Below are 111405 nucleotides of genomic sequence, written 5' to 3'. Positions count from 1 at the left end.
ACCGTCGATCATGTTGTTCAGCCCGCCGAACACAGCCGCGTCCTCGGTCATCGACGACGACACGCAGGAGCTCGGCTCCTTGAAGTGGCGCGACAGATGGCTGCGATAATAGGCCACGCAGCCCTGCGAGCCGTGCACGAACGGTAGCGTCTTTTCGAAGCCGACGGCAACGAACACCGCGCCGAGCGGCTGGCAGGCCTTGGCCGGATTCACGGTCAGCGCCTCACGGGCGAAATTCTTCTCGCGATATTCGGGCGTCTTGGCCCATTCGCGGATGCGCTCGACCTCGGCGGGGTCGCGCGGATTCTCGAACATCTTCTTCTTGTTGGCCAGCATCTGCTGATATTCGGGACCACGGAAAAGCTCGAAGTGATCGAGCACATGTTCGGCAGACTGCGTCATGGGAAAACCCTCTTTATGTTCCTGTGTCGATCAGGGAGCGCTGGCTCTCCGCCGAAGGAGAGCCAGGCCGTGGGTGGTGGTGGTTACTCGGCCGCCTGGAGCAACGGCTTGGGCGCCTGCTTCCAGGGTGCCTTGGCCATCTTCCAGACCGGCGAGTTGATGGCCATGTCCATGTCGCGGGCGAAGATCGCGAAGCCGTCATAGCCATGGTACGGACCCGAGTAGTCCCAGGAGTGCATCTGGCGGAACGGCACGCCCATTTTCTGGAACACGTACTTTTCCTTGATGCCCGAGCCGACCAGGTCCGGCTGGACCTTCTCGACGAACTTCTCGAACTCGTATCCGGTCACGTCGTCGTAGATCAGCGTGCCGTCCTTGACGTAGTGCTGGGCGGTGCGCTGATAATCGTCGTTGTGGCCGAACTCATAGCCGGTACCGACGACCTCCATGCCGAGGTCCTCGTAGGCGCCGATCACGTGGCGCGGACGCAGGCCGCCGACGAACAGCATCACGGTCTTGCCTTCGAGGCGCGGCCGGTACTTGGCGATGACGGCGTCCATCAGGGGCTGGTACTTGGCGATGACACGCTCGGCACCCTCCTTGATCTTGTCGTCGAAATAGCTCGCGATCTTGCGCAGCGATTCGGCGATCTTGCTCGGTCCGAAGAAGTTGTATTCGCACCACGGAATACCGTACTTCTCTTCCATGTGGCGCGAGATGTAGTTCATCGAGCGGTAGCAGTGCAGCACGTTGAGCTTCGCCTTCGGCGTCGCCTCGAGCTCCGCCAGCGAGCCGTCGCCCGACCACTGGGCGATCACGCGCAGACCCATCTCCTCGAGCAGGATGCGGGACGACCAGGCGTCGCCGCCGATGTTGTAGTCGCCGATGATCGCGACATCGTAGGCCGACGGCTCGAAGCGCGGCGCGGCATCGGCCGGGAGCTTGTCGAACACCCAGTCCCGGATGGCGTCGTTGGCGATATGGTGACCCAGGGACTGAGACACACCGCGGAAGCCTTCGCAGCGCACGGGGACGATGGTCTTGCCGTCATACTCTTTCGACTTGACCTTGGAGACCGCCTCGATGTCGTCGCCGATCAGGCCGATCGGGCATTCCGACTGCACGGTGATGCCGTTGTTCAGCGGGAACAGCTCCTGGATCTCGTCCATGATCTTGGCGAGCTTCTTGTCGCCGCCGAAGACGATGTCCTTCTCCTGGAAGTCGGAGGTGAACTGCATCGTCACGAAGGTGTCGATGCCGGTCGTGCCGATGTAGTAGTTGCGGCGCGCCGCCCAGGAGTACTGGCCGCAACCGACCGGACCGTGGCTGATGTGGATCATGTCCTTGATAGGTCCCCACACCACGCCCTTCGAGCCGGCGTAGGCGCAACCGCGGATGGTCATGACGCCGGGGATCGACTTGATGTTCGACTTGACGCCGCAATCCGACTTGCCGTTCTCATGCACGTTGAGATGCTTGGCACGGCGCTTGGCGGTCTTTTCCGGATAAACCTTCAGGACCTCGGCGATCAGTTCCTTGTTGCGCGCCTTGATCTCGGCAACGCTTTGTTTCTCGATGACGCTCATCTGGCTTTCCTCGATGATCGGTTGCGGAGGTGCTCCGGCCCTTGGAGACGAAGGGCCGGAGCACCGGTGGCGGTTACGCCGTTGCGGCGAGCTCGGCGGCGGACTTGCCGATCTGGCTCTCGTCCACGGCCTTCATGATGCCGTGCTCCATCAGCATGTCCTCGAGCTCGTCCATCGTGATCGGCGTCGGGATGATGCCCTTGCCGCCGTTGTTGTGGATCTTCTGAGCCAGCGAGCGGTAGTGGCCGGCCTGGACCGAGTCCGGCGCGTATTCCAGCACGGTCATGCGACGCAGCTCGGCGTGCTGCACGATGTTGTCGCGCGGCACGAAGTAGATCAGCTGCGTGCCGAGCTTCTTGGCCAGCGCCTCGGCAAGCTCCAGCTCCTTGTCGGTCTGGCGCTCGTTGCAGACCAGGCCGCCCAGGCGCACGCCGCCGGAATTCGCGTACTTCAGAATGCCCTTCGAGATGTTGTTGGCGGCATACATCGCCATCATCTCGCCGGACATCACGATGTAGATCTCCTGTGCCTTGTTCTCGCGGATCGGCATCGCGAAGCCGCCGCAGACCACGTCGCCGAGCACGTCGTAGGACACGTAGTCGATGTCCTCATAGGCGCCGTTCTCCTCCAGGAAGTTGATCGAGGTGATGACGCCGCGGCCGGCGCAGCCGACGCCCGGTTCCGGACCGCCGGACTCGACGCAGCGGATGTCGCGATAGCCGACCTTCATGACCTCCTCGATCTCGAGGTCCTCGACGCTGCCGGCGGCGGCGGCCAGGCTGAGAATGGTGTCCTGCGCCTTGGCGTGCAGGATCAGACGGGTCGAATCCGCCTTGGGATCGCAGCCGACGATCAGGATCCGATGACCCATCTCGGCGAGCGCCGCGAGCGTGTTCTGCGACGTCGTCGATTTGCCGATGCCGCCTTTGCCGTAGAATGCGATTTGTCGAAGTGATGACATTCTGCTCTCCATCAACCGATTGCCAATGTCCCGCATGCGCCTTGCATGACGAGACCGCGTCCTCTCTCCAGAACCGGCAGACGGGTTATTGGGAAGGAGAGCATCGCTCGTCCGAAGCGTCGGCGTGCACTCAGCCCTCAACCTTTGCCTGAGCCCAGTTTTGCAACTGATGTGCCAGAGCTTTGGAATCGTTAAAAAGGCCATGTTTTGAAAGAGATGCGGCCAAGCTCGGCGCTAGGATGTACTTGTTGCAAATCCGACATCGGGGGTTTTCACCCGACGCTCCCGCGCCGTGCTGTCCGAAACGACACATGCCGCCGCGGCTCCGAGCGACGCTTCCGTAGAGAACACCGCGGAACGCTCGCCGAGGCCGGCCTGGAGCGGCGGTACGGAGTTTGCTTGATGTAGATCAAACCCGCTTTCGAACGGGCCAGCAGGAGTACTTTTGATGGCGAGCAAGGCGCGCGTCTTTGTCATTGAAGCCGATCAGGTGATCCGCTCGGCGCTCGGCTACATTCTCAGCGAGCGTCACGAGACCTTCACCTTCGCGGAGACCGCGGATGCACTGAGCAAGGCCGTGCGGGCCACACCCGATGCCGTCCTGGTCGGGAGCAGCATCCTGGAGGACGACGGCGCCGAGACCGTCGGCATGCTTGCCCGGAAGATGCATCAGGCTGGCATCATCGTGGTCGCGGGATCGACCCGATCGCCGCTCGCGCTGGCCGGCCTGCAGCAGGGCGCGGAAGCCGTCATCGCCAAGCCGATCACCTTCGACGGCGTCACGCACGCGGTCGATTCCGTGCTGGCACGGCGCGGGAGCGAACCGGGCCCGACGGCATCGCCGGCCCGCATATCCACGGAGATCAGCCGGTGACACGGAGAGCCTGATGTTGAAGATGACCCAGACCACGGCGCCGGGGGCGCCGGACATCGAGGACATCGTCGAGAATTTCGCGCTGCTCGACGACTGGGACGACCGCTACCGCTATGTGATCGAGCTCGGCCGCGGCCTCCCGCCGCTGCCCGACGCCGACCGCAATGATGGCAACAAGGTGCAGGGCTGCACCAGCCAGGTCTGGCTCGCCACCACCGTGCGGCACGACGCCGCAGCACCGGCGCTCCACTTCATCGGCGACAGCGACGCCCACATCGTTCGCGGCCTGGTCGCGATCCTCCTGGCCATGGTGTCGGGCCGCACGGCAAGCGATATCCTGGCCGCCGATCCGATCGCCCTGTTCGAGAAGCTCGGCCTGCGCGAGCATCTCACGCCCCAGCGCTCCAACGGCTTCCGCTCGATGGTCAGCCGCATCAAGGCGGATGCGCAGGCGGCGCTCGCGGCGGCGGCATGAGATCCCGCTTTTCAATTCGTTTCGTTGATTAGTACAGCTTGTCGCGGCAGCGGTGGTGCACCCTCTCCCCTTGTGGGAGAGGGTGGCGGCCCCTGGCGATGCGAAGCATCGCCCTGGGCCGCCGGGTGAGGGGTTCTCTCGGCATATTCAGACGGTCGTGGCTCGCCGAGACAACCCCTCACCCGAGTTTGCCTGGGACTCACAGCGGTGCTGCCCTCTCCCACAAGGGGAGAGGGCGCATCAATCGGCACCGTCTCTTTGCGATCATCAAGCGTAGGGCAAGTCGTCTCTACGCGAAAAACTCCTGCGCCTTCCTCAGCGCGCGCACGAGGACATCGACCTCTTCCCGCGTGTTGTACATCGCGAACGAGGCACGGCAGGTCGCCGTCACGCCGAAGCGTTCCAGCAGCGGCATGGCGCAATGGGTGCCGGCGCGGACCGCGACGCCGGAGCGGTCGATGACGGTGGCGAAGTCGTGGGCGTGGGCGCCCTGCATCTCGAACGAGACGATCGCGCCCTTGTCGGCGGCATTGCCGATGATGCGCAGCGAGTTGATCTCGCGCAGCTGCTCGGTGGCATAGGCGACGAGATCATGCTCGTGCGCCGCGATGCGCTGCTTGCCGATCGAGGCGACGTAATCGATCGCCGCGCCGAGCCCAGCCGCTTCAACGATCGGCGGCGTGCCGGCCTCGAAGCGATGCGGCGGGTCGCCATAGGTGACAAAGTCCCGCGATACCTCGCGGATCATCTCGCCGCCGCCGTTGAACGGCGGCATCGCGGCCAGGAGCTCGCGCTTGCCGTAGAGCGCGCCAATGCCGGTCGGACCATAGATCTTGTGCCCGGTGACGCAGTAGAAGTCGGCGTCGAGATCGCGGACGTCGACCTCCATGTGCACGGCGGCCTGCGAGCCGTCGACCAGCACGGGAATGCCGCGGGCGTGCGCGATGCGGATGACCTCCTTGACCGGAACGACGGTGCCGAGCACGTTCGACATCTGTGTCATCGCCACCATCTTGGTGCGTGGCGTCAGAAGCTTCTCGAACTCGTCAAGCAGGAAGTTGCCATCGTCATCGACCGGAGCCCATTTGATGACAGCACCCTGGCGCTCCCTGAGGAAATGCCAGGGAATGATATTGGCGTGGTGCTCCATGATCGAGAGCACGATCTCGTCGCCCGGCCCGATGCGCTCGCGCCCGAAGGTCTGCGCCACCAGGTTCACCGCCTCGGTGGCGCCGCGGGTGAAGATGATCTGCTCCGGGCTCTCAGCATTGAGGAACGCCGCGACCTTGGCACGGGCGCCCTCATAGGCCTCGGTGGCGGCGTTGGCGAGATGATGCAGGCCGCGATGCACGTTGGCATATTCGGACGTATAGACCTGGTTCATCCGGTCGAGCACCGCCTGCGGCTTCTGCGCCGAGGCGGCGTTGTCGAGATAGACCAGCGGCTTGCCGTGCACCTGCATGCCGAGGATGGGAAAATCCGCCCGGATGCGGCCGACGTCGTAGCCGCTTCCCTGCACCGCTGCATGCATCATCTACTCCCGTCGTCCGAGCCAGCCCAGCATCGCCTCGGTCAGCGCCGCCCGCACGCTCTCATTGGCCGCGCCTTCGATGATCTCGCCGATGAAGGCCTGGATCAGCAGCGCCTTGGCCTCCTTGGGCGGAATGCCGCGCGCCATCAAGTAGAACAACAGCTCATCGTCGATGGCGCCGGTGGTCGTGCCGTGACCACACTGCACGTCGTCGGCGAAGATCTCGAGCTCCGGCTTGCTGTCGGCCTCGGCCTCGTCGGACAACAGCAGCGCCCGCGACATCATCTTGGCGTCGGTCTTCTGCGCGCCGGGGCTGACGGTGATCTTGCCCTGGAACACCGCGCGCGCGGTATCGCCGACGACGGCCTTGAAGGTCTCGCGGCTCTGGCCGTTCTCGGCGGCGTGCTCAATAGCGAGCGTGGCATCGGCATGCTGCGTGCCCGACAGCAGCGCGCCGCCGCGGATATCGGCGACGGTGCCCTCACCCGCAAGGCGGACGAACAGCTGATTGCGCACCAGGCCGCCGCCGGCAACGAAGCCGAGCTGGTTGAAGGTCGCGCGCGCGCCGATATTGGCGAGCAGCGAGCCGATATGCAGCGCGCTGTTGCCCTCGCTGACGACCTTGACGTGATCGATCCGCGCCTCGTCGCCGACGACGAGTTGCATTGCGGCGTTCACCTGATACTCGCTGCCGTCGCGTCCCTGATGCGTCTCGACTATGGTGGCGCTGGCGCCGGCACCGATATTGACCAGCGACCGCGTGAACATCGAGGTCGCGACCCAGTTGGTCGTGACGAAGGCGACATGGATCGGCCGGCTCAGCACGGTGCCCGGTGCGACCAGGATCACGACCCCATTGGCGGCCAGCGCGGTGTTGAGCGCCAGCGCCGGATCGTCGTCCGGCACCATCGGGCCGAGACGCTGCGACAGCAGCGGCTTGTCGGCGGCGAGCGCGTCGGCCATCGGCTGGATGGTGAGGCCAGTCTCGAGATCGGCGAGGTCCGACAGCTCGGGCACGAAGGCGCCGTCGACGACCATCAGCTTGCGAAAGCCGGCGCTGGCGAACAAGTCGCGCGCCTCGCGCGCCTTGGCCTTCGCAGCATCGTCCGGAAGCGAAGCGAGACGCTTCGCCTCCTTCATCTGCGTGCGAAGATCGGTGTAGCGCCAGGCTTCGACGCGCCGATGCGGCAGGCCGACCGCGTTGAAGCGGTCGAATGCGGCGGCGCGCACCGCCGTGATCTCCTCGCCACCCGGGAGATAGCGGCGGGCGCCCTGATAAAGATCGGCCAGTCCGAGCTCGGCCTTGGTCTTGCGGATCGCGACGCCCATGCTCGTGCTCCTCGCGCTCTTACGCCGCTTCGCTCTGATACTGGGCGTAACCGGTCGCCTCGAGCTCGCGCGCGAGGTCCGCGGTCCCGGTGCGGACGATGCGCCCTGCCGCGAACACGTGGACGATGTCGGGCACGATGTAGTCGAGCAGCCGCTGATAATGGGTGATCACGATCATGCCGCGCTCGGCGGATCGCAGCGCGTTGACACCGTTGGCGACGACCTTCAGCGCATCGATGTCGAGACCGGAATCGGTTTCGTCGAGCACGCAGAGCGAGGGCTGCAGCAGCGCCATCTGCAGGGTCTCGTTGCGCTTCTTCTCGCCGCCGGAGAAGCCGACATTGAGCGGCCGCTTCAGCATCTCCGCATCGATGTTCAAGGTCTTGGCGATCTCGCGCACGCGCTTGATCAGGTCGGGCGACGACAGTTCCTCCTCGCCGCGCGCCTTGCGCTGGGCGTTGAAGGCGGCGCGCAGGAACGTGAGCGTCGCGACGCCCGGGATCTCCAGCGGGTACTGGAAGGCGAGAAACACGCCCTTGGCGGCGCGCTCGTCGGCCTCCATTGCCAAGAGATCCTCGCCGTTGAGATAGACCTCGCCGGCGGTGACCTCGTAGCCGGGCTTGCCGGCGAGCACGTAGGACAGCGTCGACTTGCCGGCACCGTTCGGCCCCATGATGGCGTGGATCTCGCCCTTGTTCACGGTCAGGTCCAGGCCCTGGATGATCTTCCGTCCGCCGGCGATCTCGGCGTGGAGTCCCTTGATTTCGAGCAGGGCCGTCATCGAACACTCCTTCTGATGTTGTCGCCGCGCGACGCCGTCATCCAACCGAACCTTCGAGCGAGATCGAGATCAGCTTCTGCGCCTCGACGGCGAATTCCATCGGCAGCTGTTGCAGCACGTCCTTGACGAAGCCGTTGACGACGAGGCCGACCGCTTCCTCTTGGCTAAGACCGCGCTGGATGCAGTAGAACAGCACGTCCTCGGAGATCTTGGACGTGGTTGCCTCGTGCTCGAACACCGCCGAGGAATTCTTTGCCTCGATGTAGGGCACGGTGTGTGCGCCGCATTTGTCGCCGATCAAGAGCGAGTCGCAGGCGGTGAAGTTGCGCGCCCCCGACGCCTTGCGATGCGCGCTGACCAGGCCGCGATAGGTGTTCTGCGACTTTCCGGCGGCGATGCCCTTGGAGATGATCCGGCTCGACGTGTTCTTGCCGAGATGGATCATCTTGGTGCCGCTGTCGACCTGCTGGAAGCCGTTGGAGATCGCGATCGAGTAGAACTCGCCGCTGGAATTGTCGCCACGCAGGATGCAGCTCGGATATTTCCAGGTGATCGCCGATCCCGTCTCGACCTGGGTCCAGGAGATCTTGGAATTGGTGCCGCGGCAGTCGCCACGCTTGGTGACGAAATTGTAGATGCCGCCGACCCCTTCCGAATTGCCGGGGTACCAGTTCTGCACCGTCGAATATTTGATCTCGGCATCATCGAGCGCGACCAGCTCGACCACGGCGGCATGGAGCTGGTTCTCGTCGCGCTGCGGCGCGGTGCAGCCTTCGAGATAGGAGACGTAGGCGCCCTTGTCGGCGATGATCAGGGTGCGCTCGAACTGGCCGGTGTTGCGCTCGTTGATGCGGAAATAGGTCGACAGCTCCATCGGACAGCGCACGCCCGGCGGGATGTAGACGAACGAACCGTCGGAGAAGACCGCCGAATTGAGCGTGGCGAAATAATTGTCGGTGGTCGGCACCACCGTGCCGAGATATTTCTGCACGAGGTCCGGGTGCTCGCGCAGCGCCTCGGAGATCGGCATGAAGATCACGCCGGCCTTTTTCAGCTCCTCCTTGAACGTCGTCGCCACCGACACCGAGTCGAACACGGCATCGACCGCGATCCTGCTGCGCGGCGCAGCCGCCTCGCCGTCGACATTGGCTTCCGCCGCCGCAGGCCGCTCGACGCCCTCGAGGATTTCGACCTCGCGCAGGGGAATGCCGAGCTTTTCGTAGGTTTTCAGGATTTCCGGATCGATCTCGTCGAGCGAGGCCACCTTCTTCTTCGGCTTCGGCGCGGCGTAATAATAGAGATCCTGATAGTCGATCCTGGGATAGCCGACCCGTGCCCAGGTCGGCTCGGTCATGGTCAGCCAGCGGCGATAGGCCTCCAGCCGCCATTCCAGCATCCAGGCCGGCTCGTTCTTCTTGGCCGAGATGAAGCGGATGGTGTCTTCCGACAGCCCCTTCGGAGCCTTCTCGGATTCGATGACGGTCTCGAATCCGTAGCGATATTGATCGACGTCAATGCCCTTGACCCGATCAATGGTCTCCTGAACTGCTGCCATCGCTCACTCCGCTTGCAATGTTTCCGCCGCGGCCCGCGTCAGGCAGGGACGCAGGTGTCCGGCACCGGACAGACAGCAGCGCATTGCGGCGCGTCGAAATGGCCTTCGCACTCCGTGCACTTCTTCGGATCGATGATGTACATGTCGTTCTTGAGCCGAATGGCTGCGTTCGGGCACTCGAACTCGCATGCCCCGCAGACCGTGCATTGTGAGGCGATGATCTTGTAGGTCATGTGCAGCTCCCGCGATTCCTGCGACATCGAGCGATGTCATTCGCGCGTTATCTTTCAAGCGCCGTGCCAGAGAGCATTTGGTTGATTTCTAAGGAGGATTCTAAAGTTCACCGGTCACGGCGAGCTGTCGCTCTCCCGACAGCATGTCGCAAGTGCGACAGGACGCGAGGTAAGCGGTAGTCTCCGAAATCGGACTGCCAACCGCGACGACGGTGCGCTCCCCTCCCCCTTGCGGGGAGGGGTCGGGGGTGTGGGTCCACGCGCACGCGGCATGTGATGCGCGCTGATGCTCTGTCGAGGACACCGGCCATCGTTGATACATCGAACCGCTGAGCAACCGAGCGTAAGCCGCGGCAAGACCTGCATAACGATCGAATGCACTCACAACGATTTGCGTTCGGAGACCCCCCAACCCCTCCCCGCAAGGGGGAGGGGAGCCGACCACCACCGTGGTTGAAAGCTCGACTCTCACGATGACTGCAGCGGTCGACCGCAGCATGCGCCCAAACAAAAGGGCGCGCCAGCCGCGCGCCCTTCAAAGAGCCGAAGCCAGGCCGCTCAGAACCGCTTGACCTCGATGTTGTGCTTCTTCAGCGCGTAGCCGATCTGGCGCGGCGTGAGGCCGAGCAGGCGCGCGGCCTTGGCCTGGACCCAGCCGGACCGCTCCATCGCCTGCACGATGCGGTCGCGCTCCGGCACAGCGCCGCCCTCCATGCTATCGGAATACTCGCCGTCATCGGCATCGATCGCCGGCAGCTCGACGGGAGCCTCGACCGGCGCCGACGTCCGCGGCAGGATCGGCAGCGGCACCATCGGCTGGCCGCGCGGCGGCGGAGGCGTCACCGTATTGCCCTTCCACAGGATCGCCGACATGCACTCGTTGCGACTGCAGGCGAAGTCGTCCATGCCGATCGCCGAGCCCGTCGCCATGGTCGCGGTCCGCTGCACGCAGTTCTCCAGCTCGCGCACATTGCCAGGAAAGCCGCAATGCATCAGCACCTCGATGGCGCTGACGTCGAAGGTGAGATCGCGCTCGTTCTCGCAATTGAAGCGGCGCAGGAACTCGCGCGCCAACTGCGGGATGTCGCTGCGCCGCTCGCGCAGCGGCGGCAATTTGATCGGCACCACGCTGATGCGGTAGTAGAGGTCGGCGCGGAACTCGTTGCGCGACACCGCCTCCTCGAGATTGCGGTTGGTGGCGGTGACGATGCGGACATCGACCTTGATGGTCTGGTTGCCGCCGACGCGCTCGAACTCCTGCTCCTGCAGCACGCGCAGCAGCTTGGCCTGGAACGCCGGGGAGATCTCGCCGATCTCGTCGAGGAACAATGTGCCCTTGTCGGCCAGTTCGAAGCGGCCCTTGCGAGCGTTGATCGCGCCCGTGAAGGCGCCCTTCTCGTGGCCGAACAGCTCCGACTCCAGCACCGTCTCCGGCAATGCGGCGCAGTTGATCTTGATGAACGGCCGCTTCGCGCGATTGGACAGTTCATGGATCGCCTTCGCCACCAGCTCCTTGCCGGTGCCGGATTCCCCGCGCAGCAGCACCGGCGCATTCGACTTGGCGACGACGTTGATCTTCTCCAGCAGCGCGCGCAGCGCCGGGCTGTCGCCGACGATGCCGTCGACCAGCACCCTCTTGCGATCCTTCGGCACCGGCTTCAGTTCCGAGAGCTCCTTCTGCAGCCGGTGGCTTTCCGCCATCAACCGCTCGCGGTCGCGCGCCACGACGCGATGCAGCTTGATGGTCTGGCCGATCAGATTGGCGACCATGGTCAGGAAGCGCACATCGGAATCCAGCCGGAAGACGGCGCGGCCGTCCCAGACCCGGTCGATCGTCAGGGTGCCGACGACGCGCTGGTCGATGCGGATGGGAACACCGAGGAAGGACACACGGGTGTCGGCGCCGGCGCCGAGCGTGGCCGCATCCGCATCGCTGAAGGCGGGATGATCGGCGACGTTCTCGGCGATCAGCGGCACGGCGGTGGCGACGATCTGGTCAATGGCCTTCTGCGGCAGGCGCTCGCGATAACGCTGGTCGCTGCCTTCGCTCCACCCGGCCCCGACTGCGAGATCGGGAATGCCGTCATCGGCGAGCAGCGACACCACGCCGTGGCGCATCTGCATGAAGGACTGCAACAGGTTGACGACATTGGCGAGGGTGATCTCCAGCCGCGTCGGCGCGGCGAGAATTTTCGAGATTTCGAAAATTCCGGTCAGCGCGATCTCGCTGAGCGGGATCGGCGCGGCGTTGGACCTGACGTCCTGAGCTTCGACCTGACGTGTTTCCGTTTGGACCATCGTCGCTTCTCTGATCGTCACGAACGCCTTGGTGAAGCCGCCCGTGATTGTAGGTGTTCTAACATCCTCCCTTAACCGCAGATGATTGTCGTGCCTAACTTTGCTGCATTGCCGCAGAAGTAGTGTGCAACGGACAGATCAGAAAAGCTGCAGGCTTTCATGATGTTAACAAATTAGTTTGCACCCGTGACGATGCGTGCATTGCACGTCCGCCCGGGCGGCAAAGACGATGCGCCTGACGATTTCGCGTTGTCTTCTCGACATCTAGTATTCGCGTATCCGCCGGCATGTTTGCGACCGGATCGCAACGGACAACACCTGAACACCAACTTTCCACGTCCGGCCCGCCGCTCGACTCCTTCGGCTGCCAGCCGCGGCATGACGCGTTCACATCCGCGTGTCGGCCGCGCGCGGCTGTGATCAACCTAGAGGTGCTGCCCCCCGTTGATCTGAATCTCCTCGCCGGTCACGTAGCTCGCCGCATCCGAGCACAAAAAGAACAGCACCTTGGCGACCTCTTCCGGCGCGCCGATCCGGCGCATCGGAATCAGCGGCGAGAACCGCGCCTCGGTCTCCGGCGACACCATCTCGGTCTTGATCTCGCCCGGCGCGATGGCGTTGACGCGGATGCCATACGGCGCGAAGTCGTGCGCCATCTCACGGGTGAGGCAGGCGAGCGCCGCCTTCGAGGTCGCATAGGCTGTGCCCGCAAACGGATGGACGCGGGTGCCGACGATCGAGGTCACGTTGACGACCGCGCCCTGCCCGCGCTTCAGCTCCTCGAACAGCCCGCGCGCCAGCAGGATCGGTCCGAGAAAATTGACGTGAAAGACGGTCATCCAGGTTTCGACCGAGGTCGACAGCGAATCCAGCCGGCCGCCGTCGCCGGCCTTCGGAGAGATCGCGGCATTGTTGATCAAGGCATGCAGCGGCGCGCCGTCGAGCCGCTGCTTGATGTCGGCAATCGCACGCGGGATCGCCTTGCGATCGCTGAGATCGACCTGGACGTGATTGTCGGGACCGGCGTCCCACGGACAGCGGCCGCCATCGAAAGGCTGGCGCGAGCAGGTGATGATGCGCCAGCCGGCGTCGGAGAACAGCTTTGCGGTCGCATGACCGATGCCGCGCGAGCCGCCGGTCAGCACGAGCGTTTTCTGCTCGGTGCGCGCGGACCGCTCGGCGGCGGCCATGTCTCGATGGAACGGGCACGCCGTGATGGTCCCGGCCGCCTCGATGACGGGTTCGCGGACGTCCTGGTCGAGATCGAGGCTCACCTCATCCGTCCTGATCCTGCGCCGCAACGCCACCAGGACGCCGGCTACCGAGCTTCGGCTGCTGCCTTTGCCTCAGACGTGGTCTGGGCGCAGGCTCCGCGACGATCGGAAATACCAGTGGTATCGCCATGCTCCGGTTGTGCAGATTCCGGGCCAGCGAAAACAGCGGGCAAAGCAGCCTTTTCCTGTCGGGTTCGCGACAGATTGGCGGGTTCTGGACACATCCCGCGTCGGCTTTGGACCGCGTCCTTCGCAAGACCGTCAAAGCGCGATCGTTTTCAGAACGATGGCCGATGGTCCAACTCTTGCTCGACGGAACCGATCATTCGAACTGGAAGACCGCTTGTCAGTCGAACGACGGACAGCCACGAGACGCCAACAGCGTATGGACCAGGACATGGGGACGAATGCAGTGCGCTTCGCCGTGGTCCTCGGGACCAACGACGTCGCGTCGGCGATCGGCGTGCATCTGCATCGTGCCGGCTTCTGCGTCGTGCTGTCGCATGATCCCAATCCGCCGGTCATGCGCCGCAAGATGGCGTTTCACGACGCCCTGTTCGGCGACACGGTCCGCGTCGAGAACGTGACCGGCGAGCGCATCGAGAGCACGATGGAGGTGTTCAAGGCGCTCGGCAATCCCCGGCACGTCCTCGTCACCCCACTCGGATTGCTCGATCTCCTGCCGGTCCGTACCATCGACGTCCTGATCGACGCGCGGATGCAGAGGCGCGAAGTGACCCCGAACCTGCGCGGCATGACGCGGCTCTCGATCGGCATCGGTCCGGGTTTCTCGCCGTCGGCCAATTGCGATATCGCGATCGAGACCCGGCCGGACCGGGTCGGCCAGATCGTACGCCAGGGCTGGACGCTGGCAACGGATGATGTCGGCGCGCTCGTCGGCGTCGAGTGCCTGGTGCATTCGCCGCATGAGGGCCGATGGCATACTCCGATCGAGATCGGCACGCGCATCTACAAGGGCTTCGTGATCGGCCATCTCTCCGGCGCGCCGGTCACGGCCCCCCATGACGGCATCCTGCGCGGCATCGTCCGCGACGGCAGCGACCTGCCGGCCGGCATCGCGCTCGCCGAGATCGATCCACGCGGCCGTCATGCGCAGTGGACCGGGATCGATGCGCAGGGACAGGCACTCGCCCAGGCGACGCTGGCCGCCATGCGGCTGCATGTCGCGCACTGCATCAGGACGAGCGCGAGCCTGCCCGCGGACCTGCCCGCGGATCAGATCGTTTCGAACGATTCTGATTAGCCCGCGCCCTGCGCGCCGGCCTTGGCATCCCGGTTGCTTATCGTTTGCAGGAGCGAGCAACAGCCATGATCATCTGTTCCTGCAACGTCATCAGCGACACGGCCATTCGCGACGTCGTCACGGCGGCCGACATCACCTTCGGCTCGCCGGCGCAAGTGTATGATTGTCTCGGCTGCACGGTCCAATGCGGCCTCTGCTCGCGCTCGGTGAAACGGATTCTCGACGAGCGGCAGGCTGACACGGCCGTCGCGGCGGTGTGGCCGGTGCAGCCCGAGCCGGCGCCGTGCGCGATGATGTCCGCCGCGTAGCTCCGACACGGATTTGTCGGATGTCGGACAAAGGCGACAACGCCGAGCTGCACACGTCTATCCGCATCGCAGTCCGTCACCTCAATGCGTGTTGCTCTCGCTCCACGTCTCCAGGTCCTTGGCCGCCTCCGAGCGCTGCTCCTTCTCCGGCTTCTCGGCCCAGGGCTTGTCGGTCTGCTTCATCGAGCCCCAGTCGCTTTTCTGGCGCGGATCGTCCTTCGGCGTTTCCTTGCTCATCAGCTCGCTCCTTGTCCGCTCGCGCTCACCCGGCGGGATCCTCGGTGGCACGCCTCGACGGTGTGACCTGCGTGGCAATCATCGGGACGAGACGAAGTTCCAAGGCATGCTCGCCATAGGCGATCTGCCGCGGAGCTGCCGCCGCGTGCTCCGCGCTGCAAATTGCGAATAGCCGGTCGGATGGTTCGTTGCGGCCGGACTCACGCCGCGTCGGCCGGCACCATCGCCTCGATCGTGACGCCGGCGCCGGTGGAGGCCACCGTCAGGGTGCCCCCCAGCGCCAGCAGCCGCTCGCGCATGCCGGTGAGGCCGAAGCCGAGCTTGTGCTCCGGGCTGAACCCGCGGCCGTCGTCGCGGACGCGCACCCGCGTATAGCTGCGGCGATGGCCGGCCGTCGTCTGCTGCAGCGGCTCGATGGTGACGTCGACCGCGGTGGCCTCGGCGTGGCGGAACACGTTGGTCAGCGCCTCCTGCACCACCCGGTAGATCGTCAGCTCCGCCGTCTCGTTGCTGCGCACGACCGTGTCGGTGAAGCTGGTCTCGATCGCGACCTCCGGGCGCGACTCCCGCCACAGCCGCACCAAAGCGCCGAGCGCCTCGCGTAAGCCAAGCTCGGCGAGGCCGACGGGCCGCAGCCGCTCCAGGATGCGGCGGTTGAACTGCTGCACGGCGTTGACCTGGTCGAGGATCGCCTGGCCGTGCCGACGCATCGCGGCGACGTCGAGCGTCGCAGCCTCCGGCAATCGCATCAGCGCGCTGGCATGGGCGCGCAGCGCGAACAAATGCGGCCCGAACTCGTCATGCAGCTCGCGCGCGATTTCCTTGCGCTCGTGGTCCTGCAGCGACACCGTGCGCTCGGCGAGGCGGCGCTTCTCCTCCACCGCCTCGCCGAGCGCGCCGGCGAGATGGTTGAGCTTGGCGCAGAGCGCCGCGAGCTCGGGCGCGCCGCCCGGCTTGACGCGGGTATCGTAGGCGCCGGCCTCGATCCGGCTCATCGCGTCCGACAGATCCGAAAGCGGCGCCAGCGCGCGGCCGACCACGAGCATGGTGATCGCGAACAACGCCAGCCCGACCAGCGAGCCGACGACGAGCTGGGTGACGATGCCGTCCCAGATCTCCGCGATCTCGTCGTCGGGATGCGAGGTGATCACCAGCGAGTCACTCTGGCCGGCGACGATGACCGGCATGCTCACCGAGGTCTTGTCGGGATGCACCAGTGCGATGAACCACGCCGGTGCCGCGCGGCCGACGCCGGGAGAGGGCGGAGTCTGCGCCGGCATTCCCTGCCGTCTCACGCTGACGTGACGAAGCTGTCGGAGATCGCCGACGATCCGGTCCAGCCGCGCGTTCGGATCCGGCGCGTCGTTGACCTCGTCCATGATGGTCTCGACGAAGGCCCGCGTCAGGCGGATGACGCTCTGGTCCTCCGCCAGCACGCGCGGCGCCGCCTCCAGCACGAGACGGCCGATGTTGATGGCGAGGCCCAGCGTCAGCAGCAGCGCCAGCAGCACGTTGATGCGGGTCCGCAACGACCAATTCTGCCACATTCTCTCCGCCTCACCGCCACCGGGTTTCATGCGCACTCACATTGACAGACAAATCCGCCGGCGATCTAATTGCAACATCATGCAATACCGCGCAGCATGCATTAATGATGCATCGCAACAATGACGCGAGTTGGAAGTCCGGGACCCCAAGGCCATGCGCGTACTGATCGTCGATGACCATCCCATTGTGGCATCAGGCTGCCGGGCCCTGCTCTCGACCGATCCGGAGCTCGAGCTGATCGAAGCCGCGGACGCCGAGAGCGGCGAAGCCGGCTTCATCGCGCGCCGGCCGGACGTCTGCGTCGTCGACATCAACCTGCCGACCGTCTCCGGCTTCGAGCTGGCGCGGCGCATCCTCGCCCACGACGGCAATGCCCGGCTGATCATGTTCAGCATGAACGACGATCCGGTGTTCGCGGCGCGCGCCATCGACATCGGCGCCAAGGGCTACGTCTCCAAGAGCGGCGATCCGAACGATCTCGCCGAGGCGATCCGCGAGGTCGCCCGCGGCGGCAGCTATCTGCCGCCGGCGATCGCGCGCAGCATCGCGTTCGCGGGCGCCGCCGTCGCGCAGAGCCCGCTGGCGAAACTGACCTCGCGCGAGCTCGAGATCCTGCGCCTGCTCAGCGCCGGCAAGAGCCTGTCGGAGATTGCCTGGCTGATCCACTCGTCCTACAAGACCGTCGCCAACACCTCCTCGATCATCCGCCAGAAGCTCGGCGTGCGAACATCCGGCGAGCTGGTGCGTTTGGCGATCGAGAACGGCGTTGCTTGACTCGTCCCGACTGAACGACGCTGCCTGACACGCGTTGGCGACAGCCACGCCAACAGCCCGACATCATTGCCGAACAGGTGATCCCATGACGCTCACGACCGTCTCCCAGAACAAATCCCATGGCGGCGTCCAGGGTGTCTACCGCCACGCCAGCCAGGAGACCAGGACCGAGATGACGTTCTCGGTGTTCGTGCCGCCGCATGCCGACGGCGCGAAGCTGCCGGTCGTCTGGTATCTCTCCGGCCTGACCTGCACCCACGCCAACGTCACCGAGAAGGGCGAGTTTCGCGCCGCCTGCGCCGAGCTCGGCCTCGTCTTTGTGGCGCCCGACACTTCGCCGCGCGGCGACGACGTGCCCGGCGATCCCAACAACGCCTATGATTTCGGCCTCGGCGCCGGCTTCTATGTCGACGCGACCGAGGCACCGTTCGCGAAGAACTACCGGATGTGGAGCTACGTCACCGAGGAGCTGCCGAGCGTGGTCGCGGCAAACTTCCCGGTCGATCCGCGCCGGCAGTCGGTGATGGGCCACTCGATGGGCGGCCATGGCGCGCTCACGGTGGCGTTGCGCAACCCCGACCGCTACCGCGCCGCCAGCGCATTCTCGCCGATCGTCGCGCCGTCGCAGGTGCCGTGGGGCGAGAAGGCCCTGGGCGGCTATCTCGGCGCCGACAAGGCGGCGTGGCGCAAGCACGATGCGGTGGCGCTGATCGAGGACGGCGCGCGCGTCTCCGACCTGCTGGTCGATGTCGGCACTGCCGATCAGTTCCTGACCCAGCAGTTGCGCCCGGAGTTGCTCAAGGCCGCTTGCGACAAGGCCCACATCCCGCTGCTGCTGCGCAAGCAGGAGGGCTACGACCACAGCTACTACTTCATCTCGACCTACATGGCCGATCATCTGCGCTGGCACGCCGCGCGGCTCGGCCGCTGACATCAGCCGCGGCCTTGATTTGCCCGACGGGCGCGATCGCGCGCCGTCGAGGCAATGTCATGATCTTCACCGCCCGATCATCTCCTGCGCGCGCAGGCCGATTTCCGCAGGCCGCGCAAGGCGATCACCGTGTCCAGTGCGTCGGGGAAAAAGATTCTGCTTTCGCTTTTCCAGAAAACATGATTGTATCGCGCCATCCCGCCTCGTCGAGAGGGCGTATCGCGGTCGTCACGAACGTGGAGGCGGGATGCGGTGGACGCCGGCGGCGCGCAGCATGCCCTGGGCATATCATGCCCATCGCATGCGGACGAACGCGCCGCGGCGTACGGCCAAGTCGCGTGGTCCTGGCATCCCGATGCCGATGCCCCCGTGGCGGCGCGTGAGAAGCGTGTCGTCGCGCACGGTGACCAGAAAGCCCGGCGCACCGGGGAGAACGCGAAGCAACCGTTAAGACCATCCGCGCAGGGAGGGCCGGGATGTCCCAGCCGAACCTGTGGTACCTGCCGCCTGCATTTTCTTCTGCAGGCGGGCCATGGGGGCGGCAGGCTCCCGGCCTTCCCTGCGCCTCTTGTTTTAAGGGGCGACCGGCACGCAGAGCTCGGGCGTCATCCGCCGCGAGAATGCACCGTCATATCTCGTCGGCTATTGCGCCTGCGGCGCACCGTAGTTCGGCGCCAGCAGGCGGTTGCGGATCAGCCAGGCCATGGTGCGCGTCCAGGATTCGTCGGTGTTGCCGCGCATGTCGGCGGTCATTGCCGCGACCGGCTTCCCGGTATGCGCGTCGCGCAGATAGATGTTCATGTTGAGGATGAGATTGGAGACCTTCTGCACCGTCCCGGTGATGGCGAGATCGGCACCGATGTCGCCCGCGAGCTTGACGTCGCAGCCGCCGCAGGCCTGCAGATTGCTGTGGTGCGCCGCATCGTTGACGGGGGCGATGTCAAGGACGCGAAAACGTCCGGAATCCTGCAGCGCCGATCGCAACTGCTCGGCGGCGTGCGCCAGCCGGGTCTGCTCGTCCTGGCGCGGGCCCTGCACCTCGCCCTGCAGGCTGGTGTCGATCAGCTCGAAGTCGAACACCGCCACCTTGGTCGGCTCGGCATGCACTGATGTCGCAGACATCAGGATCAGGAACGCGAAGAGAACGGCAGGTTTCAAGGTCGTGATCCGAAATGACGCGACAGCGGCCAAAAGTGGGGTTGAAAGCTAGGCCAATTCGTTCATCTTGCAAGACGAAACCTCGCCGGAAAAGGACGAGGGAACAGTGGGAGGACATGTGGTCCTGGGAGTTCTGGCCCGATCTCTGATCGGCGCGATCGGCCTCATCGCCGCCGCAACCGCCGCCAGCGCGGCGGAGCCGGTCGACATCGCGATCGGCTATCTCGGCCGTAGCGGCGTGCCGCAGACGTTGTCGCCGCTCGACCAGCCGGCGGCCGATGATGGCGTGGCCGGCGCGAAGCTCGCGATCGAGGACAACAACACCACCGGCAAGTTCCTCAACCAGCGCTTCACTTTGATCGAGCGCCGCATCAAGGACGAAGAGGACGCGGCGCAGGCCGCCAATGAGCTCGCGGGAAAGGCCGGCTTCATTCTCGCCGACCTTCCGGCGGATGCGCTGCTGAAGGTCGCAGACGCCCTGCGCGGACGTGGCACCACCCTGCTCAATGTCGGCGCCACGGACGACCGCCTGCGCGAGCAGGACTGCCGCGCCAACGTCATCCATGTCGCCCCGACACGCTCGATGCTGGCCGATGGGCTTGGGCAGTATCTGGTATGGAAGCAGTGGAAGCGCTGGTTGCTGGTCACCGGCTCGCACGACAACGACAAGCTGTTCGCCGACGCGCTGCGCCGCGCCGCCACCCGTTTCGGCGCTAGAATCGTCGAGGAGCGGACCTTCGAGGACACCGGCGGCGCGCGGCGCACTGACTCTGGCGTGACCCTGATCCAGCGCCAGATGCCGGTGTTCACGCAGAAGGCGCCGGCCTATGACGTGCTGGTCGCCGCCGACGAGAGCGAGGTGTTCGCCAACTACCTGCCCTATCGCACCTGGGATCCGCGCCCCGTCGCGGGCTCCGCCGGCCTGCGTCCGACCAGCTGGGATCCGGCGCAGGACCAGTGGGGCGCGACGCAATTGCAGAACCGCTTCATGAAGCTGGCATCACGCCGCATGGACGCCTTGGACATGCAGGCCTGGATGGCCGTGCGCATGATCGGCGAGGCTGCCTCGCGCACCAACTCCGGCGACGCAAAGACGTTGACCGACTATCTCAAGGGCCCGAACTTCACCATCGCCGCCTTCAAGGGCACGAGGCTCTCCCTGCGCGACTGGAACCTGCAACTGCGCCAGCCGATCCTGCTGGCCGACGGCCGCATGATCGTCTCGGTCTCGCCGCAGGAGGGTTTCCTGCATCAAGTCTCCGAGCTCGACACCCTCGGTGTCGACCGCCCCGAAACCAAGTGCAAGCTGCAATGATGTCGGATTGGAAGATGTTGATGACGATGCGCAGTCCGACAACCAATGTGGCTATCGGTCTGGGGCCTCATGGTTCGAGACGCGCCCAAGACGGCGCTCCTCACCATGAGGGTCAAGAGCCGAGGGCGGCACTGCACACCGACCATGAACACGCCGAGAGGCGTGTTCATGGAGAGGGGCGAGATCACGGGGAGGTTCAGCAGCAAGGTCTCGAGCGCGCATGGCTTGGATCTAACCGCGCACACCGGCCTCGTCCTGAGGAGCCCGCCGGAGGCGGGCGTCTCGAAGGACGGCCACGGCTTCGCAGGTATGTCGGCATGGCAGCCAGCCTGCTCACCGCCGCGCTGTGGCTGGCCCACGCGTCGCCCGCCTCCGCCTACGTCGCCTTCGTCTCCAACGAAAAAGGCAACACCGTCTCCGTCATCGATACCGACACATGGACCGTCACCAAGACCATCAAGGTCGGCCAGCGGCCGCGCGGCATCGCGTTCACGCGCGACGGCAAGTTCGTGATGGTCGCCGTCGGCGATGACGACACCATCCAGGTGATCGACGCCAGGAAGATGGAGGTGGTGGACACCCTGCCCTCCGGCCCGGATCCCGAGCTGTTCGCGCAGGACGCCGCCGGCAAGACGCTCTATGTCGCCAACGAGAATGACAACACCGTCACCGTGCTCGACCTCGAAAAGCGCGTGCGCATCGGCGATGTCCAGGTCGGCGTCGAGCCCGAGGGCATGATGCTCAGCCCGGACGGCAAGATCCTGATCTGCACCTCCGAGACCACCAACATGGCGCATTTCATCGACACGTCGACGCGCCAGATCGTCGCCAACGTGCTGGTCGATGCGCGGCCACGCTATGCCGAGTTCAAGAGCGACGGCTCGGAACTGTGGGTGTCGGCGGAGATCGGCGGCACGGTGTCGATCATCGATCCCGCCAAGCGCGAGGTCACCGGCAAGATCAAGTTCGCCGTGCCCGGCCTGCGCAGCGAGGCCATCCAGCCGGTCGGCATCGCCCTGACCAAGGATGGCAAGACCGGCTTCGTCGCACTCGGCCCCGCCAACCGCGTCGCGGTCGTCGACGGCACCACCCACGAGGTGAAGAAATATCTCCTGGTCGGCCAGCGCGTCTGGCACATGGAATTCACGCCGGATGAGAAATATCTTCTGGTCACCAACGGCGTCTCCAACGACGTCTCGGTGATCGACGTCGCGGCGCAGAAGGTGATCAAGACCATCCAGGTCGGCGAGCTGCCCTGGGGCATCACGATCGCACAGCCATGACGACGCAGAACGCACCCGCTCTCGACGCGACAGGCGCCACGCCGCAAACGGCTCCCGACCAGGTGCCGGCACTGTCGGTCGTCGGCGTCAGCCATTCCTACGGCGCACGCAAGGCGCTCAACGACGTCAGCTTCGCCGTGAGGCCTGCGAGCTTCACCGCCCTGCTCGGCCTCAACGGCGCCGGCAAGAGCACCTTGTTCTCGCTGATCACGCGGCTGTTCGCGGTGCAGACCGGCCGGATCGGCATTTTCGGCCATGACATCGGCCGCACGCCGGGCGAGGCGCTGCGGCTGCTCGGCGTCGTGTTCCAGCCGCGCACGCTCGATCTCGATCTGTCGCTGACGCAGAACCTGCTCTACCACGCCGCGCTGCACGGCATCTCGCGCCGCGAGGCCCGCGCCCGCAGCGAGGAGCTGCTGACACGGATCGGCCTCGCCGACCGCGCCGGCAACAAGGTGCGTGACCTCTCCGGCGGCCAGATGCGCCGCCTGGAAATCGCCCGTGCCCTGCTGCACCGGCCGCGCCTCCTGCTGCTCGACGAGGCCACCGTCGGACTCGACGTCAAGGCTCGCGCCGACATCGTCGGTCATGTCCGTCAGCTCGTCACCGAGCAGGGCATCGGCGTGCTCTGGGCCACGCATCTGTTCGACGAGATCGCGCCGACCGACGATCTCGTGGTGCTGCATCAAGGCCGCGTGCTGGCGCGCGGGCCGGTGCCGCAGGTGATCACCGAGGCCGGCGCGTCCGACGTCAACGCCGCGTTCGCGCGGCTGACGACGCAGGCCAGCCCGGCGCGGAGCGAGCCATGACCGTCACGACAGTTCACGCTCCTGCCACACCACGCAGCGGCTTCTCGGCCGGCGAATACATCACTTGCCTCACCGGCATCGTCTGGCGCGAGGGGCTGCGCTTCCTGCATCAGCGCGAGCGCTTCATCTCGGCGCTGGTGCGGCCGCTGGTCTGGCTGTTCATCTTCGCTGCCGGCTTCCGCCAGGTGCTTGGCATCTCGATCATCCCGCCCTACGAGACCTACATCCCCTACGAGGTCTATATCGCGCCCGGCCTGATGGCGATGATCCAGCTGTTCAACGGCATGCAGTCGTCGCTATCGATGGTCTACGACCGCGAGATGGGCAACATGCGCACCTTGCTGGTGAGCCCGCTGCCGCGCGGCTATCTCCTGTTCTGCAAGCTGCTCGCCGGCACCGCCGTCTCGGTGCTGCAGGTCTACGCATTTCTCGCCATCGCCTGGTTCTGGGACATCACCCCGCCGCCGATGGGCTATCTCACCGTGCTGCCGGCGCTGGTCCTGTCCGGGCTGATGCTCGGCGCGCTGGGCATGCTGATCTCCTCCGGCATCAAGCAGCTCGAGAACTTTGCCGGCGTCATGAACTTCGTGATCTTCCCGATGTTCTTCGCCTCGTCGGCGCTCTACCCGCTGTGGCGCGTCGAGGAAGGCAGCCCATGGCTCGCTTATCTCTGCGAGGCCAACCCCTTCACCCACGCGGTCGAGCTCATCCGCTTCGCGCTCTATGGCAAGCTGAACTGGGTTTCGCTCGCGGTGGTCGGCGGCTGTACCGCCGTGTTCATGATCGGCGCGATCCTGGCCTACGATCCGTCGCGGGGTCTTGTCAGGCGTGGTCCCGGAGGCGAGGCATGAGGTTGAGAACGATCCTGGCGGCCGTCGCCATCGCAGCGTCAGCAGGCGCTGCGATGGCCGCCGATCCGCGCTATCCGGATTGGCCCTGCCCGCAGGCCAAGGTGCCGGAAATCTCCATCGCGGCCGTGTGGTCCGGCCCTGCGATCGACGATGTCGGCGCGAGCTGGAAGGACGACGCCAAGATCGCGGAGCTGGTCGCCAGGCTGGCGGCGCGCCGCATCCCGCTGGAGCAGGCGCAGAAGGACGTCGCCGATTTCCTGACCGGTACGCCCGAGGAGAAGACCCGCAAGGGCAAGCTGCTGTTTGCCGGCCTGTTCGATACGCTGAACGCCCAGCGGACGTCGGTCATGAACGGCCTCGAGCGCGTCATGCGCAAGCAGCGCGAAGCGGTCGAGAAGGTGCGCGGCGACACCATCGCGTTGCAGGAGATGCACAGCGGGCCCAACCCGGATCAGGCCAAGGTCGAGGAGATGACCAACCAGTTGAACTGGGAGACGCGCATCTTCGAGGACCGGCGTCGCGTGATGAAGTTCGTCTGCGAGGTCCCGACCGCGATCGACCAGCGCCTGTTCGCCCTGGCCCGCGAGATCCAGCAGGACATGGAGTAGATCCGCGGATGCCGTTCGCTCCCGACCAACGACGCAGAGAGCGAGCACACCAGTGCCTCCACGACGTCATGGCCGGGCTCGTCCCGGCCATCCACGTCTTTCCACGCCGCACCACGTGGATGCCCGGGCCTTCGCCGCGCCGAAGCGGCTTCGGCCGCGCAGGCGGGTCAAGCCCGGGCATGACGAGCAAAACAACTGGCGACGTCGCGCGCGGTAGCGGGCCGGTGCAATCACTCCTCAGGCCGCGGCTCGGGCTGCGTCTGCTGCAGCGGCAGGTCGGCGCGGCTCCAGCCGTCGGTCCCGTCGGGGTACCAGGCGATGTTGCGATAGCCGTAAGTCAGCGCGCGCCGCGCGGCATTCCACGACATCCAGCAATCTTCGAGGCAATAGAACACGAGCAGACGACCGAAATCGCCACCCGATGCATGGGCGAGGCCACGCTTCAGATAGTCCTCAGTCTGGGGTGCCAGCACGCCGTAGCCGGTATCGGGCAGCCAGATGCTGCCGGGAATGTCCAGGCGCGGCTGCTCGCGCCACACCGTCCCGGCCGGCAGGTTCTTCGGCTTGGGCGGCCGCGGCAGCACATCGACGAAGGCGGCCGATTTTGCGCGCCAGATCGCCTCGGTCTCCCGCGTCGACAGCACGCGCGCTCCGCTCAGGGTCGTCGGCACCGGCGCGCGATAGTTCTCGGTGCGATAGCTGTCCGGCTCCGGCACGAGATCATCGGCCCTCACCGCCACGGCGATCAGCAGCACGCCTGCCAATGCCGCAGCGGTGAGCCGACCGATCATGGCTTCGCTGCAGCCTCGGCGGTGATCAGATGATTGCTCTCGTCCAGCAGCGGCACCCCGAAGTCCAGCAGGATCTTGTTGATCTCACCCTGGTTCTCCTGGATCAGCTTGTTGAGCTGGCGACGCCAGTTCTGGTCTGCACCGCGGACGCCCATGGCGATGCGGTAGATCAGCTTCGGCCCGCTGGTCTCTTTCACCAGCGGCGTGACGTGCAGTTGCGGGCTCGCCTGCTTGGCATAGTAGCCGGCCATCGGCCCCCACAGCACGCCGGCATCGATCTCGCCGGACTTCAGATCGTTGATCATCGCCTCCGCCGAGGAATCGACGCGGGTGTCAATCATCAGCGGATAGGGCTTTGCGGTCGGCATCAACCCGGCCAGCGCCATGTTGGTCGCCGGCGGCGTGCCCGCCACGATGCCGATGTGCTTGCCCTTCAGCTTGGCGTCCTCCAGCGTCGTCACATCGGCGAGATCGGAGCCCGGCTTGGTCACGATCGCGTAGGCCGTCCGGTAATAGGGACTGGTGCTCTGCACCAAGTCGTCCCCTTGCGGAAAGCCCATGATCACGTCGCAACGGTGCGAGCCGAGCGTCATGCGCACGAATCCGGTGGCCTGCGGGAAGAACGTGTAGTCCACCTTCTTCTGCAGCTTGGCGGCAAAGAGCTCGGCCAGCTTGTTCTCGAAGCCGTCGCCCTTCTCGTTCGAGAACGGCAGGTTGCGCGGATCGGCGCAGACCCTGAGCACCTTGGGATCGACCAGCTCGATCGACAGGTCCAGGCCGTCGTTGCTCTGCGCGAAAGCGGCGGCCGGTCCGAGCAGAGTGAGCCCCGCGGCAACAGCCAGCGAGCAAGCAAGTTTGTGACGCTTCGTCATCCGTATTTCCATCCCTATCGAACGCATCGCGGTATTTTTGAAAATGCTAGGCCGCCGGCCGCGCGGGTGCAACAGTCGCCGTCATCGCGAAGAGTTGACCCGGTGCTGCGCCGCAGCGTCCATGGCCTGATGCACAGGTCCCACGCGAGCAAGGCAAGCCGATGGTGAGGCATCCGATCATTGCGATCATCGCCTGGTGTGCGCTGGCGCTCGGCGGCGCCGCTCTTGCCATGCCCCCGGAACTCGAGGTGAGCGAGATCGCGCCCGGCGTGTTCGTTCACATCGGCCAGACCGCGCTGATGAACGCGGCGAACGAAGGCGCCATCGCCAATGTCGGTTTCATCGTCGGCGGTGACGCGGTCGCAGTGATCGACACCGGCGGCAGCGTCCGCGAAGGCCGCGCGCTGCTGGCCGCGATCCGCGCCCGTACCGACAAGCCCGTGCGCTACGTCGTCAACACCCATGCTCATCCCGACCATCTGTTCGGCAATGCCGCCTTCGAGGCGGACGGCACCCGCTTCGTCGGCGCCAAGAACCTGCCCCGGGCGCTCGCCCTGCGCGGGCCGCACTACATCGAGGCGTTCCGGCGCCTGATGGGCGCCGAACTGATCGACGAGGTCCGCCTCGTCGCTCCGTCGATCCTCGTCGATGACGAGATGGCGCTCGACCTGGGCGGCCGCACCCTCACGCTGAAGGCCTGGAGCACCGCGCATAGCGACTGCGACCTGTCCGTCTATGATGACCGGAGCCGGACCTTGTTCGCCGGCGATCTCGTATTCCTGCGTCACATCCCAGTGATGGATGGCAGCCTGCGCGGCTGGATCGCCGACATGGCCGCACTCGCGGCCATTCCGGCCGAGCGCGTCGTCCCGGGCCATGGACCTGTCAGCCCCTGGCCACTGGCGCTCAGTGACGAGCGTCGCTACCTCGACACATTGGCCCACGACGTTCGCGGGCTGATCAAGGCGGGCAGGCCGATCGCCGACGCCGCTGGGGCCGCTGGATCGGAGCGCGGCAAATGGGAGCTGTTCGACGACTACAATGCCCGCAACGCAACTGCAGCATTCTCGGAAATGGAATGGGAATGAGGCGGGTGACGCGCTATGATCGTTAATCCACCAGACTGCCTTGGGAGGACTGCGCCATGATCGGGCTCCGCTTGCCGTCCACATTGCTTCTCGGGGTATGCCTCGCGTTTGCCTTCGCACCTGCGAAAGCCGCTGATGGTTATGATCCATGGCCGGGACTCGTCCAGGACATCTTCAACAACAAGGCGATGCAGGACGGCACCAATGTGCTGTCGATCGAGATGCCGACGCGCGCCGAGGATGCCTCGGTGGTCCCGGTCACCCTGCGTAGCAAGCTGTCGCCCGCCGACGAGCGCCGCATCAAGACCATCACGCTGGTGATCGACCAGAATCCTGCGCCGATGGCCGCCAAGTTCACGCTCGGCGCGGACGCCAATGTGACTGCGATCTCGACGCGGGTGCGCGTCAACAACTACACGGACGTGCATGCCGTGGCCGAGCTGACGGATGGTCAGCTCTATGTGGTCAAGACCTTCGTCAAGGCGTCCGGAGGCTGCTCGGCGCCGGCGGCGAAGAATCCGGACGAGGCCAAGGCGCGCATCGGCCAGATGCGCTATCGGCAGTTCACGCAAAGCAGCGACGGCGCCACGAGCGGCATCCGCGAAGCGCAGGTCATGATCGGGCATCCCAACAATTCCGGGCTCCAGATGGACCAGGTGACGCAGCTCTACATCCCGGCCTTCTTCATCGACCGGCTGACGCTGTCGCAGGATGGCAGCCTGGTGCTGTCGGTCGAAGGCGGCATCTCGATCTCGGAGGATCCCAATATCCGCTTCACCTACGTGTCGAACGGCGCCAAGCAATTCCATGCGGAAGCGAAGGATACGCAGGGCCACGTGTTCGAGCACGATTGGCCGGCCGACGGTTCAGGAACCTGATGCGGCAGAGCGGCAGCGCTTCAGAAGCATCTCACTTCGGCTTCGGCCTGCGCCCGGCGAAGATCGTTCAGCGCGTTGGCGGCCTGCTCGGACGTGCGGAACTGGGTGCCGAGATTGCTGTGCACCTGGGACATGCTGAGGACGGTCTCGGCCGTGACGTAGCGCTCATAGGGGATGATCGAGGCGATCACGTCGATCGAGCAGGAGCATTGCGCGATCGCCTCACGGGTCTCGCCATTCGCCTTCATGCAGCCGAACACATATTCGGCCCGCGCCGAGGTCGGATAGTCGTTGAGCTCCTCGGCACGAGCCGGCCCGGCGACCGCGATCATGGCAACGAGGGCGGCGACAATCGGTCCTACCGGAACAGCACTACGCATCACAGTCCTCCACGGCATCGCAGCCGAAGCTATGCTAAGGGAATGAGGCTGAAAAGAACACATCTCGAGGAATTGCAGACGGGCTCATGACGCAGATCGGTCGTTTGTTGATGGCGATTGTCGCCTGCGCCCTGCTGCCGGTCACGGCATGCTGCGCCGCCGAGACCGTCAAGGTTGCGGTGCAGAAGACCGGGACCTTCGCCTGGGAGCTGGGGGTGATCCGCGCCCACCAGCTCGACAAGCAGGCGGATATCGCGATCGATGCGGTCGAGCTGGCGAGCCCGGAGGCCGGCAAGATCGCGCTGCGTGCCGGCAACGCCGACATCATGGTATCGGATTGGCTCTGGGTGTCGCGCGAGCGTGCGCTCGGCGCCAAGCTGACCTTCTATCCCTATTCGAGCGCGCTCGGCGCCGTGATGGTGCCGGCGGCCTCGCCGATCAAGACGCTTGCCGATCTGAAGGGACGCAAGCTGGCGGTGGCCGGCGGCCCGCTCGACAAGAGCTGGTTGCTGCTGCAGGCCACGCTCAAGCGCGACGGCGTCGACCTGAAATCGCAGGCGACCATTACCTACGGCGCGCCGCCGCTGCTGGCCGCCAAGCTGGCCGACGGCGAGATGGATGCGGGCTTGAACTACTGGAATTTCTGCGCGGCGCTGGAGGCCAAGGGCTTCCGCCGTCTCGCCGGGGTCGAGGACCTGCTGCCGCCGTTCGGTGCCAAGGGCCGCACCGCGATGATCGGCTACGTCTTCGACGAGGACTGGGCCGCCAAGCACCGCGATCTCGTGGCACGCTTCCTGTCCGTCACGGCCAAGGCCAAGGAGATCCTGGCGACATCCGACGCCGACTGGCAGACGATCGCCCCGCTGACCGGCGCGCAGGACGACGCTACCTTGCGCGCCTATCGCGACCGCTATCGCGAGGGCATTCCGCGCCGGCCGATCGCCGAGGAAGAGGCCGACGCGCGCATCCTCTATGGCGTGCTCGCTTCGATCGGCGGCCGCGATCTGGTCGGCCCGTCTCCGGAGCTCAGTCCCGGCACCTATTACAGGGCGGATGCGAGGGATTAGTGCTGCGCTTGTTGTCCTTTGCGCTCCTGCTGGCCACGTGGTGGATTGCCGCGGCTGTCGCCGGCAGCGCCAAGCTGCCATTGCCATCGGCGGTGCTTGCGGTTGCGGTGGCGGAAGCGCGGTCCGGCGCGCTGTTTCTGCATCTCGGCGCCACGCTCGCCCGCGTCGCCCTCGCTTTCACGCTGTCGATGGCACTCGGCTCGGCGATCGGCTTTTTGATGGGGCGCAGCCAGCTCGCCAACCGCCTGGGCGATCCCTGGCTGATCCTGCTGCTCAATCTGCCCGCGCTGGTGGTGATCGTGCTCGCCTATATCTGGGCCGGTCTCACCGAGGTCGCAGCGATCGCGGCGATCGCGATCAACAAGCTGCCGACCGCCGTCGTCACCTTGCGCGAAGGCGCCCGCGCGCTCGATCCATCGCTCGACGAGATGGCCAAGGTGTTCGCCTTCCCGCGCGGACGCATCCTCCGCCATGTCCTGCTGCCGCAACTTGCGCCTTATATTGCGGCGGCCGCGCGCTCCGGCCTGTCATTGGTCTGGAAGATCGTGCTGGTCGCCGAGCTGCTCGGGAGGCCCAACGGCATCGGCTTCGAGATCGGCGTCGCCTTCCAGCTGTTCGACATTCCGCTGCTGCTCGCCTACTCGCTCAGCTTTGCCGCCGTGGTGCTGGTGATCGAGGCCGTCATCGTCCAGCCGTTCGAGCTGCGCGCATCGAGGTGGCGGCTCCGTGCGGCTTGAGGTCGATATCAGGTCCAAGAGCTACACCAGCGCCAATGGCAAGCGCCAGGAGGTGATTGCGGGCATTGCCTTTGCGCTGCAGCGGGGCGAGGTCGGCGTCGTCGTCGGTCCCTCGGGCTGCGGCAAGAGCACGATGCTGCGGATCCTCGCCGGTCTGGACAACGACTATGAGGGCCACGTCGCACAACCCGCCGGCGCCCGGCTGGCGATGGTGTTCCAGGAGCCGCGGCTGCTGCCGTGGCGCTCCGTCGAGGACAATGTCCGGCTGGCAGCGCCCGGTGTCGCCGAGGACAGGCTGGCCGCCATCTTCGGCGTGCTCGAGCTCGAGGGACATCGCAGCCATTTTCCCGGCGAGCTGTCGCTTGGCCTCGCCCGCCGCGTCGCGCTGGCGCGGGCGTTTGCAGTGGAGCCGGACTTCCTGATTCTCGACGAGCCGCTGGCTTCGCTCGACGACGCGCTCGCCGCGCGGCTGCGCGAGGAGATCGCAACCCTCGTGGCCTCGCGCCCCATGATCACGCTGCTGGTCACGCACAGCATGGACGACGCGGCGCGGCTCGGCGACCGGATCTTCCTGCTGTCCTCGCGCCCCGCCCGTCTGCTTCATTCAGTCCCGATCGACCTGCCGCGCGCGCAGCGCAACAACGACGCGGTCGCGGCAATCAAGGCCGATGTGGCGCGACTGGATTTTTCCGTGTCATAGTCACGGCAAAGGACATCGGACTCCAGGGAAAACGCCATGAGACGCGCATTCGCCGTGACGGCGATCATTCTGTTCGGCATCCCGCTCGCGACCGCCGCACAAAGCAAGGGCATCCGGCTCTGGAATCTGACCACCGCAACGATGACCGGCTTTCAGCTCTCTCCGGCCGGCCAGAACAACTGGGGACCGAATCAGACGCTGAACGACAAGGACAAGGAGCTCGATCACGACGAACGGCTGAAGCTGACCGGAGTCGAGCCTGGGCGCTACGACGCCAAGGTGAGCTATGCCGGCGAGCGCCAATGCGTCGTTCGCGACCTCGACATCACGGCCGACGCCGTGGTCTCGGTGGCGGACAAGGACCTCAAGGAATGCACGAAATAGGCGGCTGACACGCCTGCGGCAAAGCCGGCCTCAGGCCTTGTCGTTGCTGTGCGGATATTCGCAGCGCCATCGCACTGCAGTCCATTTCGGGTGCTCGCCGATCCACTGGGCGATGTAGGGCGGCGCCTTCATCGCGCATTGCTGCAGCGAGGCGCCGCCATCGGCGAAAACGAGATGCTGCTCCTCGCAGGTGGCCGGAGACAGCACTGCGCAGACGGTGATGACGAGATCGATGGAGCTCATGGCTCGTTGTCCTTCGATAAGCCTGAAACAGCTTATCTGAAACTACGACATCCGGCTGCATCAGTTTCTCCGCCCGCAACAAATTATGCAGCGGAACCGAGGCTGGAGCGACGATCCCTGGGCGAAGCCGCCCTGACGCTTGATCCGAACCGGCAGATCGGCTGCAATGGCATCGGTCGATCGACCTCAAAAAGAGCGAATGCGGAGGAAGCAGATGCCCAAGGTTCTCGTACTCTACAAGACCCCCAAGAGCGCCGAGGCGTTCGACAAACACTATATGAACGTCCATGTGCCGCTGGCGAAGAAGATTCCCGGTCTGAAGAGCTACGATATCAGCCGCGGTCCGGTGAATGGGCCGGGGGGGCCCACCAACCTCCACCTCGTCGCCACCCTGGTATTCGATTCGATGTCGGCACTGCAGGCAGGGATGAGCTCTGCCGAAGGCAAGGCGGCGGCGGGCGATCTGCCCAACTTCGCCGATGGCGGCGTCGATCTGTATATCTTCGACACGCAGGACGTCTGACCCTTGGACGGTCCTCAGGCCGTCACCAACGTTCGGCGGCGTGCCCGTCATATCCGATCGGCCGACAGGCCGGTCGCCGGGACGATCTCGCGGATCGTCCATCGAATGGATCCGCCAAGCCAGTCAGAAGCGAATGGCGCTCCTCGTGGCTTGGCAGATCGCTACGCGTTACTTGCGCGCCGCACAGGCGTACATGTTGATTTCCATGCCAACCGGCACTTCGACGATCTTCGGTGTCTTCCAGGCCATTTCAAGCTCCCAAGTTCGACTATCATTGACTGGCGCATTGCTCGCGCCAAGGCCGAAGCTAGGATCGCGTTCGGAAGAACGCAAGGCTCGACCGTCGCCGGCGGATCCCTATGCAGATGTCGCGTAGTTGACCCGACAACGTTCCGCCGCAATCGCCGCCCGCCCGTCTCCGGCTGCTCGACGCAGGCATCATCCGCCGAGGACGAGCGCCCGCAGCATCCGCTCACGCACCGCCCGGCTGCACATAGCAGAACACATACCGATTGCGGCTCAGGAAAATGATGCCGTGCCCCGTCGGATTTCCCTTATCCCACTTCAGCTTGTGATCCGGGACCTCGATTTCCGTGCCGACATCGACATGCGGACGGCCACGCGGCTCATCGGGACGGTCGTCGGTGATGATCGCATAGGTCTTGCCGTCGCGAACATGGATCTCATCGGCAAAGTAGGCGTCGGCCTCGCCGCAGCACGATGCCGTCGGCACGTCAGGCTGCATCAGCGCCTCGTACCATTGGCGCAACGCCGGATCGACCGCTCCCCACTGACCGAGATCACGCGCACTCGCACTCACCCAAAGGCAACAAAGCATGCCGAGCCAAAGGATGGTTCGTCTCATCCGCCTACTCCTCTGTTATCCCGGCATGATGCAGTGAAGCAATGTTCGTGCCGCAATGCAGCATGACGGCGGTGCCATTTTGCCGATCCCGATCAATGAGCGGCGCTACGGCTTGGCGCTATGCCCGAATCGAACGAGGACGGCTTCCCGATGCGCCGAGGGCGGTTGCCAGCTTTTCGTATTGACGGTTCCCGATTTCGAGCGGAGTGTTGCTCCCGCAGCGTCAGGATAGGCGCGCATAAAAATCTCGGAGGAAATGAATGAAGCGGATCGCGCTGGCCGCAGGCCTCGCCATTTTTGCATCACATGGTGCAAGCGCGCAGAGCGCCGATCAGTTGGTCAAGGGTGCAACTGATACGGCGAACGTTCTCAACTACGGCATGGGCTACAATCTGCAGCGGTTCAGTCCGCTCAACCAGATCAACAAGGACAACGCCAAGAACCTGGTTCCGGTCTGGAACTACAGTTTCGCCGATGACCGCAGCGAGGAGTCGCAGCCGCTGGTTTACCAGGGCGTGCTCTACGTCACGACCCACAATGCGACGATGGCCGTCGACGCCAAGACCGGCAAGCAGATCTGGAAAAGCAAGATCGACTATCCTGCCGAGACGCCGCGCGTGGTCTGCTGCGGCATCATCAATCGCGGCGCCGCGCTGTACGACGGCAAGCTGTTCCGCACGACGCTCGATGCCAACGTCATTGCGCTCGATGCCAAGACCGGCAAGGAGCTGTGGCGCCAGAAGGCTGCCGACATCAAGGAAGGCTACTCGATGACGGTGGCGCCGCTGGTCGCCGACGGCGTCGTGCTGACCGGCATCTCCGGCGCCGAGTTCGGCACGCGCGGCTTCATCGATGGCTGGGACCCGGCGACCGGCAAGCATTTGTGGCGCACGCATACGGTGCCAACCCCGGATGAACCCGGCGGCGACACGTGGAAGGGCGACACCTGGAAGCTCGGCGGCGGCTCGACCTGGATCACAGGATCGTACGATCCCGAGCAGAACACCGTGTTCTGGGGCGTCGGCAATCCCGGACCGTTCAACGCGGCGGTGCGCCCGGGCGACAACCTCTACACCTGCTCGGTGCTCGCGCTCGATCCGAAGACCGGCAAGATGAAGTGGCACTTCCAGTTCTCGCCGAACAATCCGTTCGACTACGACGCGGTCGCGGAGATGGTGCTCGCCGACATGAACGTCGAGGGCAAGCAGACCAAGGTGCTGATGAACGCCAACCGCAATGGCTTCTTCTATGTGCTCGATCGCACCAATGGGAAGCTGCTCGCGGCCAACCCCTATGTGAAGGTGAACTGGGCCTCCAGCATCGACCTGAAGACGGGCAAGCCGGTCGAGACCGATGTCACGCGTGATGCGCGCGAGGGCAAGAAGGTCACGGTCTATCCGTCGATTCTCGGCGGCAAGAACTGGGAGCCGATGTCGTTCAATCCGCAAACCGGATTGGCCTACGCCAACACGCTCGTATTCGGCGGCCACTACAAGACCGAGCCTGCGACCTACAAGGCCGGCGAGTGGTACCTCGGCATGGATCTGACGGATCTGTGGGATTGGCCGGAAGGGCCGCGCGGTCAGCTCAAGGCCATCGATCCGATGACCGGCAAGACCAAGTGGGAGCAGCCGAGCGACATCCCGCGCTTCTCCGGCGTGCTGTCCACGGCAGGCGGCGTGGTGTTTTCGGGCAAGCTGACTGGCGAGTTCGAGGCTTTCGACGCCGACAGCGGCAAGAAGCTGTGGCAGTTCCAGACCGGCTCCGGCATCGAGGGCCAGCCCGTCACCTGGCAGCAGGATGGCGTCCAGTATGTCGCTGTCACCTCCGGCTACGGCGGCGTCTACTCGCTGTTCTCCGGTGACGAGCGCCTCGCCAACGTTCCGGCAGGCGGCTCGTTGTGGGTCTTCGCGGTCAAGAATTGAGTGCGGATCGCCCGTGAGACAGAATACGTTCATGAAAGCGGCGGCGGCCTTCGCCGCCGTCGTGGCGACGTTGGCCGTCCTGTCGACGGCCGCCCTCGCCCAACAACAAGATGACAGCGCGGCACACAGCCAGGTGGACCTCGGCAAGACGACGTTCGCCCAGAAATGCTCGCATTGCCACGGGCCCAACATGGTGAACTCCGGGACTATAACGCCGGACCTGCGCCGGTTTCCCGATGATCAGCCTCGTTTCGTCACCACGGTGAAGCAGGGCAAGAACGGCCGTATGCCGCCCTGGGGCGACATTCTCAGCGATGACGAGATCACCGCACTGTGGGCCTACGTCTCGAGCCGGAGAGCGCAGTGATGCGTCATCTCTGCTGTTGGCTGGCTGCCTTGATGATGTCGGCAATGTCGTCGGCGGCCTTGGCCGCTGACGACGTGCTGCGCATCTGTCTCGACGAAAATCTTCCGCCGCTCTCGGTCCATCATCGCGGCAAGCCCGGCGGCGGCTTCGATGTCCTGCTGGGTCAGGCGATCGCCGACCGCCTTGGCAGGAAGCTCGAGATCCAGTGGTACGAAAGCAAATTGGACGAAGATTCCAGTCCGGCGCTGGAGGCGAATGCGCTGCTATCGGACGGACGCTGCTCGCTGCTCGGCAGCTACGCGTTCACCCAGGACGGACTGGTCGCGCCTGGCGTCAAGACGGCCAAGCTGCCGGACTTCGATGGCGCCACGCGCGACGACCGCCGCCGCCGTGTTGCCCTCGGCACGCTGACGCCGAGCAAGCCCTACATGTTTTCGACCCTGACCGTCGTTCTCGGACCTTCCGCGAAACAGCGCCCGATTACCGACATCGGCGATCTGGCCGGGCTGCGGCTGGCAATCGAGAGCGGCACGTTGGCAGATGCAATCCTGATGACGTTCGACAAGGGGCGGCTGATCGACGACATCACGCATTTGATTCCGGCGCGGGATGATCTGCTCGGGGCGCTCGAACAGGGCAAGTTCGACGCGACCCTGCTCGATGGCAGACGTTTCGATGCGTATCGGGCCGCTCATCCCGACACCAAGCTGAGCGCGTCGGGGTACAGCTATCCGATCGGTGCAAATCGAGGTTATGTCGGGCTGGCCAGCTCTGCCGAGCTCATCGCATCGGTCGACAAGGCCTTGACGGAGCTCGAGGCCTCAGGGACTCTTGCGACTCTCGGCCGATCCGCCGGACTGACCTACCTTCCGCCGCGTCAGCCGGTGATTCTGGGCGACGCGTTCCAGAGGATCATCCGGAGCGGCACACGCTAGCGCGGCCGCTGCAGGAGCGCTCAGCGCGCCGCCGTCTTGTGAACCGACGACGGCACGACGCCGAAATATTTGCGGAAGACGCGGCTGAAGTGCGACGAGCTAGAAAAGCCCCACGAGAACGCGACATCGGTGATGGTCTTGCCGCTCTGCGTCTCCAGCTCCTGCCGGCAATGCTGAAGCCGAGCCCGCCAGATGTAGTCGCTGACCGTCATGCCGCGATCGCTGAAGACCATGTGAAGGTAGCGCTTGGTGCACCCGAGCGCCGCCGAAATCTGATCGATGCAAAGATCTGGATCGCGCAGATGCTCGCGGATGAAGGCTTGAGCGCGGATATAGACCGCCTCGGGTCCCGCGCGGTCCAGCATGCGATCGGCCTCACGCAGCGGCAGGAGCAACAGATCGATCAGCGATTCGGCGACGCTGACCGCCGAGTTGGGCGACAGCCGGGTCGCCTCGTCGAACGCGGCATGGGTGACGTCATGCGCAATCCGGCCGGTCCCGCTCCGCGCCGACAGCTTGTAGGCGGGCATCTTTTCCGACCGGAAGCCGCGCTCCTGCAGTAGCTCCTTCGGCACGATCACGACGTCATGGCGGGTCAGCGCGGGGCTGATGATCGTGTGCGGTGACGAGACGTCATAGGCGAGGCAATCGCCCGGGCCGATCTCGATCTGGCGGCCATCCTGCTCGAAATAGGACGTTCCATAGGTCTGAAACAAGATCTTGATGTAAGGATGTGCCGCCTTTTGCGCACGCGCATAGGTATGCGCAATGCGATGCTGGCTGGCCTCGATCTGGCAGAGCTTCAGGCGCGACACCGTCGTGAAATTGATGCGCCCCTCGAATGAGGCCCCCTCCAGCGGATCGACATCGAAACGTCCGCACAGGTCGGTCAGTGCATCTGACCAGCGCTGGATCTGGCTCTTCGGTGAGAATCCCGAAGTATTAAGCGAGCGGATCGTGTCGGACATGTTTCATCCACCGATTCATGATCGAAACGCAACGGGTCCGCCGCAGGACGGCGAACGAGACTGCAGCAAGATTGCTCCCATTTTAAGGCCGCGGCTTTCGCGGCGCACTTCGTTCCATAACGCGCCCCGCGTGATCCTCCGCCTTCGTCTCTGTAAGGTCAAGGGAAACGTCAACCTTCGGTGGAACCATGGTGTCGCAAATTGATGCTGCGCAGCAAGAATGGCGCTCATGTTGCGGACCAGCAAAGCAAAATCTCCTTCAAAAACTTCTATTCGCTTCACTCTTGAGCAAGCTCTTTTCTCTTTTGGGCAAGTTTCCCGGTTGGGAAGTGGATATTCAATGATGCCGAAAACGAATACTGGGCCGCGTGCTGCGGAACCTCAGTTGAACCCGGGAGGAAAGACGATGCGAAGAGTGCTACTCGCAACATGTCTGACGTCAGTCGCGGCGCTCGCCGCGGGTGGCGCATGGGCCAGCGATGAGCTGGTCAAGATGTCGGCCAACCCGAAGGACTGGGTGATGCCGGCGGGAGACTACGCCAATACGCGTTACTCCAAGCTCAACCAGATCAACGCCCAGAACGTCGGCAAGCTGCAGGTCGCGTGGACCTTCTCCACCGGCGTGTTGCGCGGCCACGAAGGCGGACCGCTCATCATCGGCAACATGATGTATGTGCACACGCCGTTCCCGAACAAGGTCTATGCGCTCGATCTCGCGCAGGACAACAAGATCGTCTGGAAGTATGAGCCCAAGCAGGATCCGAACGTCATTCCGGTGATGTGCTGCGACACCGTCAACCGCGGCGTCGCCTACGGTGACGGCAAGATCTTCCTGCATCAGGCCGACGACAAGCTGGTGGCGATCGACGCCAAGACCGGCCAGCACGTCTGGACCGCCGTCAATGGCGATCCGACCAAGGGACAGACCGGAACCTCGGCTCCGCTCGTGGTGAAGGACAAGGTGCTGGTCGGCACGTCCGGCGGCGAGTTCGGCGTCCAGTGCAGCATGACCGCTTACGACATCAAGAGCGGCAAGCAGGTCTGGAAGGCGTACTCCGAAGGTCCGGATGACCAGATCCTGTTCGACGCCAACACCACCGCGCTCGGCAAGCCGGTCGGCAAGGACTCGAGCTTGAAGACCTGGCAAGGCGATCAGTGGAAGACCGGCGGCGGCTGCACCTGGGGCTGGATTTCCTACGACCCGCAGCTCGACATGGTCTATTACGGGTCGGGCAATCCCTCGACCTGGAATCCGAAGCAGCGTCCCGGCGACAACAAGTGGTCGATGACGATCTTCGCCCGCCATGCCGACACCGGCGTCGCGAAGTGGGTCTATCAGATGACGCCCCACGACGAGTGGGACTATGACGGCGTCAACGAGATGATCCTGTCCGACCAGTCCATCAACGGCCAGCCGCGCAAGCTGCTCACGCACTTCGATCGTAACGGCCTCGGCTACACGCTTGATCGTGCCACCGGCGAGCTGCTGGTTGCCGAGAAGTACGACCCGAAGGTGAACTGGACCACCGGCGTCGACATGGACAAGAACTCTGCGACCTACGGCCGTCCGAAGGTTGTCGATCAATACTCGACGGACAAGCAGGGTGAGGACGTCAACACCAAGGGCATCTGCCCAGCGGCGCTCGGCACCAAGGACGAACAGCCTGCCGCCTACTCGCCGGACACGCAATTGTTCTACGTGCCGACCAACCATGTCTGCATGGACTACGAGCCCTTCAAGGTGAGCTACACCGCAGGTCAACCCTATGTCGGCGCGACCCTGTCGATGTATCCGCCGGCGGGTGACACCCATATGGGCAACTTCATCGCCTGGGACGGCAAGACCGGCAAGATCGCCTGGTCGAACAAGGAGCCGTTCTCGGTGTGGTCCGGTGCGCTCGCGACGGCCGGCGGCGTGGTGTTCTACGGAACGCTCGAAGGCTACCTCAAGGCGGTCGATGCCAAGACGGGCAAGGAGCTCTACAAGTTCAAGACCCCGTCCGGCATCATCGGCAACGTCACGACCTACGAGGCCAACGGCAAGCAGTACGTCGCCGTTCTCTCGGGTGTCGGTGGCTGGGCCGGCATCGGTCTCGCGGCGGGTCTGACCGATCCGACCGCCGGCCTCGGTGCCGTCGGCGGCTACGCCGCGCTGAGCAACTACACCGCTCTCGGTGGTGCGCTCACCGTGTTCTCGCTGCCGCAGTAAGCCAGGTACCTGCCTCCGGCGCATGGATCTCATCCATGCGCCGGTTCGCCTGTTCCAAAAAATTATGGGAAAACGCCCTTGCGTAGAATCTGGTTTGCGGTCGCCACGGCTCTGAGCCTGGCAACCGGCGGGATGACTGTCGCCGAAAATGCCTGGGCCGAAGGTCCCGGCGATGCCAAGGCCGTCAAATCCGAGGACGGGAAGTACTTCGATAAGGATGGCATTCCGACCTACAAGGTGGCCGCCGACGGAACGGTCGACTGGTACACCTACTCCGGATACCGCCGCTATCATTCCGAATGCCACGTCTGCCATGGCCCCGACGGCATGGGATCGACCTACGCCCCGGCGCTCAAGGACTCGGTCAAGAACATGAGCTACGGCGACTTCATCGGGACCATCGCCAGCGGCCGCAAGAATGTCAGCACGTCCCAGGAGAACGTCATGCCGGCCTTCGGCGACAATCCGAACGTGGCCTGCTACATGGACGATCTCTACGTCTACCTGCGCGCCCGCGGCGATGATGCGGTGGGCCGCGTTCGCCCCGCCAAGCATGAGGACAAGCCGCCAGCCTATACGGAAGCGGAGAACTCCTGCATGGGCAAGAAATGACTGACGACGAGGACCGCGCCTGGACAGTTTCCCTGGACAGGGTCGCGGGCCTGACAGACTGAAACAGGAGTTTGAGACATGAAGACGCGCGCCGCGGTCGCTTTCGAAGCCAAGAAGCCGCTGGAGATCGTCGAGGTTGACCTCGAAGGGCCGAAGGCCGGCGAGGTGCTGGTCGAGATCAAGGCCACCGGCATCTGCCACACCGATGCCTATACGCTCGACGGTTTCGACAGCGAGGGCATCTTCCCCTCGATCCTCGGCCATGAGGGCGCCGGCATCGTGCGCGAAGTCGGCTCTGGCGTGACCTCGGTCAAGCCCGGCGACCACGTCATTCCGCTCTACACGCCGGAATGCCGCCAGTGCAAAAGCTGCCTCAGCCGCAAGACCAATCTCTGCACCGCGATCCGCGCCACGCAGGGCAAGGGCCTGATGCCCGACGGCACGTCGCGCTTCAGCTACAAGGGCCAGGCCATCTATCACTACATGGGCTGCTCGACCTTCTCCAACTTCACCGTGCTGCCGGAGATCGCGGTCGCGAAGATTCGCGAGGACGCGCCCTTCGACAAGAGCTGCTATATCGGCTGCGGCGTCACCACCGGCGTCGGCGCGGTCGTCAACACGGCGAAGGTCACGCCCGGCGCGAACGTCGTGGTGTTCGGCCTTGGCGGCATCGGCCTCAACGTCATTCAGGGCGCCAGGATGGCCGGGGCCGACAAGATCATCGGCGTCGACCTCAATGACGGCAAGGAGGAGTGGGGGCGCCGCTTCGGCATGACCCATTTTGTCAACCCGAAGAAGGTGACGGGCGACATCGTCCAGCACCTGGTCGCGCTCACCGACGGCGGTGCCGACTACACCTTCGACTGCACCGGAAATACCACGGTGATGCGCCAGGCGCTGGAAGCCTGCCATCGCGGCTGGGGCGAATCGATCATCATCGGTGTCGCCGAGGCCGGCAAGGAGATCGCGACCCGCCCGTTCCAGCTCGTCACCGGACGCGTCTGGAAGGGCACGGCGTTCGGCGGCGCGCGCGGGCGCACCGACGTTCCCAAGATCGTCGACTGGTACATGAACGGGAAGATCGAAATCGACCCGATGATCACCCACACGCTCAAGCTCGAAGACATCAACGAGGGCTTCGACCTGATGCATGAGGGCAAATCGATCCGTTCCGTCGTCGTGTTCTGACCCCAAGCACGCAAAACTGAGGAGGATTGCGCCATGACTGTCCACATCCATCCGTCCGTCGATAACGGCGTCAAACAGGGAAGCGGCCATTTCGCCGGCGGCACGCTGGTCTGCAAATGCCACGACCGGCCGGTCAAGGTCGGCATCAAGGGCGATGTCGCGCATAACCACGCGTGCGGCTGCACCAAATGCTGGAAGCCCTCCGGCGCGACCTTCTCGGTCGTTGCAGTGGTGCCGCGGCAGAACGTCACGGTGCTGGAGAACGGCGACAAGCTTAAGATCGTCGATCCCTCCGCCGTCATCCAGCGCTACGCCTGCACCGGCTGCGGCACGCACATGTATGGCCGCATCGAGAACACGGGCCACCCGTTCTACGGCCTCGACTTCATTCACCCCGAGCTGTTCCAGGAGCAGGGTTCGGCCGCGCCGGGCTTTGCGGCCTTCGTCTCCTCGGTGATCGAGTCGGGCGTGAAGCCGGAACAGATGGGCGAGATTCGGGCGCGATTGAAGGAGCTGGGGCTCGAGCCCTATGACTGCCTGTCGCCGGCCCTGATGGATGCGATTGCCACCCACGTGGCGAAAGCAAAGGCGGCCTGACGGCCGCAACGTACCAAGCGTACAACTGAAGCGTTCCTTCCTGAAGACTTGGTGCCTCGCCTGCCCCACGCTGGCGAGGCATTCTTTTTTGCCGTCGTTTCTTTTTTGCCGTCGTTTTGATCTGGCGGCCGCCATTGTCGCCGGCGCATCGTCCTTGTTCCGCGTTTGCATTGCAGCGGGCCGCGCGCGGCGTGCACCTGCTCTGCCAACACACGCGCCTGTGTAGACCGATGCCTGTCCCGGTCTGCTATCGTGGATCGTTTTCCGACAACTCCCAATTGATCCGGCGCGTGTACTCAGGACATGTGGTCCCGCGCGCGTCCACCAACGATCAGAACCAACGACCATTGGTCCGACAGAACGAGGGCGAGCATGATCAAGGTGAAAATCAACGGACAGGAGCAGAGCTGGGATGGCGATCCGAGCCTGCCGCTGCTGTGGTACCTGCGCGATGAGCTGGGCCTGACCGGCTCGAAATATGGTTGCGGCGCGGCGTTGTGCGGCGCCTGCACCGTGATGGTCGACAAGGAGGCCGCGCGCTCCTGCATCACGGCGATTTCGGATGTCGCGGGCCGCGAGGTCACCACCATCGAGGGCCTGCATCCGACCGGCGATCATCCGGTGCAGAAGGCTTGGCGCCAGGTCAACGTGCCGCAATGCGGCTTCTGCCAGGCTGGACAGATCATGCAGGCGGCGGCGCTGCTCAACCAGAATCCCAAGCCGTCGCATGACCAGATCCGGGACGCCATGTCCGGCAATATCTGCCGTTGCGGTTGCTATCAGCGCATCGAGAATGCGGTCCATCTGGCCTCGACGGGGGTGTGATCATGAGCATCATCGCAAATCCCGACATCGCGAAGTCCTCCTCGCGTCGCGGCTTCGAGCGGCATCTCAAGGTCGAGAACGTCTCGCGCCGCGCCATCCTGCAGACGCTGGGCCTTGCCGGCGGGTTCGTCCTCGCGGCTCCCTTGCTGTCGCGCCCGGCGTTTGCCGCCTATGAGACCGGCGCCGGCAAGATGCCGCACGGCACCGTGGTCGATCCCAAGATCTTCGTTTCGATCGCGCCCGACGGCATCGTCTCCATCGTTGCACATCGCTCCGAGATGGGCACGGGCGTCCGCACCAGCCTGCCGCTGATCGTCGCGGAGGAGATGGAAGCCGACTGGTCGCGCGTGCGCGTCGTGCAGGCCCCCGGCGACGAGGTGAAGTTCGGCAACCAGGATACCGACGGCTCGCGCAGCACGCGGCACTATCTGCTGCCGATGCGCCAGATCGGCGCACTGGCGCGGGCGATGCTCGAAGCCGCGGCGGCCAAGCGCCTCGGCGTGCCGCCGAGCGAAGTGAAAGCCGTCAATCATGAGGTCGTGCACAGCGCCAGCGGCCGCCGCCTCGGTTTCGGCGAGCTCGCAGCCGATGCCGCCGGTCTGCCGGTGCCTGCGGTCGACACCATCAAGCTGAAGTCGCCTGGGGATTTCCGCTATCTCGGCAAGGGGCAGGTCAGCATCGTCGATCTGCACGACATCACCGTCGGCAAGGCGCGCTACGGCGCCGACGTCCGCCTGCCCGGCATGAAATACGCGGTCATCGCCCGGCCGCCGGTGACCGGCGGCAAGGTCAAGTCGTTCGATCCGGCCGAGGCACTGAAGGTGCCCGGCGTCGAGCAGGTGATCGAGGTCAAGGGCTGGCCGTGGCCGTCGAAGTTCCAGCCGCTCGGCGGCGTCGCCGTGATCGCACGCAACACCGGTGCCGCGATCAAGGGCCGCGACGTGCTCAAGGTCGAGTGGGACGACGGCGCCAATGCGAGCTACGACTCTGTCGCCTATCGGACCGAGCTCGAGGCCGCCGCGCGCCAGCCGGGCCTCGTCGTGCGACAGGAAGGCGACGTCGAGGCCGCGCTGAAGTCGGCCGACAAGGTCGTCATCGGTGAGTACTACCTGCCGCACGTCGCTCATGCCAGCATGGAGCCGCCGGTCGCGGTCGCCGACGTCAAGGGCGACAAGGCCGAGATCTGGGCGCCGGTGCAGAGCCCCGGCGGCACGCACGAGGATGTCGCCAAGACGCTGCAGATTCCGCCGGAGAACGTGACCGTCAACGTCACCCTGCTCGGCGGCGGGTTCGGGCGGAAGTCCAAATGCGACTTCGCGCTCGAGGCCGCCCTGCTGTCGAAGACGGTGGGCGCGCCGGTCAAGGTGCAGTGGACGCGTGATGACGACATCCATCACGATTTCCTGCACACGGTGTCGGTGGAGCGCATCGAGGCCGGCCTCGACAAGAGCGGCAAGGTGGTGGCGTGGCGTCACCGCAGCGTCGCGCCGACCATCCTGTCGACCTTCGCCGCCGGCGCCGACCATGCCGCGCCGTTCGAGCTCGGCATGGGCCTCGTCGACATGCCGTTCGAGATCGCCAACATCCAATGCGAGAATCCGGCCGCCAAGGCGATGACCCGCATCGGCTGGTTCCGGTCGGTCTCGAACATCCCGCGCGCCTTCGCCGTGCAGTCGATGGTCGGCGAGATCGCGCACGCCACCGGCCGCGACCAGAAGGACACGCTGCTCGATCTGATCGGCAGCCCGCGCGTGCTCAAGCTCACCTCGGTGAAGGACCTCTGGAACTACGGCGAGCCCTACGAGAGCTACCCGATCGATACCGGACGGCTGCGCCGCGTCGTCGAGTTCGTCGCCGAGAAAGGCAATTGGGGCCGGTCGGTGCCCAAGGGCCACGGTCTCGGCATCGCCGCGCATCGCAGCTTCGTCAGCTACATCGCTACCATCGTGGAGGTGTCGGTCGACGACAAGGGCAAGCTTGTGGTGCACCAGGTCGACACCGCGATCGACTGCGGCACCTTCGTCAACCCCGAGCGTATCGCCTCGCAGCTCGAAGGTGCCGCGATCATGGGGCTGAGCCTCGCCAAATATGGCGAGGTGAGCTTCAAGAACGGCCGGGTGCAGCAGCGCAACTTCGACGACCATCCGGTGGTCCGGATCGACGAAGCCCCGCTGATCACGAACGTGCACATCGTCCCTGCCGATGCCGACACGCCGCCGAGCGGCGTCGGCGAGCCGGGCGTGCCACCGTTCGCGCCGGCGCTCGCCAACGCGATCTTTGCCGCCACCGGCAAGCGCCTGCGCGCGCTGCCGATCGGCAATCAGCTCGCGACGTAAGCTTGCAGCAATCAGCAGATCATCGGCCGGAGCGATCCGGCCGATGATCCTACCGGAAGACGCAGGATCAGTCAGCGCCCATAGCGCACCGAGGCATAGCGGCCAATGACGGCGCCACGTCCCTGCCCCGGCGCGCCGGCCACGCCGTGAGGCGTGCTGCCGCAGTCCTGGCGCTGCGGCACCGGCGCAGCCTTGATAGCCGTGTTTGCATTCGGCTGCCCCTCGACGAGCTTCGTCACCAGCGAGCGCAGCCGCTGATTCTCGATCTCCAGCTCTTTCAGATGACGCAGAGCAGGACTGCTGAGACCGCCATAGCGCTGACGCCAACGATAAAAGGTGCGCAGCGACACGCCGGCCGTGCTGCAAATTTCGGCAATCGGAACGCCCGACTCCGCCTCGCCAAGCAGAACCAGAATTTCGTGCTCGGTGTGCAGGGAACGTCGCATGATCAGGTACCCCTACGCGGCCAACGCGGTCAATCTCGCATGAATTCCATGAGCTTGGTAGTGCGGCAACGCATGGGTCTCGCAACCGCGCTCCGCGTGGGCGCACCGCGATCGAGGTCAAGCGCGGCGATGCGGGCTCATCGCGGGCCGCCGGCGCCTCGCCGCCAATTGGCAAAATTGACGCGCGTCGCCAGACACGTCGCCCGCTGCCGGTCGTGTGAGCAAGGCTGAACAGTATTTGGCGTTGCCGACCGCGACATCCTGCCTTGATATCAGCTGCAAAGACCGAGACCCGGGGAGCCCTGCCATGTCCAAACGCCACGAAATTCCCGCGACGCATGAGAGCATGGTCTGGGGCTATCTCGACAGCACGACGCCTCCAGTGCTCGAGGTCGCCTCCGGCGACACCGTGACGCTGCATTCCTTTCCGGCCGGCGGTAAGGAGACCTTGCCCGAGGACCGTAGCATCGTTCCCGCCAACTACCTCACTGCGCTCGACACCATGATCCAGGGGCCCGGACCGCATTTCATCACCGGCCCGGTCTATGTGAAGGGCGCGCAGCCCGGCGACACGCTCCAGGTCGACATCCTCAACGTCAAGGTCAGCCAGGACTGGGGCTTCGTCTCGATCCTGCCGCTGCTCGGCACCCTGCCAGACGAGTTCACGGACTACGAGACCATCCACCCCAAGGTCGACCACGACCGCCAGGTCTGCATCATGCCCTGGGGCACCGAGATCGCGCTCGATCCGTTCTTCGGCATCATCGCCACTGCGCCGCCGCCGGCCTGGGGGCGGTGCGGCTCGCCGGTGCCGCGCAGTTTTGGCGGCAACATGGACAACAAGGAGCTGCGGCCCGGCACCACGCTGTATCTGCCCGTCTTCAACGAGGGCGCGCTGTTCTTTGCCGGCGACGGCCATGGCGTGCAGGGCGACGGCGAGGTCTGCATCACCGCGCTCGAGACCGGCGTCACCGGCAGCTTCCGCCTCACCGTGCGCAAGGACATGGACATCACCTGGCCGTTCGCCGAGAACGCCACCCACCTGATGTCGATCGGCCTCGACGAGGATCTCGACGACGCCGCCAAGCAGGCGGTGCGCGAGATGGTCAAGCACGTCTGCGCCCGCACCAATTTGTCGCGCAACCAGGCCTACATGCTGTGCTCGCTGGCCGGCAATCTGCGCGTCACCCAGCTGGTCGACGGCAACAAGGGCATCCACATGCTGCTGCCGAAGGCGTATCTCTGAGCCTCCTCTACCGGTTGACGAAGCGGTCGTGCGCGGTCAGCACGACCTGCCCGCTCGGATCGACCGCCTCGAAGGTGACGTCGGCATCCTCGGGCTCTGGCATGGTCAGCGTCACCCGCAGCGTTTCCGAGCCGTCGGGCTCGACCTCGATCGCATCCGCCGCCGCATGGCCGACGATGGCGAGCGCCGCGTCGACGCCGCTGATCCCGAGCTTGAAGCTCTGCACGGCCGAGGACTTGTTGAGCAGCTTGACGGTGTAGGCGTTGCGCACCGAACCATCCGACAGCCGCACGGCAAGGGGATCACGATCGTGCTGCACCGACAGCACGGCCGTGGTCTTGGTCACGAACGACACCGCGATGACGCCGGCCAGCGCGACGCAGGCCAGCGCGAGTCCGATCGTCTTCGGCCGCACCAGCCGCGACACACGCGGCTCGCCGACGCGGCCGCGCTCGATGTTGCGCCAGCTCTCGTAGTCGATGAGGCCGCGCGGACGATCGAGCTTGGCCATCACCCCGTCGCAGGCGTCGACGCAGAGGCCGCAATTGATGCAGGCGAAGCTCGGACCCTGCCGGATGTCGATGCCGATCGGGCAGACCGCGACGCAGGCGCCGCAATCGACGCAGTCGCCGGCCGGCAGCCCCTGCGACCTCGCCTCGGCGGCCTTCTTGGCGGACATCCGGGTCTCGCCGCGATAGTCACGGTAGTTGACGGTGAAGGCTTCGGGATCCCAGATCGCGCCCTGCAGCCGCGGCCACGGACACATGAAGGTGCAGACCTGCTCGCGCGCGAAGCCGGCGAGGCCGTAGGTCGTGCCCGCGAACACCAGCGTCCAGGTCAGCGCCGTCGCCGACATCTCGCCATGGATGACATCGCGCACCAGCTCCGGCGCGTCGGTGAAGTAGAAGATCAGGGTGCCGCCGGTGCCGAGCGCGATCGCCATCCAAAGCGCGTGCTTGGCCGCGATCTGCGCGATGCGTTTCGCCGTCAGCGGCGCGCCGATGTTCTTCAGCCGCTGCCGCCGGTCGCCCTCGACCAGGCGCTCGACCAGCAGGAACAGGTCGGTCCACACCGTCTGCGGACAGGCGAAGCCGCACCAGAGACGGCCGGCCAGCGCATTGACCAGAACCAGGATCAAGGTCGCCAGCAGCATCGCCGCGGTGATGAGGTAGAGGTCCTGCGGCCAGATCTCGGCTGGGCCGAGATAGAGCTTTCCGTGGGCGAAATCGAGCAGCACGGCCTGGCCGGGCGCATTCGGCCCGCGGTTCCAGCGAATGAACGGCGTGACGTAGTAGACCGACAGGGTGAACACCAGGATCAGCCATTTGAGCCGGCGGATCGGGCCCTTGACGCCCTGCGGAACCACAGGACCACCCGCCTTGCGCGGCGATCGTGCCGGGCTGCGCGCTGGTGCCTGGGACTGGCTTTGTCCCCGTCCCTCCGCCATGCGCCGCGTCCTGGCGTGATCGATCTCGATGGTGATGGCCACGGCTGCCCTCGTTCGCTTGCCTGTTGCAGGCGACGATAGGCGGCGAGGCCGGGACGCTCTTTGTCGGGCCACAAACTTGCGAACGGGTGGCAGCGACTGTTTGCGCGGGAACAACGATAGTTCCCGTCCAGCAGGCGACGAGAGGCGCGGCGCAGCGAGCGCGATGGAGGCGGGCGCAGCATCCGGAGGGACGACGATGGCGGCCGCCGCTCTTTGGGCGGCGGTCCGCAGGAGGACAGCGTATTGCCGCCACATCGGCATTCTTTGCTCGGCCCATCCTTCGAGACGCGCGCCTTCGGCGCGCTCCTCAGGATGAGGGCGGGATGCTCGGTCAAAGGCTTGAGCCTCATGTCACAGTCGTGATCCTCTCCATGAACACGCCAACAGCGTGTTCATAGTCCCGTATGCAGCGGCCGCCCCGCCGCTTGCGCCTCATGGTGAGGAGCGCCGCTCGCGGCGCGTCTCGAACCATGAGCCACAGGCGGGAAGCGAACTGCGGAGAAGTTCGTCTTCGTAAACAAGATCCACGATCCTCAGACGATCTTGATCGACATGTCCGGCAGGCCTTCGAGCTTGCACAAGAGCACGTCGCCCTTCACCACCGGGCCGACATTCTCCGGCGTGCCGGAATAGATGATGTCGCCGGCCTTGAGCTCGAACGCCTCGGACAGTTTCGCGATCTGCTCGGCGACGCTCCAGATCATCTTGTTGAGATCGGAGTTCTGCCGGACCGTGCCGTTGACCGCGAGCGAGATCGCGCCCTTGGTGAAGTGGCCGACCTTCGAGACCGGATGGATCGGGCCGAGCACGGCAGCATGATCAAAGCTCTTGCCGATCTCCCATGGCTTCTTCTCGGCGGCCATGCCGTTCTGCAGGTCGCGGCGGGTCATGTCGAGGCCGAGCGCGTAGCCATAGACATGATCGAGCGCGGACTCGGCGGGAATGTTGGTGCCGCCGGATTTCAGCGCCGCCACCAGCTCGACCTCGTGATGATAGTTCTTGGTCAGGGACGGATAGGGATGATCGGCGATCTCGCCGACCGCGACGTTCTGGATTGCATCCGTCGGCTTCTGGAAGAAGAACGGCGGCTCGCGGTTCGGATCGGAGCCGCGCTCGATCGCATGCGCTGCGTAGTTGCGGCCGATGCAATAGATGCGGCGGACCGGGAACACGCCCTGCTCGCCGGCGATCGGAATGGTGGTCGCCGGAACGGCGAAGATCGGCTTCGGTCCGGCCTGAGCCGCAGCCGGATGAGTATCCGTCATGATCGCGGCCGCTGCAGCGGCGCTGCCGGCAACGAGAAGATGGCGGCGTGAGGTGTCTGCCATTGGGGTCCTCCTGGGGTCAGCCGTCGCGACCGGCGGCCTGTTGTTCTTGAGCGCTGTCGGGCGCCCCAACTGATAAGCATATCCAGTATGCCAGCGCCACCATGCGCGCACGCGCCGTCGCTCTCGCGGCGCAACACGCGCCCGAAGCGATGCTCGAGACCCTCGCTGGAATCGCGAGGGCGCAGGGAAGGCCGGGCCTCGGCTGAGGCCCGTGGCCCGCCTGCTCAAAAAAATGCAGGCGGCAGGTACCACAGGTTCAGCCGGACAGACCCGGCCTTCCCTGCGCGGCAGTCTTAACGTCTGCTCCGCGCTCTCCCTGGGGACCGGCTTGATTGCCCCCATCGCCCGCGCGACACGGCCTGTCACGGCTCGCGTCACAAACGAGCTTGGCGCCAGCATCGGGGCGCCAGGACCACACGGCTTGAACGTCCGCGAGTTGCCAATCGTCCAGCGCAACAGCACCTGACAAGCTCGCGGCCACCGCTCCCCGCCTCAACGTATCGTGACGACGCGTACGCCCCTCAGCATGAGGACGGGATAGAGGGAGGAGAGCATGTATTCCGATAAAACGAAAGAAGGAAATTTTTACGCCGAGATCTGGACAGAGGTGATCGTGTTGAACGCGCGGGCGATTTTTCGTTTTGGGCGCACACGCGATCTTCGATCATGAGAGGCGTTGCGGGCAGCGCTCTTGGCGGCGCCCGGGTCCGAGTCGCCCGACGGGCACGCATTGCCGGCAGCCCAGGCGCAGCACGGACGAGCGCAGCGTCACCCGGGGCGCTCCCCCACAACGCGTGTGATCCCAGATATCGCTGATCCGGATCCGCAGGCAGGGGTCGCGAAGGATCGCCCGCAGGCAAGCACCCGGCACGTGATCTACCGAACCTTTGCTCGCGTTCCCTCGTTACTCAAACCTGACGGCGCAACCGCCATGACCGAAACGACACCACCAAGGAGGCGCCGCATGCTGATTGGGCTCACCAGCCTCCTCGTGCTCGTCCTGGCCGGCGCCGCCATTGCCGCGGGGCCGATCATGAGCCGGGTCGAACATCCCAAGTATGACGTGGTGAAGCGCGACGGCGAGTTCGAGATCCGCGCCTATGCGCCGATGATCATCGCGCAGGCGGAGGTGCAGGGCGCGCGCAGGCCGGCGATCGAGGAAGGCTTTCGCATCATCGCCGGCTACATCTTCGGCGCCAACCGTGCGAAGGCGAAGATCGCGATGACGGCGCCGGTGCAGCAGCAGGCCAGCGGCACACCACCGACGGATGGCGGGAACAACGACCGGTGGAGCGTCAGCTTCGTGATGCCGTCGAGTTGGTCGCTGGAAACGCTGCCGCCGCCGGCCGACCGCAGGATCAAGCTGACGCCCGTCCCGGCACAGCGCATGGTCGCGTTGACCTTCTCGGGCTCCTATTCCGACGGCATCCTGGCCGAGAAAACCCGCGTGCTGCGCGACTACGCGCAACGGAAGGGACTGGCCGTGTCCGGCGCACCGCTGCTCGCCTTCTACAATCCGCCCTGGACCTTGCCCATGCTGCGGCGGAACGAGGTGATGCTGGCGTGTAGTTGTTAGCTCATTCCTATCGCCTCCAATCTTGGCAGCGTGTCAGGGGACTGATCTCTCCCTGCGTTGCCCCGGGACGCTTCTAATAAGTCGTACCGTCATGCCCGGGCTTGTCCCGGGCATCCACGCCGTCCCCGGAATACCGAACGACATGGATGGCCGGGACAAGCCCGGCCATGACGCCCTGGAAGAGGGGCGCAATTTGACAGTCAGATGCCATCACCTCCTCACCCCTCGATGATCGCCACCGCCCGCGTCCATCCGGCCGAGGCGCGCTCGATCTTGACCGGGAAACACGACACCATGAACCCCGTCGACGGCAGCTGCTCCAGATTGTGCAGCTTCTCCAGGTGGCAATAGCCGATGTGGCGTCCGGCCTTGTGGCCTTCCCAGATCAGCGCGGCATCGTGGGTCTCGGCGTATCTTTGCGCGGTGAACACGAACGGCGCGTCCCAGCTCCAGCCGTCGGTGCCGGTCAGGCGCACGCCGCGCTCGAGCAGATACATGGTCGCCTCGTAGCCCATGCCGCAGCCCGAATTGACGTAGTTGGCCTGGCCGAAGCGCGCGCCGGCCGAGGTATTGACGACGACGATCTCGAGCGGCGACAGCGTGTGGCCGATGCGCTCGAGCTCATCCTCGACATCCCTCGCGGTCACCACATAGCCGTCCGGGAAACGACGGAAGTCGAGCTTCACGCCCGGCTGCAGACACCACTCCAGCGGCACCTCGTCGATGGTCCAGGCGCGCTCGCCGCGATTCATCGTCGGATGAAAATGCCAGGGCGCATCGAGATGCGTGCCGTTGTGGGTCGAAAGATTCACCTGCTCGACCGCCCAACCCTGCCCGTCCGGCAGGTCCTCGGCCTTCAGCCCGTCGAAGAACTGCAGCATGCGCGGCAGGCCCTGCTGATGGTCGATATAGGTGATGGTCGGATGATTGCCGGGCGGATCGGCGGGCACATCGTTCTGCAAGGGCACGGAGATGTCGATCAGCTTGCGGGCCATGGGCGGTCCTCTCTGATTGTCATTATTGGTTGTCGTCGTCGGCAACCGCAGCCATTGCCGACCGTGCCCGAGCCGATGAACTCGCCGGGCATCAGGGTCTCGTCCTTGCTGGTATAGGCGATCAGCTCCTCGAACGAAAACAGCATGCCGGCCGAGCGCGGCCGCGGTGAGCCGTTGCGGAGCCAGCTCAAACTGCTGAACGGCTGGGACGATCTGGACGGAACACCCATGGGGCCGATTGCGGGGCCAGAGCGCCCGACCAGCCCCTGAAAGAAAGAGGCCGCCGACACAAGAAGTGCAGGCGGCCCAAGTCCAGGGAGGAAACGCCCCAAGAAGGGCTAGGTTTTACTTACTAGATCAGGAGAGTCGTGGGTATCCGGATGATACCGGAGGTTGTCATCGCGCTGCCGGGTTCCATATCCCGACCGAGATACCGTTAGACTACGCCGCCTGACGCTCCCGCACGCACGAATTCCGTGACCTTCCCGACATTGGAGTGGACCCACTCTGCCATCCGTTGCTCCAGCTGCGGCGACTGCTCGAGCGGCGCGCGGACCTCCTCGACATCGTCGGCGCGGCGCAACGCGAGCAGCGACTTGTCGGTGGCGATCTCAAATAGTGGGCGATCTCAAACTGATCGAATGCGTCGGTGGCGAAGGTGTTCTTCAGGAACTCGTCGCCGAACGGCGCAAGTTCGATCTCCGCCAAGAACGGAACCTTCTCAACGCCACATCGTCGGTGTGACAAGATGCGCGCCATCGGACCGTTTCCGACCGAGAGCGCCAGGGCTTTGTGCAGCCTGATCGACATTGGGCTCAGGTTCGATTGCGGGCGCGTGGTCGAGCTGGATCACAGCAACCGCGGCGGGGTGTTCCGGAGCGCTGCGCTGATCGCGCGCGCATGGCGAAGCGGAACTTGCCGAATCACTCGGCTGGTCAACGGGGTCGTGCATGTGGCAGCTCCGAGCCCTGAAGCGGCGTTTACTAATCCCTTCCGAGACTAGGCGATATCAACTGCGTTAATCCATGCGCGATCTCGCCGCGTGCGGCCGATTCGCCCGCAACGCGACGGACCAGCGTGTGCTTGCCATCCGTTCGTGGCCGCGCGATGACGCCTCCCGCACTGCACGCGGGATCGTGATGGACGTTCCGCCGGCATCAGCGCTCGCGCGCGCCGACGCGGTCGAGCAGTGCCGCACCGGTGCGGATGCCATTGTAGAAGCAGTCGATCGTCATGTTCTCGTTCGGCGCGTGATTGGCCTCGTCGGCATTCGCATAGGGAACGACGAAGGCGGGAACGCCGAGGATCTTGGTGAAGACGTAGTCCGGCAGACTGCCGCCGGTGCACGGAAATTCGAGCGGTGTGACGCCCTGGGCGAGCGCGATGGCATCACGCACGATCGCGCCAAAGGGCGAATCGAGCGGCACGCGCGACGGCAGCATGCCGCCGCGCCGGATGAACTCCACCTCCGGCGCGTGGCGCTTCACATGCGCCTCCACCTTCGCCAGCACGTCGTCCGGCGTCATCGCCTCGACCAGGCGGATGTCGCATTTGACGAACGCCTCGCAGGGCAGCACCGTCTTGCTGCCCGGTCCGCCATAGCCGCCGTGCAAGCCGTTGATGGTCAGCGTCGGATGGAACATCAGGCGTTCGTAGTAGCCGCGATCGGGCGGCGCATCGAGATGGCTGAGACCGAGGCTCGCCTTGGCGGCATCGATATCCAGCGGCAGGCGTTTCACGGCCGCAATGTCCAGCTCGCTCGGCGGCACGATCGCATCATGCAGACCGTCGATGGTGATCTCGCCCGCGGCATTCTTCATCGTCCCGAGCAGGTGGACCAACGTCCAGATCGGATTCGGCACGATGCCGCCGAGATTGCCGGAATGCACGTCGCGGCTGGCGTGCCTGGCGCGCAGCTCGAACGAGCACATGCCGCGCACGCCATAGGTCATGGTCGGCCGCCCCGAAGGGTGCATCGGCCCGTCCGCGGTGACGACGAAGTCGGCTTTCAGCCGGTCCCTGTTGGCGGCGACGAAATCGGCGATGCGCGGGCTGCCGATCTCCTCCTCGCCTTCGAGCAGAAAGATCACATTGCAGGGCAGCTCGCCATGCACTCGGAGATGGGATTCGATCGCCATGAGCTGCGCGAAATGCTGGCCCTTGTTGTCGCCGATGCCGCGCGCATAGATGCGGCCGTCGCGGATGGTCGGCTCGAACGGCGGGCTCAGCCACAGCCCCAGCGGATCCGGCGGCTGCACGTCGTAGTGGCCGTAGAGCAGCACGGTCGGTGCGCCCGGCTTCTTCTGCCAGCGTCCGAGCACCATCGGATGTCCTGCCGTCGGCACCGTCTCGGCGTCGAGTCCGATCTCCCGCAGCATCCTCACCAGCAGCGCGGCGACCTCGGCGATGCCGACATTGTGAGCGCTGATCGAGGGATGCCGGACATAGTCCATCACGCGGGCCAGGAAATCCTGCTTTTGATTCTCGATGTGAGCGAACACTGCCTTCAGGCCAGCGGATGGACGCGGCAGGCTTCGCTCTTCATTCATGATGTCGGCTTTCGGCGCGTGCAATGGAAGGACAGGCTCATGTTCGATCGAATTGGACCGAAAAGCAAATCACGCGCGGAGCGAGCCCCGCGCGTGATCGATTGACCGCTCGATGCGGCGCGATGCTCAACCCTTGACGGCCGTGACCACGATCTCGATCAGCGCGCCGCCGCCGAGATCGGAGACGCCGACCGTGGCGCGGACCGGCAGGTCGTCACCGAAGAACGCGGTCCAGGCCGCATCCATCTCCTTCTTCTTCGACAGGTCGGTGACGAAGATCTGGCCGGAGACGACGCGCGTCTTGTCGGTGCCGGCCTCCTTCAGGAAACCATCGATCTTGCCGAGGATGTTGCGGGTCTGCTCGCTCATCGACACCGAGGTATCGTCGGCGATGGTGCCGCCGATGAAGACGAATCCGTTGGCCTCGACGATGCGGTGATGAATGGCGGAGCGGATCTTGCGGGTGATCGTCATCATGTCCTCATGTCGTTGATGAAAGAGTGGACGTCTGAAAGCGCGCGATGCTGAGACCGCCGATGCGCGTCTGCGTGCCGCCATGGGCGATCAGCTCGGCCATCACGGCGCCGGCGCCGGGGCCGAGCTGGAAGCCGTGCGCGGAGAAGCCGAACTGGTGATACAGCCCGTCGTGAACGGCGCTCGGCCCGAACACCGGAATGTCGTCGCGCATGCGTGCCTCGATGCCGGCCCAGGCGCGCACGATGGTCGCGCTGCGCATGACAGCGAACAGCTCCGCGACGGTGCGCGCGCTCTCCGACAGCTTGCGCCAGTCGAGCACGGTCTCGTTGCGGTCCTGATCGGGGATGGCGAGGTGTCCACCGCCGATCAACACCGTGCCGTTGGGGAACTGCTTGAACGACAGCTTGCGGCCGCGCAGGATGACGACGGGATCGATGAAGTGAGCCACCGGCGAGGTGATCATCAGCATCGGCGCGATGGTCTCGACCGGCACCGGCTCGCCGAATTGCGCGGCGATCCGTCCGGCCCAGGCGCCGGCGGCGTTGACCAGCACCGGGGCGGCAAACGTCTCGGAGCCGACGTCGACAAGCCAGAGCTTGCCGTCCTTGCGGATGTTCGCCGCAGCCACGCCCTCGCGAATGAGCGCGCCGAGCTGCTCCGCCTTGCGGCGGAACGCCGTCGTGGTGCGCGCAGGCTGCGCCGCGCCGTCCCGGCGAGATACAACGCCGCCCGGACAGCTCTCCGCCACGGCAGGCACGAGGCGACGCAATTCCGAGCCGTCGATCAGCTCCTCATGGCTGAAGCCGCGTGCGTTGAGATCGGCGACGCGGACGCGGCAGGCGTCGAGCTCCGAATCGTTCTCGGCGACCAGCACCTGGCCAAAACTCTCGAAACCGCAATCATCGTCGACGAGGTCGCTGATGGTCTCCCAGATGCCCATCGAGCGGATCGACAGCGGAATCTCCGCGACGTCGCGCGCGAGCTGCCGCACGCCGCCGGCGTTGACACCGGAGGCGTGGCGGCCGGCATAATCCTTCTCGATCAGCACCGGCTTCAGCCCGGCGAGACACAGATGCAGCGCGGTGGAGCAGCCGTGGATGCCGCCACCCACGATGATGGCATCCGTCTTCACCGTCATCCGCGCACCACGGCCTTGGTCGCCTCTTCGGTCTTCGGCAGGCCTGCGAGCTCGGACAGCATGATCGGCTTCACCGGCGCGCGCAGCCGGTAGTAGCCGATCTCCTGCGGGGTCTTGCCGCGCGCCTGCGCCATCAGCTCGGTGACCGTGAGGCCACACAGCCGGCCCTGGCACGGCCCCATGCCGGTACGGCGATAGGCCTTGAGCTGGTTCGGTCCGGTGGCGCCGATCGCGACGGAGTCGAGCACATCTCTGGCGGTGATCTCCTCGCAGCGGCACACGATGGTGTCGCCTTGAGGAATACGGAACTGCTTTGCCGGCTGGAATAGAACGTCGAGGAAGGCGCGAGCGCGCTCGGCACGTTTCAACTGCGCTGAATGGTCCAGAACCTGTGCCTGGGGCCGCAGCGCCTTGATGGCGCTTGCTGCCGCGATACGGCCCCGCCACAGCGCCGCCTGCGCGCCGCCGATCCCGGCGCCATCCCCGGCAATGGCGATGCCGGGAATGGAGCTGTTACCGTCAGCGTCCAGCACGGGTGTCCAGCAGAGCTGCAGCTCGTTCCAGCGATGCTCGACACCGGCCGCCATCGCCAGGTTGACGTTGGGCACCACGCCCTGATGCAGCAGCAGCAGCTCGGCCGGCAGCGTCTCGCGCTGGCCACCTGCGGCGTAAGTGACGGAAGCGAGCTTGCCGTCGCCGCTTGCGGACAATTCAGTGACGCCCTTGATCACCTGCACCTTGGCCGTGACCTCCCGCACCATCGCCAGACCCTTCAAGAAATAGGGCGAGGTCATGAACGCGAAGGCATGCGGCAGCGCCGCCATGTAGTTGGCGCGCGGCGTGGTATCGAGCACGCGGTCGATGCGGCCTCCGAGCCGCAGGATCTGGGCGGCGAGCAGCCACAGCAGCGGCCCCTGTCCCGCGATCACCGTCGGACCGTCCGGCACCAGCCCGGACGATTTCAGCATCGTCTGCGCTGCGCCCGCCGTCATCACGCCCGGCAGGGTCCAGCCGGGAATCGGGAACGGCCGCTCCTGCGCCCCGGTCGCGATGATGACTCGCCTCGCCTTGATGAAGGCCGAACCGCCGCCGATGGAAACACCGAGTTCGAGATTGCGATCGAGGCTCCACACCGTGGCGCGAGGGATGATCTCGGCGCCGCTGGTCTCCGCGGCTTTCGCGATCTCGGCGCCCGACCAATAGTCGGTGCCGAGCAGCGCCTCGCGCTTCACCGGCGTCGCATGGATCGCGCGCCAGACCTGCCCGCCCGGGCCCGCATTCTCGTCGAGCAGCAAGGTCGACAGGCCGGCGCCGGCGGTCGCGGCCGTCGCGGCCAGCCCGGCAGGACCGGCGCCGATCACCACGACGTCATATTCATCATGCTTCGGCGCCGCGCTCATTTGCCGATCTCCCGCTTGCCCTTCTGGATCTCGATCTGCATGCCCTCGGCGACCGGCACGAGACAGCCTTGCCGGTTGCCGACGCCATCGATGGTGACGAGGCAGTCGAAGCACACGCCCATCATGCAATAAGGCAGGCGCCTTGCGCCGCTCACCGCAGTGGCGCGCCGGACGTCGAGGCCGGAGGCGAGCAGCGCCGCCGACACGGAGTCACCCTCGCGCGCGGCAATCGGCTGGCCCTCGACATGGATCGTCACCGATCCCCTCGCATCACCCTCAGTTCGTTTGAACATCATCGTCTCCATGGCGCCCTGCGCCGTCATCTCTCAGTAGTAGCCACTGCCGCCCGCTCCCGCTTCGCTGTCGAAGCGGCGGGCTGTGAACGCGCCGACCAGCTCCGGCTCCAGCGCGCCGTCCTTGACCATGCGCGCGATGTCGAAGGCGTGGTTCGCCGCGAGCGTCACGCCGGAATGGCAGCAGGCGACGAAGGCGCCCGGGTGGATCTCCGACTGCTCGTAGATCGGAAAGCCGTCCTTCGGCATCACGCGGATGCCGGTCCAGCTTCTGACGACGTTGAGGCGCGCCAGATGCGGGAAGGTGCGCTGGGCGCGATCGGCCATGACCGCGTTTACGGAAAAGTTCTGCACGCGGTCGTCGAGCTCGTCCTCCTTGCTGTCGCCGATCATCACCGTGCCCTCGTCTGTCTGGCGGATCGTGGTCAGCGGATGCGGCAGGAACGGCATCGTGCGCTCGGTCACGACGATCTGGCCGCGCGTCGGCCCCATCGGCGCGGACAGCCCGACCATCGGCGCCAGGGTCTGGTTGGCATTTCCTGCCGCGAGCACGACCTTGGTCGCGCGGATCTCGCCTTGCGCCGTCGTCAGCCTGAACTCATTGCCGTCCCGCGCGATCGCACCGACCGCGCGCTCCGGCAGATAGTCGACGCCGAACTGCCTCATGCCGGCGTGCAGGGCGCGGAAGGTGCGCAGCGAATTCACATGACCGTCATAGGGACAGAAGCTGCCGCCGGAGACCTCCGGGCCGATCAGCGGCAGCATCTTCTTCACCTCGGACGCCGGCAGCATCTCCATCTGATAGTCGGCGGCGCCGACCTGGTTGTGCATGCGCGCGACGAGCTGGGTGCGCTGCTCGTACTCGGCCTCGCCGAGGGTGAGATGAAAGCCGCCGTTCTGCTGCAGCACCACGTCGAGCCCGGTCTGCGCCTTCAGCTCTTCGGCGAGCTTCGGCCACGCCTTGGAGCCGCGCACCGTCCAGCCGGTGTAGGCCGGCATGCCCAGGCCCTTGCTCTGCACCCAGACCAGCGCGAAGTTGGCGCGCGAGGCACGCTTGGCGATATCGCCCTCGTCGAGCACCGCGACGCGCTGGCCGAGCCGGCCCAATCCCCAGGCAATCGCAGAGCCGAGCAGGCCGCCGCCGACGACGGCGACGTCATAGTCTTTCGTCATAAGGTCTCCTATCGTCCGGCGTCGCCGCCTTTGGCGGTCAGCACGCGGTCGAGCCCGTAGAAGCGATCGAGCAGGATCAGGACGGTCATGGTGACGGCGATGACGCTTGCCGACACCGACGTCACCAGCGGATCGATGTTGTCCTGGATGTAGAGGAACATGCGCACCGGCAAGGTCTCTGTGCCGGGCGTCGCCAGGAACACGGTCATGGTCAGATCGTCGAACGACTGGATGAAGGCGAGCATCCAGCCGCTCACGATGCCGGGCAGGATCGCGGGCAAGGTGACGCGGCGAAACATGGTCCAGCCGTCGGCGCCGAGCGAGATCGCGGCCATCTCGATCGACCGGTCCATGCCGGTCGCGGCCGCGAGCGTCAGCCGCAGCGCGAACGGAAACACCACGACGACATGGGCGATCACCAGCGCCACGAACGTGCCGCCGATGCCGACGGAGGTGAAGAAGCGCAGGAAGGCGATGCCGAGCACGACGTGCGGGATCATCAAGGGTGACAGGAACAGCGCCGACAGCGCGTCACGGCCGCGGAAGCGATAGCGGCTGATCGCCAGCGCCGCCGGCACCGCGAACAAGAGCGCCACGCACGACGACAGCGCGCCGAGCCACAGGCTCACGCCGAAGGCGTGGACGAATTCCGGATAGTCGGCGAGCGCCCTGAACCAGCGCAGCGAGAAGCTGGTGATCGGGATCGACAGGAAACCTTCCGGTGTGAACGCGACCCAGCACACGACGACGATCGGCGCCACCATGAAGACGACGAAGACGGCATGGAAGATCAGCGCCAGTGGGCCGTTCCTGCTCATCGGAACACCTCCTGGTAGCGGCGCTCGATCAGCGCGTTGGAGCCGACGACGATCAGGACGAGCGCGATCAGCAGCAGCACGGCAACCGCGGCGCCGAGCGGCCAGTTCAGCGTATTGAGGAATTCGTCGTAGGCGAGCGTCGCCGCGACCTTGAGCCGGCGGCCGCCGATGATCGCCGGCGTCGCAAACGCGCTTGCGGACAGCGAGAATACGATGATGGCGCCCGACAGCACGCCCGGCATGATCTGCGGCAGCACGATGCGGCGGACCACCGTCAGCGAGCTTGCACCCAGCGACAGCGCCGCGTTCTCGACCTGCGGATCGAGCCGCTGCAGCGCGGTCCATACCGCGAGCACCATGAACGGCATCATCGCATGCGCCAGCGCGATCACCATGCCGGTCTCGGTGAACATGAACCTGATGGGTGACTCGATCAGGCCGAGCGTCATCAGCAGCTTGTTGGCAAGCCCGTTGTTGCCGCCGAACAGGAGTGCCCAGCCGAGGGTGCGCGCGACGACCGAGATCAGCAGCGGGCCGATGATCACCAGCAGGAAGAGGCCCTTCCACGGCCCCTGCATGCGGTTGAGGATGTAGGCCTCCGGCACGCCGAACACCGCCGTGATCGAGGTCGCCAGCACCGCGACGCGGAAGGTGCGCCAGAACATCTCCGCGTAGTAGGGATCGTCCACGATCTCACGCCAGTTCTTCAGGATGAACACCGGCTCGATGCCCTTGTACTGGCCCCAATCGTGGAACGACAGCATCACGGTCATCGCCAGCGGGATCACCACGACGCCCAGGAACAGCATCAAGGCCGGCAGCGCCAGCGACAGGCCGGCGCGCGTCTCCGACGGGTTGGACGCGATGGTCGCGCTCATGCTGCGGCCTTCGCGGCGCGCAGGCTCATGTCCGAGACCTGCCAGACGAGATGCACCGCGGCGCCCTGCTCCGGCTGCGGCAGGCCGTCATTCTGGCGGATCACGATCGCCGGCCCGCATTCGGTGTCGCATTGGAACAGCCAGTGATTGCCCTGGAAGATGCGGCTCGTGATGCGCCCCGCAAGACCGGCGTCGCCGAAGCCGATGCGCTCGGGCCGGACGCTGACGGCGACGGAGCCGGCGACGCCGGCCGGCGCCGGCACGCTCCACGATCCCGCGACCAGTCTGGCCTGCCCGGAGGCGCAATCCACCATCGCGGCAAACTCGTTGGTCTTGCCGAGAAACTGCGCGACGAAGGCCGAGGCCGGCTGCTCGTAAACCTGCTGCGGCGTGCCGATCTGCTCGATCCTGCCCTTGCTCATCACCACGATGCGGTCGGACAGCGACATCGCCTCGATCTGATCATGGGTGACGAGGATGGTCGTGGTGCCGAGGTCGCGCTGGATCTGGCGCAGCTCGATCTGCATGTCCTCGCGCAGGCGCGCATCGAGATTGGACAGGGGCTCATCGAGCAGCAGCAGGCTCGGCCGGATCACCAGCGCGCGCGCGAGCGCAACGCGCTGCTGCTGGCCGCCGGACATGCGGCGAGGATGACGGTCCTCATAGCCGGCAAGGCCGACCAGCGCGAGCGCCGATCGTACGCGCTCCTCGCGTTCCTTGCGCGCGACTTTGCGCATCTCCAGACCGAACGCGACGTTCTCGGCGGCGGTCATGTGAGGAAACAGCGCGTAGCTCTGGAACACGATGCCGAGGCCGCGCTTCGCCGGTGGCACCGCGACGAGATCCCTGCCCTCGAGGCGGATCGCACCATGTGAGGGATCGAGGAAGCCCGCGATCATCTGCAACGTGGTGGTCTTGCCGCAGCCGGAGGGGCCGAGGAACGAGATGAACTCGCCCTTGGCGACGCCGAGGCTGAACTCTTCGACGGCCGTGTTGGGGCCGAAGGACTTGCCGACGCGGTCGAGTTCGAGGAGGGACATGCTTTGGATCCAGATGGGCGAGGAATACTGGCGCTCCGCGCACGGTGCACCTCCCTTCCCCTTTAGGGGAAGGGAGAACACCGCCGTCAACGAGAGAGGCTCGCAACAAGCAACCGGTTAGCGCTCGACCTCGCGATTCCAGCGCTTGGTCCATTCCTCGCGCTTCTCGTTGACCACGCTCCAATCGGGCGCATAGACCTTGGCGGCGCGTTCGCCGATCGGCGCCATCGCGCCCACGCCCTCGGGGATCACGACGGATTTCACGACCGGGCCGTAGCCATATTCCTTCAGCATCGTGAGCTGGATCTTCGGATCGAGCAGCAGCTTGATGAAGCTCGAGGCCAGCGGCGAGACCGACGGCTTGGCGATCGGACACGCCGTCGTCAGCAGGCTCACGGCACCTTCTTTCGGATAGACGAAATCGACCGGAAAGCCGGTGTTGGCGAAGCTCTGCACGCGACCGCTGCCCCACACCGCGATGACCGCCTGCCCCGATTGGAACAGCTCGGTCATCTTGCCGGGCGACGGCTCGTAGGCCAATACGTTGGGATTGATGTCATTCTTGAAGATCTTGAAACCGGCATCGACATTGCTCTCGCTGCCGCCGTTCATCTTCGCCAGCATCAGAAGCACGTTGAGGCCGTAGGTGTTGTTGATCGGCGGAATGACGAGCAGTTGCTTGTATTTCGGATCCTTGAGATCGTTCCACGAGGTCGGCGCGGCCCAGCCTTTCTCGGCAAACACCTTCTTGTTGTACATCAGGCCGGTGGCGACGAGGCCGATGGCGACCGCCTTGTCATCCTTGAAGCGCGCGACCTCCAGCAGATCGCCGGGCAGTCCGGTGACCTTGTCGCAGAAGCCGAGCTGGATCGCCTGGTACATCGGGCCGTCATCGACGATCGCGACGTCGATCTGCTGGTTGCCCTTCTGCGCCTGCAGCTTGGCGAGGGTGTCGGTGGAGTTGCCGGCGACGTATTCGACCTTGACGCCGTTGGCCTGCTCGAACGGCGGGATCACCTCCTCGCGGATCGTCTTCTCGAACGAGCCGCCATAACCGGCGACATAGAGCGTCTTCTGCTGAGCCCAGACCTGCGAGGCCGAGGCCAGGACGGCGACGCTGACCGCCATCAGGAGTTTAGGGTGCTTCATTGGACCGATCTCCATCATCTTGGATACGAGACGGTATAAAAAAACCGCCCCAGGGAGATCGGCTTGCCCGATGGCATCCGCAGATCCAGGAAACCCGGAGCTGAAGAGCCTAAAAAACGAGCCTTCCCTCACCCTGCCAAAAAAGATCGCAGCAGAGGCTTTGATCGTCCAATGAATAATGGCACCCTATTCATACGTAAATGTTATGGATGTAAGGACGTATGGCGCGGATCAACTCGCGGCAGGTCGAAGCCTTCCGGGCGATGATGCTGAGCGGCAGCGTCACCGAGGCAGCCAAGCTGATGGCGGTGACGCAGCCGGCGGTCAGCCGGCTGCTGCGCGACCTGCAGGCGCTGCTCAAGATGGAGCTGTTCGAGCGGCGCGGCACCGGCCTGGTGCCGACCGCGGCAGCGACGGCGCTCTACATGGAGGTCGAGCGCTCCTTCGTCGGGCTCGATCGCATCACCGCGGCCGCTGAGGAGATCCGTGGCCGGCGCACCGGGACGCTGCGCATTGCCGCGCTCCCCGCGCTTGCCAATGGCTATCTGCCGCGGCTCGCAGGCCACTTCCTGCAGGAGCGCCCGAACCTCAACCTCGCCTTCTTCGGCGTGATCTCGCCGATCGTGATCGACTGGGTGCTGAACGCGCAATGCGACGTCGGCTTTGCCGAGGTGCCGATCGCCCATGCCGGGCTGCCGAGCATCAAGCTGCCGGCGCTGCCGCGCGTCGCCGTTCTCCCGGCAGGCCACCGGCTTTGCGCGAAGACGATCTTGGTGCCGCGCGACTTCGATGGGGAGACCTTCATCTCGCTGTCGTCTGGCTCCACCAGCCGGCATCTGATCGATCAGATCTTCCATCGCGAGGATGTCAGGCGCGTGCTGCGGGTCGAGACGACCCTGTCGGAAATCATGTGCGGGATGGTGTCGTCGGGACTGGGCGTCTCGATTTGCGATCCGTTCACCGCGCGCGAATTCGACGGCCGTGGCGTGGTGATGCGGCCCTTCGCGCCGCGCATCGACTTCGAATTTGCCGCGGTGTTTCCGCCGCAGCGCAGCCCCTCGCCGGTGGCGCTGGACCTTGTCCAGTCGGTGCGACAGGCCCTGGAAGAGCTCGGCCGGTCGTCGATCCCTGGAGAAACCGGGTGAGGCCTGGTGGGCGAACCTAGGACCCGCGGATTGTGATCGAGAGTTCTGCCGGTTTGACGGCAGGATTTGATTGCATCGGAATCTTCGTCAGCTCTGTCATGATGCTTCTAGTTGTACGCCCTGACGTTGTTCGACGCAGTTCGATCAAGATCATGTGTGCCCAAGAAAGGGGGAGTCGCTCGTTGATTCTGATCAAGGCTGAGAGCCGTCAGCGCGGTAGCAACGTGCAAGACTGACATTTTCCGACGGATCACCATGGCGCTTTCTATACAATCAGAAGGCCGGGTACTCGCGGTCCGCGGCGCCGTGGTTGACGTGGAGTTCCCCGCCGCCGAGCTCCCCAAGCTAGGCGACGCGCTTCTGGTGGATTGGGACCTGCCCGAAATCCTGATCGTTGAGGTTCAGGCCCACCTGGACGAGACGACGGTGCGCGGCGTCGCCTTACAGGCAACTGCCGGTCTGAAACGGGGTGCGCGGGTGCAATCGACAGGTGGACCGATCAGCGTTCCCGTCGGCGACGCAGTGCTCGGGCGCCTGCTCGACGTGACCGGGCGCACGCGGGACAACGGCCCCGCATTGCCCGACGATCTGGCGCGCGCGCCGATTCACAATCCCGCACCGCCACTCGGCGAACGGAGCCCGGCCACGGCGATCTTCGAAACGGGCATCAAGGTCATCGATCTTCTTGCGCCGCTTCCGCAGGGTGGTAAAGCCGCAATGTTTGGCGGCGCCGGCGTCGGCAAGACCGTGGTGGTGATGGAATTGATCCACGCCATGGTTCAGAGTTACCAGGGCATTTCCGTGTTTGCCGGGATCGGCGAGCGCTCCCGCGAGGGGCATGAGCTGCTGTTGGAAATGCGCCGATCCGGGGTGCTCGATCGCAGCGTGCTGGTTTACGGCCAGATGAATGAGCCGCCGGGTGCCCGCTGGCGTGTCGGGCTGACGGCGCTGACGATCGCCGAATACTTCCGCGACACGAAGCGTCAGAACGTTCTGCTTCTCATGGACAACGTGTTCCGGTTCGTGCAGGCCGGGAGCGAGGTGTCCGGCCTGCTCGGGCGCTTGCCGTCGCGCGTCGGTTATCAGCCGACCCTTGCCACGGAAGTCGCCGCGTTGCACGAACGCATCGCCTCGGTTTCGGGCGTCTCGGTGACCGCCATCGAAGCGGTCTACGTTCCGGCCGACGACTTCACCGATCCGGCGGTGACCGCGATCTCAAGTCATCTCGACAGCATGATCGTGCTGTCGAGAACGATGGCCGCCGAGGGCATGTATCCCGCCGTCGATCCCTTGAACTCGTCCTCCATCCTGCTTGATCCGACTGTGGTTGGCGACGAGCACTATCGGATCGCCGAAGAGGTGCGCGAGACGATTGCACACTATCGAGAACTTCAGGACATCATCTCGCTGCTCGGAATCGAAGAGCTCAGCGCTCAGGACCGGCTGGCTGTTGCACGTGCCCGACGCCTGCAGCGTTTTCTCACTCAACCGTTTTCCGTGACCGAGGCGTTTACGGGGGTGCCTGGCCGCTCGGTTCCCCTGGCAGAGACGCTCAAGGGCTGTCAGGCGATCCTTGGCGGTGACTGCGATCAGTGGACAGAGAGCTCGTTCTATATGATCGGCGGCATCGACGACGCGAGGGCCAGGCAGCCTCAGGAAAAGTCCGAGGAGCCGGCGAGATGAGGCTCCTGATCACCACACCGACTGCAATCGTGATCGACGAAGCAAACGTTTCGAGCGTTCGCGCCGAGGACGACAGCGGCAGCTTTGGAATTCTCGCAGGTCATGCCGACCTTCTTACTGCTCTGAACATCTCGGTGGTCAGTTGGCAAGGCGCCGACAGGCGCCTACGCTACTGTGCGGTGCGGCGGGGCGTGCTTTCCGTGACCGGCGGCGCCGAGATCGCCATCGCCACACGCGAGGCGATTGCCGGCGACGATCTCGATCGCCTTGAAGTGATCGTGCTCGATGAATTTCGCAAACGAAGCGAAACCGAGCGCGCGTCCCGAACGGAGAATCTCCAACTGCAGATGAAGGCCATCCGGCAGATCGTCCACTACCTGCGTCCCGACAAGCGCAGTTTGATGGAGGGCGGCTCGTGATGGTCGGTTCGAAGCCGAACGGTGATCCCACTCCTGATGGATTGACCAAGGCGGTCCGCGACCGACGCGCGCGATGGGAGTCTTGGCGTAGCGATGGCGACTCATCGGTGGTGCGATTTGTCGGCCAGATCGGCGTGCTCGGCTGGATCATCGTCGCACCTACGCTGATTGGCCTGTTCGTCGGCCGCTGGATCGACCGTTGGCTCGGGACAGGCATCTTCTGGAGCGCGCCGCTCCTTTTGCTCGGGGTGGCGGCCGGCTGCTGGTCGGCCTGGCGATGGATGCATCAGCAATGAGCCATGCCGTCATGCACGACTATCTCTTCATTGCTGAGGCAGCTGGCTGGATTGGTGCTGGTGGCCTGCTGGGGCTGCTGCATTTCGCCTCCTTGCGATGGAACGTACGCTTCCTCATCGGTGGCCAGCCATTCTCTTCGCTCGGACTGCAATTGCTTCGTTTCGCTGCGACAGGTGGAGCCATGGTGCTCGTCACCAAATCGTTTGGAGCGATGCCCCTCCTTGCCGGGACCCTCGGCCTCCTGACCGCGCGAAACGGACTTCTTCGGCCGGAGACGCGACGATGATCGGTTCACCCCTGACCGCAAAGGTCGTGTTCACGATTGGGCCAGTCGCAGTCACCGAGCCCGTCGTCGTGACCTGGGGGCTCATGGCCATCCTCGGCGTGGGTGGCTGGCTCGCCACGCGCTCGCTCTCGCTGCGGCCCACCGCTGCCCAGGCGATCGTCGAGACGGTTGTCGACGTCATCGAAAATCAAGTCCACGAGACCATGCGCGTGGCGCCGGCGCCATATGTCCCGATGATCGGTACGCTCTTTCTCTTCATTCTGGCGGCAAATTGGTGCTCGCTGATCCCCGGTGTCGAGCCGCCAACTGCGCACATTGAAACAGATGCGGCGCTGGGGCTCATCGTGTTCGTCGCCATCTTCTACTTCGGTGTTCGGGCACGGGGGCTGGTCGGATATCTCAAGACCTTCGCCGAGCCCACCTTCATCATGGTTCCCCTGAACATCGTCGAAACGTTCACGCGAACGTTTTCGCTGATCGTGCGCCTGTTCGGAAACGTGATGAGCGGTGTTTTTGTCGTCGGCATTGTTCTGTCCCTTGCCGGTCTACTCGTGCCTATTCCGCTCATGGCGCTCGATCTCCTGACCGGCGCGGTTCAGGCATACATTTTCACCGTTCTCGCCATGGTATTCATCGGCAGCGCGTTGAACGAGGGACGCGCTCCCACGAAAGGGAAGTCATCATGAACTGGATCGAGATTGTCAGCATCTTTGCAGCGGCCATGGCGGTCTCTTTTGGAGCGATTGGGCCGGCACTTGGCGAAGGTCGCGCGGTCGCCGCAGCAATGGATGCCATCGCCCGGCAGCCCGAGGCGGCGGGGACGATCTCGCGCACCCTCTTCGTCGGTCTTGCCATGATCGAAACCATGGCAATCTACTGTCTCGTCATCGCGCTGCTCGTGTTGTTCGCCAACCCCTTCATCCATTAGGCCGATATGCATATCGACTGGTGGACGTTGGCGCTCCAGACCGTCAATGTCCTCATCCTCATCTGGATCCTGGGCCGGTTCTTCTTTCGTCCGGTCGCCGATCTCGTAGCGAAACGGCGAGAAGAGGCGGCTAAGCTCCTTGCGGACGCCGACGCGGCTCGAAAGGAGGCCGGGGACCTTCGCGCCGAAGCAACGACACTCCGCGCCGGGATCGACGCGCAGCGCGATCGCTTGCTCGCACAGGCCCGCAAGGACGCGGAGGCGGAGAAAGCGTCCGCGCTCGCCCAACTGTCGAGCGAGCTCGATCAGCACCGAAAGGATGCGGCAGTCGCGATCGAAAAAGAGCGCATCGCCATGCAGAACGCTGTGCTCGATCGAGCGAGCGAGCTCTCGGTGCGGATTGCACGCCGACTACTAGAACGGCTTCCAGCAAGCGCTGCATTCTCCGCTTTTCTCGATGGTCTTGGTGCTGAACTGGGCCGGCTGACGGTGGACTCGCGCAATCGCCTTGCGGGATCGGATCCGGCTCACCCGCTCGACGTCGTCGCAGCGGCGAAACTGGATGACGAGCAGGCGGCCAGCTTGCGGGAGACGATCCACGCAGCGTTCGGCAGTGAGCCACCGATACGTCTCTCGTGCGATTCCAGGCTCATCGCTGGTTTCGAAATCAGAGGCCGGAATATCGTCGTGCGCAACAACTGGCAGGCCGACCTCGAGATCATTCGAAGAGAGCTGGACCGATGACGGCCATCGCCCCTCTCGACAGCTGGCTACGGGAAGCCGAGGCGCGCGTTGATGCTGCGACGCTTGCACCGGTAACCGAGCAGATTGGCTGCGTGGAATCCGTTGCCGATGGGATCGCATTGGTGTCAGGCCTGCCCGATGTGCGTCTTGATGAGCTCGTACGCTTCGAGCACGGACAGGTCGGCTACGCCACCACGCTCGACCGCGATCTGCTGGGATGCGTCCTGCTCGACGACCCCACAGGCCTCAAGGCGGGCCATCAGGTGCACGGCAGCGGCGAAGTGGTCCGCGTCCCCGTCGGACCTTCTCTGCTCGGCCGGACGATCGATCCGCTGGGGCGTCCTCTGGACGGCGGAGCACCGATCGAGTCGGGCGCATATGAGCCGATCGAACGGCCGGCACCGTCGATCATCGATCGCGACCTTGTCAGCGAGCCCCTGCAGACCGGAATTCTTGTGCTGGATTCGATGTTCGCGCTCGGCCGCGGCCAGCGCGAGCTCATTATCGGCGATCGCGCAATCGGCAAGACGGCAATAGCGATCGACTGCATCATCAATCAGAAGTTCAGCGACATCGTTTGTGTCTACGTCGCTATCGGTCAGAAGTCGTCGACCGTGAAGCGGGCGATACAGGCGATACAGACACACGGCGCTCCCGAGCGATGCATTTTCGTCGTTGCCGGCGCTTCCGCTTCGCCCGGCCTGCAATGGATCGCCCCTTTCGCCGCTTTCACCATCGCCGAATACTTCCGCGACCGTGGCCAGCATGCGCTGGTGGCCATCGACGATCTGACGAAACATGCGGCCACCCATCGGGAAATCGCCTTGCTGACGCGCCAACCGCCCGGTCGCGAGGCCTACCCCGGCGACGTATTCTATGTTCATGCCAGGCTGCTGGAGCGGGCGGCAAAGCTTTCCAAGGCGGCCGGGGGAGGTTCGCTGACCGCGCTGCCCATCGCTGAACTCGATGGTGGGAATCTCAGCGCCTACATTCCGACCAACCTGATATCGATTACCGACGGCCAGATCGTTCTCGATGCGCGTCTTTTCCACGAAGGTCACAAGCCGGCCGTCGATGTCGGCACAAGCGTCAGCCGAGTGGGTGGAAAGACTCAGGCTCCAGCCTTGCGCGAAGCCGCACACGCTCTGCGCCTCGACTACGCGCAATTTCTGGAACTGGAAATGTTCACGCGCTTTGGCGGAGTGACCGACACCCAAGTCAAGGACAAGATCGCTCGCGGGCGACACATCCGGAGCATCCTGGCCCAGCCACAATATTCGCCGGTTCGTTTGGCGGACGAGGTAGCGCTCGTCACGGCGCTGCAGACCGGCATTCTTGACCGCGTGGCGTTGGACGACATCGCAAGGTTTCGCACCGAACTCTCGTCCTGGATCGACAAGGAGGCAAAGGAGGCCGTGGCGGCCATCGAGCGGACAGGCGAACTCGATGACCCGCAGAGAGCAGCCATGACAGCGGCGCTCACGGGGCTTGCCGCCAAGTGTGCCCGACCGCGCGCCGATCGGATCTGAATGATGGTGGAACGGCTCGCTGAGATCTCGGTCCAAATCCAGAACGTCCGCCAACTGGAGGCCGTGGTCACTGCCTTGCGCGGCATCGCCGCGTCGCGCGCGCAGCGAGCACGCTCCCTCCTTGACGGCATCGATTCCTACAGCGCTGTCGTTTCCCGGGCCATCGGACAGGCCCTGACGCTGCTGCCGGCAGATTTTCGACATCTGCCGGAAAGAAGAAGAGCGACAACCGGCGTGATCCTCTTTTGCGCGGAACAGGGCTTCGCCGGCGCATTCAGCGAACGTGTTTTGAACGCTGCAGGGGGCGATCTCGCAAACGCAACGACATTCCTGATTGGAACGCGTGGCCTTGTCATCGCCCGCGAGCGTGGGTTGAACCCGTCCTGGTCGACTCCGATGGCCAGCCACGTGGATGCTGTTCCTTCACTTGCGAACAACATCGCCGACGCCTTGTACGCGCAGATCGCAAGCGGTACGCCATCAACCGTTCAAATGATCGTGCCGCGATCAATCTCCGGCGTCGGCGTCCAGATTGAACGCTACTCGCTGCTTCCACTTGATCTTGCGCGCTTTGCCAGTGACTCCGAGACTCTGCCGCCGTTGACAACACTCGAGCCGCGGGAATTGCTCGAACGACTCACGGCCGAGTATGTCTATGCCCGGCTTTGCGAGGCAGCCATGCATTCCTATGAAGCCGAAAACCAGGCACGCATGATGACGATGACGGCAGCCCGGCACAACATCGGGACCCGCCTCGTCACGCTTGGACAGCGTGAGCAGCAGCTCCGGCAGGAAGAGATAACAAATGAGATCGTCGAGCTCGCCGCCGGAGCCGAGGCGCTGGCGGATCGCTGAAATGAACGACGCATTTTGAAAGGGACAACTGGCCCCGCGATCAAACGGCCCCCTTTGGCATCGTGGAGATGGCGGCCGGCCTGAGCTCTCGCCCGCAATGGCCACCATGCGCACCGGGAGATCCTTGTGGCGGGACATCGGCGCCACCGTCCGGCCGTTTCAGAAAGCCGGCACTCGTTCGTGCCGGCTCATTTCCTGCCGCGCGCCCCGAGGCTCATGGAACAAGGGACCGACAGGAATCTCTGAGAACGTCTCGTTTTGCCGCTGGATCAGCAGCGCATCGAGGCCTTGCTTCAGCGCCAGGGCCTTGCCTCGCTCCGGACCGAGAACCATGAGCGCAGTGGCCCAAGCATCGGCATCCATGCAGCTGGCGGCAACGACTGAAACCGACGCAATTCCATTGTCTACCGGGCCGCCGCGCGATCGGTCCATCGCGTGAGAGAGGCGCTTTCGCCCGATATCGACCCAGCGCCGATAGTCGCCCGAGGTCGCGACCGCCGCATCACGCAATTCGATCACGCCGAGCGGACCGCGCAGTTCGTAGTCAGGCGCTTCCACCGCTACTCGCCACGAGGATCCGTCTGCCTTGGCGCCTCGCCCTTTCAACTCTCCATCGAGACCGAGCAGCGCGTTGGAGACGCCGAAGCACTCGACCACGCGCATCATCTCGTCCACGGCGAAACCCTTGGCGATACCCGAAAGATCGAGGGCGAAGTGGCTGTGCTTGCGCGCCCTTCGTTCCGGCACATCCAGTTCAAGAACAGTGTGGGTTGGTGGCAGCCGCTCGCGAAGAGCCGCGCGAAGCGCTTGCGCGTCTGGCGCCGAACAGGGAGGTCCGAAACCCCAGGCATTGACGAGAGTTCCGAGCCCGACGTCAAAGGCTCCGTCCGAGGCGCGTCCGATTGCAACTCCCCGCTCCAAGACCCGCATGAGTTCAATCGGCAAGGATTCCCAGGTGCCCGGCGACGCTGCATTGAAACGCATCAGGTCGCTGTCCGGCTTCCATGTGGACATCTGATGGTCGACGCAATCGACGGCGTGAGCCAATGCGGTTTCCAGCGCGGCAAGATTGGTCGACGGCGGTGCATAGAGCAGCGCCGACCAGCGCGTTCCCATGGTGGCGCCGCTCAATACATGACGGTGCAGGTCAGTAGACATCTTCAACATACCTCCCTTGGGCTTTGAGTGCGACAGGCGTCAGACCCAGGGGCGCCAATACGTCCGCCACCGCCTGCATGACGTCCGCTGCCATGTCGCGCCCGCCACAGACCATGATCTGTGCTCCGTTGGCGATGAGTGCGCGCAGGCGATCCGCGTCACCGCGCAGGCGATCCTGCACATAGCCGCCGCCCTTCACGCGCGAGAAGGCAGTGGTGAGGCTCGTCAATCGTTTCTCACCCAGCCAGTCATCGATTTCGCGCTCATAGAGAAAGTCAGAGGCTGGATCGCGCCCGCCGAAATAGAGATGCATCGGCTGGCACCCGCCGTTGGCACGAACAAATCCTGCCAGCGGACCTATGCCGGTGCCAGCGCCGATCAGGATCACCGGCTTTCGTCCATGTGCCGGACGGAAAGCGGGATTTGCCTTCACGAAGGCCTCGATCTTGTCGCCCGGCTGAAGGCCGTGAAGCAGACCAGAGCAAAGTCCGCCCGGATGCTTGCGGACGCAGATCTCGACGAAGCCATCACGGGTCGAACTTGCCAACGAATAGTAGCGCGGCAAGTTGCAGTCTGGCGGCAGAACCGCGATCAGGTCGCCTGCGGCGAAGCGCGGCCAGCCATGCCCCATGAGGCGCGCGAACATGCCGCGTCCTGGCAGCGCGAAGCGCAGCACGCAGGTGGGCACCTGCACCTCCGCGCCGTAATCGATGCGTTCGATGAGCGTTAGCATATGAGTCCGCGGCCGCTCCGGCACATGGATCAGCACAAGGTCCTCACCCATGACATCCGACAGGGCCTTGCCCCACCGCGCAAACTCTTGCGCAGACTGGCGGTCGATCGTGTCCAGCGGCATCAACGATCGCGAGCCTTTACGCGCCAGGGCCGCCTCGACGTCGCGGGCGAATTGACAGAATTGCGGGAATTGCCGATCACCGAAGCCGAGGACTGCGACCGGAAAAGGCGGTGGCGCGGTGATCGCGTCGAGGCGTTTGAGGAATGCGCCGGCTGTCGCCGGCGCTGCGCCGTCGCCATAGGTTGCCGTCAGCACGAACATGCGCTGGGTCGACGGATAGGATCGCAACAAGCTGTCCATTGGAGCGACGTGAACCCTGTGCCCGTTGGCCGTCAGCGCGGCATGCAGCGTGCAGGCGAAGCCCCATGTGCTGCCGCTTTCACTGCCGACCAGGATCACGGTGTCGGCATCTTTGGCAGGAACGTTGTCGCTGATGGGAGCGTGAGCGTGCTTCCTGCTCGACCACACCACGGCTCCGCTCAACCCGAGCACCGGCACACCGAGGGCACTGACGCCGAGCAGCAACCCAAGCCACCAGAGCCCTTGCCCGGTATGTAGCATGTAGATGAATTCGTAGATCTGCCGAGCGACCGAATTGTCCTGCCAGCCCAGCATCTCTCCGCTGGCCGGGTCGACGTAGCCCTCGCCTGCAGCGGTGACCAGATGGAAGAGATCGTTCGGATTCGCGGCGTTGGGAAACGTCAATTCACGCAGTTGAGAAAGATCGATGCCACGCAAAGCCTCGATTTGCTCGACCGGAAGAGCCGGGCCGCTGCTTGTCACGCTCGGGAATGCGGACAGCTGCGCCGTGCCGTCCGGGATCAGTCCGAACGTCGTGAGCGACAGATAAAGCGCCGTCATCGCCGACAGCACGAGCCCGACGGCCGCCAGCCGACCGAGATCGGTATGCAGGCGTTGCATGCCGCCGCCACGGGAGCGGCCGAGAACATGCCGCCACCCTCCCATGCGCCGGGCCGTCATCTGCAGACCGGACAGCGCCAGGACAAGCATGGCGAATGCGCTCGCGCCTGCGGCCATGCGTCCGCCATCGCTCAGAAAGAACGAGCGGTGCAGGTTTGTCATCCAGCGCTCGAACGGGGAGCGCACGTAGTCCGAAACCGGCTTGCCGCTGGAAGGGTCCACCACGCTCGCGGCCGGGCCGGCTGTTCCGGAGTAGAAGGCGATGATTTTGCCGGAGGTCAGTCGCTTGATCTGCTCGACGCCAGGATATCTGTGGGCGATCCGGCCGGCGAGGTCGGCGACGCTCATGCTGTCTGGCGATATCGCCCCAGCTCTTTCCCAAGCCGGGATCACCGACAGCACCGCGCCGCTTAGGACAAGCACCATCAGCGGCAGGACGACGGCAAGGGCCAGGCCCCTGTGAATCAAGCGCAGCATCACACCGATCCCAAGGCTACTTGTCGTAAGTGAACGAGCGGATGTAGCTGCGCCCTGCCAGCGGCCGGCCCGCGCCCGCGGATGTCAGCGGAACCACCACCTCGGACGGGCTGTCGCGCATGTCCTCGGCGGCGGCGTCGATATGCAGCTTGTAGCCCGCATCGAAGAGCGCATCCGCAAGATCGAGCGTGATCTTCAGCGTACGGCCGGCTCCGACGCTTGCGCCGGTGATGCCGTTGATATCTGCAAGGTTTCCACGAGAACTGCGCTCCCAGCCGCTGAGATGGCTGTAATATTTGGACTTGGAGCCAGCCATCCACAGCGTGCCTTTGTAAGCTCCGGTCGCGTCGGTGACGTAAAGCGCCAAATACGCGCCGTTCCCGCCGTAGTTATTAAGCGTCGTGGTCAACGTGACAGGTCGCGCCATGGCCAGCCCGGGGGCGGTCAGCGCGGTGGTCACGGCAAGGGCGGCAATCATCGATTTCATTTTTGTCTCCGACAGTGGCGCTTCTATCGCGCCCTAACTGAATGGCGCGGCTGACGTGCTCCTGAAGGTCGATCCGATTCTGCTTCAGGTCGTCGTCAGGTTGCGCTCTCCCCAAAAGAAAACGCCCCGCACGAGGCGGGGCGCGCTTGAACGCGATGTCGCGTTCACTCGATTCAGGCGACGTCCGTCAGTCAGGCCGGCCTTTTGCGTCCCAGGATGCTCGCGGCTTCCGGACCGTTATTGAACCTGGACCTTGGGAGCCGCGCCGCCCTGAATAAGTCCGTTGGTGGGCGGCGCCGTAGGCGCGGCTGCTCGTCCTGGTCCCGACTGATCGCCTCGCCGCTCTCGGTCACCTTGATCATGATCCTTGTCGTGCTCTCCGCGCTTTTGCTTCACGCGGATCACAGCCAGAGATGCAGGATCAATCTTTGCCTCGATGGCGCGACCGGCTTCGTCCTGTCCCCTGATCTCATAGCATCCATCGTCGATCTTGATTCTGCGCACGGTCCAGCCGCGCGCCTTCGCCATCTGCTCGACCGCTTCGCGCGGCTGCCACTGCGCCATGGGCACGTTACAATCGTCATCATCGGCCAGCGCCATGCCGGGCGTCAGCGCCCCCAGCAGAATGGCGGCAATCAACATTGTCCTGTTCACGTTCTCTTGCTCCCGCTTCAAGGCTCCTGCCCGTCTTCTTCTTGAGCCGGTTTCCTGACGTTGACCTGAAGACGCCGCGACTTTTGCTTCAGGTCAACGTCAGGATCTCCTCTATGATTATCGCTTACAGGTCGACGGGCTGGGCGGAATGACCCGATGCGGATATTGCTGATCGAAGACGACACGATTCTGGGGGCGGCAGTACGCGACCAGATTGTGTCGGATGGCCATTCCGTGGACTGGGTGACCCGCCTGGATGCGGCAAGGGAATATCTTGACACCGCGGCCTATGACCTCTTGCTCCTGGATCTGATGCTGCCGGACGGCCGCGGTATCGGACTGCTGCGGGATCGACGCGCCAAGGGCGACGTGACGCCGGTCATCATCCTGACGGCGCTCGATCAATTGTCCGACCGGATCGAAGGGCTCAACGCCGGCGCAGACGATTACATGATCAAGCCCTTTGATCTTTCGGAGCTTACGGCGCGGCTGAATGCCGTCGCTCGCCGCTATGCCGGCAATCCGAACCCACTGATCCGAATTGGCGATCTTCAGATCGATCTGGCCGCTCGGTCGATTACGCGTGCAGGAAAGAACATCGCCCTGACAGCGCGGGAATGGGTGCTGCTCGAGACTTTCTTGCAGCGTCCGCGACAGGTTTTGTCCAAGTCGCTGCTCGAGGAACGGCTCTATTCCTTTGGCGAAGAGATCGAGAGCAACACCATCGAGGTACATGTCAGCCGGCTTCGCAAGAAGCTCGGACACGCCGTCATTGAGACCGTGCGAGGTCTCGGCTATCGGCTGGGAATCGCCTCATGAAAGGCCCGCGTAGTCTGCAGTGGCAGATCTCGCTGTGGCTCGGGCTTGGCGTCGCGCTCCTTTGGATTGTTGCAGCCGTCGTGACCGGCCAAAGGCTGCGTCACGAAATGAACGAGGTATTCGATAGCGCGCTTGAGGAGACGGCTCAGCGGATTCTTCCGCTTGCGGTGCTCGATATCCTCGGCCGTGAGGCAGACGGCACGTCTCAGCGTATCGCCACGCTCAGGCAGCACGACGAGTACTTCACCTATGTGGTCCGCGACGACCGCGGCACCGTCCTGCTGCGCTCGCACGGTGCCGATGACGCGATCTTTCCTCCTTTCTCCAGAATGGGGTTTGTCGACACCCCAACCCATCGAATCTACTTCGACACTGCAGTGCGAGGCACGATGACGATCGCGGTGGCGGAGCTGCTGACACATCGTCGCGAGGTCGCGAACCAGGCGCTCCTCGGGCTTGCCTGGCCGCTGGGATTGCTCATTCCCCTCAGTCTTCTCGCCGTATGGGGCGTCGTGCGCGTTTCGATGACCCCGGTCAGGCGCCTGCGAGGCGACATTGAAGCGCGCGGCACCGGCGACCTGTCTCCGGTTCCAGCCGCGGGACTGCCCTCCGAGATCGGGCCGATCGCCGACGCCGTGAACGGCCTGCTGGAGAAGCTTCGGCGCGCCCTGGAAGCCGAGCGAAGTTTCACGGCCAATTCCGCGCACGAACTACGTACGCCGGTGGCTGCCGCGCTCGCGCAGACGCAACGGCTCATCGCCGAGACCCGGGACACCGCAGCCCGAACCCGGGCCCAGCAGATCGAGGTGGCGCTGCGGCGGCTTTCGCAACTGTCTGAAAAGTTGATGCAACTCGCGAAGGCGGAGGGTGGACGGCTTCAGGGCAAGGAGACGACTGACATCGCATCGGTGCTGAAACTGGTCATCGGGGAGATGATGCGCGATCCGGCTGCGGCCGGTCGACTCGCTGTCAACATTCCTGCGACGCCGGTTCTCTTCGATATTGATACGGATGCCTTTGCCATTCTAGCGCGCAATCTCATTGAGAACGGCCTCAAGCACGGAGCGTCCCACGCGCCAGTCGTTGTAACTCTTTCCAACACTGGCGTGCTGACCGTTACAAATGAGGGAACAGCCGTTCCGCCGGAGTTGCTGGAACGCTTGTCTCGCCCGTTCGAGCGCGGCAGCACCGATGCTGACGGCTCGGGGTTGGGCCTCGCCATCGCAAAAGCCATCGCCTCCGGAGTTGGTGCCGAGCTCGTCCTGACGTCGCCTTTGCCTGGAGCGCAGGGCGGCTTCCAGGCGAGGTTTTCCGCGCAGTGAGTTCATCGGCGGCCAGTCGATGATTTTTCGAGAAATTGGGAGCAGATTGGGACGTGGCAATTGCGGCCAATTAGCAGGCCGGGGGGCGAATCATGCGCGCGTGGCGACCAGCTCTTCGAGAAGCGCTACGGTAGCCGCTAGGCTTCGGCTCGGCGGCGTCATCTGATTGGCCACCTCGCGCGCCCGAGTGGGCATCCCGGCTCCAGAACGGTCCGCAGTTCATGGCGAAGGGTCGCTTGCGTCGTTGCCGAAAAACGACGCGAGGTGCCGATACCCAGGCGTCTGATCCGTGTCGCCCATACCGGCTGGTCGGCGCCGATCCAGAGGACAAGAGTTGGGACGCCGGAGCGAACGCTCGCGGCCGTGGTGCCGGAGCCGCCATAGTGAACGATGGCCCGGCAGCGCGGCAGGACAGCGGCGTGATCGGTCGCAGGCACGATCATGACGTCCTGCGTGGGGACCGTGCCTTCAAGCCGCAGGACTCCCGAACAGATCAGCGCACGCTCGCTGAGTTCGCGGCAAACATTTGCGATCATCGCAACGGTCTCCGCCGGTCTGTCGACCGGCATGCTGCCGAACCCGAAGTAGATTGGGGGCGGCCGGCGCCGATCCAGGAAATCACGGACTCATCGAAGTCGGTGGCGGATTCCAAGGTCATGGTGCCGACCAATGGTCTCTCCCAGTCCCATCGCGCCTTGAGTCCGGGAAAAAACACCTTGTCATAGGCTTGAATCTCCAGCGCGCCCGATTCGACGATACGGCGCACGGCGCGAATTCTGGAGTCCGGAAGCCGCAGAACCCGGCGCTGTTCATCATAGGCCGGCCTCAATAGGCGCCAGTGCGACCACTCGGCGACTGACCACAAGGACTCGACCAAACTCGGGGGCAACAGAATCGGCAGGATATGGTTGTTCGCCCTGACGGGGAAGTAATGCAGGGCGGCAAGCGGCCCCCCCTGGGCCTCGGCCACGTTGGCGGCCAGCTCCTGATAGGTCGTACCGCTCAGGATCACTCGGCGCCGACGGCTCGCAACCATCCGCGTACACCGGCGTGCGCGAGCCGAACGATATCGTCCGACAGGACGCGTTGGGCCATACATGTGACGAAGTGAACGCGAGCGGGTCGAACGCCCTCGTGTACGCAGGCCTCCTGGACAACGGCCGTCAGCGCCTCGACCATCCGGCGTGGCGTTGGCCGCTCCGGTCAGCCCGGCGTCCTCCATCTCCATCAAGCGATGGGCAGCAAAGCCGATCACTCGCGCAGAAGATCGGTGTCCGGGGCCTTCTCCGCGAGCACGCGAAGGGGAGCGCGCGGGCGAACGGCTTTGCTCTACCGAGTTACACCACGCCCGGGGACCCGACCGCAATCCGCGATCTGACAGACGCCGAGCTGCGTGTCGCGGGCCGCCACTGCTCAAGTCGACAGCTACCGACCTATCCAGAACGGACCCGCAAGCAGTTGATCTCAGGTCGAAGAAGCGGCGGCAGGAGCAAACAGAAGCAGCCGGCGTGTCGGAATAGCCGCTGACCCGCTTGTCGGAATGGCTTTGCAGATTGGCCATACATCTTTGGAAGGCTTGGTGGGCGCACTAGGGCTCGAACCTAGGACCCGCTGATTAAGAGTCAGCTGCTCTACCAACTGAGCTATGCGCCCGGATCTTGCATCCGGAGAAAGCCTTCCGCGAGAGCCGGTCGTTTAGCAAAGCGATTCCGGGATGTCCAGCGATCCATGACGATTTTTCGTCACTTTCGATGCAGAAAAACCGCCGGCGGGCGGCGGTTTTCCCCAAGTGAAATCAGAAGGATCGTTAACCGGCGCTCAGAGCCGTCCGGACTCGCGTTCCTCCTCGGACCAGCCCATGTGGCCCATCGGTCCCGGGCCGAAGCGATGCCCGCCGAAGCGCGGATCGTCCTCCATGCCGCCCTCGCCGCGCTCCATCCAGCGGTGATGGCGCGGACCGTCCGTTCCCATCATGCGCCCCATCGGCCGGGTGAGCATCGACAGCCGGCGCTTCTGGCCGTCGTCGAGCGTCTTGTAGAGCGGGTCGGCAGCGTCGGCGACCTTCTTCATCGCATCCGCGGTGACCGCCATCGTATCGGCACGCTCGCGCAGCCGCGCCACGGGATCGATGTCCTTGTCCTGGGCTGCGTCGGTCATCCGCGCATTGGCGCGGTCGAACCGCAGCTTGGCGAGATCGCGCACCGCGCTCTCGACCGGCGGCCACAATTTCTCCTGGTCCGCCGTCAGCTTCAGGCCGGCATGGACGGAAGCGATGCGCGCATCCAGCATGGCGGCGCGATCTTCCGGATTCATGCGCGCATGATGCATGTGATCATGAAACCAGCCGCGCTGGGCGTAGACCGCGGTCGAGCCGGCGATGGCGAGCACGGCGACAGCGGCGATGGTGAACCTTCTCATGCCAACCTCCTTGGAAAGTCGGATCAGCATGAGCCCGCCGTTCCGCACCTTCAACTTACAGTTTGGACAGAGTGTACGACCTTACGAAGATGTAATTGCTTCAAATACCTTTCTGTTTTTGCAATTCGGTGTCATTTCATGTCTGCGCCTCAAAGCATCCCCAGCATGCGCGGCAACCACAGCGAGATTTCCGGCAAGTAGGTGACGAGCGCGAGGAAGCCCAGCATCGTCAGCAGCCAGGGCATGACGGCGATGGTCAGCTCGGTGATGCCCATCTTGGCGATGCCCGAGGCGACGTAGAGGTTGAGCCCGACGGGCGGGTGACACATGCCGACCTCCATGTTGACCACCATCAGGATGCCCAGATGCACCGGATGGATGCCGAGCTTGACCGCCACCGGGAACAGGATCGGCGCCATGATCAAGACGATCGAGGTCGCCTCCATCACGTTGCCGGCGAGCAGCAGGAGGATGTTGACGACCAGGAGGAACACGATCCAGTTGACGCCGGCCGCCGCCATCCAGTTGGCGATCTGCTGCGGGATGTTCTCGTTCGCCATCAGGAACGAGAACAGCACGGCGTTGGTGATGATGTAGAGGATCATCGCGCTCATGTTGGCCGAGCCGAGCAAGACCTTCGGCACGTCCTTCAGCGACATGTCGCGATACACGAACACCGCGATGACGAAGGCATAGACGGCGCTGACGGCCGCGGCCTCAGTCGGCGTGAACTTGCCGGTGTAGATGCCGCCGAGCACGATCACGATCAGCAGCAGACCCCACACGCACTTGCGGAAGGCCGTGAAGCGCTCGGCCCAGCTTGCCCGTGGCATCCGGGGGTAGTCGTTCTTCCAGGCCCGGTAGAAGGTGGTGAAGCCGAGCAGGCTCGCCAGCATCAGGCCGGGGATCACGCCGGCGATGAACAGCTGGCCGACCGAGGCCGAGGACACGCGGTGGCCGGCCGGATCGAGCGCGATGCTGCCGCCGGTCGCGACCGCATAGACCACCATCACGATCGACGGCGGGATCAGGATACCGAGCGCGCCCGAGGTGGTGATGACGCCGGCGCCGAAGCGCTTGGGAAAGCCCTGCTTGACCATCGCCGGCAGCATGATCGAGCCGATCGCGATCACGGTCGCCGGCGAGGAGCCGGAGACGGCGGCGAACAGCGCGCAGGCCACGACGCCGGCTAGGCCGAGGCCGCCATACCAGTGCCCGACCATCGACGTCGCGAAGTTGATCATCCTTCGGGCGACGCCGCCATGGGTCAGGAAATTGCCGGCGAGGATGAAGAACGGGATCGCCATGATCTCGAAATTGTCGATGCCGGTGAACAGCTTCAGCGCGACCGATTCGGTCGGCACGTTGGTCATGAAGAACACGAACGACAGCACGGTGAGGCCGAGCGCGATCGAGATCGGCATGCCCGTCAGCATCAGGAAGATGAGCAGGCTGAAGATGAGGAGGCTGCTCATCGCAGCGCCTCCGTCGCCGTCGGGTCGACGCCTTCGACATAGGCGTGGTCGTGATGCGGCAGCTCGTCATGGCGAAGATAGTGCCAGGCCACCTGCAGGAAGCGGAAGCACATCAGATAGGAGCCGAGCGGGATGCAGAGATAGACCAGCCAGCTCGGCAGCTCCATGTCCGGCGTCACCTGGTCGGTCTGCGACAGGCCGTAGACGAACTTGGCGCCCATGGTGCCGATGATGGAGGTGAACAGCGCGCCGCAGAGCAGGCCGAACAGGATCGTCACCTTGCGCAGCGACGGCCGCATCATGTTCACCACGACGTCGACGCCGACATGGATGCCGGTGCGCACGCCATAGGCGGCGCCGAACTTCGCCATCCACACGAACATGTAGATGCAGAGCTCCTGCGCCCAGGACAGGTCGATCGGAAACAGGATGGGATAGAGGAAGGGCACGCCGACCAGATAGCGGTGCAGCACGGCCACGAAGATGATCGAGGTCGCCGCCGCGATCAGAAATGCGATCAGGATCTCCTCGAGCCGATCGAGGATGCGCAATAGAAAGCCCAAGTCCCCTCCCCCACAATCAAACGTCCGCGGCGCTTGGCTGCGCCGTCTGCCTTTTTGCGCGCCGAGTGCGTCGCCCCCTCGGTGCGCGGACCATGGCCCGCGCACCGCTCGCCTCACGCCATCAGTTGGTCGAGCCGCGCGTCTCCTTCAGGAACTCGTCGATCAGCGGCTGGCCGACGCGCCCCGCGACGTCCTTGTACACCGGCATCATCGCCTTGCGCATCGCCTCGTCCTGGGCCGGCGTCAGCTTGACCAGCTCGCTCTTGCCGGACTTGCGGATCTCCTCGAGCGCGTCGTCGTTCTCCTTCGCCGACTGGCTGTTGCCGTAGGCGGTCGCTTCCTTCATCGCCTTCTCGCAGGCGGCACGGATATCCGGCGGCAGGCCGTCCCAGAACTTCTTGTTCACGACCACGACGTAGCCGATGTAGCCATGATTGGTCAGCGTGATGTACTTCTGCACCTCGTGCATCTTCTGGGTATAGATGTTCGAGGGCGTATTCTCCTGGCCGTCGACGACGCCGGTCTGCAGCGCCTGGTAGACTTCCGAGAACGCCATTACCTGCGGGATCGCGCCGAGCGTGCGGAACTGCGCATCCAGCACCTTCGAGGACTGGATGCGGAACTTCAGGCCCTTGTAGTCGGCGGGATCGACGAGCTTCTTGTTGGCGCTCATCTGCTTGAAGCCGTTGTCCCAGTAGGCCAGCCCGATCATTCCCTTGGGCTCGAGCAGCTTCAGCAGCCTGGCGCCGAGCGGGCCGTCGGTCACCTTCCGCAGGGTGGCGAGGTCGGGCAGGATGTAGGGCAGATCGAACACCTCGAACTCCTTGATGCCGATCGGGCCGAACTTGGAATTCGACGGCGCCAGCATCTGCACCGCGCCGAGCTGCAGCGCCTCGAGCTCTTCCTTGTCCTTGTAGAGCTGCGAGTTCGGGTAGACTTCGACCTTGACCTTGCCGTCGGTGTACTTCTCGGCCAGCTCCTTGAACTTGTCGGCGGCGAGGCCCTTCGGGGTGTTCGAGGCCACCACATGGCTGAACTTGATCACGATCGGATTGTCGGCGGCCAGGGCCGGGCCGGCCAGCGCGAACACCGCGAGCGAGGCGGCGGTGGCGATCACATGGCGAAACTTGAAGTGCAAGGTGTCCTCCCGACGTTTCGGGGGACATTGCAATGATGCCCCCGCTTTGTATGCCAGGGACATTGTTAGCGGGTCGCCGGCCGGAATGCCATTGACCGTTAGCCGCAGAGCCGGGGATTCCCGTGCTGCAACGCACCATCTTCGCGTCGTCCGGGGCGGCGCGAAGCGCCGAACCTCAGATGCGCAATTTGCGCATCGGGGAACCTCGATATGGCCAGAGCAGGGTGCAAACCAAGCTCCGGATTCCGGGTTCAGCCGCTCTCGCGGCTGCCCCGGAATGACGTTGTCGATCAGCCCGCTGCCGCCGTCGCGCCCTGCCCCTGCGCCACGTCGCGCTGGCGCTTCATGACCAGCTTGTTGAGCGCCCCCAGATAGGCCTTGGCCGAGGCCACCAGCGTATCCGGATCCGCCGCGCGCGCGGTCATCGAGCGGCCGTCCTGCGACAGCCGCACCGAGACCTCGGCCTGTGCGTCGGTGCCCTCGGTCACGGCATGGACCTGGTACAAGTCCAGCTTGGCCTCGTGCGGCACCAGCGACTTGATGCAGTTGAACACGGCATCGACCGGCCCGTTGCCTTCGCTCTCCTCGATCTTGGTCACGCCGTCGACGTCGAGCTTCATGGTGGCGCGCTGCGGACCGCGGGTGCCGGCGATGACCGACAGCGACAACAGCTTGATGCGGTCATGGGCGCTCACCATGCCCTCGTCGATCAGCGCCTCGATGTCCTCGTCGTAGATCTGCTTCTTGCGGTCGGCCAGCGCCTTGAAGCGGACGAAGGCGTCCTCGACCTGATTGCTCGACAGCTTGTGGCCCATCTCCTCCAGCTTGTGGACGAAGGCGTGGCGGCCGGAATGCTTGCCCATCACCAGCGAGGTCTGCTTCACGCCGACCGTCTCCGGCAGCATGATCTCGTAGGTCTGCGCGTTCTTCAGCATGCCGTCCTGATGGATGCCGCTCTCATGCGCGAAGGCGTTGCGGCCGACGATGGCCTTGTTGTACTGCACCGGGAACGAGGTCGCGGCCGACACCACCTTCGAGGCGTGGGTCAGCTGCGTGGTGTCGATCTTGTTCCAGAACGGCAGCTTGTCGTTGCGCACGCGCATCGCCATCACGACCTCTTCCAGGGCCGCGTTGCCGGCGCGCTCGCCGATGCCGTTGATGGTGCATTCGATCTGGCGGGCGCCGGCGCGCACGCCGGCCATCGAGTTGGCGACCGCCATGCCCAGGTCGTTGTGGCAGTGGACCGAGAACACCGCCTTGTCGGAGTTCGGCACGCTCTCGCGCACACGCTTGAACAGGTCGTAATACTCTTCCGGCACGGCGTAGCCGACGGTGTCCGGGATGTTGATGGTGGTGGCGCCGGCCTTGATCGCGGCCTCGACGCAGCGGCACAGGAAGTCGAACTCGGTGCGGGTGCCGTCCTCGGACGACCACTCGACGTCGTCGGTGTGATTGCGCGCGCGCGTCACCGAGGAGACCACCAGCTCGAACACCTGCTGCGGGTCCATCTGCAGCTTGTACTTCATGTGCACCGGCGAGGTGGACAGGAAGGTGTGGATGCGGCCGCGCTTGGCCGGGCGGATCGCCTCGGCGCAGCGGTCGATGTCCTTGGCGCCGGCGCGCGACAGGCCGCAGATCACCGCGTTCTTCGAGCGCTTCGCGATCTCGTTGACGGCCTCGAAGTCGCCGTCGGAGGCGATCGGGAAGCCGGCCTCGATGATGTCGACACCCATGTCGTCCAGCATCGCCGCGATGTTGAGCTTCTCCTCGAACGTCATGGTGGCGCCGGGGCACTGCTCGCCGTCGCGCAGGGTGGTGTCGAAAATGACGACGCGGTCCTTGTCGGACTGAACGGGATTGGACATTGGCTTTCCTCGAATTTTGTCGGGTGGTGCGCTTGTCGGTCAGGATCTCTGAACATTGGGCGCTGAAGGGTGTTTCGGTGTCCGAAGCAGCCCCCTGAGTGCCCAGGCGCATCCCGCCCAGCCGGCCCTCAGGGGCAGCTAAGAAGCAGAAGCTCGAGCGCGCCGGTCAGGCCGCGAGCCGGCAGCGGGGCGAGCGCGATCGACCGGGCGTCTGCCCCGGCGATGGCCTCGATCTCTGCGCTGCGAATCAGCATTGCCAAACCCTTTTGCGAAGACACAAAAACTGTGCGGCAAAACCATTGATGGATCGTTGCCGGGGTGCCCTCGACGGTGCTTTTACCGGGAATGGGAGGGCGTCGCAACGCCGAATAAGGGTCAGAAGGGGTGACGTATTGCGGCGTCTGCGTCGCGAATCTCCGTGTGGTTATGGATCCATCTGCGCGCGTCTGCCGCACACTCGTCCGGGCCGACCTCGAGGGCATGTTTGGCGGTGTCGGCATCTGCAGGGGTCCCGATCGGCCAGCACCGGCCCACCACACAAACGGTGTCATCCCGGCCAAGGCCGCCAGCGCGAAGCGTTGGTGGCCGCCGACCCGGGATCCGTACGCCGTGACGGGTGTGGCTGGATGGGATGAAGCGGCCATCGCGCCTTGCAGATCTCCCCTGGGGTTACGGATCCCGGATCGGCGCGCGCGTGCCGCGCGCTTGTTCGGGATGACAGTGAGGGTGTGGTTGGCGGTGTCGGCATCTGCATCAGCACGCACCTCATCATCCCCGCAGCACGGCCGCGCCCGGGTTGATCCTCGACATCAAACCCTCTGCAATTCGAGGGTGCAGGGAAGGCCGGGCGTCTGCCGACACCCGCGGCCCCCGTGCGGAAAGAAGTGCACGGGGCAGGAACCACAGGCTCGGCCAGGACATCCCGGCCTTCCCTGCGCTACGGCTTTACGGCTTACTTCGTGCTCTTGTGTGTTCGAAACCTGCCAGAATGTGCGAACGGGCGGTTCTGACCAACCGCCCGTCGCTGGATCTGAGCCCGATCGTGCTCAAAGGCCCTAGAGCCTGTCGGGGAGCGTGGGACAGGTCCGGTGTCTTCCTTCAACCCGAACAGTTGCACGGGCTTCGAGCCCGCACCTTGCAAGGAAGGGAGCTGGATGATGGCACAGAATGATCTCGTTGTCGCGGGTGTCGATGTCGCCAAGGATAAGGTCGATGCTTGTACCCGAGCGCCCGGGTCCAAGCAGATGTTTGAAAGGACGAAGGAAGGCCAGCGCGACTTCGTGGCGTGGCTGCGCCGGCACGGCGTCACCAAGGTCGTGATGGAGGCCAGCGGCGGCTACGAGCGGGAGTGGGCCAAACTGGTGCGAGCCGCCAAGATCGACGTTCGTATCGTCGATCCAAAGCGGGTGCGGAGCTTCGCTCAATCGGCCGGGCGCCTGGCCAAGAACGACAGTATCGATGCGGACACGATCGCCTGGTTCGCCGAGACCTTCAACGAAGCTGCGGTGCAAGCCTACGATGCCGCCCGAGAGAAGCTTCAGCAGATGGTCAATGTGCGCCAAGCGACGAAAGATATGCTGGTCAGACTGAAGAACCAGGGCGAGCATAAATTGCCTGTAGAAGTACAGCGTCTGCATACGCGCATCGTCAAGGCGATCAGCGCCGAGCTGGCCGAGCTCGAGGCAGAGATCTCCGCCCTGATCGAAAGCACGCCGCATTTTGCGGAGCTCGCCGAGATCATCGAAAGCGTTCCGGGCATCGGCCGCACGACGTGTGCTACGCTGATAGCAACCATGCCGGAGCTCGGCCAGACCAGCGACAAAGCCGTCGCGGCGCTGCTGGGTGTTGCGCCGTACGATGATGACAGTGGCCGGCGTCGCGGGGATCGGCACGTCAAGGGCGGACGCCGCAGAACTCGCAACACATTCTACATGGCCTGCGTGGGCGCCGCGACGCGGTGCAATCCAGTCCTGAAGGCCTTCTACGAGCGCCTGCTCGCCCAAGGTAAGTTGAAGAAGGTCGCGCTGACCGCCTGCATGCGCAAGCTGATCTGCATTCTCAACGTCATGGTCAAACGCCGCCAAAAGTGGAATCCGGCGCTCCACGTTGTGAACGGGTCGAGCGCCTCATAGCCGCTCGGGCTCCGCCCGAGCGCACGCCAAGCCAACAGACCGGCGAGCGGACGGGGTCAAGGCCGTCAGCCGCCGAAGGCGGTGGCGCGCCTTCGCGCCAGCCTTGAGGCCGGCCGATCACCGGTCTACAAAAAAGACAGTTGCTCCCCGGGGACCGGCTTGATTGCCCCCGTCACCGGCGCGCTCGTCATGAACGCCGCCGGCTTGACGCCAGCTTCGGGGCGCCAGGACCACACGACTTCGCCGTCCGCAAACCGCCAGTCGTCCACTGGCGCCTCACGGCCATCGCTCCCCGCACTCCACGTATCGTGACGACGCGTACGCCCCTCTCCGATGAGGCGGGATGGCGCATAAAAACACGATTTCTGAAAAAAGGAAAGAAAAAAAATTCGATTGCATACACGACTAAGTTGAAAGTTAATATTGAGCTCGATCTGGAAGATTGACCGGACCTGTCGACTACCAGACTTGCTCGGTCACAATTTTAGCAATGAAGATTTTAGTGGGACACTGGAATGGCTCGGGCAGAAGCTTCAGTCGAGGAGTTAGTGGGGATGATCGAGCGGGGCGAACTCCGCTTACCGGAAATGCAACGCCAATATGTGTGGCGATCACCCCGAGTAAGAGACTTGATGGACTCGCTTTACCGGGGCTACCCATCTGGGGCCATCTTGCTTTGGGAAACGGACGAAGAAGTTCCTCTTCGCAAGTTTGCTGTATCACAAGCCGGAAATCCATATCAGAGTGTGCGCCTGCTGCTTGACGGCCAACAGCGCCTAACGTCGCTTTCTGCAGTTATCCGTGGGCAACCTGTTGCCGTGCGCGGACGCAGGAGGCCTATAGAGCTGCTTTTCAATCTCGAACACCCGGAAACACTGGCTTTCGTTACGGAAGTGGAGGAAAACGGCGAGGATGAGGACAGTGAGGATAGCACACCAATAACTGAAGATGAGACCGACAGCACCGAAGACGAACTACAAGAGCGCTTCAATAGAATGACGTTCGTCGTCAGCACCAGAAAGCTCGCCCAACTCCCGCAATGGGTAAAGGTGTCAGACGTATTCAAAGTCGATGCGGACGCGCAATTTCTCCGAGCAGCAGGAGTCACGGGGTTCGACGATCCTCGATACGAAAAATATAGTCAGCGGCTCGCTCGATTGCGAGGTATCCGGAAGTATATGTACAGAATGGACGTCCTAGAACGTGCGCTTTCCTACAACGAAGTGACCGAGATCTTTGTTCGCGTCAACTCGCTTGGTGCAAAGTTGCGCAGCTCAGATTTGGCTCTGGCTCAGATCACCGCAAAGTGGCGACACTCGCTCCAGATATTCCTTGATTTTCAGGAACAGTGCACCAATCTCGGCTTCGATCTAGATCTTGGCCTACACCTGAAAAACCTAGTGGCTTTCGCCACTGGCCAATCACGCTTCTTGACTGTCGGCAAGCTCAATCTTGAAACATTGCAGACAGCCTGGAAAGAAGCGCGCGAGGGGATGCAGTTCGCCATTAACTTCCTTAAGAGTAATGCCGGAATAGATTCTCCCGCACTGCTTTCATCTCCGTTCATCCTAATCACGCTTGCATATTATGGTCTTAAGACAGACTACAAGATCGACAATCTTGAAGAAAGAGAACTGCGCCGCTGGGTCCTGTTGGCAAATGCAAAGGGTCGCTATTCTCGCGGGTCGAGCGAGACAATACTTGACCAAGATCTCGCGAACATTCGCAATGGCGGCAAGGGACCAGAACTGATTGATCGCCTCAAGCAGCAGGTAGGTCGTCTCGACATTGCGCCAGAAGAACTTGAAGGCCGCAATCAGCGGAGCGCGCTGTTTAAGACAATGTTCTTGGCCTTTCGTTCAAACGGAGCGAAGGACTGGCGCTCAAATCTCACCATCTCACTCGATCACACCGGGGCGCAGCATCAACTGCAGTTTCACCATATTTTCCCAAAGAAGCAACTCAAGGGCATTCACAGCGCTCGTAAGGCCGATGATATCGCCAACCTTGCTTTTATCGGAGGAAAAACCAATCGGACTATCAGCGATAAATCGCCTGTGCAGTACTTGGCCCCCTTGATACAACAACACGGCACGATACCTTTCGATGCACAAGCAATACCAACAGACCTTAGATTGTTAGAAGTCGCCGAGTACGACAATTTCCTTGCTGCACGACGGCAGAAAATTGCCGATCGGCTAAATCAGTTTCTGCTAAGTTGACAAGTTCTCCTACGCGATACGGTTGTGTCTCGCCATGACCAACCGTATCCTCCTCCACGGCGTCCCTGACACGCCGGTGATTTGGGGGCCGCTGATCGCGGCGCTCGGGGAGACCGTTGCCGTCCCCTGCCTGCCCGGCTTCTGCGGCGAAGCCCCGGCCGGCTTTGCATGTAGCAAGGACGCTTACGCCGACTGGCTGGTCGCGCTGATGGAGGCGCAGCATGCGGCGGTCGGGCCGCTCGACCTGGTCGGGCATGATTGGGGCGCACTGCTGGTGTTGCGTGCGGCGTCGCTGCGGCCTGAGCTGGTGCGCTCGTGGGCCGTCGCCGGCGGCGTCCTCGATGCCGCCTATCGCGGCCATCGTATCGCACGGATCTGGAACACGCCGGTCCTCGGCGAGATCTTCATGACGCTGTCGTCGCAGCGCTTGATGGCGCGGATGTTCCGCCAGAGCGGACTGCCGGCCGACCTCGCCGCACGTGAAGCCGCGGCCTGGCAGTCGCCGATGAAGCGCGCGATCCTCGCGCTGTATCGCTCGGCGAACGGGCTTTGCTTCAGTGGCGACTGGATCGCGCGGCTGGCGCAGCTTCCGCGACGCGGCCTCGTGATCTCAGGCACGCAAGACCCTTACGTGCCGCTCGACACGCTCAGCCGCTTCGCACAACACCACGGCGCGTCCTTGCACGTCGAGCAGGACGCCGGGCACTGGAGCATCGTCGAGCGGCCACAGAGCATCGCGGCGGCGCTGCGGGCGCATTGGGCGTGAGCGCGAAAACGCTCGGACGATCCGACGATCCTTGACGGAGGCCGTTGACCGGACGGTTGGTCTCACACACAACCCGCGCCAACCGAGAGACAAATCCCATGGCTGCCTTCACTGTCCGCGTCTCAGATGCGACGTCTGCAAAGCTCGACGAACTCGCCGAGAGGCTCGGCCGTCCGCGCTCCGAAGTCGCTGCGGGTGCCATTGAGGAATTCGTGCACCGGCAAGCCTGGCAACTTGCCGAGATCGAGGCGGGTCTGGCCGAAGCTGAGCAAGGAGACTTCGCCAGCGACGCCGAAGTGGCGAAGGTCATCGCCAAATACGTGAAGCCAGCCGGACGAGGATGAGCCAACGTCCCATCCGATGGACAAGAAGAACGCTGCGGCGCCTCGATGAGATCGGCTCGTACATTGCCGAAGACAATCCCGCAGCTGCCGCCCGTGTCGTTGCGCGCATCATTTTTGCGGGTCGAATCCCTTGCTGAGAGCCCCGACATCGGACGCCCCGGCCGCGTGGCCGGCACCCGTGAGCTCGTGCTCACAGATGTCCCCTACATCGTGCCCTATCGCCCGACGACGGCCGGCATCGAGATTCTGACCGTGATGCACTCGGCTCAGAGATGGCCGGACGGGTTCTGACCCTGTCACCGGCAATACGCCGGTGCTGCCGCGCGCAATATGATTGTCACACAATCTTTGATGGATTGGGGTCTTCTGATACCGTATCATCGCTATGTTCAACAGAGGACGTTCGGCATGGTGCGTCTCAGGATTGACGTCTTGTTGGTCGCGGCGGCCTTGTTTGCTGGTCTCTTCGCCGACACGGCCTCGGCGGAGGACACCAGCCTCTCCCGCTTCCCCCAGCCCGGCTGGGCGACCGCCTCGCCCGAGGAAGAAGGCATGGACTCCGCGGCGCTGACGAAGCTCGTCGCCGCCGGCAAGACCATGAGGTTCGACAGCCTGCTGGTCACACGCCACGGCCGCGTCGTGCTCGATGCGTCCTACGCGCCCTACAAGGACGACGAGCTGCACATCATCAACTCCTCGACCAAGGCGGTCGTCGCCACGTTGATCGCGATGCTGCTCAAGGATGGCGTGCTCGACAGCCTCGACCATCCGGTGCTCGATTTCTTCAAGGATCGCAGGATCGACAATGTCGACGCGCGCAAGCAGGCGCTCACCGTGCAGCATCTGCTCAACATGACCTCCGGCCTGGACTGGGACGAGGGCTACAACGGCGGCGCCGAGACGTCGCTGTACGAGATGGGACGAAGCCCCGACTGGGTGCAGTATGTTCTCGACCGTCCGATGGCGCATGCGCCGGGCGAGACGTTCTACTACAACAGCGGCAACTCGCATCTGCTCTCCGCCATCGTCACCAAGCTCACCGGCAAGAGCGCGGAGGATTTTGCCCGGGAACGACTGTTCGCGCCGCTTGGCATCACCGAGCACGCCTGGTTCAAGGATTCCAAGGGGATTTCCGGCGGCGGATTCGGGCTCGCGCTGAAGCCGCGCGACATGGCGAAGATCGGCTACCTCTATCTGCGCCGTGGCCGCTGGGGCGAGCAGCAATTGCTGCCCCTCGACTGGATCGAAGCCGTCAACCACGCCACCGTCAGCATGAACGCGACGTTCGATCCGGGGCTCCGCTATGCCGATCAGTTCTGGGCCCTGCCGGAGCGGAACGTCTTCATGGCCGTCGGCTATCACTGCCAGGTCATCATGGTGCTGCCGGACCCTGACATCGTGGCCGTGATGACCGCGCGCAATTTCTGTCCGTTCCGCAAGCTTGCGAATGAGATCCTGGCCACGGTGAAATCGAATGAGGCCCTGCCCGCCGCTGATGGAGCCAAGGAGGCTCTGGCGGCCGCCATCAGCGAGGCCGGGACGGAGACGCGAGGCACGGTCGGCAGTGTCCCGGATATCGCGGCGACGATCTCGGGCAAGACCTACACATTTCCGCCCGGCCCGCTCGGCATCAACACAATCACCCTCAGCCTCACCGGACCCGAGCCGCAGGTCACCTGGGACATCCCGTCGCGAGACCGCAACGGGGGAACAGTTCATCTGCAGAGCCCGATCGGCCTCGACGGCCTCTATCGAGCGACTGCGCAACCTCACCCCTGGCAGCCCTACGTCTACCGCGCCATGAAGGGCAACTGGGTCGATCCGACGACCTTCGCGATCGACGTGCAGTTCATCGGCCAGGGCGAGGAGCGCAACTGGCGGCTCACCTTCGATGGCGACAAGGTGATGTTCAGAACCAAAGGCCGCTATGGCAAGGATCTGGCGATCGAAGGTCAGGCGGCGCCATGAGTCCCCGATCGGCTCCGCCAAATCTCCTGATAGCAGCGGAGTCCGGATGCCTTGGTGCTGACGGACCGCCAGACCGGGCCGGAAACAGTTTGGAACAGTTCTAATAACCTTCCGCGTGCCGCAGGCCACGGCTGCGATCTCCCGTCGTTTTCGCGAGCAGCTCATCTCGTGTATGTCTGCCCTCCCGCCGCGGCTCGTCCTGCGGTGGGGGATCGTTTTTCGATTGCGGTGGCATAATGTTGGGATTGCTGGAGCGGCTGGGGCTGCGTTTCGAGGATGCCGTCGAGGAGCGGCGCTTCGTTGATCAATTTGTTCATGGCAATACCGCCTGGACGCAGATCGCGATGCTGCTCGGTGCGCTCACCTTTGCCGGCTACACCTTGTGGGACTTCGTGCTCTATCCCGAGATCGTGCCAACGACGCTCGCGATCCGCGGCGGCACCGCAATGCTGGTGCTGCTGCCGATGACGGCGCTGCTGTCGACGCCGGCGCGCCGATGGGCGGAGCCGATCCATCTGGTCTATTGCGTGATCCCCGGCTGCGTGCTGCCGACGATCTACTGGGTGCTGCCGTCGGGCTTCACCTACTCCGCGGCCGGCATGATCATCGTCATCCTGTTCGTGTCCACCATGCTGCCGCTGCGTACCGGCTCCTACGCGATCTTCTGCGCGACGAGCTGGAGCGCGCTGGCGGTCGCCGAGAGTCTCGCGACGGAGCCGCTGCCGCCGGGCCTGCGCTTCATCGATCATTCGCTGGTCGGCAATGCCTGCCTGCTCTCGCTCTATGCGGTCGGGGCGCGGGAGTACCAGGCGCGCAAGCAGTTCCGCACTGCCGAGGCACTGCAGCGGGAGAAGGAGCGCTCCGAGACCTCGCTGCGCGATCTGCATGCCACGCAGGCCCATCTCGTGCAGGCAGAGAAGCTGGCCTCGCTTGGCCAGCTCGTCGCCGGCGTCGGCCATGAGGTCAGCACGCCGCTTGGGCTGGCGCTGACCACGTCGACGGCGATGGAAGGCGACGTCCAGGCGATCACGCGCATGCTTGGCGGCGGCCCGGTGCGGCGCTCGGATCTGGCGCGGGGCGTCGCGCGGCTGCAGCAGGGTCTGCACCTGACGACGCAGAGCCTGCATCGTGCCTCCGAGATGGTCCACAGCTTCAAGCAGGTCGCCGTCGACCAGGCCAACGAGGCGCTGCAGACCTTCGAGTTGCAAAGCTGGATGACCGATCACGTCGCCAAGCTCCGCCCGCTGCTGGTGCGCCAGGGACTGACGGTCGTGCTGTCCTGCCCGGAGGGCATCGTGCTCACCAGCTATCCCGGCGCACTCGGGCAGGTCATCAGCATCCTCGCCTTCAATGCGGCGACGCATGCCTATCCTGGCGACAGCAGCGGCGTCTTCACCGTGGAGGTCGCACAGCCCAGCGATGAGTCGGTGCGCATCGTCTGCGCCGATCAGGGCGTCGGCATGCGCGACCAGGTGCGCGGCCGGGTGTTCGACCCGTTCTTCACCACGCGCCGCGAGAAGGGCAATGCCGGCCTCGGCCTGCACATCGCCTTCAACCTCGTGGCATCCACGCTCGGCGGCCGCATCGAGCTCGACAGCCGGCCGCAGCAGGGCACGCGCATCACGCTGGACATTCCGCTGATCGGGCCGGGCAAGCCGGCCGAGCTGGAGCTCGCAGCAGCGCAATAATCCCGATGATCAAGCGCATCGAGGCTCGCCGCGGAACTGTCCCCGCGCGATGCATCGCGGCGATCAGGCAAGGAACCGTCGCACCGCTCTGCCGCCGTCACGAACGAGCGATCGCACGAGCAGATGAGAACCTCCCTGTGCCCCGCACGGCCTGCGCTCCAGCATGCGCAGCTGCTCATGCGTCTTGCGGCCGCCGCGCATCAAGGCCAAGGGCGACGGCTCGGGCGCGATGACCGACCTGCAGGAGGAGCCGGTCGGCGAGAACATGGTGCTGTCGAACCGCGACAAGACCGAGAGCTCGCGCGAGTGCGGCCAGGACGGCCGCTGCGTCGAGACCGAGCAGTATCAGGACCACAACGACAACAAGGGCCGCGGCTGAGAACGTCGTAACGTGGCGTCGTAGGGTGGGCAAAGGTGCGCCGTGATGTCGCGGATCAATCCGCGCTGTGGCGCGCGCGGTGGCATCACGGCGCGCCTTTGCCCACCCTACATGTCAGATGCGCTCGGCGCTCTAGGCCTTGGCCAGACCGGCGCCGCGGGCGCGACGGATCGCGTTGGCGGCGATGATGATATGCAGCAGCAGCGACAGGCCGAAGCCAAGGGCATGCTGCGCCGCTGTGGCCGGGATCGTCAGCACGGTGACGAGGCCGAGCGGAATGAACAGGACGATGCCGGTGACGAGGCCAGGATTGTAGCCGCGAAAACGCAGCGCCGGGCCGATATGGCCGAGCGCGTTGACGAGCATCAGATAGGGCGCGACCAGCGCCCAGGCCGGGCCGGCGATCCAGGCGACGTAGAGCGCAATCAGGTCGATGCCCCAGACCGCGCCGCAATTGACCCAAAGCACGTCGCCGGTGGTCAGCGCCTCGCGGCCGCCGAACATCACGGTGTTGACGAAGCTGCGGAAGCGGTCGCCGGTGTGCTCCTCGACCTGGTGGATCATGTAGCCCGGCGAATGCAGGAAGATCAGCAGCAGCGCGAGCGGCCAGTCCGCCGCCAGCAGCGGCACCAGCGCCAGCAGCGCCGCGGCCATGAACACGGCGCCGGCAACCCAGTGACGGGTGAGAAGCTCCAGCATCACCTAGTGATGCGCGAGTCGGCCGAACTTGCCAAGCCGGGTTGCCCCGGAGCGACGCCGCCTGCTCCGGGAGGCTGCGGCCTGATGTCCCATCGCAGCCTCCAAACCTTGCGGGGCGCGGCGCGACCTACTTCAGCAGCACCAGGCATTCGCCGGCCGGCGTGGCGTTGGCGCGGGCAGTGTCGCGATCGAACCTTCCGGCCATCACCAGCGGCCTGACACGCTCGACGATGACGTCCTTGACGACGCTGTCCGGGCCGATGGCCGGCGCAGACGCGTCGTAGATCTGCTTCGCCACCGGCGACAGCTTGGCGGCACAGCTGTCGGCGGCGGCGCGGTTGCCGGCCAGCGCGGCCTGCGACAGAAGACATTGGGAGACGGCGATGAATGTGACAAACGGGAATGCGACGCGCAGCATGGCAATCAGTCCTTCGTTCAAATGAGGTTCAGCCCGGCGCAAGCAGGCCCGGTCCGGAGCACATCCACTCATTGTCCGGCCGCCTGCATGCGGGCTCTGATCTAACCCGAGCCGGCAGCAACGCCTACTCGATTTCGCCCGTCCGCCCGCCGAGGTTCAGACCGTGCAGCAAGCTCCTGAAATACTTCGAAAAACCCCGGTGCAGAAGCGCACGCGGCAGACCCTCGACGTGATCTTCGAGGCAACCGCTCAACTTCTGCAGAGCGGCGGCGGCAAGGGCCTGAGCACGAACGCCATCGCCGAGCGCGCGGGCTTCTCGATCGGCACGCTCTACAGCTATTTCAGGGACAAGACCTCACTGTTGCATGCGCTGGTGCTGCGCGAGTTCGCTCGCCAGGAGGCGGAGTTCGGGGAGGCGCTGGAGGCGCATCGCGGGCTTGGACGCGAGGCGATCGTGCGCGCAGCGGTGCGCCAGGGCTTCGCCCCGTTCGCCGGCCGTCACCGTGTGCGGCGCTATCTGCTCGGCCTGCTGGGCAATGACGCGGAGCTGCAGAAGGCGCTGCACGAGATGGTGGACCGCATGACCGAACGGCTGATCCAGACGGTGGGTTTGCGGAGCGAGGCGATGCCGGCCGCGCGCCGCTTCATCCTGGTCCGCGCTGCGCTGGGCCCGATCCGGGCTGCCCTCATGCGCGAGCATCGCCTCGTCGGCACGCGCGAGCTCGAGGACGAACTGGTGCGGCTGATGCTGTTCCTGCTGGAGCCGGATCCCGCCAGATCGTCATGAGAGCCGTCACGAGGGGCGGTCGGGCTTCGCGGCCGCCAGCCGCTCCGCGAGCTTCCTCAAGGCCTCCTCCGAGGCCGGCCGGCTCTGGAACTCGCGGATCGCGCGCGACAGCTCCTGATCCGACATCGGATGCGCCGGCTGCTTGATGCGGCCGTCGGCGAGGGCAGCTGCGATGGTTTCGATATGCGGCCCCGTGCCACCGAACAATTGGCGGAGCCGGGAGAGGAACGCGATGTGGGGCACGGCTGTTCTCCCGATGCGGCGACCGGCAACTTCGACCGCATCTGCTGAAAGCCACCTTAGTCGGCATCGCCGGCTCCGTCGTCTCATTTGATACAAAACAGCGCCCGGACGGTACGATTTTCATGGATGCGGACCGGATCGTCACCGAGAAGCTCAGGGAGCATTCGAAGCTGACCGGCGAGGACATCGCCGAGATCCGGCATTTCAGCTTCGCTTTGCGCGAGCTTGCCGATCAGGAGGACCTCATCCGCCAGGGCGACGAGCCGGACCGTTCCGTCGTCGTGATCTCCGGATGGGTGGCGCGCTATCACCTGCTGTCCGGCGGCCAGCGGCAGTATCTCTCCTTTCACATGCCGGGCGACTGGCCCGACGCCCAGGCGATCTTCCTCGACCGCATGGATCACGCCGTCTGCGCGATCGGGCCGGCGGTGGTGGCGAGCATTGCGCACAAGGAGCTGACCCGCGCGATCAGCCGGCGGCCGACGCTCGGCTTTGCGATCTGGCGCGAGACGCTGATCGATGCGTCGATCTTCCGCGAGGCCATCACCAACAACAGCGCGCGGAGCAAGCCGGCGCGCATGGCGCACATGTTCTGCGAGCTGTTCTATCGCGCCCGCGCGCTCGGACACGTCCGGGACGATCAGTTGCAGTTGCCGGTCAGCCTGGTGCAGCTCGGCGAGGCGCTGGGCATGGCGATCGCGACGGTCAACCGCACGCTGCTCGAGCTGCGCGCCAGCCGCGCGGTCGATTTCCGCAGCGGCATGCTGACGGTGCACGACTGGACGCGGCTATGCGCGATCGGCGAGTTCGATCCCGGCTATCTGCACCTGAAGAAGCAGCCGCGCTGAGGCACAGGTCTCAGCGCGGCGAAGTACGTGGGCTCGTCGAGCCCACCTCTCGCGCCGCCTCAGGTCAGGCGGCGACCTTGGTGATCAGCTTGACCGCGTAGGCGTAGGGCCCGTTCGGGCTCTTCTCGGCGATCCAGGCGCAATGCCAGTCGGAGCCGTAGCGCAAGCCCGTGTCCCATCCCGAGCCGCCGCCGTGCTCGTTGTCCCACGACCAGGCCTTGCGGTCCTTCTGAGGATCGGAAGGGAAGCTGCTGCCGCTGTAGACGGAGATCTGCCCCTGCTGCGCGCGGAACGGCGCGTTCGTGCTCCACTTGAGCCACAGATTGCCCTGCTCCTCGTAGGACGTGAGCGACCATTGGTAGGTCGCCGAGACGGTCTGCGGATTAGTGCTGGTGGTGGCCGAGGTCTGCTCAATGACTGCCATGATGGTCTCCGTTCAAAATGAGATGAAAAATCTTCACGATACTGGCTGTCCAAAAGACAACCATTGCTTGCATATCCGATGAAACTCGCCTCGGCAACAAGCCTCCCTCGCACAACGACGTGATCGCGCGGCGGGCGTCGCGTTCAGCAGCGGCCGCAGGCCCTGCGCTCAGATGCAGAGACCGATGACCTTGATGCTGAGGTGGCAGTCCTTGGCGGAGGACGCCGGCTTGGCGCCCCAGCGCGTCACCGGCCTGGCGTCGCCCTTCCCGGATCGTGTCGCCGTCTGCGCGACCACGGCCTTGCCCTTGCTCTTCGGAGCGCCCTTCGGCTTCTCGGCGTCGTAGTCGCCCGCGATCACCATCGCCCAATAGGTGCGCTTGCCGCTGGCATTCCTTGCGCTGGCGATGCCGACCTTGGTCGCCTTCGGCAGCAGCAGGTTCTTGCGGTGCCCCGCCGAGTTGATCCACTGCCCCAGCGTCTTGTCGAAATTGTCATAGCCGTAGGCGATGTTCTCGGCGGCGCGGCCGGCCTTCGACGGCGCGACGCGGCGGGTGAAGGGAGCGAGCACCTCGTGGCTGAGATCGTCCTTATCGGCCATCGCGCGCGCCTGCTCCATCGCGATGCGGTCGAGCGTCGCGTCGCGCGTCACGCGGCCTTCGCCATGGGCGAGCCGGAACGCCGAGATCTGGTCGGCCGGCGCGGCGTCGCCGGCCCGCGCCGCGGACGCTGCGGTCGTGGCGAACAGCGCCGCGATCAGGAGAGTGCGGAAGCCGCGCAGCATGAGATGAAGCATCGGCATGCTAGTCCACCCTCTCGAGCGCATAGACGTCGATCGTCGGCTCCTCATAGGGATGCGCACTGCGGATCGCCTGGATCACGGACCTCAGCCTGTCCCCGGCGCACACGGCCTCGATGCGCTCCTCCTCGACCGTCTCGAGCCGGCCGACCGCGCCGATCGCCGGGTTGGCGCCGGCGAGCGGGCGAAACCGGCCGGTGCCCTTCGAGGTAAACGAACAATGATCATAGTTGCCGATGCGGCCGGCGCCGGCCTCGCCCATCGCGTGGCGCACGGCGTCACCCGCCGCTTCCGGGACATGGACGACGATCTTGTAGGTCTTCATGCGGGCTTGGATCCGGACGTCGATCACACGGCCGTTACCATCGCGGCGCCGCCGGCGCAATTTTCAGCGGCTCACGGGCAGTCACAATCACGCCAACGCCGGCGCCGGTGAGCAGCCATTCCGAAACACGCCTTGTGCGACGCAGCAAACCCGATATCTATCGGTACTCTCTCCCGCATTCCCAACACCTTGGAAGGCCCGCGCCTTGGCTGATACCAGTGCCGACACCATCGAGATCGTCCGCCACCGGCCGATGGGCTTCACCGAATTCGTCATCGTGGTCGCGGCGATCATGGCGCTCAATCCGCTGGCGATGGACATGATGCTGCCGGCGCTGCCGAACATCGGCGCCTCGTTCCATATCGACATCGCCAACCGGCTGCAGACGGTGCTGTCGGCCTTCGTCATCGGCTTCGGCCTCGGCCAGTTCGTGATCGGCCCGCTGTCCGACAGCTTCGGCCGGCGCCCGGTGCTGATCGGCGGCATGGTGCTGTATGCGGTCGCCAGCCTGCTCGCGATCGCCGCCCCGTCCTTCGAGATGCTGCTGCTGGCGCGCGCGCTGGAAGGCCTCGGCACCGCGGCGACGCGCGTGATCGCGACCTCGATCGTGCGCGACTGCTATGCCGGCCGCCGCATGGCGAGCGTGGTCTCGCTGGCGATGATGGTGTTCATCGCCATTCCCGTGATCGCACCGTCGTTCGGCCAGGCTGTGATGCTGCTGACGCAGTGGCGCGGCATCTTCGTGGTGCTGACCTTGTACGGCATCGTCACCTTGCTGTGGACCGCGATGCGGCTGCCCGAGACGCTGCCCGAGAGCGAGCGCAAGCCGTTCTCGGTCAAGGAGATCATCGCGGCCTTCCGCAACACCCTCACCAACCGCCAGACGCTCGGCTATGCGCTCGCCGCGAGCGGCATCTTCGGCGCCGTGCTCGGCTATGTGCTGTCCTCGCAGCAATTGTTCACCGGCGTCTATCATCTCGGCCGCTACTTCCCGCTCGCCTTCGCGGCGATCGCGGTGACCATCGCGGTCGCCGGCTTCCTCAATGCCCGCCTCGTCGGGCGGCTCGGCATGCGCATGATCTCGCATGGCGCGCTGGTCGGCAGCGTCGTCATCGCGCTGGCCTGTTTCAGCGCGGCGGTTCTCGGCATGCTGCCGCTGTGGCTGTTCATGCTGCTGTCGGCGGGCATGATGTTCACGTTCGGCCTGATGTTCGCGAACTTCACCGCGCTGGCGATGGAGCCGCAGCGCGCCAATGCCGGCACCGCGTCCTCGCTCTACGGCTCGATCACGACCCTGCTCGGCATGGCCGCCGGCGCCGTCGTCGGCCAGGCCTTCGACGGCACCCCGCTGCCGTTCGCCGCGGGCTTCCTGGCCTGCACGTCGAGCGCGCTGGTCATCGTCCTGATCACCGAGAAGGGCCGGCTGTTCCACGGCCACGGCAAGCCGGTCTAGATCTGAAGCACTTGGCTGATCCGAGCGGTCAGCCACGCTCTCATTTCGCCTCGCTCCATCGGGAGAGGTCGGTGCGTAGCTCCGGTTGATGGGCCGCGTCCTTCGGCACGGAGATTTTGATCGGTCGCACGGGCAGACTGCGTTGCATTTGCTACACACAACTTCTTCTGCCAAGGTTGGTAACTTGGCATGCCGATACTGTGCGTGAAGACCTCCGGGACATCACCAGAATGCTGATGGGACATTCGGTGTCCGCGAGTGAAGGCTCAATCAATGGACACCGTCTACGTGATCCTGCTGATCACGACCCTCGTTCTGGGGTTCGTCGCAACCGTCCTATGGGGGCCAGACTTTGAGTGGTTTGGGCGCGATGTTGAGGCCGCTTACATCTTCAAGCTGGTCAGCGTCGGGCTGATCGTGTTCTTCCTGATCGCGATCACCTTCGGCCTCATCTGAGACCTCACAAACCCCAACGGCGCGGTACCCCGGAGGCGGCTAGTCACGATGAACGCATCATCGATTGCGTCTGATGCAATCCGTCCTCGCCCAATGGGAGAAGCAGACACCCGCTGCCGCACCGATCCCGCCAATTCTCAGATGCAGGGTCCCTGCCCGCGCTGCGGGCACAGCTTGAGCACGCTCGACAGCGTCAGCAGCAGACGCGCGCTGCGCGTCGTGTTGTCCGGGGCGCGATAGCTGAGCGGCGCGGCGACGCCGAGATCGGCGCGCCAGTCGTTCGGGAAGGTGAAGCGGATCCCGGCTCCCGCCGAGGTCAGCGCCACGCCGTCGGACGGCCGGAAGCCGTCGTTCCAGGCGAGCCCGGCATCGAAGAAGCTGTAGAGCTGGTAGCTCGTGAGATATTGCCAGTTCGGCTTCTGCTCGAAGCGGACCTCGAACGTGCCGGCGACGCCGTTGTCGCCGCTGATCTCGGCGCTGCCATAGCCGCGGCCATAGGCGAGGCCGCCGAGATAGAACTGCTGCGAATTGTACAGCGGACCCGAAGCGAGCTGGCCGGCGGCCGCGAGCTTCAGCGACCACGCCTCGGACAATTTCTGATAGCGCGCGAACCAGCCGCTGAAGACCGAGAAGCTCGGCGAGGCGCCCGCGCGCGACGCAAGGGGATCGTCGAGCGGCGTCGCCCCGAACGCGTTCAGGCCCTGCCGGTACGCCGCCGTCAGGTAGCTGTCGCCGCCGAGATCATCCTTCCAGCGGTAGTCGGCGGTGAAGGTCAGCGTCCGCACGCGATCGCGATACCAGATGCCGAACAGGTCGCGCTCGGTCACGTCGCTGAAGGCCGCCGCGAGATTGAGCTTCAGCGAGGCGCGCTGCGACTGGATCGGCACGAGGCCGCCACGCAGCTCGAGCGTCTCGGTCACCGTGTTGTCGTTGAACAGCCGTCTCCGGTCGCCCGGCCGCACCTCGCTGTACAGCGCGGAGGCGCCGACATAGGCGCCGTCGGTGCCGACCGGCACCTCATAGGACAGCCGTCCGAAGGCGAGCTGGCGCGGATCTCCCGGCGTCGTCGACAGGTTGGCGGTGAGCGTGTCGCCCGGCAGCAGATAGGAGTTGAAGGCGGCCGTGGCGTAGTTCTGCCAGGGACCGACGGTCGACGAGCCGAGATTGTCGACGCCGGCGAAGCCGTAGACGTGCCAGGTCTGCAGCTCGATCACCAGGCGGAACCGGCCGGTGGTGCCGCCGATCTCCTCCAGCGCGGAATCGACCAGACGGACGCCGCCGCGGCCGTTGATCAGCAGCAACTGCCGCTCCAGCGTCTCCAGCCGTGACGGCTGCTCGGCCAGCACGGGGGCGAGCATCGGCCGGATGCCGAACTCTTCCGCGCCGGCGCCCTTCAAGGTCACCTCGGTGATGCTGCCTTCGAGGATCTGGATCCGCACCCGGCCATCGCGGATGTCCTGCGGCGGTATGATCGCACGGCTGAGATGATAGCCGGCGGCGCGGTACTGATCGCTGATCGCGGTCGTGATCGCCGCGAGGTCGGCCTGCGACACCGGCTTGCCGAGATAGGGCTGATAGCTCGCGGCGAGCTGCTCGGCGGGCAGCGCGGACGCCCCCGTCAGCGTGACGCCGCGCATGGTGAACAGGGGCTTGCGATCGCCGCCGCCCTGGGGCGCGAATTGCGGCGCACGCGGCCGCGGCGGCGGCTGCGTCGACCGCGACTGCTGCTCGTCGAAATAGCGCTCGGTCTGCCGCGGATCGAAGCCCGGCTGGCTGACCTGCTGCGCGTGGGCCGTCGCTGCAAACAGCGATGCGGACAGGGAAATGCCGGCGGCGATCACGGCTCCATGCAGCCGTCGCGAGCCGGGCAGTCCGGCCGCGCCGTCGCGCCAACCCGCAGTCCTCCCAGTTCCGTCGACACAACCAGCGCGCATCCCTCGTTTCTAGTTTGTTAAGGTCAACGAAGCGTAAATGCGTGAGGGAAACACGGCTGCAACTCCTAAGGGTCTCTTGAAACATTTCGATTAGTTTCAAAAGCTGCCAACGATGCGAGTTCTTGCCATGTCGTCCAAGCGCTTCCTGATCCCGGGACTGATCGCCGCGTGCCTTTTCGGTGCAATGCCGGCCGCGTTCGCGGCCGACGGTGAGCCGTGGCTGGTGAGCAAATCGTCCGGTGAGGTCTGGGTCACCACCCAGGGCGCAGCGCAGGTGTCGCTCGGTCGCGAGGACCCGCTGAAGCCAGGCGATACGATCCGGACCGGGCCGACCGGCCGCGTCCGCCTGACCCGCGGCGCCGAGACCATCGTGATCGCGCCGAACTCCGAGGTCGGCCTGCCCGCCGCGCCCAGGGACGGCATGGCGACGACCATCCTGCAGCGCGCCGGCTCGATCCTGCTCGACGTCGAGAAGCGCAACGTCCAGCATTTCGAGGTCGAGACGCCCTATCTCGCCGCCGTCGTCAAGGGCACGCAGTTCAGCGTCACGATCTCCGGCCGCAGCACCAAGGTCGAGGTCAGCCGCGGCCAGGTGCAGGTGTCGGATTTCAAGACCGGCCAGATCGCCCAGGTGATGCCGGGCCAGGCCGCCACCGCCTTTGCGACCGGCCGCTCCGGCCTCAGCCTGTCCGGCGCCGGCACCTTCAGCCCGATCGAGCAGGGCCGCCCGCGCGCCTCCGCCATCGATCGTGTTCCGGTGCCGCGCGACGGCCTGCAGGCGCCGCGCGAGGCCAAGGGCAGCGTGATCCACGCGCTGAACGCCAGCGGCCCGCCCGCGCGTCCGGGCACGACGGTCGCCGCTCAGCAGCATTCTGCGGCCGGCTTCGGCAGCGCGAAGCCCGGCGTGGTGCGGATCTCGTCATCGATCGGCGAGGTCAATTTGAACATCCAGAAGGCGACGCGCGGCCTTGCCCATGGCGCCCACGCGCCGGCCGCCGGTGGAGGACGAAACACCGCCTGGAATGATGCGCGCGGCAACAGCGGCAATTCGACGAGCAACTCGGCGACCGCGAACGGCTCGTCGGGAGATTCCTCAATCGCGGCCGCCGTCACCGCGGCGATCGGTTCGCCGAGCGGATCCGCCAGCGCCAATGCGGCCGGCAATGGCGACGCCGGCAATGGCAACGGCAACGATGGCAGCCGCGGCGGCAACAATGGCGGAAGTGGCAACGGCAACAACGGCCAGGGCAACAACGGCAACGGCGGCAACGGCAACAGCGGCAACGGCAACAGCGGCAACAGCGGCAACGGCAACAGCGGCAACAGCGGAAACAGCGGTCACGGCAATAGCGGCAACCATGGCAACGGCAATGCCTACGCTTACGGTCACAACAAGAACTGAGGATCCGCCATCGAGCGTCACGCCGACGTCATGCGTGCTCATGGGGGGAGCGCAGGCCAGCAGGGATCCTGATGGCTCTGTGCGCGGAGCGGGATGAGATTGGGATCGACGTGGCACGCAGTCATTCGAGAGACGGGACGTTCAGGCGGTTCATGCCGCATATTCTGGTCGTCGTTGCGCTGCTGACGGTCGGCCTGTCGGGCGGCCACGAGCTGTTGAGCAACGCCCTCGTCGATCTGCGCTTTCGCCTCGACAACCGCCCCGCCAGCGGCGAGATCGCGGTGGTCGCGATCGACCCGCGCTCGATCGAAGCCATCGGCGTCTGGCCGTGGCCACGGACCCAGCATGCGCGCCTGCTCGAGCAGTTGCAGCGCGCCGGCGTCCGCGACGTCGCCTTCGACGTGGATTTCAGCACACCGTCCGACGCGGCCGGCGATCAGGCGTTCCTGACCGCGCTGCAGAATGCCAAGAGCTCGGTCGTGTTGCCGGCCTTCAGGCAGCTCGATGCGGCCGGGAAGGACACCGCCGTTCACCTCAACCGGCCGCTGCCGCAATTCGAGCAGCTCGCATGGTCGGCCTTCGTGAATATCGAGGTGGCGCGCGATGGCCGCGTCAGAAGCTATGCTTTCGGCGAATATTGCGAGACCGGCGGGGGCAAAACCTTCCTGCAATCCATGGGCGCGTTCCTCGCCGGCAGCGATGCGGTCAAGGACAGCTCCTTCCTGGTCGACTACGGCATCGATCTGTCGTCGCTGCCGCGGGTGTCGTATGTCGACGTCCTCCGTGGCGACGCGGCGGCGCTGGCCCGGATCAAGGACAAGCGGGTGATCGTCGGCGCCACCGCGATCGAGCTCGGCGACTATTACAGCGTGCCGAACGGCCGCGTCCTGCCCGGCGTCATGCTGCAGGCGCTGGCGGCCGAATCGATCATTCAGCACCGCACCCTGCTCTCGACGTCGACGGCGGCCACCCTGGGCGGCCTGCTGCTGATCGTCATCATCATGCTGGCGAGCTGGCGGCACCTCTCGGCGGCGCGGCGCGCGCTGCTGATCGCCATGATCAGCGTCCTGATCGAGGCCGTGGCGCTGCTGCTGCACGACCGCTACGCCCTGGTGCTCGACACCTCGATGCTGCAGATCGCGCTGGTCGCCTATCTCGCGGCCACGGCCCTCGACGAGATCGACTTCCGCGGCCTGCTGCGGCACGTCGCCGAGAGCCGTTTCGAGCGGATCGCGATGTCGATCGGCGACGGGCTGGTCTGTACCGACCGCGACCGGCGCATCACGGTGTGGAATCCGGGCGCGGTCGCGATCTTCGGCTACGGTGCCGGCGAGATCATCGGCCAGCCCTTCGCGCGTCTGCGCGCCGACGGCAGCGACACCCATGACCTGTTTCCGCAGCAGGAGGCGGCGCTGCCGGCGACGTTGATGCCCGGCGGATCCACCATCGAGTTCGACGGCCGGCGCAAGGACGGCGAGGTGTTTCCGGTCGAGGCGAGCTTCTCCGCCTGGCAGGGTGCCGACGGCCTGCAATATGGCGTGATCCTGCGCGACATCTCGGCGCGCAAGCGCGAGGCCGAGCGCATCCGCTACCTCGCCGAGCACGACACGCTGACCGTGCTGATCAACCGCAACACGCTGCAGAGCGAGCTCGCCGCCATGATCGCGACCGCGGATGCCGCGTCCGACCGCGTGGCGCTGCTGGTGATCGGGCTCGATGCCTTCCAGCGCATCAACGACATGCTCGGCCACGCCTTTGGCGACAGCGTCTTGCGCGCGGCGGCCGAGCGGCTCCGCACCGAGATCGGCAGCATGGGCCGCGTCGCCCGGCTCAGCGGCGACGAGTTCGCCGTCGCCATTCCCTGCTCCGCCATCGGCGGCACCGTGGCCGAGCTCGCCGATCATCTGTCGCATTTGTTCGAGGCGCCGCTGGACGCGGGCACGCGCCAGCAGCGCGTCAAGGTCACCCTCGGCGTCGCGGTGCATCCCGAGGGCGGGCACTCGGCAGACGAGCTGCTCAGCAATGCCCACCTTGCCCTCTGTCGCGCCAAGACGGACCGGCGGGGCAGCCATGTGCTGTTCGAGAGCGCCATCCGCCACGAGCTCGAGCAGAGATTGACGCTGGAGGCGGAGCTTGCGCTCGCCGTCGAGCGGAACGAATTCGAGCTGTTCTACCAGCCGCAGGTGGAGCTGTTGGACGGCCGCGTGATCGGCGCCGAGGCGCTGATCCGTTGGCGTCACCCGACCCGCGGCCTCGTGCCTCCCGGTGATTTCATTCCGGTCGTCAACACCTCGCATCTTTCCGAGGCGGTTGCGACCTGGGTCATGGCCACCGCCTGCCGGCAGGCGCGGGACTGGCAGCTCGCCGGCCACGACATTCGCGTCGGCGTCAACCTCTCGCCGTCCCAGTTCCAGTCCGGCGACCTCGCGGCCTTCGTCAGCAAGCTGCTCACCTCGACCGGCCTGTCGCCGCGCCTGCTCGAGCTCGAAGTCACCGAGGACATCCTGCTGCACGACGAACCCGGCGTGCTGCAGACGTTCAACCGGCTGCAGGCACTCGGCGTCAGCCTGGTGTTCGACGATTTCGGCACCGGCTATGCAAGCCTGAGCTACCTGAAGAAATTCCCGCTCGACGGTCTGAAGATCGACCGTTCCTTCGTGCGCGACGTGCTGACCCAGGCCGACGACGCGGCCATCGTCGGCTCGACGGTCAGCCTGAGCAAGCAGCTCGGCCTGTCGGTGATCGCCGAGGGCATCGAGAACGCGGCGACGGCCGAGTTCCTGCTGCGGCTCGGCTGCGAGCAGGGACAAGGCTATCACTTCGGCAAGCCGATGCCGGCAGCGGATTTCACGCAGCGGTTCCTGCAGGTGCACGAGGACACACGCCAAGCCGGCGCGGCGTGAGGTGAGATGGCGGGATTGATGCGAGCGGATGGGCCATGCGTGTTCACGCTCGCATCTCTCGCGTGTCGAGCACTAATCCACCGTTATGTCCGGGCGCCCAGTTCAAGGTTGGGCCCATGCGAGCGCCTGACTCACTGATCCGTCATGGCCGGGCTTGACCCACGGCTGTCCGGTTCAGCTTCCGCATATTGCGAGGCTCAACTGTTGTGGGTTTTTGGCAAGTTGGGGTGGCCCCGTGAGCAATTGATCGATGGGGCGGCGATGCATGAGGTTGGTGCGGACCAATCTGGCAAAGACCAAGGGGCTTTGGATTGCCTTCTGAAGGTCTTGCGCGAGGCGAAGCAAGAGGAAGGCGATCAGGGCAACGGCGATCTGGATACGAACGGCGTTCTCAGAAGTCCCGAGGAACCTGGTGATCTTGAGGGTCTGCTTGACCCAACGAAAGAACAACTCGATGGCCCAGCGGCGACGATAGAGGTCGGCGATCTCTTGAGCGCTGGCATCGAGGTCGTTCGACAGGATGCGCAGGATCTTTCCCGTTTCCAAGGTGACGCGCACTTCGCGCACCGCAGTCTGCATTGGATTGCGGCGGCTGTAGGCTTGGCGTTGTGGAAGGAAGCCGATGCGGTCGGAGAGGATGTTGCCATCCGCGATGACAGGCAACTCCTCCACGACCCGCAGCGGCGTATTGGATTTGAACCGGGTCACGATTCGACAACCGGCGGCGTCCAGTTGAGCCCACCAAGCATATTCATAATAGCCGAGATCGAAGACGTAGGTTGCTCCCGGCTCGATGGGCATCTGATGCGCTGCAGTATTGTCGTTGACGTTGGCTCCGCTGATTGCCGCATAAATCGGCCGGTCGGCGTCGGCATCATAGATCACATGCACCTTGGCACCGCAGACACCGGTAGAGAACCGTGCCCAGCCAGCGCTGGCTTCTGTCAGCCGTACGCTGGTCGAATCAATCAAATACGTCGTCTCGGCAAGCTTGCGGCGTAACCGGCGATGGGCCTGCTTCATCATGATGGCCAACAGGGCGGCAAACATCTCCGCAGGCCGATTCATATTGGCGTCCGCGAAAGTCGAGCGGCGGACAGGGCCCCCACCCAGGTGATAAAGCCGCGCGGTGTGGCTCGACAGCCCGGTGACAATCTCACGCAGACTGGAAGCCCCCGAAAGCTGACCGTACAGCAGCGCCACAAATTGGTCTTTGGTGGAAAGCCGTCGAATCCGCGCGTCCGTGCCATGCTCGTCCACAAGCGCCTCGAAGCGATGCCAGGGGACCAACTTCAGAATGTCTCGGAATACTGTATTCTGATGCGGCATGGCGGGACCTTCCTGGTGTGTCTCGAACATTTGGCGATGCTCAAGACCGCAGAAGAATCCACGCCATGCACCATGTCCAGTCTGTCTGAACCGGACAGCCGTGGGCTTGACCCGGCCATCCAGCTCCTTGAACGGCTTTCCGTTGAAGGGATGGATGCCCGGGTCAAGCCCGGGCATGACGAGCTGACGAGCGGGTGCCACGGACGAACGAGAGAGTGCGATGAGCGCTTCGCGCTCAGCCCTTCTTGCCGCCCTTGCCTTCGCTTTCGAGCGCCTTGCGCACCGCCTTGAACTCCTCGCGCGAGCCGGCGTCGACGCGCGGAAAATGCAGGTCCAGGCCATCCAGCGCGGAGACGATGGTCGAGCCGATGACGACACGGGCGAACCATTTGTGGTCGGCCGGAACGACATGCCACGGCGCATAGGGCGTCGAGGTGTGGCGCACGATGTCCTGATAGACCGCCTGGTAGCGATTCCACCTCGCGCGCTCGGTGACGTCGCCCATCGAGAACTTCCAGTTCTTCGCCGGCTCCTCCAGCCGGTCGAGAAAGCGCTCGCGCTGCTCCTCCTTGGAGATGTTGAGGAAGAACTTCAGGATCACGGTGCCGTTGCGCGTGAGGTAGCGCTCGAACGCGGAGATGTCCTCGAAGCGCTCGTGCCAGATGTTCTTGGTGACGAGCCTCGGCGGCAGCTTCTCCGCTTTCAGGATCTCCGGATGCACGCGCGTGACCAGGCATTCCTCGTAGTAGGAGCGGTTGAAGATGCCGATGCGGCCGCGCTCGGGGAGCGCGATGGCGCTGCGCCACATGAAGTCGTGGTCGAGCTCCTTGGAGGTCGGCTGCTTGAACGAGGTGACCTCGCAGCCCTGCGGATTGACGCCCTCGAAGATGCTCTTGATCGCGCTGTCCTTGCCGGAGGCGTCCATGCCCTGCAGCAGCACCAGCACCGACCAGCGGTCCTGCGCGTAGAGCTTCTCCTGGAAGTCGGCGAGCCGCTGGCGGTTCTGCTCGATGATCGCCTCGCCCTCTTCCTTGGCGAGGCCGCCCTTGACCTTGGTCTTGTGCGACTTGAGATGAAACTTGTGTCCGCCATCGATCCGGAACGGCGAGATGAAACCATCGAGCTCATCGGCCAGCGTGCGCGGTTTCTTGCTCATGAGGACGGCTCTCCGGGGCTGAATTGCGTTTCGAGGAAGGCGGTCACGAAGCGCGGCATCGCCGCAGTCAGATCATTCCTGCTTCGAACCAGCCGTATCGAGCAGAGTTCCGGCTCGTCCTGGGCCGCGAGGTTGGCCTCGATGCGGCGCTGCAGAGCCTCGCCCATGTCAGAGGCGTCGAGCACACGCATCAGCGCGATCGACGCGCCGGTCACGACACAGTCCCAATGCGCCGCAGCCTGATAGTCCGATGGCGCGAGTCCCGTCTCCTCCTCGACCTCGCGCGCGACGTTGGCGGCGAGATCGAGCACACCGTCGCTGACGTCGTCGAGATCCGGCGTGCCGGCGGGAAAGTACAGCCGGCCGGCATTGGCGGTATGCGCGCCCATCTCGCCGAGCACGAAGGCGCCGTCCGCGGACCGCAGCGCGCCCATGCCGAAGCCGTTGAAGGCGGTGCGATCCGGAAAGCCCCAGTCGCGCCACGCCAGCAGGCTCGCGAAATCGGTCTCGAAATAGCTCGCCGAAAAACGTCCATCCGCGATGCGCGGATTGCGCCCGAGCAGCACACGGCCGTTCCACAGGCCGGGCCTCGCGCGCCGGCATTCGGCGAAATGCGCCGCGATGTCGTCGCGGCGCTGGTTCGCGAACGGCCAGTCCCACGGCTCGACCTTGAGGTCGAGCGTGGTGACGCGCTGGATGACGACGTCCGTCATCCGCTATTTCGCGCCCTTCGCCTGCTCGACGAACTTGTTGGTGAAGGTCTTGCTGACGTCGACATTGGCCTTGGCGACGTCGGGCGAGCCGGTCGAGAACACCGCGAGCACGGCGTCGGCGCCCTTCGGATCCATCTTGCCGGTCTGGGAGTACATCGGGATGGTGTTCTTCAGCGCCGCGAGATACAGCGCCTTGTCCTTGCCAACGAGCTCTTCCGGCATCTTCGCCATGATCTCCTCCGGCGTATGCGAATGGATCCAGCTCAGCGTCGCCACGATGGCGTTGGTCAGCGCCTGCGCCTCCTTGTCATGGCCGGCGATCCAGGCCGCCGTCGAGTACAGCGCGCCGCCGGGATATTCGCCGCCGAACACCTCCAGCGTGTCGTGCTGGGTGCGGGTATCGCTGAGGATCTTGAGGTCAGGATGCTTGCCCTGCAGCACGGTAACCGAAGGATCGAGCATGACGGCCGCGTCGATCTGGCCCTGCTCCATCGCAGCGACGGCGGTCGCGCCCAGGCCGACGCCGATCACGGCGGTGCCCGACGGATCGAGGCCGTTCTTCTTCAGCATGTATTTCAGGAAGAAGTCGGTCGAGGAGCCCGGCGCGCTGACGCCGACCTTCTTGCCGGCGAGATCCTTGATCGAGCTGATCTCCTTGTTGTGCGACGGCGCCACCACCAGCACGAGGCCGGGATAGCGGTCGTAGACGACGAAGGACTGCATCTCCTGCTTCTTGGCCGCGAGATTGACGCAGTGATCGAAATAGCCGGAGACGACATCGGCGCTGCCGCCGAGCACCGCCTTCAGCGCATCCGAGCCGCCCTTGAGATCGACCAGCTCGACGTCGAGCCCGGCCTTCTCGTATTCGCCGAGCTGCTTGGCCAGCACGGTCGGCAGATAGCACAGGCAGGCACCGCCGCCGATTGCGATGGTGACCTTGGTGGCCGCGCTGGCGAGACCGGTGCTCAGCGTCAGCGCCAGCAGCGCGCCGGTGACCCGGCTCAACATCTTGTTCATGTGTTTCCTCCGTTCTGTCGTTGGTCAGATTAGGCGTGTTGATGTGGCTTTAGAAGGCTGCGCCACCCACCGCCGTCGTCCCGGCGAACGCCGGGACCCATAACCCCAGGGAGTGGTTTGGGGCACACGGGACGACGGCGGAGGATGTGGGA

113 protein-coding genes, 1 tRNA gene and 1 pseudogene (1 of these 115 only partly in view) are annotated in these 111405 nt (G+C 64.8%); 56 read left to right on the top strand and 59 right to left on the bottom strand.

Annotated features, from left to right (window positions below; all coding sequences use genetic code 11):
- From nifK to nifH, 3 genes are all read right to left on the bottom strand, one after another.
- On the bottom strand, positions 1-402 hold the 5' portion of the coding sequence (gene nifK, locus QX010_RS13390; RefSeq protein WP_316179933.1) for a nitrogenase molybdenum-iron protein subunit beta. 1158 nt of this gene lie to the left of the window's left edge; the window shows 402 of its 1560 coding nt (coding positions 1-402); the start codon lies at positions 400-402; its stop codon lies beyond the left edge, outside the window.
- An 83-nt stretch (positions 403-485) separates the two neighbouring features.
- Positions 486-1988 carry a nitrogenase molybdenum-iron protein alpha chain gene (gene nifD, locus QX010_RS13385; RefSeq protein ID WP_315803696.1) on the bottom strand — a complete coding sequence of 501 codons (1503 nt, stop codon included), beginning with the start codon at positions 1986-1988 and terminating at the stop codon, positions 486-488.
- A gap of 73 nt (positions 1989-2061) precedes the next feature.
- Positions 2062-2949, bottom strand: a complete 888-nt coding sequence (nifH, locus tag QX010_RS13380; protein WP_315803697.1) for a nitrogenase iron protein — start codon at positions 2947-2949, stop codon at positions 2062-2064.
- A gap of 448 nt (positions 2950-3397) precedes the next feature.
- Between nifH and QX010_RS13375 the strand changes: the two genes are divergently transcribed.
- The gene (locus QX010_RS13375; RefSeq protein ID WP_316179931.1) at positions 3398-3823 is read left to right on the top strand and encodes a response regulator; all 426 of its coding nucleotides are present in this window, start codon (positions 3398-3400) and stop codon (positions 3821-3823) included.
- 13 nt (positions 3824-3836) lie between these two features.
- Complete coding sequence (locus QX010_RS13370; RefSeq protein WP_316179929.1) at positions 3837-4298, top strand: SufE family protein; 462 nt, start codon at positions 3837-3839, stop codon at positions 4296-4298.
- Positions 4299-4587: 289 nt separating this feature from the next.
- Here the strand turns inward: QX010_RS13370 and QX010_RS13365 are convergent, their stop codons facing one another.
- The 7 genes from QX010_RS13365 to QX010_RS13335 all read right to left on the bottom strand — a co-directional run bounded on the left by QX010_RS13365 (position 4588) and on the right by QX010_RS13335 (position 13299).
- Complete coding sequence (locus QX010_RS13365; protein ID WP_316179927.1) at positions 4588-5829, bottom strand: cysteine desulfurase; 1242 nt, start codon at positions 5827-5829, stop codon at positions 4588-4590.
- 3 nt (positions 5830-5832) lie between these two features.
- Entirely contained in the window at positions 5833-7158 is a 1326-nt protein-coding gene (sufD, locus tag QX010_RS13360) for a Fe-S cluster assembly protein SufD (RefSeq protein ID WP_316179925.1), read from the bottom strand.
- Positions 7159-7177: 19 nt separating this feature from the next.
- A complete protein-coding gene (gene sufC, locus QX010_RS13355; protein WP_316179924.1) occupies positions 7178-7939 on the bottom strand; it encodes a Fe-S cluster assembly ATPase SufC in 762 nt (253 codons plus the stop codon).
- 37 nt (positions 7940-7976) lie between these two features.
- Entirely contained in the window at positions 7977-9494 is a 1518-nt protein-coding gene (sufB, locus tag QX010_RS13350; RefSeq protein WP_316179922.1) for a Fe-S cluster assembly protein SufB, read from the bottom strand.
- Between the two features lie 38 nt (positions 9495-9532).
- Positions 9533-9727, bottom strand: a complete 195-nt coding sequence (locus QX010_RS13345) for a 4Fe-4S dicluster domain-containing protein (RefSeq protein WP_006609648.1) — start codon at positions 9725-9727, stop codon at positions 9533-9535.
- A 558-nt stretch (positions 9728-10285) separates the two neighbouring features.
- Positions 10286-12025: a nif-specific transcriptional activator NifA gene (nifA, locus tag QX010_RS13340; RefSeq protein ID WP_315803703.1), complete on the bottom strand. Its 1740-nt coding sequence runs from the start codon at positions 12023-12025 to the stop codon at positions 10286-10288.
- Positions 12026-12450: 425 nt separating this feature from the next.
- Positions 12451-13299: an SDR family oxidoreductase gene (locus QX010_RS13335; protein WP_316179920.1), complete on the bottom strand. Its 849-nt coding sequence runs from the start codon at positions 13297-13299 to the stop codon at positions 12451-12453.
- Between the two features lie 397 nt (positions 13300-13696).
- On the opposite strand from QX010_RS13335, the gene QX010_RS13330 reads away from it, so the two are divergent.
- Positions 13697-14563 carry a xanthine dehydrogenase gene (locus QX010_RS13330; protein WP_316179918.1) on the top strand — a complete coding sequence of 289 codons (867 nt, stop codon included), beginning with the start codon at positions 13697-13699 and terminating at the stop codon, positions 14561-14563.
- A gap of 65 nt (positions 14564-14628) precedes the next feature.
- On the top strand, positions 14629-14871 hold the full coding sequence (locus QX010_RS13325; RefSeq protein ID WP_316179915.1) for a bacterioferritin-associated ferredoxin: 243 nt from the start codon (positions 14629-14631) through the stop codon (positions 14869-14871).
- Between the two features lie 81 nt (positions 14872-14952).
- On the opposite strand, the gene QX010_RS13320 is transcribed toward QX010_RS13325, so the two are convergent.
- Positions 14953-15108 (bottom strand): hypothetical protein, encoded by a 156-nt coding sequence (locus QX010_RS13320; RefSeq protein WP_315803707.1) that lies wholly within the window; start codon positions 15106-15108, stop codon positions 14953-14955.
- A 200-nt stretch (positions 15109-15308) separates the two neighbouring features.
- The gene (locus tag QX010_RS13315; RefSeq protein WP_315803708.1) at positions 15309-16655 is read right to left on the bottom strand and encodes an ATP-binding protein; all 1347 of its coding nucleotides are present in this window, start codon (positions 16653-16655) and stop codon (positions 15309-15311) included.
- 154 nt (positions 16656-16809) lie between these two features.
- Between QX010_RS13315 and QX010_RS13310 the strand changes: the two genes are divergently transcribed.
- Together QX010_RS13310 and fghA are read left to right on the top strand one after the other, a co-directional pair.
- Positions 16810-17430 carry a response regulator transcription factor gene (locus QX010_RS13310; protein ID WP_315803709.1) on the top strand — a complete coding sequence of 207 codons (621 nt, stop codon included), beginning with the start codon at positions 16810-16812 and terminating at the stop codon, positions 17428-17430.
- 85 nt (positions 17431-17515) lie between these two features.
- Positions 17516-18361: an S-formylglutathione hydrolase gene (gene fghA, locus QX010_RS13305; protein WP_316179912.1), complete on the top strand. Its 846-nt coding sequence runs from the start codon at positions 17516-17518 to the stop codon at positions 18359-18361.
- A 642-nt stretch (positions 18362-19003) separates the two neighbouring features.
- Here the strand turns inward: fghA and QX010_RS13300 are convergent.
- Positions 19004-19483, bottom strand: a complete 480-nt coding sequence (locus QX010_RS13300; RefSeq protein WP_315803802.1) for a DUF3280 domain-containing protein — start codon at positions 19481-19483, stop codon at positions 19004-19006.
- Between the two features lie 169 nt (positions 19484-19652).
- Between QX010_RS13300 and QX010_RS13295 the strand changes: the two genes are divergently transcribed.
- The 5 genes from QX010_RS13295 to QX010_RS13275 all read left to right on the top strand — a co-directional run bounded on the left by QX010_RS13295 (position 19653) and on the right by QX010_RS13275 (position 24385).
- Complete coding sequence (locus QX010_RS13295) at positions 19653-20834, top strand: ABC transporter substrate-binding protein (protein ID WP_315803803.1); 1182 nt, start codon at positions 19653-19655, stop codon at positions 20832-20834.
- Between the two features lie 317 nt (positions 20835-21151).
- Positions 21152-22117, top strand: a complete 966-nt coding sequence (locus tag QX010_RS13290; RefSeq protein ID WP_315803711.1) for a YVTN family beta-propeller repeat protein — start codon at positions 21152-21154, stop codon at positions 22115-22117.
- The gene (locus QX010_RS13285; RefSeq protein WP_410051948.1) at positions 22114-22926 is read left to right on the top strand and encodes an ABC transporter ATP-binding protein; all 813 of its coding nucleotides are present in this window, start codon (positions 22114-22116) and stop codon (positions 22924-22926) included. The genes QX010_RS13290 and QX010_RS13285 overlap by 4 nt, the downstream gene beginning before the upstream one ends.
- Positions 22923-23777 (top strand): ABC transporter permease, encoded by an 855-nt coding sequence (locus tag QX010_RS13280; RefSeq protein WP_316179911.1) that lies wholly within the window; start codon positions 22923-22925, stop codon positions 23775-23777. Before QX010_RS13285 ends, QX010_RS13280 begins: the two co-directional genes overlap by 4 nt.
- Positions 23774-24385: a hypothetical protein gene (locus QX010_RS13275; protein ID WP_315803713.1), complete on the top strand. Its 612-nt coding sequence runs from the start codon at positions 23774-23776 to the stop codon at positions 24383-24385. Before QX010_RS13280 ends, QX010_RS13275 begins: the two co-directional genes overlap by 4 nt.
- A gap of 230 nt (positions 24386-24615) precedes the next feature.
- On the opposite strand, the gene QX010_RS13270 is transcribed toward QX010_RS13275, so the two are convergent.
- On the bottom strand, positions 24616-25176 hold the full coding sequence (locus QX010_RS13270; RefSeq protein WP_315803714.1) for a PQQ-dependent catabolism-associated CXXCW motif protein: 561 nt from the start codon (positions 25174-25176) through the stop codon (positions 24616-24618).
- On the bottom strand, positions 25173-26048 hold the full coding sequence (locus QX010_RS13265; protein ID WP_316179910.1) for a substrate-binding domain-containing protein: 876 nt from the start codon (positions 26046-26048) through the stop codon (positions 25173-25175). Before QX010_RS13265 ends, QX010_RS13270 begins: the two co-directional genes overlap by 4 nt.
- Before the next feature lie 161 nt (positions 26049-26209).
- Between QX010_RS13265 and QX010_RS13260 the strand changes: the two genes are divergently transcribed.
- The gene (locus QX010_RS13260; RefSeq protein WP_316179909.1) at positions 26210-27136 is read left to right on the top strand and encodes a quinoprotein relay system zinc metallohydrolase 2; all 927 of its coding nucleotides are present in this window, start codon (positions 26210-26212) and stop codon (positions 27134-27136) included.
- A gap of 56 nt (positions 27137-27192) precedes the next feature.
- Positions 27193-28014 (top strand): quinoprotein dehydrogenase-associated SoxYZ-like carrier, encoded by an 822-nt coding sequence (locus tag QX010_RS13255; RefSeq protein WP_315803717.1) that lies wholly within the window; start codon positions 27193-27195, stop codon positions 28012-28014.
- A 20-nt stretch (positions 28015-28034) separates the two neighbouring features.
- On the opposite strand, the gene QX010_RS13250 is transcribed toward QX010_RS13255, so the two are convergent.
- Entirely contained in the window at positions 28035-28394 is a 360-nt protein-coding gene (locus QX010_RS13250) for a hypothetical protein (RefSeq protein WP_316179908.1), read from the bottom strand.
- An 86-nt stretch (positions 28395-28480) separates the two neighbouring features.
- Between QX010_RS13250 and QX010_RS13245 the strand changes: the two genes are divergently transcribed.
- Genes QX010_RS13245 through QX010_RS13230 form a run of 4 tightly spaced genes read left to right on the top strand, consistent with a single transcriptional unit; the run spans position 28481 to position 31282 of the window.
- Positions 28481-29461, top strand: a complete 981-nt coding sequence (locus QX010_RS13245; protein WP_316179907.1) for an ABC transporter substrate-binding protein — start codon at positions 28481-28483, stop codon at positions 29459-29461.
- The gene (locus tag QX010_RS13240; protein ID WP_315803720.1) at positions 29461-30198 is read left to right on the top strand and encodes an ABC transporter permease; all 738 of its coding nucleotides are present in this window, start codon (positions 29461-29463) and stop codon (positions 30196-30198) included. Before QX010_RS13245 ends, QX010_RS13240 begins: the two co-directional genes overlap by 1 nt.
- A complete protein-coding gene (locus QX010_RS13235) occupies positions 30188-30898 on the top strand; it encodes an ABC transporter ATP-binding protein (protein WP_315803721.1) in 711 nt (236 codons plus the stop codon). Before QX010_RS13240 ends, QX010_RS13235 begins: the two co-directional genes overlap by 11 nt.
- Before the next feature lie 36 nt (positions 30899-30934).
- A complete protein-coding gene (locus QX010_RS13230) occupies positions 30935-31282 on the top strand; it encodes a hypothetical protein (protein WP_316179906.1) in 348 nt (115 codons plus the stop codon).
- Between the two features lie 30 nt (positions 31283-31312).
- Here QX010_RS13230 and QX010_RS13225 read toward each other — a convergent pair whose 3' ends face one another.
- The gene (locus tag QX010_RS13225) at positions 31313-31525 is read right to left on the bottom strand and encodes a hypothetical protein (protein WP_315713207.1); all 213 of its coding nucleotides are present in this window, start codon (positions 31523-31525) and stop codon (positions 31313-31315) included.
- A 214-nt stretch (positions 31526-31739) separates the two neighbouring features.
- Here QX010_RS13225 and QX010_RS13220 point away from each other — a divergent pair, with 214 nt between their 5' ends.
- Complete coding sequence (locus tag QX010_RS13220; RefSeq protein ID WP_315803723.1) at positions 31740-32048, top strand: EthD family reductase; 309 nt, start codon at positions 31740-31742, stop codon at positions 32046-32048.
- A 168-nt stretch (positions 32049-32216) separates the two neighbouring features.
- Here the strand turns inward: QX010_RS13220 and pqqA are convergent, their stop codons facing one another.
- Entirely contained in the window at positions 32217-32297 is an 81-nt protein-coding gene (gene pqqA / locus QX010_RS13215; protein ID WP_009031067.1) for a pyrroloquinoline quinone precursor peptide PqqA, read from the bottom strand.
- Between the two features lie 223 nt (positions 32298-32520).
- Entirely contained in the window at positions 32521-32913 is a 393-nt protein-coding gene (locus tag QX010_RS13210; protein ID WP_315803724.1) for a hypothetical protein, read from the bottom strand.
- 260 nt (positions 32914-33173) lie between these two features.
- Here QX010_RS13210 and QX010_RS13205 point away from each other — a divergent pair, with 260 nt between their 5' ends.
- The 3 genes from QX010_RS13205 to QX010_RS13195 are packed head-to-tail and all read left to right on the top strand — an operon-like array spanning position 33174 to position 36140.
- The gene (locus QX010_RS13205; RefSeq protein ID WP_315803725.1) at positions 33174-34838 is read left to right on the top strand and encodes a methanol/ethanol family PQQ-dependent dehydrogenase; all 1665 of its coding nucleotides are present in this window, start codon (positions 33174-33176) and stop codon (positions 34836-34838) included.
- Between the two features lie 31 nt (positions 34839-34869).
- Positions 34870-35205, top strand: coding sequence for a cytochrome c (locus QX010_RS13200; protein WP_315803726.1), 336 nt, complete (start codon positions 34870-34872; stop codon positions 35203-35205).
- Positions 35205-36140 carry a transporter substrate-binding domain-containing protein gene (locus QX010_RS13195; RefSeq protein WP_316179905.1) on the top strand — a complete coding sequence of 312 codons (936 nt, stop codon included), beginning with the start codon at positions 35205-35207 and terminating at the stop codon, positions 36138-36140. The genes QX010_RS13200 and QX010_RS13195 overlap by 1 nt, the downstream gene beginning before the upstream one ends.
- Before the next feature lie 20 nt (positions 36141-36160).
- Here QX010_RS13195 and QX010_RS13190 read toward each other — a convergent pair whose 3' ends face one another.
- Positions 36161-37108: a helix-turn-helix domain-containing protein gene (locus QX010_RS13190; RefSeq protein ID WP_315803728.1), complete on the bottom strand. Its 948-nt coding sequence runs from the start codon at positions 37106-37108 to the stop codon at positions 36161-36163.
- Positions 37109-37514: 406 nt separating this feature from the next.
- On the opposite strand from QX010_RS13190, the gene xoxF5 reads away from it, so the two are divergent.
- The 6 genes from xoxF5 (at position 37515) to QX010_RS13160 (ending at position 44875) form a co-directional block, all read left to right on the top strand.
- Positions 37515-39317 carry a lanthanide-dependent methanol dehydrogenase XoxF5 gene (xoxF5, locus tag QX010_RS13185; protein ID WP_316179904.1) on the top strand — a complete coding sequence of 601 codons (1803 nt, stop codon included), beginning with the start codon at positions 37515-37517 and terminating at the stop codon, positions 39315-39317.
- 132 nt (positions 39318-39449) lie between these two features.
- Positions 39450-39929, top strand: coding sequence for a c-type cytochrome, methanol metabolism-related (locus tag QX010_RS13180; RefSeq protein WP_316179903.1), 480 nt, complete (start codon positions 39450-39452; stop codon positions 39927-39929).
- A gap of 78 nt (positions 39930-40007) precedes the next feature.
- Positions 40008-41117, top strand: coding sequence for an S-(hydroxymethyl)glutathione dehydrogenase/class III alcohol dehydrogenase (locus QX010_RS13175; RefSeq protein ID WP_316179902.1), 1110 nt, complete (start codon positions 40008-40010; stop codon positions 41115-41117).
- Positions 41118-41150: 33 nt separating this feature from the next.
- Positions 41151-41714 (top strand): S-(hydroxymethyl)glutathione synthase, encoded by a 564-nt coding sequence (gene gfa / locus QX010_RS13170; protein WP_315713222.1) that lies wholly within the window; start codon positions 41151-41153, stop codon positions 41712-41714.
- Positions 41715-42086: 372 nt separating this feature from the next.
- A complete protein-coding gene (locus QX010_RS13165) occupies positions 42087-42539 on the top strand; it encodes a (2Fe-2S)-binding protein (protein WP_316179901.1) in 453 nt (150 codons plus the stop codon).
- A 2-nt stretch (positions 42540-42541) separates the two neighbouring features.
- A complete protein-coding gene (locus QX010_RS13160) occupies positions 42542-44875 on the top strand; it encodes a xanthine dehydrogenase family protein molybdopterin-binding subunit (protein ID WP_316179900.1) in 2334 nt (777 codons plus the stop codon).
- Between the two features lie 71 nt (positions 44876-44946).
- On the opposite strand, the gene QX010_RS13155 is transcribed toward QX010_RS13160, so the two are convergent.
- A complete protein-coding gene (locus QX010_RS13155; RefSeq protein WP_316179899.1) occupies positions 44947-45321 on the bottom strand; it encodes a transposase in 375 nt (124 codons plus the stop codon).
- 307 nt (positions 45322-45628) lie between these two features.
- Here QX010_RS13155 and QX010_RS13150 point away from each other — a divergent pair, with 307 nt between their 5' ends.
- Positions 45629-46567 carry an acetamidase/formamidase family protein gene (locus tag QX010_RS13150; RefSeq protein ID WP_316179898.1) on the top strand — a complete coding sequence of 313 codons (939 nt, stop codon included), beginning with the start codon at positions 45629-45631 and terminating at the stop codon, positions 46565-46567.
- Between the two features lie 7 nt (positions 46568-46574).
- On the opposite strand, the gene ccoG is transcribed toward QX010_RS13150, so the two are convergent.
- Positions 46575-48056 carry a cytochrome c oxidase accessory protein CcoG gene (gene ccoG / locus QX010_RS13145; RefSeq protein ID WP_316179897.1) on the bottom strand — a complete coding sequence of 494 codons (1482 nt, stop codon included), beginning with the start codon at positions 48054-48056 and terminating at the stop codon, positions 46575-46577.
- Between the two features lie 533 nt (positions 48057-48589).
- A complete protein-coding gene (locus QX010_RS13140) occupies positions 48590-49384 on the bottom strand; it encodes a fumarylacetoacetate hydrolase family protein (RefSeq protein WP_316179896.1) in 795 nt (264 codons plus the stop codon).
- A 964-nt stretch (positions 49385-50348) separates the two neighbouring features.
- Between QX010_RS13140 and QX010_RS13135 the strand changes: the two genes are divergently transcribed.
- Positions 50349-50960 (top strand): heme-binding protein, encoded by a 612-nt coding sequence (locus QX010_RS13135; RefSeq protein WP_316179895.1) that lies wholly within the window; start codon positions 50349-50351, stop codon positions 50958-50960.
- 218 nt (positions 50961-51178) lie between these two features.
- Here the strand turns inward: QX010_RS13135 and QX010_RS13130 are convergent, their stop codons facing one another.
- Together QX010_RS13130 and QX010_RS13125 are read right to left on the bottom strand one after the other, a co-directional pair.
- Positions 51179-51955 (bottom strand): cyclase family protein, encoded by a 777-nt coding sequence (locus tag QX010_RS13130; RefSeq protein WP_316179894.1) that lies wholly within the window; start codon positions 51953-51955, stop codon positions 51179-51181.
- Positions 51940-52185 (bottom strand): fumarylacetoacetate hydrolase family protein, encoded by a 246-nt coding sequence (locus QX010_RS13125; RefSeq protein ID WP_410051947.1) that lies wholly within the window; start codon positions 52183-52185, stop codon positions 51940-51942. The genes QX010_RS13130 and QX010_RS13125 overlap by 16 nt, the downstream gene beginning before the upstream one ends.
- Positions 52186-52573: 388 nt before the next feature.
- Here QX010_RS13125 and QX010_RS13120 point away from each other — a divergent pair, with 388 nt between their 5' ends.
- Positions 52574-52699, top strand: a complete 126-nt coding sequence (locus QX010_RS13120; protein ID WP_315803740.1) for a hypothetical protein — start codon at positions 52574-52576, stop codon at positions 52697-52699.
- A gap of 413 nt (positions 52700-53112) precedes the next feature.
- Here QX010_RS13120 and QX010_RS13115 read toward each other — a convergent pair whose 3' ends face one another.
- The 10 genes from QX010_RS13115 to QX010_RS13070 all read right to left on the bottom strand — a co-directional run bounded on the left by QX010_RS13115 (position 53113) and on the right by QX010_RS13070 (position 62870).
- Positions 53113-54504 (bottom strand): M20/M25/M40 family metallo-hydrolase, encoded by a 1392-nt coding sequence (locus QX010_RS13115; protein WP_316179893.1) that lies wholly within the window; start codon positions 54502-54504, stop codon positions 53113-53115.
- 126 nt (positions 54505-54630) lie between these two features.
- A complete protein-coding gene (locus QX010_RS13110) occupies positions 54631-54978 on the bottom strand; it encodes a RidA family protein (RefSeq protein ID WP_316179892.1) in 348 nt (115 codons plus the stop codon).
- Between the two features lie 7 nt (positions 54979-54985).
- Entirely contained in the window at positions 54986-56119 is a 1134-nt protein-coding gene (locus tag QX010_RS13105) for an FAD-dependent oxidoreductase (RefSeq protein WP_316179891.1), read from the bottom strand.
- Complete coding sequence (locus QX010_RS13100) at positions 56116-57519, bottom strand: NAD(P)/FAD-dependent oxidoreductase (protein WP_316179890.1); 1404 nt, start codon at positions 57517-57519, stop codon at positions 56116-56118. Before QX010_RS13100 ends, QX010_RS13105 begins: the two co-directional genes overlap by 4 nt.
- The gene (locus QX010_RS13095; RefSeq protein WP_315803744.1) at positions 57516-57812 is read right to left on the bottom strand and encodes a (2Fe-2S)-binding protein; all 297 of its coding nucleotides are present in this window, start codon (positions 57810-57812) and stop codon (positions 57516-57518) included. The genes QX010_RS13100 and QX010_RS13095 overlap by 4 nt, the downstream gene beginning before the upstream one ends.
- A 33-nt stretch (positions 57813-57845) precedes the next feature.
- A complete protein-coding gene (locus QX010_RS13090; RefSeq protein WP_316179889.1) occupies positions 57846-58985 on the bottom strand; it encodes an FAD-dependent oxidoreductase in 1140 nt (379 codons plus the stop codon).
- An 8-nt stretch (positions 58986-58993) separates the two neighbouring features.
- A complete protein-coding gene (locus QX010_RS13085) occupies positions 58994-59803 on the bottom strand; it encodes an ABC transporter permease (RefSeq protein ID WP_315803746.1) in 810 nt (269 codons plus the stop codon).
- The gene (locus QX010_RS13080; protein ID WP_316179888.1) at positions 59800-60681 is read right to left on the bottom strand and encodes an ABC transporter permease; all 882 of its coding nucleotides are present in this window, start codon (positions 60679-60681) and stop codon (positions 59800-59802) included. Before QX010_RS13080 ends, QX010_RS13085 begins: the two co-directional genes overlap by 4 nt.
- Entirely contained in the window at positions 60678-61721 is a 1044-nt protein-coding gene (locus QX010_RS13075) for an ABC transporter ATP-binding protein (protein WP_316179887.1), read from the bottom strand. Before QX010_RS13075 ends, QX010_RS13080 begins: the two co-directional genes overlap by 4 nt.
- 117 nt (positions 61722-61838) lie before the next feature.
- Entirely contained in the window at positions 61839-62870 is a 1032-nt protein-coding gene (locus QX010_RS13070) for an ABC transporter substrate-binding protein (protein ID WP_315803749.1), read from the bottom strand.
- 221 nt (positions 62871-63091) lie between these two features.
- Between QX010_RS13070 and QX010_RS13065 the strand changes: the two genes are divergently transcribed.
- From QX010_RS13065 to QX010_RS13020, 10 genes are all read left to right on the top strand, one after another.
- The gene (locus QX010_RS13065; RefSeq protein ID WP_316179886.1) at positions 63092-64015 is read left to right on the top strand and encodes a LysR substrate-binding domain-containing protein; all 924 of its coding nucleotides are present in this window, start codon (positions 63092-63094) and stop codon (positions 64013-64015) included.
- A gap of 255 nt (positions 64016-64270) precedes the next feature.
- A complete protein-coding gene (gene atpD / locus QX010_RS13060; RefSeq protein ID WP_316179885.1) occupies positions 64271-65698 on the top strand; it encodes a F0F1 ATP synthase subunit beta in 1428 nt (475 codons plus the stop codon).
- Positions 65695-66117, top strand: a complete 423-nt coding sequence (locus QX010_RS13055) for a F0F1 ATP synthase subunit epsilon (protein ID WP_316179884.1) — start codon at positions 65695-65697, stop codon at positions 66115-66117. Before atpD ends, QX010_RS13055 begins: the two co-directional genes overlap by 4 nt.
- Positions 66117-66413 carry an AtpZ/AtpI family protein gene (locus QX010_RS13050; protein ID WP_315803805.1) on the top strand — a complete coding sequence of 99 codons (297 nt, stop codon included), beginning with the start codon at positions 66117-66119 and terminating at the stop codon, positions 66411-66413. Before QX010_RS13055 ends, QX010_RS13050 begins: the two co-directional genes overlap by 1 nt.
- A complete protein-coding gene (locus QX010_RS13045) occupies positions 66410-66700 on the top strand; it encodes an ATP synthase subunit I (RefSeq protein WP_315803753.1) in 291 nt (96 codons plus the stop codon). Before QX010_RS13050 ends, QX010_RS13045 begins: the two co-directional genes overlap by 4 nt.
- The gene (locus QX010_RS13040; RefSeq protein ID WP_409997954.1) at positions 66700-67386 is read left to right on the top strand and encodes a F0F1 ATP synthase subunit A; all 687 of its coding nucleotides are present in this window, start codon (positions 66700-66702) and stop codon (positions 67384-67386) included. Before QX010_RS13045 ends, QX010_RS13040 begins: the two co-directional genes overlap by 1 nt.
- Positions 67383-67628: a F0F1 ATP synthase subunit C gene (locus QX010_RS13035; RefSeq protein ID WP_315803755.1), complete on the top strand. Its 246-nt coding sequence runs from the start codon at positions 67383-67385 to the stop codon at positions 67626-67628. Before QX010_RS13040 ends, QX010_RS13035 begins: the two co-directional genes overlap by 4 nt.
- 6 nt (positions 67629-67634) lie before the next feature.
- Positions 67635-68372, top strand: a complete 738-nt coding sequence (locus QX010_RS13030; RefSeq protein ID WP_316179883.1) for an ATP synthase F0 subunit B — start codon at positions 67635-67637, stop codon at positions 68370-68372.
- Positions 68369-69901: a F0F1 ATP synthase subunit alpha gene (locus QX010_RS13025; RefSeq protein WP_316179882.1), complete on the top strand. Its 1533-nt coding sequence runs from the start codon at positions 68369-68371 to the stop codon at positions 69899-69901. Before QX010_RS13030 ends, QX010_RS13025 begins: the two co-directional genes overlap by 4 nt.
- Before the next feature lie 3 nt (positions 69902-69904).
- A complete protein-coding gene (locus QX010_RS13020; protein ID WP_316179881.1) occupies positions 69905-70756 on the top strand; it encodes a F0F1 ATP synthase subunit gamma in 852 nt (283 codons plus the stop codon).
- Between the two features lie 159 nt (positions 70757-70915).
- Here the strand turns inward: QX010_RS13020 and QX010_RS13015 are convergent, their stop codons facing one another.
- The 4 genes from QX010_RS13015 to QX010_RS13000 form a co-directional block, all read right to left on the bottom strand.
- Entirely contained in the window at positions 70916-71923 is a 1008-nt protein-coding gene (locus QX010_RS13015; protein ID WP_410051946.1) for an FAD:protein FMN transferase, read from the bottom strand.
- Complete coding sequence (locus QX010_RS13010; RefSeq protein ID WP_316179879.1) at positions 71904-74108, bottom strand: PepSY domain-containing protein; 2205 nt, start codon at positions 74106-74108, stop codon at positions 71904-71906. Before QX010_RS13010 ends, QX010_RS13015 begins: the two co-directional genes overlap by 20 nt.
- Positions 74109-74124: 16 nt before the next feature.
- Positions 74125-74595, bottom strand: coding sequence for a DUF2271 domain-containing protein (locus tag QX010_RS13005; RefSeq protein ID WP_315803761.1), 471 nt, complete (start codon positions 74593-74595; stop codon positions 74125-74127).
- Between the two features lie 237 nt (positions 74596-74832).
- Positions 74833-75237, bottom strand: coding sequence for a PepSY domain-containing protein (locus tag QX010_RS13000; protein ID WP_316179878.1), 405 nt, complete (start codon positions 75235-75237; stop codon positions 74833-74835).
- Between the two features lie 168 nt (positions 75238-75405).
- Here QX010_RS13000 and QX010_RS12995 point away from each other — a divergent pair, with 168 nt between their 5' ends.
- Positions 75406-76068, top strand: a complete 663-nt coding sequence (locus QX010_RS12995) for a response regulator transcription factor (protein WP_316179877.1) — start codon at positions 75406-75408, stop codon at positions 76066-76068.
- The gene (locus QX010_RS12990) at positions 76065-77390 is read left to right on the top strand and encodes an ATP-binding protein (protein WP_316179876.1); all 1326 of its coding nucleotides are present in this window, start codon (positions 76065-76067) and stop codon (positions 77388-77390) included. The genes QX010_RS12995 and QX010_RS12990 overlap by 4 nt, the downstream gene beginning before the upstream one ends.
- A 158-nt stretch (positions 77391-77548) precedes the next feature.
- Here the strand turns inward: QX010_RS12990 and QX010_RS12985 are convergent, their stop codons facing one another.
- The 9 genes from QX010_RS12985 to QX010_RS12945 form a co-directional block, all read right to left on the bottom strand.
- The gene (locus QX010_RS12985; protein ID WP_316179875.1) at positions 77549-77926 is read right to left on the bottom strand and encodes a glycosyltransferase; all 378 of its coding nucleotides are present in this window, start codon (positions 77924-77926) and stop codon (positions 77549-77551) included.
- Complete coding sequence (locus QX010_RS12980; protein ID WP_316179874.1) at positions 77923-78426, bottom strand: hypothetical protein; 504 nt, start codon at positions 78424-78426, stop codon at positions 77923-77925. Before QX010_RS12980 ends, QX010_RS12985 begins: the two co-directional genes overlap by 4 nt.
- Positions 78427-78967: 541 nt before the next feature.
- A tRNA-Lys gene (locus QX010_RS12975) sits at positions 78968-79043 on the bottom strand.
- A 165-nt stretch (positions 79044-79208) separates the two neighbouring features.
- Positions 79209-79808 carry a Spy/CpxP family protein refolding chaperone gene (locus tag QX010_RS12970; protein ID WP_316179873.1) on the bottom strand — a complete coding sequence of 200 codons (600 nt, stop codon included), beginning with the start codon at positions 79806-79808 and terminating at the stop codon, positions 79209-79211.
- 149 nt (positions 79809-79957) lie between these two features.
- Positions 79958-81283 carry a TRAP transporter large permease subunit gene (locus tag QX010_RS12965; protein WP_316179871.1) on the bottom strand — a complete coding sequence of 442 codons (1326 nt, stop codon included), beginning with the start codon at positions 81281-81283 and terminating at the stop codon, positions 79958-79960.
- Positions 81280-81846 carry a TRAP transporter small permease gene (locus tag QX010_RS12960; protein WP_315752772.1) on the bottom strand — a complete coding sequence of 189 codons (567 nt, stop codon included), beginning with the start codon at positions 81844-81846 and terminating at the stop codon, positions 81280-81282. Before QX010_RS12960 ends, QX010_RS12965 begins: the two co-directional genes overlap by 4 nt.
- Before the next feature lie 121 nt (positions 81847-81967).
- Positions 81968-82984: a TRAP transporter substrate-binding protein gene (locus QX010_RS12955; protein ID WP_316179869.1), complete on the bottom strand. Its 1017-nt coding sequence runs from the start codon at positions 82982-82984 to the stop codon at positions 81968-81970.
- 290 nt (positions 82985-83274) lie between these two features.
- On the bottom strand, positions 83275-84849 hold the full coding sequence (locus tag QX010_RS12950) for a 2-isopropylmalate synthase (RefSeq protein WP_316179867.1): 1575 nt from the start codon (positions 84847-84849) through the stop codon (positions 83275-83277).
- Positions 84850-84977: 128 nt separating this feature from the next.
- Complete coding sequence (locus QX010_RS12945; RefSeq protein WP_315803769.1) at positions 84978-85103, bottom strand: hypothetical protein; 126 nt, start codon at positions 85101-85103, stop codon at positions 84978-84980.
- A gap of 903 nt (positions 85104-86006) precedes the next feature.
- On the opposite strand from QX010_RS12945, the gene QX010_RS12940 reads away from it, so the two are divergent.
- The 8 genes and pseudogenes from QX010_RS12940 to QX010_RS12905 all read left to right on the top strand — a co-directional run bounded on the left by QX010_RS12940 (position 86007) and on the right by QX010_RS12905 (position 94348).
- A complete protein-coding gene (locus QX010_RS12940; RefSeq protein ID WP_316179866.1) occupies positions 86007-86981 on the top strand; it encodes an IS110 family transposase in 975 nt (324 codons plus the stop codon).
- Positions 86982-87496: 515 nt separating this feature from the next.
- The gene (locus QX010_RS12935; RefSeq protein WP_316179865.1) at positions 87497-89203 is read left to right on the top strand and encodes a DUF262 domain-containing protein; all 1707 of its coding nucleotides are present in this window, start codon (positions 87497-87499) and stop codon (positions 89201-89203) included.
- Between the two features lie 34 nt (positions 89204-89237).
- Complete coding sequence (locus QX010_RS12930; protein ID WP_316179863.1) at positions 89238-89969, top strand: alpha/beta hydrolase; 732 nt, start codon at positions 89238-89240, stop codon at positions 89967-89969.
- A gap of 98 nt (positions 89970-90067) precedes the next feature.
- On the top strand, positions 90068-90313 hold the full coding sequence (locus tag QX010_RS12925; protein ID WP_315803771.1) for a CopG family ribbon-helix-helix protein: 246 nt from the start codon (positions 90068-90070) through the stop codon (positions 90311-90313).
- A pseudogene (locus QX010_RS12920) lies at positions 90310-90604 on the top strand (type II toxin-antitoxin system RelE/ParE family toxin). The gene QX010_RS12925 and the pseudogene QX010_RS12920 overlap by 4 nt, the downstream one beginning before the upstream one ends.
- A 117-nt stretch (positions 90605-90721) precedes the next feature.
- Positions 90722-92281, top strand: coding sequence for a serine hydrolase (locus tag QX010_RS12915; RefSeq protein ID WP_315803772.1), 1560 nt, complete (start codon positions 90722-90724; stop codon positions 92279-92281).
- A 236-nt stretch (positions 92282-92517) separates the two neighbouring features.
- Complete coding sequence (locus tag QX010_RS12910) at positions 92518-93969, top strand: HAMP domain-containing sensor histidine kinase (protein ID WP_316179860.1); 1452 nt, start codon at positions 92518-92520, stop codon at positions 93967-93969.
- Positions 93970-94132: 163 nt separating this feature from the next.
- Entirely contained in the window at positions 94133-94348 is a 216-nt protein-coding gene (locus QX010_RS12905; RefSeq protein ID WP_316179859.1) for a hypothetical protein, read from the top strand.
- Between the two features lie 132 nt (positions 94349-94480).
- Here the strand turns inward: QX010_RS12905 and QX010_RS12900 are convergent, their stop codons facing one another.
- Complete coding sequence (locus QX010_RS12900; RefSeq protein ID WP_315803775.1) at positions 94481-95047, bottom strand: HXXEE domain-containing protein; 567 nt, start codon at positions 95045-95047, stop codon at positions 94481-94483.
- A 127-nt stretch (positions 95048-95174) separates the two neighbouring features.
- A complete protein-coding gene (locus QX010_RS12895; RefSeq protein ID WP_315803776.1) occupies positions 95175-95465 on the bottom strand; it encodes a hypothetical protein in 291 nt (96 codons plus the stop codon).
- Between the two features lie 199 nt (positions 95466-95664).
- On the opposite strand from QX010_RS12895, the gene QX010_RS12890 reads away from it, so the two are divergent.
- Positions 95665-96252, top strand: coding sequence for a TetR/AcrR family transcriptional regulator (locus QX010_RS12890; protein WP_316179858.1), 588 nt, complete (start codon positions 95665-95667; stop codon positions 96250-96252).
- A 6-nt stretch (positions 96253-96258) separates the two neighbouring features.
- Here the strand turns inward: QX010_RS12890 and QX010_RS12885 are convergent, their stop codons facing one another.
- On the bottom strand, positions 96259-96495 hold the full coding sequence (locus tag QX010_RS12885) for a hypothetical protein (RefSeq protein ID WP_315803778.1): 237 nt from the start codon (positions 96493-96495) through the stop codon (positions 96259-96261).
- Positions 96496-96617: 122 nt separating this feature from the next.
- Between QX010_RS12885 and QX010_RS12880 the strand changes: the two genes are divergently transcribed.
- Positions 96618-97343: a Crp/Fnr family transcriptional regulator gene (locus tag QX010_RS12880; protein WP_315803779.1), complete on the top strand. Its 726-nt coding sequence runs from the start codon at positions 96618-96620 to the stop codon at positions 97341-97343.
- 64 nt (positions 97344-97407) lie between these two features.
- Here the strand turns inward: QX010_RS12880 and QX010_RS12875 are convergent, their stop codons facing one another.
- The 3 genes from QX010_RS12875 to QX010_RS12865 form a co-directional block, all read right to left on the bottom strand.
- Complete coding sequence (locus tag QX010_RS12875) at positions 97408-97767, bottom strand: hypothetical protein (protein WP_315803780.1); 360 nt, start codon at positions 97765-97767, stop codon at positions 97408-97410.
- 168 nt (positions 97768-97935) lie between these two features.
- Complete coding sequence (locus QX010_RS12870; protein WP_316179856.1) at positions 97936-98568, bottom strand: CAP domain-containing protein; 633 nt, start codon at positions 98566-98568, stop codon at positions 97936-97938.
- A gap of 1 nt (position 98569) precedes the next feature.
- On the bottom strand, positions 98570-98890 hold the full coding sequence (locus QX010_RS12865) for a hypothetical protein (RefSeq protein ID WP_315803782.1): 321 nt from the start codon (positions 98888-98890) through the stop codon (positions 98570-98572).
- A 205-nt stretch (positions 98891-99095) separates the two neighbouring features.
- Between QX010_RS12865 and QX010_RS12860 the strand changes: the two genes are divergently transcribed.
- The gene (locus QX010_RS12860) at positions 99096-100343 is read left to right on the top strand and encodes a multidrug effflux MFS transporter (protein WP_316179852.1); all 1248 of its coding nucleotides are present in this window, start codon (positions 99096-99098) and stop codon (positions 100341-100343) included.
- Between the two features lie 273 nt (positions 100344-100616).
- Positions 100617-100799, top strand: coding sequence for a hypothetical protein (locus QX010_RS12855; RefSeq protein ID WP_316179851.1), 183 nt, complete (start codon positions 100617-100619; stop codon positions 100797-100799).
- Between the two features lie 137 nt (positions 100800-100936).
- Here QX010_RS12855 and QX010_RS12850 read toward each other — a convergent pair whose 3' ends face one another.
- On the bottom strand, positions 100937-102733 hold the full coding sequence (locus QX010_RS12850) for a ShlB/FhaC/HecB family hemolysin secretion/activation protein (protein WP_316179850.1): 1797 nt from the start codon (positions 102731-102733) through the stop codon (positions 100937-100939).
- 127 nt (positions 102734-102860) lie between these two features.
- Here QX010_RS12850 and QX010_RS12845 point away from each other — a divergent pair, with 127 nt between their 5' ends.
- Entirely contained in the window at positions 102861-104135 is a 1275-nt protein-coding gene (locus QX010_RS12845) for a FecR family protein (RefSeq protein WP_316179849.1), read from the top strand.
- A 152-nt stretch (positions 104136-104287) separates the two neighbouring features.
- Entirely contained in the window at positions 104288-107038 is a 2751-nt protein-coding gene (locus QX010_RS12840; RefSeq protein WP_316179847.1) for an EAL domain-containing protein, read from the top strand.
- Between the two features lie 174 nt (positions 107039-107212).
- Here the strand turns inward: QX010_RS12840 and QX010_RS12835 are convergent, their stop codons facing one another.
- The 4 genes from QX010_RS12835 to QX010_RS12820 all read right to left on the bottom strand — a co-directional run bounded on the left by QX010_RS12835 (position 107213) and on the right by QX010_RS12820 (position 111253).
- The gene (locus QX010_RS12835; RefSeq protein ID WP_315800429.1) at positions 107213-108367 is read right to left on the bottom strand and encodes an IS4 family transposase; all 1155 of its coding nucleotides are present in this window, start codon (positions 108365-108367) and stop codon (positions 107213-107215) included.
- 235 nt (positions 108368-108602) lie between these two features.
- Entirely contained in the window at positions 108603-109523 is a 921-nt protein-coding gene (locus tag QX010_RS12830; protein ID WP_316179846.1) for a polyphosphate kinase 2 family protein, read from the bottom strand.
- Positions 109520-110236, bottom strand: a complete 717-nt coding sequence (locus QX010_RS12825; protein WP_315805593.1) for an NUDIX hydrolase — start codon at positions 110234-110236, stop codon at positions 109520-109522. The genes QX010_RS12830 and QX010_RS12825 overlap by 4 nt, the downstream gene beginning before the upstream one ends.
- Positions 110237-110239: 3 nt before the next feature.
- Complete coding sequence (locus QX010_RS12820) at positions 110240-111253, bottom strand: ABC transporter substrate-binding protein (protein WP_316179844.1); 1014 nt, start codon at positions 111251-111253, stop codon at positions 110240-110242.
- Positions 111254-111405: the final 152 nt, after the last annotated feature.

Source organism: Bradyrhizobium sp. SZCCHNRI1009 (genome assembly GCF_032487575.1).
Lineage (GTDB): Bacteria > Pseudomonadota > Alphaproteobacteria > Rhizobiales > Xanthobacteraceae > Bradyrhizobium.
Note: the sequence above shows the minus strand (reverse complement) of the source record. Positions and strands in the feature narration are given on the sequence as shown.

Coding starts and splice junctions, on each gene's coding strand:
- nifD (WP_315803696.1), bottom strand. CDS start 1,988: ATGAGCGTCATCGAGAAACAAAGCGTTGCCGAGATCAAGGCGCGCAAC.
- nifH (WP_315803697.1), bottom strand. CDS start 2,949: ATGTCATCACTTCGACAAATCGCATTCTACGGCAAAGGCGGCATCGGC.
- QX010_RS13375 (WP_316179931.1), top strand. CDS start 3,398: ATGGCGAGCAAGGCGCGCGTCTTTGTCATTGAAGCCGATCAGGTGATC.
- QX010_RS13370 (WP_316179929.1), top strand. CDS start 3,837: ATGTTGAAGATGACCCAGACCACGGCGCCGGGGGCGCCGGACATCGAG.
- QX010_RS13365 (WP_316179927.1), bottom strand. CDS start 5,829: ATGCATGCAGCGGTGCAGGGAAGCGGCTACGACGTCGGCCGCATCCGG.
- sufD (WP_316179925.1), bottom strand. CDS start 7,158: ATGGGCGTCGCGATCCGCAAGACCAAGGCCGAGCTCGGACTGGCCGAT.
- sufC (WP_316179924.1), bottom strand. CDS start 7,939: ATGACGGCCCTGCTCGAAATCAAGGGACTCCACGCCGAGATCGCCGGC.
- sufB (WP_316179922.1), bottom strand. CDS start 9,494: ATGGCAGCAGTTCAGGAGACCATTGATCGGGTCAAGGGCATTGACGTC.
- QX010_RS13345 (WP_006609648.1), bottom strand. CDS start 9,727: ATGACCTACAAGATCATCGCCTCACAATGCACGGTCTGCGGGGCATGC.
- nifA (WP_315803703.1), bottom strand. CDS start 12,025: ATGGTCCAAACGGAAACACGTCAGGTCGAAGCTCAGGACGTCAGGTCC.
- QX010_RS13330 (WP_316179918.1), top strand. CDS start 13,697: ATGGGGACGAATGCAGTGCGCTTCGCCGTGGTCCTCGGGACCAACGAC.
- QX010_RS13325 (WP_316179915.1), top strand. CDS start 14,629: ATGATCATCTGTTCCTGCAACGTCATCAGCGACACGGCCATTCGCGAC.
- QX010_RS13320 (WP_315803707.1), bottom strand. CDS start 15,108: ATGAGCAAGGAAACGCCGAAGGACGATCCGCGCCAGAAAAGCGACTGG.
- QX010_RS13315 (WP_315803708.1), bottom strand. CDS start 16,655: ATGTGGCAGAATTGGTCGTTGCGGACCCGCATCAACGTGCTGCTGGCG.
- QX010_RS13310 (WP_315803709.1), top strand. CDS start 16,810: ATGCGCGTACTGATCGTCGATGACCATCCCATTGTGGCATCAGGCTGC.
- fghA (WP_316179912.1), top strand. CDS start 17,516: ATGACGCTCACGACCGTCTCCCAGAACAAATCCCATGGCGGCGTCCAG.
- QX010_RS13300 (WP_315803802.1), bottom strand. CDS start 19,483: ATGTCTGCGACATCAGTGCATGCCGAGCCGACCAAGGTGGCGGTGTTC.
- QX010_RS13290 (WP_315803711.1), top strand. CDS start 21,152: ATGGCAGCCAGCCTGCTCACCGCCGCGCTGTGGCTGGCCCACGCGTCG.
- QX010_RS13285 (WP_410051948.1), top strand. CDS start 22,114: ATGACGACGCAGAACGCACCCGCTCTCGACGCGACAGGCGCCACGCCG.
- QX010_RS13280 (WP_316179911.1), top strand. CDS start 22,923: ATGACCGTCACGACAGTTCACGCTCCTGCCACACCACGCAGCGGCTTC.
- QX010_RS13275 (WP_315803713.1), top strand. CDS start 23,774: ATGAGGTTGAGAACGATCCTGGCGGCCGTCGCCATCGCAGCGTCAGCA.
- QX010_RS13270 (WP_315803714.1), bottom strand. CDS start 25,176: ATGATCGGTCGGCTCACCGCTGCGGCATTGGCAGGCGTGCTGCTGATC.
- QX010_RS13265 (WP_316179910.1), bottom strand. CDS start 26,048: ATGACGAAGCGTCACAAACTTGCTTGCTCGCTGGCTGTTGCCGCGGGG.
- QX010_RS13260 (WP_316179909.1), top strand. CDS start 26,210: ATGGTGAGGCATCCGATCATTGCGATCATCGCCTGGTGTGCGCTGGCG.
- QX010_RS13255 (WP_315803717.1), top strand. CDS start 27,193: ATGATCGGGCTCCGCTTGCCGTCCACATTGCTTCTCGGGGTATGCCTC.
- QX010_RS13250 (WP_316179908.1), bottom strand. CDS start 28,394: ATGCGTAGTGCTGTTCCGGTAGGACCGATTGTCGCCGCCCTCGTTGCC.
- QX010_RS13245 (WP_316179907.1), top strand. CDS start 28,481: ATGACGCAGATCGGTCGTTTGTTGATGGCGATTGTCGCCTGCGCCCTG.
- QX010_RS13230 (WP_316179906.1), top strand. CDS start 30,935: ATGAGACGCGCATTCGCCGTGACGGCGATCATTCTGTTCGGCATCCCG.
- QX010_RS13225 (WP_315713207.1), bottom strand. CDS start 31,525: ATGAGCTCCATCGATCTCGTCATCACCGTCTGCGCAGTGCTGTCTCCG.
- QX010_RS13220 (WP_315803723.1), top strand. CDS start 31,740: ATGCCCAAGGTTCTCGTACTCTACAAGACCCCCAAGAGCGCCGAGGCG.
- pqqA (WP_009031067.1), bottom strand. CDS start 32,297: ATGGCCTGGAAGACACCGAAGATCGTCGAAGTGCCGGTTGGCATGGAA.
- QX010_RS13210 (WP_315803724.1), bottom strand. CDS start 32,913: ATGAGACGAACCATCCTTTGGCTCGGCATGCTTTGTTGCCTTTGGGTG.
- QX010_RS13205 (WP_315803725.1), top strand. CDS start 33,174: ATGAAGCGGATCGCGCTGGCCGCAGGCCTCGCCATTTTTGCATCACAT.
- QX010_RS13200 (WP_315803726.1), top strand. CDS start 34,870: ATGAAAGCGGCGGCGGCCTTCGCCGCCGTCGTGGCGACGTTGGCCGTC.
- QX010_RS13195 (WP_316179905.1), top strand. CDS start 35,205: ATGCGTCATCTCTGCTGTTGGCTGGCTGCCTTGATGATGTCGGCAATG.
- QX010_RS13190 (WP_315803728.1), bottom strand. CDS start 37,108: ATGTCCGACACGATCCGCTCGCTTAATACTTCGGGATTCTCACCGAAG.
- xoxF5 (WP_316179904.1), top strand. CDS start 37,515: ATGCGAAGAGTGCTACTCGCAACATGTCTGACGTCAGTCGCGGCGCTC.
- QX010_RS13180 (WP_316179903.1), top strand. CDS start 39,450: ATGACTGTCGCCGAAAATGCCTGGGCCGAAGGTCCCGGCGATGCCAAG.
- QX010_RS13175 (WP_316179902.1), top strand. CDS start 40,008: ATGAAGACGCGCGCCGCGGTCGCTTTCGAAGCCAAGAAGCCGCTGGAG.
- gfa (WP_315713222.1), top strand. CDS start 41,151: ATGACTGTCCACATCCATCCGTCCGTCGATAACGGCGTCAAACAGGGA.
- QX010_RS13165 (WP_316179901.1), top strand. CDS start 42,087: ATGATCAAGGTGAAAATCAACGGACAGGAGCAGAGCTGGGATGGCGAT.
- QX010_RS13160 (WP_316179900.1), top strand. CDS start 42,542: ATGAGCATCATCGCAAATCCCGACATCGCGAAGTCCTCCTCGCGTCGC.
- QX010_RS13155 (WP_316179899.1), bottom strand. CDS start 45,321: ATGCGACGTTCCCTGCACACCGAGCACGAAATTCTGGTTCTGCTTGGC.
- QX010_RS13150 (WP_316179898.1), top strand. CDS start 45,629: ATGTCCAAACGCCACGAAATTCCCGCGACGCATGAGAGCATGGTCTGG.
- QX010_RS13140 (WP_316179896.1), bottom strand. CDS start 49,384: ATGGCAGACACCTCACGCCGCCATCTTCTCGTTGCCGGCAGCGCCGCT.
- QX010_RS13135 (WP_316179895.1), top strand. CDS start 50,349: ATGCTGATTGGGCTCACCAGCCTCCTCGTGCTCGTCCTGGCCGGCGCC.
- QX010_RS13130 (WP_316179894.1), bottom strand. CDS start 51,955: ATGGCCCGCAAGCTGATCGACATCTCCGTGCCCTTGCAGAACGATGTG.
- QX010_RS13125 (WP_410051947.1), bottom strand. CDS start 52,185: ATGGGTGTTCCGTCCAGATCGTCCCAGCCGTTCAGCAGTTTGAGCTGG.
- QX010_RS13115 (WP_316179893.1), bottom strand. CDS start 54,504: ATGAATGAAGAGCGAAGCCTGCCGCGTCCATCCGCTGGCCTGAAGGCA.
- QX010_RS13110 (WP_316179892.1), bottom strand. CDS start 54,978: ATGACGATCACCCGCAAGATCCGCTCCGCCATTCATCACCGCATCGTC.
- QX010_RS13105 (WP_316179891.1), bottom strand. CDS start 56,119: ATGACGGTGAAGACGGATGCCATCATCGTGGGTGGCGGCATCCACGGC.
- QX010_RS13100 (WP_316179890.1), bottom strand. CDS start 57,519: ATGAGCGCGGCGCCGAAGCATGATGAATATGACGTCGTGGTGATCGGC.
- QX010_RS13095 (WP_315803744.1), bottom strand. CDS start 57,812: ATGTTCAAACGAACTGAGGGTGATGCGAGGGGATCGGTGACGATCCAT.
- QX010_RS13090 (WP_316179889.1), bottom strand. CDS start 58,985: ATGACGAAAGACTATGACGTCGCCGTCGTCGGCGGCGGCCTGCTCGGC.
- QX010_RS13085 (WP_315803746.1), bottom strand. CDS start 59,803: ATGAGCAGGAACGGCCCACTGGCGCTGATCTTCCATGCCGTCTTCGTC.
- QX010_RS13080 (WP_316179888.1), bottom strand. CDS start 60,681: ATGAGCGCGACCATCGCGTCCAACCCGTCGGAGACGCGCGCCGGCCTG.
- QX010_RS13075 (WP_316179887.1), bottom strand. CDS start 61,721: ATGTCCCTCCTCGAACTCGACCGCGTCGGCAAGTCCTTCGGCCCCAAC.
- QX010_RS13070 (WP_315803749.1), bottom strand. CDS start 62,870: ATGAAGCACCCTAAACTCCTGATGGCGGTCAGCGTCGCCGTCCTGGCC.
- QX010_RS13065 (WP_316179886.1), top strand. CDS start 63,092: ATGGCGCGGATCAACTCGCGGCAGGTCGAAGCCTTCCGGGCGATGATG.
- atpD (WP_316179885.1), top strand. CDS start 64,271: ATGGCGCTTTCTATACAATCAGAAGGCCGGGTACTCGCGGTCCGCGGC.
- QX010_RS13055 (WP_316179884.1), top strand. CDS start 65,695: ATGAGGCTCCTGATCACCACACCGACTGCAATCGTGATCGACGAAGCA.
- QX010_RS13050 (WP_315803805.1), top strand. CDS start 66,117: ATGGTCGGTTCGAAGCCGAACGGTGATCCCACTCCTGATGGATTGACC.
- QX010_RS13045 (WP_315803753.1), top strand. CDS start 66,410: ATGAGCCATGCCGTCATGCACGACTATCTCTTCATTGCTGAGGCAGCT.
- QX010_RS13035 (WP_315803755.1), top strand. CDS start 67,383: ATGAACTGGATCGAGATTGTCAGCATCTTTGCAGCGGCCATGGCGGTC.
- QX010_RS13030 (WP_316179883.1), top strand. CDS start 67,635: ATGCATATCGACTGGTGGACGTTGGCGCTCCAGACCGTCAATGTCCTC.
- QX010_RS13025 (WP_316179882.1), top strand. CDS start 68,369: ATGACGGCCATCGCCCCTCTCGACAGCTGGCTACGGGAAGCCGAGGCG.
- QX010_RS13020 (WP_316179881.1), top strand. CDS start 69,905: ATGGTGGAACGGCTCGCTGAGATCTCGGTCCAAATCCAGAACGTCCGC.
- QX010_RS13015 (WP_410051946.1), bottom strand. CDS start 71,923: ATGTTGAAGATGTCTACTGACCTGCACCGTCATGTATTGAGCGGCGCC.
- QX010_RS13010 (WP_316179879.1), bottom strand. CDS start 74,108: ATGCTGCGCTTGATTCACAGGGGCCTGGCCCTTGCCGTCGTCCTGCCG.
- QX010_RS13005 (WP_315803761.1), bottom strand. CDS start 74,595: ATGAAATCGATGATTGCCGCCCTTGCCGTGACCACCGCGCTGACCGCC.
- QX010_RS13000 (WP_316179878.1), bottom strand. CDS start 75,237: ATGTTGATTGCCGCCATTCTGCTGGGGGCGCTGACGCCCGGCATGGCG.
- QX010_RS12995 (WP_316179877.1), top strand. CDS start 75,406: ATGCGGATATTGCTGATCGAAGACGACACGATTCTGGGGGCGGCAGTA.
- QX010_RS12990 (WP_316179876.1), top strand. CDS start 76,065: ATGAAAGGCCCGCGTAGTCTGCAGTGGCAGATCTCGCTGTGGCTCGGG.
- QX010_RS12985 (WP_316179875.1), bottom strand. CDS start 77,926: ATGATCGCAAATGTTTGCCGCGAACTCAGCGAGCGTGCGCTGATCTGT.
- QX010_RS12980 (WP_316179874.1), bottom strand. CDS start 78,426: ATGGTTGCGAGCCGTCGGCGCCGAGTGATCCTGAGCGGTACGACCTAT.
- QX010_RS12970 (WP_316179873.1), bottom strand. CDS start 79,808: ATGAGAAGGTTCACCATCGCCGCTGTCGCCGTGCTCGCCATCGCCGGC.
- QX010_RS12965 (WP_316179871.1), bottom strand. CDS start 81,283: ATGAGCAGCCTCCTCATCTTCAGCCTGCTCATCTTCCTGATGCTGACG.
- QX010_RS12950 (WP_316179867.1), bottom strand. CDS start 84,849: ATGTCCAATCCCGTTCAGTCCGACAAGGACCGCGTCGTCATTTTCGAC.
- QX010_RS12945 (WP_315803769.1), bottom strand. CDS start 85,103: ATGCTGATTCGCAGCGCAGAGATCGAGGCCATCGCCGGGGCAGACGCC.
- QX010_RS12940 (WP_316179866.1), top strand. CDS start 86,007: ATGGCACAGAATGATCTCGTTGTCGCGGGTGTCGATGTCGCCAAGGAT.
- QX010_RS12935 (WP_316179865.1), top strand. CDS start 87,497: ATGGCTCGGGCAGAAGCTTCAGTCGAGGAGTTAGTGGGGATGATCGAG.
- QX010_RS12930 (WP_316179863.1), top strand. CDS start 89,238: ATGACCAACCGTATCCTCCTCCACGGCGTCCCTGACACGCCGGTGATT.
- QX010_RS12925 (WP_315803771.1), top strand. CDS start 90,068: ATGGCTGCCTTCACTGTCCGCGTCTCAGATGCGACGTCTGCAAAGCTC.
- QX010_RS12915 (WP_315803772.1), top strand. CDS start 90,722: ATGGTGCGTCTCAGGATTGACGTCTTGTTGGTCGCGGCGGCCTTGTTT.
- QX010_RS12910 (WP_316179860.1), top strand. CDS start 92,518: ATGTTGGGATTGCTGGAGCGGCTGGGGCTGCGTTTCGAGGATGCCGTC.
- QX010_RS12905 (WP_316179859.1), top strand. CDS start 94,133: ATGCGCAGCTGCTCATGCGTCTTGCGGCCGCCGCGCATCAAGGCCAAG.
- QX010_RS12900 (WP_315803775.1), bottom strand. CDS start 95,047: ATGCTGGAGCTTCTCACCCGTCACTGGGTTGCCGGCGCCGTGTTCATG.
- QX010_RS12895 (WP_315803776.1), bottom strand. CDS start 95,465: ATGCTGCGCGTCGCATTCCCGTTTGTCACATTCATCGCCGTCTCCCAA.
- QX010_RS12880 (WP_315803779.1), top strand. CDS start 96,618: ATGGATGCGGACCGGATCGTCACCGAGAAGCTCAGGGAGCATTCGAAG.
- QX010_RS12875 (WP_315803780.1), bottom strand. CDS start 97,767: ATGGCAGTCATTGAGCAGACCTCGGCCACCACCAGCACTAATCCGCAG.
- QX010_RS12870 (WP_316179856.1), bottom strand. CDS start 98,568: ATGCCGATGCTTCATCTCATGCTGCGCGGCTTCCGCACTCTCCTGATC.
- QX010_RS12865 (WP_315803782.1), bottom strand. CDS start 98,890: ATGAAGACCTACAAGATCGTCGTCCATGTCCCGGAAGCGGCGGGTGAC.
- QX010_RS12855 (WP_316179851.1), top strand. CDS start 100,617: ATGGACACCGTCTACGTGATCCTGCTGATCACGACCCTCGTTCTGGGG.
- QX010_RS12850 (WP_316179850.1), bottom strand. CDS start 102,733: ATGCGCGCTGGTTGTGTCGACGGAACTGGGAGGACTGCGGGTTGGCGC.
- QX010_RS12845 (WP_316179849.1), top strand. CDS start 102,861: ATGTCGTCCAAGCGCTTCCTGATCCCGGGACTGATCGCCGCGTGCCTT.
- QX010_RS12840 (WP_316179847.1), top strand. CDS start 104,288: ATGCCGCATATTCTGGTCGTCGTTGCGCTGCTGACGGTCGGCCTGTCG.
- QX010_RS12835 (WP_315800429.1), bottom strand. CDS start 108,367: ATGCCGCATCAGAATACAGTATTCCGAGACATTCTGAAGTTGGTCCCC.
- QX010_RS12830 (WP_316179846.1), bottom strand. CDS start 109,523: ATGAGCAAGAAACCGCGCACGCTGGCCGATGAGCTCGATGGTTTCATC.
- QX010_RS12825 (WP_315805593.1), bottom strand. CDS start 110,236: ATGACGGACGTCGTCATCCAGCGCGTCACCACGCTCGACCTCAAGGTC.
- QX010_RS12820 (WP_316179844.1), bottom strand. CDS start 111,253: ATGAACAAGATGTTGAGCCGGGTCACCGGCGCGCTGCTGGCGCTGACG.